The sequence below is a fragment of the Streptomyces sp. NPDC001904 genome (assembly GCF_040297005.1).
In the GTDB taxonomy this organism is placed as follows: domain Bacteria; phylum Actinomycetota; class Actinomycetes; order Streptomycetales; family Streptomycetaceae; genus Streptomyces.
In genome coordinates, this window is record NZ_JBEOYI010000003.1 from 1 (window position 1) to 115343 (window position 115343).

General features: G+C 72.3%; 88 protein-coding genes and 1 pseudogene (1 of these 89 running past the window's edge). 47 read left to right on the top strand and 42 right to left on the bottom strand.

Going from position 1 to position 115343, the window contains the following annotated elements; all coding sequences use genetic code 11:
* Positions 1 to 130: 130 nt before the first annotated feature.
* From ABT127_RS04940 to ABT127_RS04960, 5 genes are all read right to left on the bottom strand, one after another.
* On the bottom strand, positions 131 to 2305 hold the full coding sequence (locus tag ABT127_RS04940) for a 3-hydroxyacyl-CoA dehydrogenase NAD-binding domain-containing protein (protein ID WP_351444652.1): 2175 nt from the start codon (positions 2303 to 2305) through the stop codon (positions 131 to 133).
* Positions 2306 to 2538: 233 nt separating this feature from the next.
* A complete protein-coding gene (locus ABT127_RS04945; protein ID WP_351444654.1) occupies positions 2539 to 3753 on the bottom strand; it encodes an acetyl-CoA C-acetyltransferase in 1215 nt (404 codons plus the stop codon).
* A 26-nt stretch (positions 3754 to 3779) separates the two neighbouring features.
* Positions 3780 to 4922, bottom strand: a complete 1143-nt coding sequence (locus tag ABT127_RS04950) for an acyl-CoA dehydrogenase family protein (protein WP_351444656.1) — start codon at positions 4920 to 4922, stop codon at positions 3780 to 3782.
* Positions 4923 to 4930: 8 nt separating this feature from the next.
* Positions 4931 to 6100: a CaiB/BaiF CoA transferase family protein gene (locus tag ABT127_RS04955; protein WP_351444657.1), complete on the bottom strand. Its 1170-nt coding sequence runs from the start codon at positions 6098 to 6100 to the stop codon at positions 4931 to 4933.
* 97 nt (positions 6101 to 6197) lie between these two features.
* On the bottom strand, positions 6198 to 6620 hold the full coding sequence (locus ABT127_RS04960; protein WP_351444659.1) for an MmcQ/YjbR family DNA-binding protein: 423 nt from the start codon (positions 6618 to 6620) through the stop codon (positions 6198 to 6200).
* A gap of 101 nt (positions 6621 to 6721) precedes the next feature.
* On the opposite strand from ABT127_RS04960, the gene ABT127_RS04965 reads away from it, so the two are divergent.
* Positions 6722 to 7921, top strand: coding sequence for a saccharopine dehydrogenase family protein (locus ABT127_RS04965; RefSeq protein ID WP_351444660.1), 1200 nt, complete (start codon positions 6722 to 6724; stop codon positions 7919 to 7921).
* Between the two features lie 65 nt (positions 7922 to 7986).
* On the opposite strand, the gene ABT127_RS04970 is transcribed toward ABT127_RS04965, so the two are convergent.
* Positions 7987 to 8673, bottom strand: a complete 687-nt coding sequence (locus ABT127_RS04970) for an endonuclease V (protein WP_351444662.1) — start codon at positions 8671 to 8673, stop codon at positions 7987 to 7989.
* A 246-nt stretch (positions 8674 to 8919) separates the two neighbouring features.
* On the opposite strand from ABT127_RS04970, the gene ABT127_RS04975 reads away from it, so the two are divergent.
* From ABT127_RS04975 to ABT127_RS04985, 3 genes are all read left to right on the top strand, one after another.
* Entirely contained in the window at positions 8920 to 9573 is a 654-nt protein-coding gene (locus ABT127_RS04975) for a lysophospholipid acyltransferase family protein (RefSeq protein WP_351444664.1), read from the top strand.
* A gap of 106 nt (positions 9574 to 9679) precedes the next feature.
* Positions 9680 to 10753, top strand: coding sequence for a glycoside hydrolase family 19 protein (locus tag ABT127_RS04980; protein WP_351444666.1), 1074 nt, complete (start codon positions 9680 to 9682; stop codon positions 10751 to 10753).
* A 183-nt stretch (positions 10754 to 10936) separates the two neighbouring features.
* Complete coding sequence (locus tag ABT127_RS04985; protein WP_351444668.1) at positions 10937 to 12292, top strand: FG-GAP and VCBS repeat-containing protein; 1356 nt, start codon at positions 10937 to 10939, stop codon at positions 12290 to 12292.
* Positions 12293 to 12314: 22 nt separating this feature from the next.
* Here the strand turns inward: ABT127_RS04985 and ABT127_RS04990 are convergent, their stop codons facing one another.
* Positions 12315 to 12773 carry a hypothetical protein gene (locus tag ABT127_RS04990; RefSeq protein ID WP_351444670.1) on the bottom strand — a complete coding sequence of 153 codons (459 nt, stop codon included), beginning with the start codon at positions 12771 to 12773 and terminating at the stop codon, positions 12315 to 12317.
* 154 nt (positions 12774 to 12927) lie between these two features.
* On the opposite strand from ABT127_RS04990, the gene ABT127_RS04995 reads away from it, so the two are divergent.
* Together ABT127_RS04995 and ABT127_RS05000 are read left to right on the top strand one after the other, a co-directional pair.
* A complete protein-coding gene (locus tag ABT127_RS04995; protein ID WP_351444672.1) occupies positions 12928 to 13353 on the top strand; it encodes a GNAT family N-acetyltransferase in 426 nt (141 codons plus the stop codon).
* Between the two features lie 122 nt (positions 13354 to 13475).
* Positions 13476 to 13772, top strand: coding sequence for a YciI family protein (locus tag ABT127_RS05000; RefSeq protein ID WP_351444674.1), 297 nt, complete (start codon positions 13476 to 13478; stop codon positions 13770 to 13772).
* Between the two features lie 3 nt (positions 13773 to 13775).
* Here the strand turns inward: ABT127_RS05000 and ABT127_RS05005 are convergent, their stop codons facing one another.
* Entirely contained in the window at positions 13776 to 14837 is a 1062-nt protein-coding gene (locus ABT127_RS05005) for an oxidoreductase (RefSeq protein WP_502971644.1), read from the bottom strand.
* Positions 14838 to 15079: 242 nt separating this feature from the next.
* Between ABT127_RS05005 and ssgD the strand changes: the two genes are divergently transcribed.
* A complete protein-coding gene (gene ssgD / locus ABT127_RS05010) occupies positions 15080 to 15496 on the top strand; it encodes a spore wall synthesis regulator SsgD (RefSeq protein WP_351444678.1) in 417 nt (138 codons plus the stop codon).
* A 49-nt stretch (positions 15497 to 15545) separates the two neighbouring features.
* Here the strand turns inward: ssgD and ABT127_RS05015 are convergent, their stop codons facing one another.
* Positions 15546 to 16208 (bottom strand): GOLPH3/VPS74 family protein, encoded by a 663-nt coding sequence (locus ABT127_RS05015; protein ID WP_351444680.1) that lies wholly within the window; start codon positions 16206 to 16208, stop codon positions 15546 to 15548.
* A 277-nt stretch (positions 16209 to 16485) separates the two neighbouring features.
* On the opposite strand from ABT127_RS05015, the gene ABT127_RS05020 reads away from it, so the two are divergent.
* The 3 genes from ABT127_RS05020 (at position 16486) to ABT127_RS05030 (ending at position 20105) form a co-directional block, all read left to right on the top strand.
* Positions 16486 to 18105, top strand: a complete 1620-nt coding sequence (locus ABT127_RS05020; RefSeq protein ID WP_351444682.1) for an ABC-F family ATP-binding cassette domain-containing protein — start codon at positions 16486 to 16488, stop codon at positions 18103 to 18105.
* Positions 18106 to 18254: 149 nt separating this feature from the next.
* Positions 18255 to 19031, top strand: coding sequence for a dimethylargininase (gene ddaH / locus ABT127_RS05025; protein WP_351444684.1), 777 nt, complete (start codon positions 18255 to 18257; stop codon positions 19029 to 19031).
* Between the two features lie 96 nt (positions 19032 to 19127).
* Positions 19128 to 20105, top strand: a complete 978-nt coding sequence (locus tag ABT127_RS05030) for an acyl-ACP desaturase (protein WP_351444686.1) — start codon at positions 19128 to 19130, stop codon at positions 20103 to 20105.
* A gap of 53 nt (positions 20106 to 20158) precedes the next feature.
* Here ABT127_RS05030 and ABT127_RS05035 read toward each other — a convergent pair whose 3' ends face one another.
* Positions 20159 to 20497 carry a hypothetical protein gene (locus ABT127_RS05035; RefSeq protein WP_351444688.1) on the bottom strand — a complete coding sequence of 113 codons (339 nt, stop codon included), beginning with the start codon at positions 20495 to 20497 and terminating at the stop codon, positions 20159 to 20161.
* Positions 20498 to 20633: 136 nt separating this feature from the next.
* Positions 20634 to 24017, bottom strand: coding sequence for a hypothetical protein (locus tag ABT127_RS05040; protein ID WP_351444690.1), 3384 nt, complete (start codon positions 24015 to 24017; stop codon positions 20634 to 20636).
* Positions 24018 to 24257: 240 nt separating this feature from the next.
* Here ABT127_RS05040 and ABT127_RS05045 point away from each other — a divergent pair, with 240 nt between their 5' ends.
* Positions 24258 to 24923, top strand: coding sequence for a YceI family protein (locus ABT127_RS05045; protein ID WP_351444692.1), 666 nt, complete (start codon positions 24258 to 24260; stop codon positions 24921 to 24923).
* Between the two features lie 10 nt (positions 24924 to 24933).
* Here the strand turns inward: ABT127_RS05045 and ABT127_RS05050 are convergent, their stop codons facing one another.
* Positions 24934 to 25176 carry a WhiB family transcriptional regulator gene (locus ABT127_RS05050; RefSeq protein WP_351444694.1) on the bottom strand — a complete coding sequence of 81 codons (243 nt, stop codon included), beginning with the start codon at positions 25174 to 25176 and terminating at the stop codon, positions 24934 to 24936.
* 68 nt (positions 25177 to 25244) lie between these two features.
* Positions 25245 to 26036, bottom strand: a complete 792-nt coding sequence (locus ABT127_RS05055) for a VOC family protein (RefSeq protein WP_351444696.1) — start codon at positions 26034 to 26036, stop codon at positions 25245 to 25247.
* A gap of 255 nt (positions 26037 to 26291) precedes the next feature.
* On the opposite strand from ABT127_RS05055, the gene ABT127_RS05060 reads away from it, so the two are divergent.
* The gene (locus ABT127_RS05060) at positions 26292 to 27512 is read left to right on the top strand and encodes a glycoside hydrolase family 64 protein (protein WP_351444698.1); all 1221 of its coding nucleotides are present in this window, start codon (positions 26292 to 26294) and stop codon (positions 27510 to 27512) included.
* Positions 27513 to 27537: 25 nt separating this feature from the next.
* Here the strand turns inward: ABT127_RS05060 and ABT127_RS05065 are convergent, their stop codons facing one another.
* Positions 27538 to 29124, bottom strand: coding sequence for a GMC family oxidoreductase (locus ABT127_RS05065; RefSeq protein ID WP_351444700.1), 1587 nt, complete (start codon positions 29122 to 29124; stop codon positions 27538 to 27540).
* Between the two features lie 333 nt (positions 29125 to 29457).
* Here ABT127_RS05065 and ABT127_RS05070 point away from each other — a divergent pair, with 333 nt between their 5' ends.
* Positions 29458 to 30156 (top strand): hypothetical protein, encoded by a 699-nt coding sequence (locus ABT127_RS05070; RefSeq protein WP_351444702.1) that lies wholly within the window; start codon positions 29458 to 29460, stop codon positions 30154 to 30156.
* Positions 30157 to 30186: 30 nt separating this feature from the next.
* Positions 30187 to 30513, top strand: coding sequence for a hypothetical protein (locus tag ABT127_RS05075; RefSeq protein WP_351444704.1), 327 nt, complete (start codon positions 30187 to 30189; stop codon positions 30511 to 30513).
* A 130-nt stretch (positions 30514 to 30643) separates the two neighbouring features.
* On the opposite strand, the gene ABT127_RS05080 is transcribed toward ABT127_RS05075, so the two are convergent.
* Positions 30644 to 30895: a hypothetical protein gene (locus tag ABT127_RS05080; protein WP_351444706.1), complete on the bottom strand. Its 252-nt coding sequence runs from the start codon at positions 30893 to 30895 to the stop codon at positions 30644 to 30646.
* A gap of 282 nt (positions 30896 to 31177) precedes the next feature.
* On the opposite strand from ABT127_RS05080, the gene ABT127_RS05085 reads away from it, so the two are divergent.
* Positions 31178 to 31492, top strand: coding sequence for a hypothetical protein (locus ABT127_RS05085; protein WP_351444707.1), 315 nt, complete (start codon positions 31178 to 31180; stop codon positions 31490 to 31492).
* A 135-nt stretch (positions 31493 to 31627) separates the two neighbouring features.
* On the opposite strand, the gene ABT127_RS05090 is transcribed toward ABT127_RS05085, so the two are convergent.
* The gene (locus ABT127_RS05090) at positions 31628 to 33073 is read right to left on the bottom strand and encodes a purine-cytosine permease family protein (RefSeq protein ID WP_351444709.1); all 1446 of its coding nucleotides are present in this window, start codon (positions 33071 to 33073) and stop codon (positions 31628 to 31630) included.
* Positions 33074 to 33154: 81 nt separating this feature from the next.
* Between ABT127_RS05090 and ABT127_RS05095 the strand changes: the two genes are divergently transcribed.
* Together ABT127_RS05095 and ABT127_RS05100 are read left to right on the top strand one after the other, a co-directional pair.
* Positions 33155 to 33787: a TetR/AcrR family transcriptional regulator gene (locus tag ABT127_RS05095; protein WP_351444711.1), complete on the top strand. Its 633-nt coding sequence runs from the start codon at positions 33155 to 33157 to the stop codon at positions 33785 to 33787.
* 224 nt (positions 33788 to 34011) lie between these two features.
* Positions 34012 to 35637 carry an amidohydrolase gene (locus ABT127_RS05100; RefSeq protein WP_351444713.1) on the top strand — a complete coding sequence of 542 codons (1626 nt, stop codon included), beginning with the start codon at positions 34012 to 34014 and terminating at the stop codon, positions 35635 to 35637.
* A 9-nt stretch (positions 35638 to 35646) separates the two neighbouring features.
* Here the strand turns inward: ABT127_RS05100 and ABT127_RS05105 are convergent, their stop codons facing one another.
* Entirely contained in the window at positions 35647 to 36594 is a 948-nt protein-coding gene (locus ABT127_RS05105) for a multicopper oxidase domain-containing protein (protein WP_351445403.1), read from the bottom strand.
* 380 nt (positions 36595 to 36974) lie between these two features.
* Between ABT127_RS05105 and ABT127_RS05110 the strand changes: the two genes are divergently transcribed.
* Together ABT127_RS05110 and ABT127_RS05115 are read left to right on the top strand one after the other, a co-directional pair.
* Positions 36975 to 39365: a ThuA domain-containing protein gene (locus tag ABT127_RS05110; protein ID WP_351445405.1), complete on the top strand. Its 2391-nt coding sequence runs from the start codon at positions 36975 to 36977 to the stop codon at positions 39363 to 39365.
* A 3-nt stretch (positions 39366 to 39368) separates the two neighbouring features.
* Positions 39369 to 41582, top strand: coding sequence for an OmpL47-type beta-barrel domain-containing protein (locus tag ABT127_RS05115; RefSeq protein WP_351444715.1), 2214 nt, complete (start codon positions 39369 to 39371; stop codon positions 41580 to 41582).
* 27 nt (positions 41583 to 41609) lie between these two features.
* Here the strand turns inward: ABT127_RS05115 and ligD are convergent, their stop codons facing one another.
* Entirely contained in the window at positions 41610 to 42647 is a 1038-nt protein-coding gene (gene ligD, locus ABT127_RS05120) for a non-homologous end-joining DNA ligase (protein WP_351444717.1), read from the bottom strand.
* A gap of 73 nt (positions 42648 to 42720) precedes the next feature.
* Here ligD and ABT127_RS05125 point away from each other — a divergent pair, with 73 nt between their 5' ends.
* Positions 42721 to 43782, top strand: a complete 1062-nt coding sequence (locus ABT127_RS05125) for an ATP-dependent DNA ligase (protein WP_351444719.1) — start codon at positions 42721 to 42723, stop codon at positions 43780 to 43782.
* A gap of 69 nt (positions 43783 to 43851) precedes the next feature.
* Positions 43852 to 44775, top strand: a complete 924-nt coding sequence (locus tag ABT127_RS05130; protein ID WP_502971645.1) for a DUF3048 domain-containing protein — start codon at positions 43852 to 43854, stop codon at positions 44773 to 44775.
* Between the two features lie 15 nt (positions 44776 to 44790).
* Here the strand turns inward: ABT127_RS05130 and ABT127_RS05135 are convergent, their stop codons facing one another.
* Complete coding sequence (locus ABT127_RS05135) at positions 44791 to 45258, bottom strand: MarR family winged helix-turn-helix transcriptional regulator (protein ID WP_351444723.1); 468 nt, start codon at positions 45256 to 45258, stop codon at positions 44791 to 44793.
* 197 nt (positions 45259 to 45455) lie between these two features.
* Between ABT127_RS05135 and pcaH the strand changes: the two genes are divergently transcribed.
* The 4 genes from pcaH to pcaDC are packed head-to-tail and all read left to right on the top strand — an operon-like array spanning position 45456 to position 49317.
* Positions 45456 to 46229, top strand: a complete 774-nt coding sequence (pcaH, locus tag ABT127_RS05140) for a protocatechuate 3,4-dioxygenase subunit beta (RefSeq protein WP_351444725.1) — start codon at positions 45456 to 45458, stop codon at positions 46227 to 46229.
* A 9-nt stretch (positions 46230 to 46238) separates the two neighbouring features.
* The gene (gene pcaG / locus ABT127_RS05145; RefSeq protein WP_351444727.1) at positions 46239 to 46841 is read left to right on the top strand and encodes a protocatechuate 3,4-dioxygenase subunit alpha; all 603 of its coding nucleotides are present in this window, start codon (positions 46239 to 46241) and stop codon (positions 46839 to 46841) included.
* Entirely contained in the window at positions 46838 to 48142 is a 1305-nt protein-coding gene (pcaB, locus tag ABT127_RS05150; protein ID WP_351444728.1) for a 3-carboxy-cis,cis-muconate cycloisomerase, read from the top strand. Before pcaG ends, pcaB begins: the two co-directional genes overlap by 4 nt.
* A gap of 47 nt (positions 48143 to 48189) precedes the next feature.
* Positions 48190 to 49317 carry a bifunctional 3-oxoadipate enol-lactonase/4-carboxymuconolactone decarboxylase PcaDC gene (gene pcaDC / locus ABT127_RS05155; RefSeq protein WP_351444730.1) on the top strand — a complete coding sequence of 376 codons (1128 nt, stop codon included), beginning with the start codon at positions 48190 to 48192 and terminating at the stop codon, positions 49315 to 49317.
* Between the two features lie 218 nt (positions 49318 to 49535).
* Here the strand turns inward: pcaDC and ABT127_RS05160 are convergent.
* Positions 49536 to 52212, bottom strand: a pseudogene (locus ABT127_RS05160) (ATP-binding protein).
* Between the two features lie 199 nt (positions 52213 to 52411).
* Between ABT127_RS05160 and ABT127_RS05170 the strand changes: the two are divergent.
* Complete coding sequence (locus ABT127_RS05170; RefSeq protein ID WP_502971638.1) at positions 52412 to 53545, top strand: DUF2510 domain-containing protein; 1134 nt, start codon at positions 52412 to 52414, stop codon at positions 53543 to 53545.
* A 148-nt stretch (positions 53546 to 53693) separates the two neighbouring features.
* Here ABT127_RS05170 and ABT127_RS05175 read toward each other — a convergent pair whose 3' ends face one another.
* Entirely contained in the window at positions 53694 to 54344 is a 651-nt protein-coding gene (locus ABT127_RS05175) for a TetR/AcrR family transcriptional regulator (protein ID WP_351444732.1), read from the bottom strand.
* Positions 54345 to 54518: 174 nt separating this feature from the next.
* Between ABT127_RS05175 and ABT127_RS05180 the strand changes: the two genes are divergently transcribed.
* Entirely contained in the window at positions 54519 to 55499 is a 981-nt protein-coding gene (locus ABT127_RS05180) for a phosphatase PAP2 family protein (RefSeq protein ID WP_351444734.1), read from the top strand.
* On the top strand, positions 55496 to 56461 hold the full coding sequence (locus ABT127_RS05185) for a DMT family protein (RefSeq protein ID WP_351444735.1): 966 nt from the start codon (positions 55496 to 55498) through the stop codon (positions 56459 to 56461). Before ABT127_RS05180 ends, ABT127_RS05185 begins: the two co-directional genes overlap by 4 nt.
* Before the next feature lie 65 nt (positions 56462 to 56526).
* Here ABT127_RS05185 and ABT127_RS05190 read toward each other — a convergent pair whose 3' ends face one another.
* Positions 56527 to 57108, bottom strand: coding sequence for a TetR/AcrR family transcriptional regulator (locus ABT127_RS05190; RefSeq protein WP_351444737.1), 582 nt, complete (start codon positions 57106 to 57108; stop codon positions 56527 to 56529).
* 192 nt (positions 57109 to 57300) lie between these two features.
* Between ABT127_RS05190 and ABT127_RS05195 the strand changes: the two genes are divergently transcribed.
* On the top strand, positions 57301 to 58752 hold the full coding sequence (locus tag ABT127_RS05195; protein WP_351444739.1) for an MFS transporter: 1452 nt from the start codon (positions 57301 to 57303) through the stop codon (positions 58750 to 58752).
* 43 nt (positions 58753 to 58795) lie between these two features.
* On the opposite strand, the gene ABT127_RS05200 is transcribed toward ABT127_RS05195, so the two are convergent.
* The 6 genes from ABT127_RS05200 to ABT127_RS05225 form a co-directional block, all read right to left on the bottom strand.
* Positions 58796 to 59704, bottom strand: coding sequence for an LURP-one-related family protein (locus ABT127_RS05200; protein WP_351444741.1), 909 nt, complete (start codon positions 59702 to 59704; stop codon positions 58796 to 58798).
* 95 nt (positions 59705 to 59799) lie between these two features.
* Complete coding sequence (locus ABT127_RS05205; protein ID WP_351444743.1) at positions 59800 to 61854, bottom strand: phosphocholine-specific phospholipase C; 2055 nt, start codon at positions 61852 to 61854, stop codon at positions 59800 to 59802.
* Between the two features lie 148 nt (positions 61855 to 62002).
* A complete protein-coding gene (locus tag ABT127_RS05210; RefSeq protein ID WP_351444745.1) occupies positions 62003 to 63451 on the bottom strand; it encodes a carboxylesterase/lipase family protein in 1449 nt (482 codons plus the stop codon).
* Positions 63452 to 63589: 138 nt separating this feature from the next.
* The gene (gene tgmB, locus ABT127_RS05215; protein WP_351444747.1) at positions 63590 to 64570 is read right to left on the bottom strand and encodes an ATP-grasp ribosomal peptide maturase; all 981 of its coding nucleotides are present in this window, start codon (positions 64568 to 64570) and stop codon (positions 63590 to 63592) included.
* Positions 64571 to 64584: 14 nt separating this feature from the next.
* Positions 64585 to 64776: a putative ATP-grasp-modified RiPP gene (gene tgmA, locus ABT127_RS05220; protein WP_111661123.1), complete on the bottom strand. Its 192-nt coding sequence runs from the start codon at positions 64774 to 64776 to the stop codon at positions 64585 to 64587.
* A 275-nt stretch (positions 64777 to 65051) separates the two neighbouring features.
* A complete protein-coding gene (locus ABT127_RS05225) occupies positions 65052 to 66404 on the bottom strand; it encodes a 6-phospho-beta-glucosidase (RefSeq protein ID WP_351444749.1) in 1353 nt (450 codons plus the stop codon).
* Positions 66405 to 66528: 124 nt separating this feature from the next.
* Here ABT127_RS05225 and ABT127_RS05230 point away from each other — a divergent pair, with 124 nt between their 5' ends.
* The 3 genes from ABT127_RS05230 (at position 66529) to ABT127_RS05240 (ending at position 70165) form a co-directional block, all read left to right on the top strand.
* Entirely contained in the window at positions 66529 to 67371 is an 843-nt protein-coding gene (locus ABT127_RS05230; RefSeq protein ID WP_351444751.1) for a hypothetical protein, read from the top strand.
* Positions 67372 to 67416: 45 nt separating this feature from the next.
* Positions 67417 to 68604, top strand: a complete 1188-nt coding sequence (locus ABT127_RS05235; RefSeq protein WP_351444753.1) for a lactonase family protein — start codon at positions 67417 to 67419, stop codon at positions 68602 to 68604.
* Positions 68605 to 68695: 91 nt separating this feature from the next.
* A complete protein-coding gene (locus ABT127_RS05240) occupies positions 68696 to 70165 on the top strand; it encodes a glycoside hydrolase family 43 protein (RefSeq protein ID WP_351444755.1) in 1470 nt (489 codons plus the stop codon).
* Positions 70166 to 70167: 2 nt separating this feature from the next.
* On the opposite strand, the gene yicI is transcribed toward ABT127_RS05240, so the two are convergent.
* Both yicI and ABT127_RS05250 read right to left on the bottom strand, forming a co-directional pair.
* Positions 70168 to 72399 (bottom strand): alpha-xylosidase, encoded by a 2232-nt coding sequence (gene yicI / locus ABT127_RS05245; protein ID WP_351444757.1) that lies wholly within the window; start codon positions 72397 to 72399, stop codon positions 70168 to 70170.
* A complete protein-coding gene (locus tag ABT127_RS05250; RefSeq protein WP_351444759.1) occupies positions 72396 to 75215 on the bottom strand; it encodes a glycoside hydrolase family 3 C-terminal domain-containing protein in 2820 nt (939 codons plus the stop codon). The genes yicI and ABT127_RS05250 overlap by 4 nt, the downstream gene beginning before the upstream one ends.
* A gap of 233 nt (positions 75216 to 75448) precedes the next feature.
* Between ABT127_RS05250 and ABT127_RS05255 the strand changes: the two genes are divergently transcribed.
* The 6 genes from ABT127_RS05255 to ABT127_RS05280 are packed head-to-tail and all read left to right on the top strand — an operon-like array spanning position 75449 to position 84101.
* The gene (locus tag ABT127_RS05255; protein ID WP_351444761.1) at positions 75449 to 77137 is read left to right on the top strand and encodes an extracellular solute-binding protein; all 1689 of its coding nucleotides are present in this window, start codon (positions 75449 to 75451) and stop codon (positions 77135 to 77137) included.
* Positions 77137 to 78177 carry an ABC transporter permease gene (locus ABT127_RS05260; RefSeq protein ID WP_351444763.1) on the top strand — a complete coding sequence of 347 codons (1041 nt, stop codon included), beginning with the start codon at positions 77137 to 77139 and terminating at the stop codon, positions 78175 to 78177. Before ABT127_RS05255 ends, ABT127_RS05260 begins: the two co-directional genes overlap by 1 nt.
* Positions 78174 to 79100, top strand: coding sequence for a carbohydrate ABC transporter permease (locus ABT127_RS05265; RefSeq protein ID WP_351444765.1), 927 nt, complete (start codon positions 78174 to 78176; stop codon positions 79098 to 79100). The genes ABT127_RS05260 and ABT127_RS05265 overlap by 4 nt, the downstream gene beginning before the upstream one ends.
* A gap of 58 nt (positions 79101 to 79158) precedes the next feature.
* Positions 79159 to 81150: a beta-galactosidase gene (locus tag ABT127_RS05270; RefSeq protein ID WP_351444767.1), complete on the top strand. Its 1992-nt coding sequence runs from the start codon at positions 79159 to 79161 to the stop codon at positions 81148 to 81150.
* Positions 81143 to 83350 (top strand): glycosyl hydrolase family 95 catalytic domain-containing protein, encoded by a 2208-nt coding sequence (locus tag ABT127_RS05275; RefSeq protein WP_351445407.1) that lies wholly within the window; start codon positions 81143 to 81145, stop codon positions 83348 to 83350. Before ABT127_RS05270 ends, ABT127_RS05275 begins: the two co-directional genes overlap by 8 nt.
* 34 nt (positions 83351 to 83384) lie before the next feature.
* Positions 83385 to 84101, top strand: a complete 717-nt coding sequence (locus tag ABT127_RS05280; RefSeq protein WP_351444769.1) for a GH12 family glycosyl hydrolase domain-containing protein — start codon at positions 83385 to 83387, stop codon at positions 84099 to 84101.
* Between the two features lie 15 nt (positions 84102 to 84116).
* Here ABT127_RS05280 and ABT127_RS05285 read toward each other — a convergent pair whose 3' ends face one another.
* A complete protein-coding gene (locus ABT127_RS05285) occupies positions 84117 to 85133 on the bottom strand; it encodes a LacI family DNA-binding transcriptional regulator (protein WP_351444771.1) in 1017 nt (338 codons plus the stop codon).
* 387 nt (positions 85134 to 85520) lie between these two features.
* Between ABT127_RS05285 and ABT127_RS05290 the strand changes: the two genes are divergently transcribed.
* Complete coding sequence (locus tag ABT127_RS05290) at positions 85521 to 86507, top strand: TauD/TfdA dioxygenase family protein (RefSeq protein ID WP_351444773.1); 987 nt, start codon at positions 85521 to 85523, stop codon at positions 86505 to 86507.
* Here ABT127_RS05290 and ABT127_RS05295 read toward each other — a convergent pair.
* The 7 genes from ABT127_RS05295 to ABT127_RS05325 form a co-directional block, all read right to left on the bottom strand.
* Positions 86497 to 88188 (bottom strand): HEXXH motif domain-containing protein, encoded by a 1692-nt coding sequence (locus tag ABT127_RS05295; protein ID WP_351444775.1) that lies wholly within the window; start codon positions 88186 to 88188, stop codon positions 86497 to 86499. The genes ABT127_RS05290 and ABT127_RS05295 overlap by 11 nt on opposite strands.
* Before the next feature lie 60 nt (positions 88189 to 88248).
* Positions 88249 to 88440: an aldo/keto reductase gene (locus ABT127_RS05300; RefSeq protein ID WP_351444777.1), complete on the bottom strand. Its 192-nt coding sequence runs from the start codon at positions 88438 to 88440 to the stop codon at positions 88249 to 88251.
* Positions 88441 to 88587: 147 nt separating this feature from the next.
* A complete protein-coding gene (locus ABT127_RS05305; RefSeq protein WP_351444779.1) occupies positions 88588 to 89685 on the bottom strand; it encodes an effector-associated domain 2-containing protein in 1098 nt (365 codons plus the stop codon).
* Positions 89682 to 90824, bottom strand: coding sequence for an alpha/beta fold hydrolase (locus tag ABT127_RS05310; protein ID WP_351444781.1), 1143 nt, complete (start codon positions 90822 to 90824; stop codon positions 89682 to 89684). Before ABT127_RS05310 ends, ABT127_RS05305 begins: the two co-directional genes overlap by 4 nt.
* 140 nt (positions 90825 to 90964) lie before the next feature.
* Complete coding sequence (gene fxsT, locus ABT127_RS05315; protein WP_351444783.1) at positions 90965 to 95308, bottom strand: FxSxx-COOH system tetratricopeptide repeat protein; 4344 nt, start codon at positions 95306 to 95308, stop codon at positions 90965 to 90967.
* Positions 95308 to 96333, bottom strand: a complete 1026-nt coding sequence (locus tag ABT127_RS05320) for an AAA family ATPase (protein WP_351444785.1) — start codon at positions 96331 to 96333, stop codon at positions 95308 to 95310. Before ABT127_RS05320 ends, fxsT begins: the two co-directional genes overlap by 1 nt.
* A complete protein-coding gene (locus tag ABT127_RS05325; RefSeq protein WP_351444787.1) occupies positions 96330 to 97778 on the bottom strand; it encodes a VMAP-C domain-containing protein in 1449 nt (482 codons plus the stop codon). The genes ABT127_RS05320 and ABT127_RS05325 overlap by 4 nt, the downstream gene beginning before the upstream one ends.
* 262 nt (positions 97779 to 98040) lie before the next feature.
* Between ABT127_RS05325 and ABT127_RS05330 the strand changes: the two genes are divergently transcribed.
* The 5 genes from ABT127_RS05330 (at position 98041) to ABT127_RS05350 (ending at position 105242) form a co-directional block, all read left to right on the top strand.
* Positions 98041 to 98769, top strand: a complete 729-nt coding sequence (locus ABT127_RS05330) for a DUF1275 family protein (RefSeq protein WP_351444789.1) — start codon at positions 98041 to 98043, stop codon at positions 98767 to 98769.
* A 284-nt stretch (positions 98770 to 99053) separates the two neighbouring features.
* Entirely contained in the window at positions 99054 to 99269 is a 216-nt protein-coding gene (locus ABT127_RS05335) for a type A2 lantipeptide (protein ID WP_351444791.1), read from the top strand.
* 138 nt (positions 99270 to 99407) lie between these two features.
* Positions 99408 to 100208, top strand: coding sequence for a biotin/lipoyl-containing protein (locus ABT127_RS05340; RefSeq protein WP_351444793.1), 801 nt, complete (start codon positions 99408 to 99410; stop codon positions 100206 to 100208).
* Positions 100205 to 102430, top strand: a complete 2226-nt coding sequence (locus tag ABT127_RS05345; protein ID WP_351444795.1) for an NHLP family bacteriocin export ABC transporter peptidase/permease/ATPase subunit — start codon at positions 100205 to 100207, stop codon at positions 102428 to 102430. The genes ABT127_RS05340 and ABT127_RS05345 overlap by 4 nt, the downstream gene beginning before the upstream one ends.
* 1 nt (position 102431) lies before the next feature.
* Complete coding sequence (locus ABT127_RS05350) at positions 102432 to 105242, top strand: NHLP bacteriocin export ABC transporter permease/ATPase subunit (protein WP_351444797.1); 2811 nt, start codon at positions 102432 to 102434, stop codon at positions 105240 to 105242.
* Positions 105243 to 105313: 71 nt separating this feature from the next.
* Here the strand turns inward: ABT127_RS05350 and ABT127_RS05355 are convergent, their stop codons facing one another.
* Positions 105314 to 106576: a lipase family protein gene (locus ABT127_RS05355; protein WP_351444799.1), complete on the bottom strand. Its 1263-nt coding sequence runs from the start codon at positions 106574 to 106576 to the stop codon at positions 105314 to 105316.
* Positions 106577 to 106923: 347 nt separating this feature from the next.
* Between ABT127_RS05355 and ABT127_RS05360 the strand changes: the two genes are divergently transcribed.
* The 3 genes from ABT127_RS05360 (at position 106924) to ABT127_RS05370 (ending at position 112380) form a co-directional block, all read left to right on the top strand.
* Positions 106924 to 109800 carry a peroxidase family protein gene (locus tag ABT127_RS05360; protein ID WP_351444801.1) on the top strand — a complete coding sequence of 959 codons (2877 nt, stop codon included), beginning with the start codon at positions 106924 to 106926 and terminating at the stop codon, positions 109798 to 109800.
* Entirely contained in the window at positions 109787 to 111172 is a 1386-nt protein-coding gene (locus ABT127_RS05365) for a hypothetical protein (protein WP_351444803.1), read from the top strand. The genes ABT127_RS05360 and ABT127_RS05365 overlap by 14 nt, the downstream gene beginning before the upstream one ends.
* A 74-nt stretch (positions 111173 to 111246) precedes the next feature.
* Positions 111247 to 112380 carry a serine hydrolase domain-containing protein gene (locus tag ABT127_RS05370; RefSeq protein WP_351444805.1) on the top strand — a complete coding sequence of 378 codons (1134 nt, stop codon included), beginning with the start codon at positions 111247 to 111249 and terminating at the stop codon, positions 112378 to 112380.
* 54 nt (positions 112381 to 112434) lie between these two features.
* On the opposite strand, the gene qcrB is transcribed toward ABT127_RS05370, so the two are convergent.
* The 3 genes from qcrB to ABT127_RS05385 form a co-directional block, all read right to left on the bottom strand.
* Positions 112435 to 114075 (bottom strand): cytochrome bc1 complex cytochrome b subunit, encoded by a 1641-nt coding sequence (gene qcrB / locus ABT127_RS05375; protein ID WP_351444807.1) that lies wholly within the window; start codon positions 114073 to 114075, stop codon positions 112435 to 112437.
* A 66-nt stretch (positions 114076 to 114141) separates the two neighbouring features.
* Positions 114142 to 114675: a DUF6886 family protein gene (locus ABT127_RS05380; protein ID WP_351444809.1), complete on the bottom strand. Its 534-nt coding sequence runs from the start codon at positions 114673 to 114675 to the stop codon at positions 114142 to 114144.
* Positions 114672 to 115343, bottom strand: partial view of a FadR/GntR family transcriptional regulator gene (locus ABT127_RS05385; protein ID WP_351444810.1) — the 3' portion only. 18 nt of this gene lie beyond the right edge of the window; the window shows 672 of its 690 coding nt (coding positions 19-690); the start codon falls outside the window, past its right edge; its stop codon occupies positions 114672 to 114674. The genes ABT127_RS05380 and ABT127_RS05385 overlap by 4 nt, the downstream gene beginning before the upstream one ends.

Consider the following 115343-nt stretch of genomic DNA (forward strand, 5'->3'; position numbering starts at 1 on the left):
GCTGTGGTGGTCCCGGGGGTGGTGGTGGCCCGGGGCGCTGGCGGTGGGCGGCGGGGCGGGGGGGGGGGGGGGCGGGCGGGCCCCCCCCCCCCCCGCCCCCCCCCCCCCCCACGGCCGCCGGGCGGACGGCTCAGCTGTCGCCGAACGTCTCGCCCTTCTCCGCCTTCGTCACGAGCAGCGCGGGCGGCAGGAAGCGGTCGCCGTAGCGCTCGGCCAGTTCGCGCGAGCGGGCGACGAATCCGGTGAGTCCGCCCTCGTAACCGTTGATGTACTGAAGGACACCGCCGGTCCAGCCGGGGAAGCCGATCCCGAAGATGGAGCCGATGTTGGCATCGGCGACGGACGTCAGGACTCCCTCCTCCAGGAGCCGGACCGTGTCCAGCGCCTCGGAGAAGAGCATGCGCTCCTGCATGTCCTTGAACGGGATCTCGGTGCCCGGCTTGGTGAAGTGCTCGCGCAGGCCCGGCCACAGGGCGCCGCGCTTGCCGTCCTCGCCGTACTCGTAGAAGCCCGCGCCGCCGCTGCGGCCGGTGCGCCCGAACTCGTCGACCATGCGGTCGATGACGGCCTCCGACGGGTGCTCGTCCCAGGTGCCGCCCGCCTCCTCGACGGCCGCCCGCGTCTCCTTGCGGATCTTGCGCGGCAGGGTGAGGGTCAGCTCGTCCATCAGCGAGAGCACCTTGGCCGGGTAGCCGGCCTGGCCGGCCGCCTGCTCGACCGACGCGGGCTCGACGCCCTCGCCGACCATGGCGACGCCCTCGTTGATGAAGTGGCCGATGACGCGGGAGGTGAAGAACCCGCGCGAGTCGTTCACGACGATCGGCGTCTTGCTGATCTGGCGTACGAGGTCGAAGGCGCGGGCCAGCGCCTCGTCACCGGTGTGCTCGCCCTTGATGATCTCCACCAGCGGCATCTTGTCGACCGGCGAGAAGAAGTGCAGGCCGATGAAGTCGGCCTGCCGCTGGACGCCCTCGGCGAGGACGGTGATGGGCAGGGTCGAGGTGTTGGAGCACAGCAGCGCGTCCGGGGCGACGACGTCCTGAATCTCCTGGAACACCTTGTGCTTGAGCGACGGGTCCTCGAAGACGGCCTCGATGACGGCGTCGCAGCCGGCCACGTCCTGCGGGTCGGCGGTCGGCGTGATCCGCGCGAGCAGCGCGTCCGCCTTCTCCTGCGTGGTGCGGCCGCGGGACACGGCCTTGGCGCAGAGCTTCTCGGAGTACGCCTTGCCCTTGGCCGCGGATTCGGCCGACACGTCCTTCAGGACGACCTCGATGCCCGCGCGGGCGCACGAGTAGGCGATGCCCGCGCCCATCATGCCGGCGCCGAGGACGGCGACCTTGCGCACCTTGCGGGGCTCGATGCCCTGGGGGCGGTTGGCTCCGGAGTTGACCGCCTGGAGGTCGAAGAAGAACGCCTGGATCATGTTCTTCGCGGTCTGCCCGGTGACCAGCTCGGTGAAGTAGCGGGCCTCGATGGTCAGGGCGGTCTCGAAGTCGACCTGGGAACCCTCGACGGCGGCCGCGAGGATGTTGCGCGGGGCCGGGTAGGGGGCGCCGTTGAGCTGCTTCTTGAGGTTGGCCGGGAAGGCCGGGAGGTTGGCGGCGAACTTGGGGTTGGCCGGGGTGCCGCCGGGGATGCGGTAGCCGGGCTTGTCCCAGGGCTGCTGCGACTCGGGGTTGGCGTCGATGAACGCGCGGGCCTTGTCGAGCATCTCCTCGCGCGTGGCGGCCACTTCGTGGACGAGGCCGTTCTCCAGCGCGCGCTTGGGGGCGTACTGGGTGCCCTGGAGCAGCACCTTGAGGAGCGCGTCGGCGATGCCCATGAGGCGGACGGTGCGGGTGACGCCGCCGCCCGCGGGGAGCAGGCCGAGGGTGACCTCGGGGAGGCCGATCTTCGAGCCGGGGGCGTCGAGGGCGACGCGGTGGTGGCTGGCGAGGGCGATCTCGTAGCCGCCGCCCAGGGCCGCGCCGTTGATCGCCGCGACGACCGGCTTGCCGAGGGTCTCGATGCGGCGCAGGGAGTTCTTGATGCCGATGCCGGTCTCGAAGACGGCCTGGGCGTCCTCGGGGCCGGCCTTCATCATGTCCTTGAGGTCGCCGCCCGCGAAGAAGGTCTTCTTGGCGGAGGTGTAGATGATGCCGCGGATGGAGTCGCGCTCGGCCTCGGCGCGGTCGGCGATCGCCGCGATGGAGTCCTTGAACGCCTGGTTCATGGTGTTCGCGGACTGGTTGGGGTCGTCGAGGACGAGGGTGACGATGCCGGTGTCGTCCTGTTCCCAGCGGATGGTTGTGCTGGCGGTCATGGTGTGTCTCCGTGAAGTCAGGTGCGGGGAGTTGAGGGCGGTACGGGGGTGGGCTGCCGGGGTTCGCCGCCGTCCTGCGGGCCGGTGGGGGCTGGTCGCGCAGTTCCCCGCGCCCCTGAGGCATGCGCTGCGCGCAGCCTCCCCTGAAGGCCGTAGGCCTTTCAGGGGCGCGGGGAACTGCGCGAGAAGCCCCACCGGGTCGCGGTCGGCGACGAAACGGTGGCCCTGTGGCGCTACACCCGTTCCACGATGGTGGCGATGCCCATGCCACCGCCGACGCACAGAGTCGCCAGCCCGTACCGGAGGTCCCGGCGCTCCAGCTCGTCGACGAGCGTGCCCAGGATCATGGCGCCGGTCGCCCCCAGGGGGTGGCCGAGCGCGATCGCGCCGCCGTTGACGTTCACCTTGTCCAGCGACAGGCCCATGTCCTTGACGAAGCGGAGCACCACGGCGGCGAAGGCTTCGTTGATCTCGACGAGGTCGATGTCGTCGATGGTCAGACCGGCCTTGGCGAGCGCCTTGCGGGTGGCGGGCGCCGGGCCGGTGAGCATGATGGTCGGCTCGGAGCCGGAGACGGCCACGGAGACGATGCGGGCGCGGGGCGTGAGGTCGTACCGCTCCCCCACCTCGCGCGAGCCGATGGCGACCAGCGACGCGCCGTCGACGATGCCGGAGGAGTTGCCCGCGTGGTGCACGTGGTCGATCTTCTCGACCCAGTGGTACTTCTGGAGCGCGACGGCGTCGAAGCCGCCGAGGTCGCCGATGTCCTTGAAGGACGGCTTGAGCTTGGCGAGCGAGTCGGCGGTCGTGCCCGGCCGCAGGAACTCGTCGTGGTCGAGGACGGTGAGCCCGCTGCGGTCCTTGACCGGGACCACCGACCGCTCGAAGCGGCCGTCCTTCACCGCGGCGGCGGCCCGCTCCTGGGAGAGCGCCGCGTACTCGTCGACGTCACGGCGGGAGAAGCCCTCGATGGTGGCGATGAGGTCGGCGCCGATGCCCTGCGGCACGAAGCCGGTCTCGAAGTTGGTCATCGGGTCGGCGAACCAGGCACCGCCGTCGGAGGCCATCGGCACCCGCGACATCGACTCGACGCCGCCGGCGAGGACCAGGTCCTCCCAGCCGGAGCGGACCTTCATCGCGGCGAGGTTGACGGCTTCGAGGCCCGAGGCACAGAAGCGGTTCTCCTGGACGCCCGCGACCGTGTCCGGCAGTCCGGCCGCGATGGCGGCGATGCGGGCGATGTCGGAGCCCTGGTCGCCGACCGGACCGACGACGCCGAGGACGATGTCGTCGATCGCGGCGGGGTCAAGGCCGGGGAAGCGTGCCTGGATCTCGTGGATGAGTCCGACGACGAGGTCGATCGGCTTGGTGCCGTGCAGCGAGCCGCTGGCCTTGCCCCGGCCACGAGGGGTGCGGATCGCGTCGTAGACGTACGCGTCTGTGGTCACGGAAGTGCCTTTCAACAGGGGTGTGTTCAGGACAGCAGCGAACGGCCGATGATCTCCTTCATGATCTCGGTCGTCCCGCCGTAGATGGTCTGGATGCGTCCGTCGGTGAAGGCCTTCGCGACGCGGTACTCGGTCATGTAGCCGTAGCCGCCGTGGAGCTGGAGGCAGCGGTCGGCGACGCGCTTCTGCAGTTCGGTGGCCCACCACTTGGCCATGGAGGCGTGCACGGCGTCGAGGGTGCCGGCGGAGTGGTCCTCGATGCAGCGGTCGAGGAAGGTCCGGGTGACGGCGCACTCGGTGGCCATCTCGGCGATCTCGAACCGGATGTGCTGCAGCTTGGCGAGCGGCCGCCCGAAGGCCTCGCGCTCCTTGACGTACGTCGTGGTGATCTCCAGCAGGTGCTCGGCGGCGGCGATGGCGGCGACGGCGATGCCCATGCGCTCCTGCGCGAGGTTCGTCATCAGGTGGATGAACGCGCCGTTCAGCTCACCGAGCAGATTCTCCTTGGGGACGCGGACGTCGTTGAAGAACAGCTCCGCCGTGTCCTGCGCCTTCTGGCCGATCTTGTCGAGGTTGCGGCCGCGCTCGAAGCCGTCCGCGCCGCGCTCGACGACGAGCAGGGACAGGCCGTGGGCGCCGCCCTCCTGTGTGGTCTTGGCGACGACGATGACGAGGTCGGCCAGGAGGCCGTTGGAGATGAACGTCTTCGAGCCGTTGAGCAGCCAGTGGTCGCCCTTGTCCTCGGCGGCGGTGCGGATGCCCTGGAGGTCGGATCCGGCGCCGGGTTCGGTCATGGCGATCGCGGTGATCAGTGAGCCGTCGCAGAAGCCGGGCAGCCAGCGCCGCTTCTGCTCGTCCGTGCCGAGCGAGGTCAGGTACGGGCCGATGATGTCGTTGTGCAGGCCGACCGCGAGCCCGGCCGCGCCGGCCCGGGTGAACTCCTCGGCGAGGACGGCGCTGTAGCGGAAGTCGGCATTGCCGCCGCCCCCGTACTCCTCGGGCACGGCGAGTCCCAGCAGGCCCTGGCGTCCCGCGGCCAGCCATGCCTCCCGCGCGACGATGCCATCCTTCTCCCACTGCTCGTAGTGCGGGGTCACCTCCTTGGCGAGGAAGGTGCGCACGGTCTCGCGGAACGCCTCGTGCTCGGCGCTGAACAGGCGTCGTTCCATGCTCGCGATCAACTGCCTTTCTTCTCGGGGGCGGTGGGTTCGCCGGTCAGGGCCGGTACGTCCCAGTCGCGCGCCACGGCCACGGTGTCGGCGCCGGGCCGGGCGGGCCCCGAGCGGACGGTGGTGGGGGTGCGCGTGAAGCGGGGGGCGGGGGCGGGCTGGGTGATGCCGCCGTGGTCGACGAAGGTGCCGCGGGCGGCGAGATGCGGGTGCCCGGGTGCCTCGCGCAGCGACAGGACGGGGGCGACGCAGGCGTCCGAGCCCTCGAAGACGGCCGTCCACTCCTGCCTCGTACGCTCCTTGAACCGTGCCGCGACGGCGTCGCGCAGCTCGCCCCAGCGGGAGAGGTCTCCCCGTGCGGAGGCGGTGTCCGCGAGGCCGAGCAGTTCCATGAACTCGGCGTAGAACTGCCGCTCCAGGGCGCCGACCGCCATGTACTGGCCGTCGGCCGTCTCGTACGTGCCGTAGAACGGGCAGCCGCCGTCCAGCAGGTTGGCGCCGCGCCGGTCCTGCCAGCTGCCTGCCGCGAGCATGCCGTGGATCATCGAGGTGAGGTGGGCGGTGCCGTCGACGATGGCGGCGTCGACGACCTGGCCCTCGCCGGTGGCGCGGGCGTGGTGCAGGGCCGCGAGGATGCCGACGACGAGGTAGAGGGAGCCGCCCGCGAAGTCCCCCACGAGATTGGCGGGGACGGTCGGCGGTTCGTCCGGCCTGCCGATCATGCCGAGGGTGCCGGTCGGCGCGATGTAGGCGATGTCGTGCCCGGCGCGCCGGGCGAGCGGGCCCTCCTGGCCCCAGCCGGTCATCCGGCCGTAGACCAGCTTCGCGTTCCGGGCGTGGCAGGCCGTGGGGCCGACGCCGAGCCGCTCGGCGACGCCCGGCCGGTAGCCCTCGATCAGCACGTCCGCGCGCTCGACGAGTCCGAGCACGCGCTCGGCCCCGTCGTCGGCCTTCAGGTCGACGACCACGGAGCGCTTGTTGCGGTTGGTGATGTCGTACGCGGGATCGATCGCGAGTCCGCCGCCTCCCGGCCGGTCGACCCGTACGACGTCGGCGCCGAGGTCGGCGAGGAGCATCGCGGCGAACGGCCCCGGGCCGATCCCGGCGAGCTCGACCACGCGCACCCCGGCGAGCGGGCCACCGTGCGCGTCCCGGCTCTCCGCGCCTGCCACTGTCATCCGGCCACGCCCCCAGTCCGTCTGTGACACAACTGATGTAACACCAACGATGCTATGAATGCGGCCGGGTCAGCACAAGCCCTTGACGAGCAAGCGCTTAGCCAATTTCGGGCGGAGCTCCGGCGGCGCGGTCCGCGTCGAGTTCCGCCAGACGGCGCTTGGGCGCGATGGCCCGGTAGCTCTCCTCGACCCAGTCGCAGAGCAGCTCCGCGTCCGGTACGCCCTTCTCCTCCAGCGGGATCCGCACCCAGCCCGCCCGGCCGAGGCCGTATCCGGCGGGCTCGGCGCCGGGCGCGGTGAGGGCGTGGGCGTGCGTCTCCTCGTCCGTGAGCTTGACCGTCATTCCCATCGGGTACGAGCCGTCGGTGACGCCCAGGAAGGCGAACACCTTCTTGTTCACCTTCAGGGCCGACTCGCCCCAGGGGAACTCCTCGGTGGCGCCCGGCAGTCCGAGCGCGAACTCCCGCACCCGGGCCCAGGCGCGCAGGGACTTCTGGGACGGCTTCTTCGGCTCGGCCACGGCAGCCTCCGGCGATCGGGAGGGCCCCGGGCGGGGCCCGCTGACCTTTCACGCTAGCCTCGGCCACCGGCAACGGCGCGGGACGCACGATGAGGGGTGTCATGAACGAGCGTGGGAAGCCCGGCGGGACGGACAGGGCGTACGACGTGGTGCTCTTCGGAGCGACGGGATTCGTGGGCGTGCTCACGGCCGAGTACCTCGCGGCGCACGCGCCCGACGGGCTGCGCTGGGCGATCGCCGGCCGGGACACAGCGAAGCTGGAGCGGCTGCGCGAACGGCTCACCGGGATCGACCCGGAGTGCGCGGTGCTGCCGCTGCTGCGCGCGGACGTCGCCGATCCGGCGAGCCTGCGCGAACTGGCGGCGGGCGCGCGCGTGGTGATCTCCACCGTCGGCCCGTACCTGGAGTTCGGGGAAGGGATCGTCGCCGCGTGCGCCGACGCGGGCACCGACTACGTGGACCTGACGGGCGAGCCGGAGTTCGTGGACCTCATGTACGTGCGGCACGACGCCCGCGCGCGTGAGACGGGCGCCCGCCTGGTGCACGCCTGCGGTTTCGACTCGGTCCCGCACGACCTAGGCGCCTACTTCACGGTGCGCCGGCTGCCGGAGGGTGTGCCGCTGCGGGTCGACGGGTTCGTGCGGACCAACGCCCGGTTCTCGGGCGGTACGTTCGCGTCCGCGCTGAACCAGTTCGCGCGCGGCCGCCAGATGGTCGCCGCCCAGCGCGACCGGCGTCGCCACCAGCCGCGCCTGGTGGGCCGGACCGCGTACGCGCCGACCGCCGCGCCGCGCTACGCCAAGGAGGTCGGGGCATGGGCGCTGCCGCTGCCGACGATCGACCCTCAGGTGGTGCAGCGCTCCGCGCGGGCGCTGGAGCGCTACGGCCCCGACTTCCGCTACCGGCACTACGCGGCCATCAAGTCGCTGCCGGTCGCGGTCGGCGGCGTCGCCGCCGCGGGCGCGCTGTTCGCGGCGGCCCAGGTGGCGCCCGCGCGGCGCTGGCTGGGCGGACGGCTGCTGCCCGGGGACGGACCCGACGCGGAGCGCCGGGCCAAGAGCTGGTTCTCGGTGCGGTTCGTGGGCGAGGGCGGCGGGCGCCGGGTGTTCACGGAGGTGTCCGGCGGGGACCCCGGCTACGGGGAGACCGCGAAGATGCTGGCCGAGTCCGCGCTGTCGCTCGCGCTGGACGACCTGCCGGACAGCGCCGGGCAGGTCACGACGGCGGTGGCGATGGGGGACGCGCTGATCGCGCGGCTGCAGAAGGCCGGGGTCACGTTCCGGGTTGCGGCCGAGCGCTGAGAACCGCGGCGCGGCGGCCGTGCGTCCGCGGCCGCGTCGTGGCCGGTCGCACGGTTCCCGCGCCCCTAAAGGGCCGCCAAGGCGTCTCTGCAGAGGCGGTCCGCGCGGCGTGTCGTCTCCGGCTGGCGGTAGACCGGGGTGAGGGACAGCGTGTGCGCGCACGCGTTGTCCAGCGACACCCGGTGGCCCACCGAGACGTACACCGGCTTGACGCCCGCGCGGGTGCGCAGGGCGCGGCCGACCTCCTCCGTGCCGTCGAGGAGCGGGGCCGCGCTCCCCCGCTCGGGCCCCAACTCGCCCTCGGTGAAGACGAACGAGTTCTTGGCGACCCCCATCGTGGGGAGTCCGGTGAGCACGCCGAGATGGCTGGCGAGACCGAAGCGGCGCGGGTGGGCGATGCCGTAGCCGTCGCAGATCACCAGGCCGGGGTCGGTGCGCAGCGCCGCGAGGGCGCCGAGGCCCGCGGGAATCTCCCGGAACGCCAACAGGCCGGGGACGTAGGGAAAGGCGACGCGCCCGACGGCCGTCGCCTCCTCGACCACGTCGAGCGTGTCCGGGTCCAGGACGACCGCGGCCGCGGCGACGACATCGCGTTCGTCGTCGTAGGCGACGTCGATCCCGGTGACCGGGCCCGCGCCGGGCGGCGGACCTGTCTCGTCGAGGACGACGCGGCCGCGCAGCGCGTCCTGCACCGCCCGCGCCGCCGGTTCGTCGGCCGGCCAGTCCGCCGGGATCCCCGTGATGGTCGCCATGCCGCAACCCTAAAGGGTGGCGCACCAGGCGGCGTTCGGGCAGGTCAGGGCTGAGCACGGTCTGCCGGAGACCGTGTTGGCCGCCGCCACGCGGTCGGTGCCGCGCGCCCGCCCGTCGGCGGCTTCTCCGCCCGGGCGCTCCAAGGACGGTTCAAGCGGGTGCGAAGGTGAGTACGACGACTCAGGCGTGGCCGGATTCCGCCATCGACGATGAAGGCATACATCGCCGAGACCGGGGGACCGCTCATGCTCAGCCGAATCGCCGATCGCCTTGTGCCCGTTGTCGGCCGCTTGACCGTGACCACGGACCCGGGCGCCGGCCTCGGGCCGGGCAGCATCGTCGCCGCGAACCACACGTCCCTCGCCGACCCCGCCCTCGTCGTCGCCGCTCTGCGCAGCCTCGGAGCCGAGCCGGTCATCATGGCGGCGGCCGGACTGTGGCGCGTTCCGCTTCTGGGCAAGCTGCTGGCCCGCGAAGGCCACATTCCCGTCGTCCGCGGTGACCGCCGCGCCGCGGACGCACTGGACAGGGCCGCCGATGCCCTGGACCAGGGGCGGCTGGTCCTCATCTACGCCGAGGGCGGGCTGCCGCGCCGCCGGGACGCGGCCGACGCGGCGCCCCGCTCCTTTCGCAGCGGGCTGGCCAGACTGTCCGAGCGCACGGGCGCCCCCATCGTCCCGGTGGGCCAAGCGGGCGCCCGCCGGATCACCTCGGGCGGCACCGTCAAGCAACTCGCGGGAATCGTCACCGCGCCCCTGCGCCGACCGGCACTCCATGTCCATGTGGGTGCGCCGGTGTCCCTGTCGGGCGTCCGCTCGGCACGAACGGCGCGGGCCCACGCCGCGGTGACCCAGGCCTGGGAGACCGCTGCCGCTCACCTCCGAGAGCCCGCCGCGTGAGCAGCCCTCGACTCTGCAACAGCACTTGGTCTAGACCTTGACAGGTCCATACCATCTCGCTTGAGTCTGAACCAACGGTCACACTCACCCCGTCAAGGAGTGGTCCATGTCCAGACAGCGCCTCCTCGCCTTCCTCACCGCCCTCGCCGTCGCGGTGGGAATCGCCCTTCTGGGACCGATGACGACCTCCGCGTCCGCCGCCTCCTGCGCGGCGGGCTGGAACGCGTCCGCGGTCTACACCGGCGGCTCGACCGCGTCCTACAACGGGCACAACTGGCAAGCAAAATGGTGGACTCAAGGTGAAACGCCGTCGACCGGCGGCTCCGGCGTCTGGTCCGACCAGGGCTCCTGCACCGGCGGTTCAGGAGGCGGCGGCGGAAGCACCTGCACCTACCCGGCATGGGTCGCCGGACGCTCCTATGTCGCCGGCGACATCGTCAAGTACACCAACGGCAACTACTACAAGGCTTCGCACGACAACCCGGGTTACGACCCGACGATCAGCACCTGGTACTGGGACCCGTACAGCTGCACCGGCGACGGCGGCGGCACGACACCCGGTTCGTTCGTCGTGAGCGAGGCCCAGTTCAACCAGATGTTCCCGAACCGGAGTTCCTTCTACACCTACAGCGGCCTGACCGCCGCGCTCAGCGCCTACCCCGGTTTCACCACCACCGGCAGCGACACCGTCAAGAAGCAGGAGGCCGCGGCCTTCCTCGCCAACGTCAGCCACGAGACCGGCGGTCTCGTCTACATCGTCGAGCAGAACACCGCCAACTACTCGCACTACTGCGACACTTCCCGCTCCTACGGCTGCCCGGCGGGCCAGTCCGCCTACTACGGGCGCGGCCCGATCCAGCTCAGCTGGAACTTCAACTACAAGGCGGCGGGCGACGCCCTCGGCATCGACCTGCTCAACAACCCCAACCTCGTGCAGACCGACCCGGCGATCGCCTGGAAGACCGGCCTCTGGTACTGGAACACCCAGACCGGTCCCGGCACCATGACCGGACACAACGCCATGGTCAACGGCGCCGGATTCGGCGAGACCATCCGGTCCATCAACGGCAGCATCGAATGCAACGGCGGCAACCCCGCCCAGGTCCAGAGCCGGATCAACGCCTACCAGAGCTTCACCTCGATCCTCGGCGTCCCCGCGGGCAACAACCTCAGCTGCTGAGCGCACCCGTCCGCTGACTGGTCCGGCCGCACCCCTCCACGGGGCGCGGCCGGGGCAGGATCGCCGGCGCAGAACGTTGTGGTGGACCGGGCCGTGTCCCTAATCTTCCGCCGAGACGGAAGCGCCGTTCACGACCCGACGACCTGGTGGTCGTCGGGTCGCTCCTGCACGAGGGGGTCGGGGATGCGGGGACATGGCGCGGGGGTTGTCGCCACGGCGCTGGTGGCGGTGCTGGTGGCGGGATGCGGGGCGCCCGACCCGGCGGACGGGCACGCACAGGCGGCGCGGCCGAAGGCCGGGAAAGCCTCCGCGCATCCCCGCGCCGGGGACTTCAGCGGCGACGGCCGCGACGACTTCGCCGTGCTGTCCGGGCGTCGGCTGACAGTGGTGTACGGGTCGGCGCACGGTCTCGACCCGCGGCTGCGCACCGTCGTGCCGCAGCCCGCGCTCGCGTCCGGATCCGAGCGGACACGGCTGTTCCGGGCCGATCTGGACCGCGACGGGTTCACCGATCTGCTGCTGTCACCCGAGTCGCGGCCACCAGCCGTGCTGTGGGGCGGGCCGCGCGGGCTGGCCGCCTCGGCGAAGCAGCTGGCGGGGCCGGCGAAGGGCCCCGCGGCCATCGGCGACTTCGACGGCGACGGCGCCACCGACGTGTTCGTTCCGGGCGGCGCGACGGGCCCGGAGGGCACGGTCTGGTACGGGCCCGTCGACCGGGACGGCGTCCCGGACCACCGCCAGGAGCTGCGCTACGAGCACCCGGCGGACTCGGCCCCCGCCCACGTGGTCGCCGGGGACTTCGACGGCGACAAGGCGACGGATCTGGCGCTCTGGTTCGCCTGGACCGACCCGGAGTCGGAGGGGGACGGCGACGTGACCTACACCGGGCAGCACCGTCTGCGCGGCGGCCCCGAGGGGCTGCGGCTCACCGAGCGCCGCCGGCCGCCGGACCTGGGCCTGACCGGGCAGCCGGGAGACGTGGACGGCGACGGCATCGACGATCTGTACGCGGCGCACTTCACCGCGTACAGACAGCAGCTTGCTGCGGGCTACCGGCTCAGCACCCGCTCCGGTCCGGAGACCGGCCGCAAGGGCGGCGTGGGCACCGCCGCTCCGCCGGGTCTCGGCGGCGGGCCCCACTACGGCGGCATGGGCGACACCGCCCTGGGCGACGTCACCGGTGACGGCAGGGCGGACCTGGTGACGTCGGCGACCGGCGCCAACGACAACAACGGCGCGGTCTGGCTGATCCCCGACGTGCTGCGGGCGGACACCGCGGACATCCGGGCGGTGACGCTGGACACCCCGGGCGTCCCGGGCAGCAACACGCCGTCGCCCGGCCGCGGCCCCACCCGGCACCGCATCACCGTTCTGAGCCCGCTCCTCGACACCGACGGCGACGGCCACCTCGACGTGGTGTTCGGCTCCACCGGCTACCTGGATGCCAAGGAGCGGGACCTCGACGCGTTCTGGGTCATGCGCGGCACCGACCGGGGGATGACGTTCCAGCGGCACTTCACCGCCGAGGACCTCCGCTGAGCACCCCCGCCTGCCCGGGTCGTCATGCGGGAGGCATGGCTGTCTCCGGAGCGTGGACGGGCAGCGCCGCGGCGATGACGTTGCGTTCCGAGCGCCCCAGGAGGGGGAAGGTGATCTTCATGCCTCGGTCGTCGGCGGGCGAGGAGACGACGAAGGACGAGTTCAGCCAACGCTCGCGTATGTGAGTGCGCATGAGCCCGGCGCGCGGGATCGTCATGACGTGCTCGCCCGTCCTGGCGAACGTCGGGTCGGCCTGGAAGATGAAGATCCGACGACCTGTCATGGCCAGGTACATCGGCCGCGGCGTCGGGATCACGGCAACGGTCCCAGCGCTGAGGATGGCCGAGGCGGCGGCGAAGGCCGCGGTGCGGCGCACCGATACGGAGCTGAGGTTCACGATGGTCGTGACCTCCACCTGCTCGTCCGGTGCCAGCATGGGGGCCACGGTGGCCAGCAACAGGCGGCGGCGCTTTGCGTTCACGGGTACTCCTGAAGACGCGATCGAACCGGTCGGGTCAGCACCTGACCAGCAGGGGGAGCATGCCGTACGGCTCCATTCCGCCGGTGCGCGGGGTGCCCACGGGCACTGGCTCCGGGCGCGCCGCGCAACCTTCCAGCCTTGTAGCCTGTAAGGCATGAACAACGCTACTGACTATTACGGCATCGAGCCGGGCGTCCCCTCGGTGGAGGTGTTCCGGCGGCTGCGCACGGACGCGGGCCTCTCCGACCGGAGCCCGCGGGCGGCGGCACTCGCGCTGCCGAACACCTGGTTCGGCGTCCTGTTGCGGCACCGCGGCGAACCGATCGGGATGGGCCGGATCATCGGGGACGGCGGCACGGCCTTCCAGATCGTCGACATCTGCGTCCACCCCGATCACCAGGGCCGGGGCCTCGGCCGGCGGATCATGGCCGCGCTCACCGAGGAGCTGGAGCGCCGGGCCCCCTCGTCCGCGTACGTGTCGCTGGTCGCGGACGGGCCCGCGAAGTTCCTCTACGAGAAGTTCGGCTTCGTGGAGACGTCCTCGTACGGATCGGTGGGCATGTCCCGGGTCATGCCCTGACACCGGAACTCCAGTCGCCCGGCTCCCAGCCGTCCCCCGCGGCCCCGGCGCCGGAGGGTGCCGAGGCCGTAGATCACGCACACCTCGACGAACGCCCCCTGACCGCACGTACGCTGGCGATCATGTTTGTACTGGAACTGACGTACACGGCGCCGGTCGAGCGCGTGGATGCTCTCCTGGAGGCCCATCGCGCCTGGCTCGACGGGCACTTCGCCGCCGGTACGTTCCTCGCGGCGGGGCGCAAGGAACCGCGGGACGGCGGCATCATCATCGCCGCGGGGGACGATCGCGCGGCCGTCGAGCGGCTCTGCGCGACCGATCCCTTCGTCGCCGGAGAGGTGTGCGCGTACGGCATCACCGAGTTCGTCGCCGCGCGGACGGCGCCCGAACTGGACCGCTGGCGACAGGAGTTGGCCTAGCGGTCATCCGCCCCGGCGCTCCAGGCGGGCCGCTCGTCCCTGCTCGCCCGCCGCCCAGCAGCCGCCGTCGCGGGTGCAGTCCACGGTGTCGTACGAGCCGGAGTCGACGGTGCGCCAGGTGCGGCCGCCGTCCGTGGTGAGGTCGGTGCCCGTCGGGCCGACCGCGAGGGCCGCGGTGCGGCTGTGCGGGAGCCAGGCGACTCCGGAGCGGTAGGCGGGCGGCCCGGCGGCGGACGGGGTCCAGCCGCGACCCGCGTCGCCGGTCACCGCGGCGGCGCTCGGCGAGGGGCGGTCGGCGCGGTAGTCGCCGCCGACGGCGATGCCGTGCGCACGGTCCCGGAAGGCGAGGCCGAAGACGCCGCGCGCCGGGTCGCCGGCGGGGATCGGGGTGTCGGTGGCCGTCCAGTCGAGTCCACGGTTCCCGGAGTGCAGCACGCGCGCGCTCGCGCCACCGCCCGTCGCCAGCCACACGTCCTCGGGGCCCGATGTCACCAGGCACTGCCCGGAGGCGGCGAAACCCGCCTCGCCGGGCTGCGCGGGCGGCATTCCCGCGCTCGGCAGCACCGACCAGGAACGGCCGCCGTCGCGTGTCGACAGGATGCGGAACCGTCCGTCGACCGGGTCGCTCATCGCGAGCCCGTGCCGGGGGTCGAAGAACGTCACGCAGTCGTAGAACGCCTTCGGGTCGGTGTTGCGGAACGACTCCGTCCAGGTCGCGCCGCCGTCGTCGGTGCGCAGGATCCGGGAGGCGTCGCCCTCGCCGATCGCCAGAGCGACCGCGCTGCGCGTGCCGAACGCCTCGATGTCGCGCAGTTCCAGACCCGCGGCGGCGGGTGGGGACACATCACGCCAATGCCTGCCCCCGTCGGTGGTGCGCAGCACGGTGCCCTTGGTCCCGGCCAGCCAGGCGGCGGACCGGTCGACCGCGGCCAGTCCGCGGAAACGCACGTCCGTCCGGCCGGTGTCCGTCAGGTGCCAGGCGGGCTGTCCGGCGGTCGCGGAAGCGGCTGCGGCCGCCGGACCTGTGCTCCAGGCGAGGGCGCCCAGCAGTGCCGTCACCACCAGTCCCACGGTGCGCGGTGTCCTCGTGTTCCTCTGACGCCTCGATGTTCGCGGTCTCCCCATGGCGCGCGAAGCTAGTCCCCCGTCACCCCCGCGTCCAGAGCACCTTGATTGAAACCGGTGACAGAGGTCACTTGTTTTTCGTCCGACATCAGATGCACGGATTCGCTCGTTCCGCCGTCTATTCAAGAGAGGCACTCGGAGCGTCCGTCGTTCTCCGCCCAGTCGTCGCAAGGGAGCAGGCGTTGTCCACCGTCATCGAGCAAGCCGTAGAGGCCCGTCTCGTCGCTGCCGCGCCGCGTATGGCGAGCATCCCCGCGACCCTTCGGTACGACACGCACGACCCCTTCGCCGTCCGGATGTCGTTCCCCGCCGCCGCGACCCTGGAGGGCGTCGATGTGTGCTGGACGTTCGCCCGCGAGCTGCTGACCGGTGGCCTGACCGAGTCCGTCGGCGCCGGTGACGTGCGCGTACGGCCGTACGGCTACGACCGCACGGTCCTGGAGTTCCACGCCACGGAGGGCACCGCTGTCGTGCACATCCGCTCGGACGACGTGCGGCAGTTCCTGACGGGCACGACGCGGCTGGTGCCGACCGGTGACGAGGGCCGGCACGTCGACGTGGACGGGTATCTCGCGGAGCTGTTGCGGGACGCCTGCTGATCCCCTGCGGGACCAGGGATCGCCGAGAGGAGAGATCCTCGCGCCCCCGTCAGCCCCCGCCGCCGTCCGCCGCCCTGGCGGCCTCGGCGGACTTCACCGCCGCCTCCAGGGCCCGGCGGATCTCCGGCACGGCGGGGCCCGCCTGCGCGGCGAGGGCGGTGAGCCGGTCGGCGTGGCGGCGGCGTTCACGGGCGGAGAGCAGCCCCCGGAAGTGGCCTGCGGCGGCGAGCACCAGCAGGGCCGCCCGGTCGGGGCGGACGGCGTCGGGGGCCTCGGGACCGGTCAGCGCGGTCCGGGCCTCCATGCGCAGCACCTCCACGTAGCCGGCGCGCAGCAGCGCGTACCGGGTCCCGGGGAACAGACCGAGGACGCGGCGCCGCTCGGCCGCCAGGTAGCCGTCCGCCACGAGTTGGCGGCGCACCGCGTCGCGGGTGACACGGGCCCGGTGGGTGATCGTGCGGCGCCAGGAGCGCGGCCTCGACTCCGTGATCAGTTCCAGGAGCTGGTCGAGGACGGGGTCGTCGGCGCGGGCGTCGGGCACCGGGGTGACGATGCCGTCGACCTCGCGGACGAGGCCGCGCGCGGCGAGTTCGGCGAGGGCACCGGCGCGGACGGCGAGGGCCAGGTCGGGGGCGCCGGACACCCGGTCCTTGCCGGTGTCGTACGCCAGGAGGAGCAGGCGGGCGGGGAGCGCGGGAGAGCCTTGGGGCACTCCCCCACGATAATTCTTTGACAGCCCTCCGACGGCTCCTTACGTTGGATGTCGGTTCTGTTGCCGTCGAAACGGAGAAGGACGTTGCTCCTCTGAGGTCTTGAGACACCGCGCGTGTTCCGCAGCCGCTGTGCGCTGCGCGTCCGGCGTTGTGTGAGACCTCGGCCCGTGAGCCGTCCTCCCCCTCGGTACAGGCCCTTTTTGTTGCCTGCGTGCCGCGGTGTCTCGAACGCGTCGTATCCCGTCACCGTTCGCACCGAGCAACCGCGAGGCCTCCATGTCACATCCCCCGAGCCACCCCGGCTCCCCCACGACCTCCGTCGCCGTCACCGGACTCGACTACGCCTGGCCGGACGGCACCGGCGTCTTCGACGGCCTCCAGGTCGCCTTCGGTCCCGGCCGCACCGGCCTGATCGGCGCCAACGGGTCAGGGAAATCAACTCTGTTGAAGCTCATCGCCGGTGAGCTTCGTCCGGCCGACGGCACCGTGCGGGTGGCCGGTGAGGTCGGCCATCTGCCGCAGAACGCCACGCTCGACACCACGCTGCGCGTCGACGAGGTCCTCGGCATCGCGGCCACCCGCGCGGCCCTGCACGCCATCGAATCGGGCGACGTCGCCGAGGAGCACTTCGCCGCGGTCGGCGACGACTGGGACGTCGAGGAGCGGACCGTCGCCACGCTCGCCCAACTGGGCCTGGGCCACATCGGTCTGGACCGCACCGCCGGTGAGGTTTCGGGCGGCGAGTCGGTGCTCCTGCGCCTCGCCGCCCTGCTGCTGCGCCGCCCCGACGTGCTGCTGCTCGACGAGCCGACCAACAATCTGGACCGGCACGCGCGCAGGCGGCTGTACGCGGCGGTGGAGAGCTGGCCGGGGGTGCTGATCGTGGTCAGCCACGACCGCGAACTGCTCGATCTGGTCGACCAGATCGCCGATCTGCGCGGCGGGGAGGTCACCCGGTACGGCGGCAACTTCTCCGCGTACGAGGAGGCTCTCGCCGTCGAGCAGGAGGCGGCGGAGCGGATGGTGCGGGTGGCCGAGTCCGATCTGAAGAAGCAGAAGCGCGAACTGACCGACGCCCACGTGAAGTTGGCGCGTCGCAGGCGCTACGCCCAGAAGATGTACGACACGAAGCGGGAGCCGCGTGCGGTGATGAAGCTGCGCAGCCGGTCGGCGCAGGTCTCCGCCGGCAAACACCGCATCCTGCACGAGGAGAAGCTGGCGGAGGCGAAGGAACGGCTGGACGAGGCCGTGGAGGCGGTCCGCGACGACGACGAGATCCGGATCGACCTGCCGTTCACGGCGGTGCCGCCAGGACGCTCCGTGCTCACGCTGCGCACGCTCACCCTGCCGTACGGCGCCCGGCTGGGCGGCGAGTTCGAGCTGCGCGGCCCGGAGCGGGTGGCCCTGGTCGGCCGCAACGGAGCGGGCAAGACGACGCTGCTGCGGACCATCGCCGGAGAGCTGGCCCCGGTCGGGGGCGAGGTGATCGCGCACGTGCCCCTGCGGTTCCTGCCGCAGCGCCTCGACGTGCTGGACGACGGGGCGAGCGTCGCCGAGAACGTGGCGCGGTTCGCGCCGCAGGCCACGGTCAACCGGGTCCGGGCCCGGCTGGCCCGCTTCCTGTTCAAGGGAGCGAAGGCCGACCAGCCGGCGGCGACCCTGTCGGGCGGCGAGCGGTTCCGCGCGACCCTGGCCGCGCTGATGCTCGCCGAGCCCGCGCCGCAGCTGCTGATGCTCGACGAGCCGACGAACAATCTGGACATGGCGAGCGTGCGGCAGCTGACGTCGGCCCTGGAGTCGTACGAGGGGGCGCTGATCGTGGCGAGCCACGACCTGCCGTTCCTGGAGTCGATCGGGGTGACCCGCTGGCTGGAGCTGGGCGCCGAGGCCGGATGAGGAGCAAGGGAGAGGGGTGAGGGAGTGAGAAGGAGGTGACAGGCGCGTAACGGGGGATTCCGCCGCGCCTGCCCGGCTGTGCATGATGTGCCCGCCGCCGTCACCCCTCAGCCGCGGCGCCGCATCCCCGCGACCCGTGGAGAAGACCCGTGCCCAGCAAGAAGGCCCTCGTCCGCCGGCCAGGCCCGCGGCTGGCGGAGGGGCTCGTCACTCATGTCGCGCGCACCCCCGTCGACCCGGGAAAGGCGCGTGAGCAGTGGCAGGAGTACGTCTCGGTGCTGGAGGCGCACGACTGGGAGACGGTCCTGGTCGAACCCGCCGACGACTGCCCGGACGCGGTGTTCGTGGAGGACACGGTGGTGGTCTTCCGGAACGTCGCGCTGATCGCGCGATCCGGCGCCGGGTCGCGGCGCGCGGAGACGTCGGGGGTCGAGCAGACCGTGGCGCGCCTCGGCTGCTCCGTCAACTGGGTGTGGGAACCCGGCACGCTCGACGGCGGTGACGTACTGAAGGTGGGCGACACCCTCTACGTGGGGCGCGGCGGGCGCACGAACGCGGCGGGAGTACAGCAACTGCGCGCCGTCTTCGAACCGCTCGGGGCGCGCGTGGTGGCGGTCCCCGTCAGCAAGGTGCTGCACCTGAAGTCGGCGGTCACGGCGCTGCCCGACGGCACGGTGATCGGTCACGAGCCGCTGGTGGATCACGCCTCGCTGTTCCCGCGCTTCCTGCCCGTGCCGGAGGAATCGGGCGCCCATGTCGTCCTGCTGGGCGGAAACCGGCTGCTCATGGCGGCGAGCGCGCCCAAGTCGGCGGAGCTGCTCGCGGACCTGGGCCATGAGCCCGTGGCGGTGGACATCTCGGAGTTCGAGAAGCTCGAGGGCTGTGTGACGTGTCTCTCAGTAAGGCTGCGTGACCTCTACGCGTAACCACAGCTCCTTATGGAGCGCTTAACCTACGGCAACGTAACCTACGACACCGTAGGTAGAACCGCTCGCTGTACCTCCGTCCCCCAGGAGCTTCCCGTGACCGTCATCTCTCCCCGCCTCGGCTCGTCGACCACATGGACCGACGCCCGCCTTCTGTACGCGCTGGAGGAAGTGGTCGAGAAGGAGCTGAACCGCCATCTGAAGGTCGCCAAGGACTGGATGCCGCACGAGTACGTCCCGTGGTCCGACGCCCGCAACTTCCCCGGCCTCTTCGAGGACGGCGAGGCCTGGGAGAAGAGCCAGTCGAAGGTCACCGAGGTCGGCCGCACCGCGCTGATCGTCAACCTGCTGACCGAGGACAACCTCCCCAGCTACCACCACGAGATCGCGACCCTCTTCGGCCGCAACGGCGCGTGGGGCACCTGGGTGCACCGCTGGACCGCCGAGGAGGGCCGGCACGGCATCGTGATGCGCGACTACCTGCTCGCGTCGCGCGCCGTCGACCCGGACCAGCTGGAGTCCTTCCGCATGTCGCACATGAGCGAGGGCTACGAGTCGGACAACAACCACTCGATGCTGCACTCGATCGCGTACGTCGCGTTCCAGGAGCTGGCGACCCGCATCTCGCACCGCAACACCGGCCACCAGTCCGGCGACCCGGTCTGCGACCGCATGCTGGCGCGCATCGCGACCGACGAGAACCTGCACATGGTGTTCTACCGGAACCTGCTGAGGTCCTCGTTCGAGCTGGCCCCCGACCTGACGATGCAGGCCGTGCGCGACGTCGTCGTCGACTTCCGGATGCCCGGGCACGGGATCCCCGGCTTCGAGCGGGCCGCCGCGCAGATGGCGATCGGCGAGGTGTACAACCTGCGGATCCACCACGACGACGTGATCCAGCCCGTGCTGCGCTTCCTGAAGGTCATGGAGATCGGCGGCCTGGGCCCGGAGGGCCTCAAGGCGCAGGAGGAGCTCGGCCTGTTCATGAACGGGCTGGACACCGAAGCGTCCAAGTTCGACGAGAAGCTGGCGGCCCGCAAGGCGCGCATGGCGGCGAGGGCTGCCGCGCAGTAACCCCGCCCCGCCGGGGGGCGAGGCCGCGCCTCGCTCCCCCTCGGACGGGCCGCCTACGTCCAGGCGACGGCCACGACCGCCGCGGCAGCCGTGAACGTCGCCACGGCGAAGAACGCCCACGGCTTCTTGGTGCGCATGCCCGCCAACGCGGTGACTGCCACCAGGACGTCGAGTGCCAGCTTCACCCCCATTTTCGCCTCGGACACCGGCAGGTCCAGGGACGTCCGGGTCCAGACGAGTCCGGCGCCCGTGACCAGTTGTACGACCGCGCTGGTCACCATGTAGCCGCCGGTCACCGTGTTCTTCTCGCGCAGCTGGTAGAAGATCCCGCCCAGCAGTGCCGCGAAACCGAACAGGTGGAACACGAGGAACGTGTATCTGAGGATCTCCATGCCGCCGGCCTTTCCTTGGAGGGAGAGGCGGGCCGCCCGTGGGGCCCGCCGACTCCGTTTCATGAGTGCGCTCACCGAGACGAGACAGCACCCGGATCTGTGACATCCCTGCGCTCGGCGGCCGGTCCTCCCGGGGCTACGGGGCCGTGTTCACCCCGGCCGAGGCATCCCGGACATCGGCGCACGGGTGTCCCCGCAGGGTCCGGAGGACGTCGCGCCACGGCTCCGGCCATCCTTCGCGTCCGCCCTGGGCCGCCGTGACCGCCCAGGCGAACAGCCCCTCGGCGAGCGCGCCGCCCGACGCCAGTTCGCGCGCCACCGGCAGCAGGACCCGGCTGGGCACCCGCTCGCCGCGCAGTCCACGGCCCAGCCGCTCCCGCAGGCGGTCGGCCGTGTGCCGGGCGAGGGCGGGGCGTCCGTCGTGCAGCCGCGCCAGGTCCCGCAGGTCGTCACCCGGTGCCGAGAGGTCCACCGCGGCGAGGCGGACCTGTGCGGCCGCGGCCACGAACGCGTCGACGGCGGCGAGGACACCGGCCAGTTCGCGGGCGAGCGGCCGCAGCGCCGGGTCCAGCGTCGCGGCGCCGGCGAGCACCCCGGCGACGTTCTCCACGCGGCGGTGCGCGGGCCGGTCCTGCTCCTCCCCCGCGTCGGGCGCGGGCCCGGCGGACATCAGGGTGCGCACGGCGCCGGTCAGCGCGTCCGCCCCGGCCCGGGTCCCGCCCGCGGCCGTGACGAGGGCGGCGCCGGCCGCGCTCCACACTCCGGGGGCCCGCCGTTCCAGATCGGTCAGCAGCCGTGCCAGCGTGTCGAGGGCCTGGGGCGCCCACGGCACCCAGGAGGCGAGGGCGGACAGGGCGGCGCCGCCGAGTTCGGCGTCGTCGCCGGCCGTGTCGGCGACCTCGGCGACGAGGGCGGCGTACCGCGCGCGCCGGTCGGGGGCGACGTCGTACAGGGCCAGCCGGAGTGCCGCACGGCGCAGCACGGCGGCCCTGCCCGCCGAGGCCGCGTCGGCCAGGATCTTCCAGGTGGTGTCCTCGCCGAGCAACCGGTCCGCGGCGAAGGCGACACACGCGGCGCGTACGTCACGGTGGGCGGCCGGGTCCGCGTAGGCGCGTACCAGGCGGGGCGCGGCCTGCGCGGCGGGGAGCCGGACGGCCGTGAGCCGCGCGGCTTCCTTGCGGCTGGTGACCTTCTTCCCCTCGCCGGTCAGCATCTCGTCGAGGAGCGGGGCGAGTACGGACGGGCGGGCGTGCCGGGAGGCCCGGGAGAGGGCGTACGCGGCGACGCGGGCCCGGTCGTCGCCCATGTGCGAGAGCAGCAGGGGCAGGTCGTCGGCGGTGCGGCCGAGTGCGGCGAGCGCCGCTTCGGCGAGGGGGACGTCCGACGCGCCGGCCCACCGGCGGACGTACTCCCGGCCGCCGTCGGGCACCTCGGCGGCGCTGCGGATCGCCTCGGCGCGCCGCTCCGTGTCGAGCTCCGGGTCCTCGGCGACGGTCTTCAACTGCGCCAGGTAGGAGCGCTGTTGGCGCGGCAGCCAGCCGCGCACCGCGGGGCCGTAGTGCTCGGCGGGGAAGACCCACGGCCCCTTGCCCGCCAGGAACCGGCCGTACGGGGCGGGCCCGTCGAGGAAACGGTCGAGGAGATCGGTGCGCCGGTACGCCACCACCGGTGCCACGGAGGGCAGTTCGATGGCGGAGGGCACCAGGTCGAGGACCTCGGCGACGCGCTCGTCACGGGTCCCGGGCGGGGCGAGCCACAGGTCGACGGCGTCCCATGAGGCGCCGTGGTCTCCGTGCTCGACGGCGGCGCGCAGCTTGCTCTGCAGCTCCGGCACTCCGGCCGCGCGGCGCCCCAGGGAGCGGGCCAGCGCGAGGAGCAGGCCGAAGTCGCCTTTCCGCTCGTCGGCGAGGATACGGTGCCGCAGCGCCGCGTAGAGCTGGTGCTCCTGGCCGCGGCGCAGGGTCTCGTCGAGGTTGCCGAGGGCTGTCGCGGACACGTGGTGATGGACGGCGGCCAGCGTCGCGAGCGCCCACTGGGCGTGCTCCTGCTCCGGGTTCGCCGCGTGTTCCCGCAGGACGCCGACGGCCAGCGTGACGATCGCGTGCCGGGTGGCGTACGAGGCGTCGCGGGCTTCCAGGGAGTCTTTGACGAGCCGTGCGAGGTCCGGCAGCGCGGCCGTCTCCCACAGCGCGGGGGGAACGTCGTCGGCGAGGGCGCGCAGCGCGGCCGAGCGCACCGGGTCCTGCTCGTTGCCGAGCCGTCGGGCCAGCTCGGCCGCCACGAGGGTGAGCCGGGCGGGATCGGCCGCGCGGGCCGCGTTGCTCACGTACAGCGGCCAGGCGGTGGCGCGGTGGTCGGCGACGGGCCTGCGGGTCGCTGCGTCGAGGGCGTCCCGGACCTCCTCGGGCGGCAGGAAGGACTCGGCGAGCAGGACGACGTCCCAGGGTTCGCCGCGCTCGCGGGCCGCTCGTGCCGCGCGGCGGGCCACGTCGGCGACGTAGAAGCGGGGCAGCGCGTCGAGCACGTCCGCGTGGACGCCGTGGTGCGCGGGGCCGCGTCCGGCGAGGGCCGTCTCGTAGGTGGCGGGCCGGTCGGCGGGGGCCTGGGCCCGCAGGAGCGCGGCGAGGTCGTGCGGGCGTTCGGCGGCGGCACGGGCGTAGGCGGCGAGGTCGGGCCCGTCGACGCGCGCGACGGCGCGCAGCACCGCCGGGGTCAGGGTGCCCCGGCCGCTGAGCCGTCCCTGCCAGGGGCCGGTCATCATGCGCAGCATGCGCGCCGGGTCGGCGGCGGCGAAGGCGGGGAGGGCCGGGCGCAGCGACCAGGGGAAGTGACGGGGCGGATGCGCGTCCAGCAGGTCGAGGACGCGCAGCGGCTGGGCCGGGGCGACGGCGGCGAGGGCCCGGCCGTAGTGGTGCCACCAGCCGTCGCGGGCGGTGTCCGGCAGCTCGGCCAGCTCGCGCGCGGCGGTGTCGAGCAGGGCGCCGGGGTGCCGCGCGGCGAGCCTCCGCCAGCCCCGTACGGCGGGGAAGACGGCCGGCAGGACACGGGCCACGACCTCCGGTGAGCAGCCGGGCAGCAGCCGGGCGGCCTCCGCGTCGCCCCACTGCGCGCGGACGGTGTCGACGAGGCGGTCGGCGAGCGCGGTGCGCCGCAGGCCGACGATCGCGCGCAGGAGCGGGCGGCGGGCGGCTTCGGGGGCGTCGTCCAGGGCGGCCTCGAAGGCGGTGTCGGGCACGCCTCCCCCTCGGGCGGCGCGCAGGGCGTGGCCGCGGACGAACGGGTCGGGGTCGGCGAGGTGCGCGGCCTGCCACGCGGTGTCACCGGCGGCGCAGGCGAGGATCGCGCCGATGCCGCGTCCGTGGGCGCCCAGGGCCGACAGTTCGGTGACGACCGGGCCGAGTTCACCGTGCGCCGCGAGGTCGCGGGCGCGGCGGGCGGCCTCCTCCGTGCGGCGGGGGTACGGCAGTGGGGCGAGGTCGTCGAGGAGCTGAGCGGCGGTGCTTCGGCGCGGGGTGGACATGCCGGGAGTCTGCCTGGTCCGCGGCGCCCGGCCCATCGAATTTCCCCGGATGCCGACGTCGACGGCGATGACGGTGCGTGACATCGGACCAGCTGGCCGTGCATTCACATTGATGGCGATCCTGTGCAGCTATACCGGCCCGACCACGCAGAACTCGGACGAGACCGCCCAACTCGCCGTCCACGCACGATCGATGGCGTGATAACACGGAGTGATCACATCGAAGGAGGCTTCGCCCGCATGGGTATCTTCAACCGTCGCCACCCGGTCGCGACCATCGACCCGGCCCCGGCCGTCGTCAGCCCTCGTACGCCGTTCCCGGGCGAGAGCGTCGGCGATGTCGCGCTCGATCCGGCGCTCCGGGCGCTGTCCGGGCAGTGGACCATCGACCGCCCGCACAGCCGGATCGGCTTCTCCGTGCGCCACGCGATGGTCACCACGGTGCGGGGCGCCTTCGCCGACTACGACTCCAGGCTGTACTTCGACGGGGCGGTGCCGTCCCGCTCGCGCGCCGAGCTGGTGATCCGCGTCGGCAGCGTCGACACCGGCGTGGAGCAGCGCGACGCGCACATCGTGGGGCGGGACTTCTTCGACGCGGCGCGCCACCCCGAGATGGTGTTCCGCAGCACGTCCACGGTGCACGAGGGCGGTGAGACGTTCCGCATGGCCGGGGACCTGACGATCCGCGGCGTGACCCGTCCCGTGGATCTCCAACTCGACTACCTGGGCTCGGTGCTCGACCCCTTCGGCTTCGAACGGTCCGGCTTCGACGGCACCACGACCATCGACCGCACCGAGTGGGGCCTCGTCTACAACAAGCGGCTGGAGGCGGGCGGCACCATGGTCAGCGAGAAGGTGCGCCTGCAGTTCGACATCTCGGCGATCCGGGCCACGCCGGAGAGCTAGGGCCCGTGCGTCAGACGCGCCGCAGCTGGTGCCGCTCCTTCTCGGAGAGGCCGCCCCAGACGCCGAAGCGCTCGTCGTTGGCCAGCGCGTAGTCCAGACAGGCCGGGCGGATCTCGCAGAGCCTGCAGATCTGCTTGGCCTCCCTGACGGAGCTGCCCGGTTCGGGGAAGAAGAAGTCGCCACCGGTCTGGGCGCACAGGGCCTGGTCCTGCCAGGTGGGATCGGCGGGCGGGAAGGTCGTGGTCGCGTGCATGGGAAGAGACTGCCGCCCGGCGAAAAACGTTCGATCAACGCGCGATCAACGCCGGGCGGCCCGCCTCGTCACTGCTGATCCGGGTCACCCCTCAGTACGGCGAATCCGGCGCCGTACGGATCGGCCAGCTTGGCGATCCGGCCGACCCCGGGTACATCGACCGGCGCGGAGCGGACGATGCCGCCCAGCCGCCGGGTCGTGTCGGCCGTCGCGTCCACGTCCGGGACGTGGATGTACGGCGTCCAGTGACCGCCCGCCCCGGCCTCCGCCGGGTCGGAGTCCAGCGGGACGATACCGCCGAACATGGCGTTCTCGTCCGTGCCCGCCGGGTTGACCGTCGTGTACGTGCCGCCCGGGAACTCCACGTCGAACGTGCTCCAGCCGAGGACCGTGCCGTAGAACGCCTTGGCGGCGGCCGGGTCGGGGACGTACAGCTCCACCCAGTTCAGCCCGCCGTCCTCCGTCACGTGCTCCAGGCCCTTGTGGACACCGGGCTGCCAGAGGCCGAAGGCCGCGCCGCCGGGGTCGGCGATCATCGCCATGCGTCCCAGGTCGCCGACGTCCATCGGCCGGAGGAGGACGGTGCCGCCGGCCTGCTCCGCCGCCTTGACCGTGGCGTCGGCGTCACCGGTCCGGAAATAGACGCTCCAGGCCGGGCCGCCCTGCTCGGGGGTGACGGTCATGCCGCCGGACACCGCCTTGTCGCGGAGCCGGAAGGTGCCGTACCCGCCGTACTCGGGACCCGCCGACGCGAACTGCCAGCCGAAGAGTCCGCCGTAGAACGAGACCGCTCCGTCCAGGTCCGGTGTGCCGAGATCCAGCCAGACGGGTCCGCCGTCCACGAAGTCTGTGGTGATCATGGTCGTGCCCTCCTCGTCGAGGGAATTTCCGTTTTCCGCTCCGGACTGCCGAGTCTTCCACCGCGCACTGACAATCGCCGTCCCACCGTGCCTGACCAGGCAAGGTACGGACCAATCGTTTGTATACCGTCTGCCTTCAACATGTGAACGGAATCATTTCTTGGGAGCGCTCCCTGCCATAAGTCTTGACGCTTCCGGTCACCCTCGCCACAGTGGGGCTCCCCCACACCCCCCCACATGTCGGGAGTACCGATCGTGATATCGCGCAGACTGTTCCTCGCCGGCGCCGCAGCGACCGTCGGAACGGCGGCCGCGTCACTGGCCGTGCCGTCCTGGACCGCGGGCGCCGCCCCCGCCACCTGTGAACTGGCGCTGGAGAACAAGTCGTTGAGCGGCTCCGTCAACGCGTACGTCACCGGACACGAGCAGTCGACGGGCAATTGGGTGCTGCTCAAGGCCGACGGCAGTGTCTACCGCCCCGCGTCACCGGGCGCCCCGCAGACCCCGCTGCCCGTCGACTGCGCCATCCCGCTGGGCTCGGCCGGTTCCGCGGCGAAGGTGGTGACACTCCCTCAGATGTACGGCGCGCGGGTCTACTTCGTCCGGAACGACACGCTCGACTTCTTCCTCAACCCGGGACCGTCGCTGGTCGAGCCCGCCTTCGCCACCGAGGCCGACCCGAACTACGGCAAGACCTGGTCGTTCTGTGAATTCACCTTCAACTCGGACCAGTTGTACGCGAACATCAGCTACGTCGACCTGGTGACCGCGCTGCCCATCGGGCTGACCCTGGAGGGCGACGCCACCCACACCGTCGCCCCGCTGCCGGACGGCGCCGTCGACAAGATCGCCGCGGATCTGGCCGCGCAGGCCGCGAAGGACGGGCAGCCCTGGGACAAGCTCGTGATCAAGGGCGGCGACGGGAAGGTGCTGCGCGCGATCTCTCCGCAGAACCTGATGGCGCCGTTCTTCGGGCAGCCCGACCAGATGCCGTTCCGCGACTACTTCGACGCCTACGCCGACCAGGTGTGGTCCAAGTACACCGGCACCGACCTGAGCATCGACCTCCAGGGCGGGCGCGGGGTGTTCACCGGCCGGGTCAGCGGCGACACGCTCACCTTCAACGGCGGCCACACCTTCACCAAGCCGTCCGCGAAGGACATCTTCACCTGCAACTACGGCCCGTTCGCCAACAACCCGGCGGACTCCGACGACAAGAAGGGCCTGCTGGCCAGGCTCGCCGCCGGATTCAACCGCAGCATCATGCTCACGCACCCCACGCAGCCGAACGGCACGGGGTCCGCGGACTACTACCAGGACGCGACGACGAACCACTGGTCGCGGATCGTCCACGCCAACTCCCCGATCGGCTACGCGTTCCCGTACGACGACGTGCGGCCGGACGGGGAGCCCGACGTGTCGGGTGCGGCGAACGACGGAAATCCGCGCCGGTTCACGGTGAGTGTCGGCTCGTAACTCCCGTCGTTCCGGCCGGAGTCGGTCACGCGCGGGCGTCCTCGCGGATCAGTTCCACCGCCTTCTCCGCGAGGGCGACCGTGGGTGCGTGCGTGTGGCCGCGGGTGATGTGCGGCATGACGGAGGCGTCGACGACGCGCAGCGCCTCGGTGCCGCGCACCCGCAGCCGCGGATCGGTGACCGCGTCGTCGTCCGTACCCATGCGGCAGGTGCCGACCGGGTGGTAGAGGGTCTCGGCGCCGGCCCGGATCGCCCGGGCGAGGGCTTCGTCGTCGACGACGCCGGGGTAGCCGCCCATGGGCGAGGTGTGCAGCGGGCTCAGCGCGGGATCGGCGAGCAGTTCCTCGGCGCGGCGGACACCCGCGACGAGGGCGCGCAGGTCCTCCTCGGCGGCGAGGTAGCCCGGGTCGATGGCGGGCCCGCCGCCCGTGCCGGTCGGGGTGATGCGGCCCTCGCTGTGCGGCTGGAGCAGGATCACGCCGATGGTGATGCCGTGCTCGGTGGGCGGGGTGAGCCCGTGGTTGACGAACGGCACCGGCGCGTACACCAGCTCGATGTCGGGCGCGGCAAGTTCGGGGCGCGAGGGGACGAAGGCCATGGCTTCGCCGACGTTCGAGGTGAGCGGGCCGCGACCGCCGAGCAGGAAGCGCGCGAGGTTCGCCGGGGTGTCGGCTCCGGTGAGGGAGACCGGGCGCGGGCAGCGGACGGTGACCGCGAAGGCGAGGTGGTCCTGGAGGTGGCGGCCGACCCCGGGTGCGGCGACGAAGGTGTCGATGCCCGCCGCGGCCAGCGTCTCGGGGTCGCCGATCCCCGCCTGCTGGAGCAGATGCGGCGAGCCGATGGCGCCGGCGCTGAGGATGACCTCGCGGGTGGCGCGCAGGGTGCCCGCGGAGAGGCCCTCGGCCACGACCCCGGCGGCGCGGGTGCCGTCGAAGTCGAGCCGGGTGACGCGGGCACCGGTGTAGACGTCGAGGTTGGGGCGGCGGGCGGCGGGCTTGAGGTAGCCGTCGGCGGCGCTCCAGCGGCGCCCCCGGCGCTGATTGACCGGGGCCATGGCGAATCCCGCGTGATCGGGTTCGTTCAACTCGGCCAGTTCGCGCAGCCCTTGGGCCCGGCAGGCGTTCAGGAAGGCGACCGTGGTGGGGTTCGGGGAGCGCTGCGGCGAGATGTGCAGCGGGCCGTCGGTTCCGTACACGGACTGCGCGGGGCGCTCACCGCCCCAGCGTTCGGCGCGCCGGAAGTACGGTTCGATCGCCTCGTACGCCCACTCCTCCCCCGCCGCCTCGCCCCAGGCGTCGTAGTCGGCGCGGTGGCCGCGCACCCACATCATGGCGTTGATGGAGGAGGAGCCGCCGAGGGTGTGGCCGCGCGGCCAGTACAGCTCGCGGCCGTCCAGGGCGGCCTGCTTGGTGGTGGCGAAGTCCCAGTCGTACGGCGTCTTGAACAGCTTCGGGAACGCGGCCGGTATCCGGATCTCCGTCTTGCGGTCGCGGGGCCCCGATTCGACGAGGGCGACCCTGACGGAGGGATCCTCGCTGAGCCGGCCGGCGAGCACACACCCGGCCGACCCGGCCCCGACGATGACGTAGTCGTACGTACGGTCCTTGCTCAACTCGGCTCCCTCGATACGGTGTTGCCCGCCACGGACGCATCTCGCACACAGGTGTTACCGATGGTTTACACCTAGGCGGGGGCGACCGTACACAGGGCCGGGCGGGTCCTCGACGCGGGCCCGCGCGGTGGGGTCCGTCCGTTCGGGGCGGAGGCTTCGGGTTCACCCGTCCGGCGTACGAGAGAAGCGCGTGCCCGGACGGCACTCCCCCGGCCACCGCCGTCCGCACAACGGCTCACGGGTCCGCGCGGCGTCCGACGGGTTCGTTAGGAACACCGCCAGAAGTGGCATACCTGGCAGGATCTGTCCGCTGTCGCTTGGGATGTGGTGTTGATGCGCGCGTCGAGGTTTCTGCTGGGTACGGCAACGCTGGTGCTGCTGGGGTCGGCCGCTTCGGCCACCGCGGCCACCGCGGTGAAGCCGCCCCCGGCCGCGTCGTTCGTCTCGACGCGGACCGCGGTGGTCGTCACGGAGCTGGGCGCGCAGGAGATCACGGTGGGGGCGACGTCGACGCTCACCGTGACGGGCCGTCTGGTGGAAGGGGAGACGCTCACGTATCCGCTGGCCCGGCTGGCGCTGGCCGTCGAGGTCACGGGCGGGCCGAAGGACGCGGCACGCCGGTGCAACACGGTCACGAGCGACGAGGGCCGCTTCTCCTGCACGTTCCACACCGGCGCACACCAGATGAGCAGTGCCGCCGTGCGCTTCGCCGGCAACGCCCTGTTCGCGCCCGCCGAGGCGACCACCAGCATCGCCGACCACCCGTCGGCCTCCCCGTCACCCGTCGCATCGGCGACACCTTCGGCCGTGACCCCGGCGGCACCCAGCGCGGCCCCCACTACGCCGGCCACGCCCACCGTCCCCGCCACGCCCACCGCCACCTCGCCGACACCGGTCCCGGCGGCGCCGACCTCTCCCGCGCCGACCTCTCCGGCGGCCGCACCGGCACCGACCCAGTCGCAGACGCCGGCCCCGGGCACCACGCCCGCCGCCCTGCCCGCCACGAGTCCTTCCGGCGCGTCCATGCCGTGATCCGGCCCGGTCAGCGGGCAGGGTCGGGGCATGCACACTTCTTCCCGCGCCCTGCGCCGTCATCGGCTGCTCCTGCTGCCGGCCGTGCTCGCCCTGCCCTGCGTGATCGCCGCACCATCGGTCGCCGCCGCGCACACCCGTCCCGCCCCGGCCGTCACGGCCCCCGCATCGTTCGAGACGTCGGACGCGCAGGGCCCCTGGTTCCACGGGACGACCCTGGATTTCGGCGAGGGGCGGATGGCGTACACCGACACGGCCTCCGGCTTCGACGCGACCGGAGCGTACTTCCGGCGGCAGGCGCTGCTCCTCGGCGGGGACGGCGGTCCGCACTACGAGGAGACCGCCTCGCACTCCTGACGTTCCGCGCCCCGCACGGCACGTGCACCGCCCGGCGGACGACATGACCGTGCCCCGCAGCCCGGAAGACGGCTGCGGGGCACGAGCGTCGGCCGACGGGCTCAGGTCCCGTCCGCCGGAATGGACCGCGTCAGGAGTGCGAGCCCGTGGTGTTGCCGGTGGCACCCGTGGGGCCGGCCTGCTTCGTCGTGGTCTTGAAGTAGGCCTTGCCGTCAGGGGTGAAGCCGCTGACGGTGCTCGAGGTCATGCCGCCGCTCGAGTTCGCAGAGTTCTGCGACTTGTTGTAGGCGGGGCCGTCGTCCGCGGAAGCCATACCCGCGGCGCCGATGACCAGGGGGGTGACGAGAGCACCGACAGCGACGTACTTGGCAATGCTGCGCATCTGTTGCGGTCCTTTCAGGGTTTGCCGGCCTGGATCTCCGCGATGCCATGCACCGGGATGGCGAAGACGGCCACGTTCCGCCGCAACACACACTGCACGTACCCATCACCGTGCGCATCCTGAACGCTCACTCACGGTGATGACCGCACTCCACGGCCTCGTTCGGGCCGGCGAATCGCGGAGCCCACGGACTACCGGCAGGCTGATCGGGCACCCGGCCCACCTCCGGGCCGGGTGTTCCGCGCACGCTCGAACGTGCACCCCTGCCCCTCAGGAGACGCCGTGTTCGTCCGTATCCCGCTCGTCGTGATCGCTGCCGCCGCCCTCGCCACCGGTCCCGTGGTGACGGCCCACGCCGACGACGACATCCCGACCGTCACGCAGTACTGCCGAATCACCAGCCTGACGGCCGACGGCGGGCCCCAGGAGACCATCACCTCCGTGCCCCGCCCGCTGAGCGCCGACGAGTGCCGGGCCCAGGGCGGCACCGTCACCGACACCGCGCCCCTCGCCGTCTGGGACACCGCCCTCGACACCGGTAGCGACCCGGCGGACGTCACCGTCCTCCCGTCGACCGGGTTCACGATGACGCCGTGACGCGACGACGGTGACGGTGACGGCCTGGCCGGCGCTCCCGCCTTCCGACGCACAACTGCGCCTCGAACCGGGGCCGTTGATCCGCGGAGTGGTGCCGTCCGCGCCGCTCGCGTCCCTGCGGACGCGCCCGCGGGGTCAGCCTCGGGCGAACCCGGCCAGGGAGCGGCGCATCGTCAGCCAATAGCACGCGCAGGACACCACCATGCCGACCGGCAGCGCGAGGTCCACGCCGTCGAGCGCGGCGGCGATGGGCCCGGTGTACAGGGTGTTCACACAGAGCGCGGCCGCCCCCGCACCCGCGAGCAGGGAGAACGCGCCCGCCCAGTTGACGCCGCCGCGGTACCAGAACGGACCGCCGGGGCGCTCGTCGCACAGCGCCGGGCCGTCGTAGCGGTTGCGGCGCAGGACGATGTCGGTGGCGTAGACGGCGACGGACGGGCCGAGCAGCACGACGGTCAGCTGCAGGACGTCGTTGACCGTGTCGAGGAAATTGGAGATGAGCAGGCCGTACAGGGTGAGCGCGATGGCGACCGTGCCGTCGAACAGCACGCTGACCTGGCGGCGGATGGTGAGGCCCACCGCCTGGAGGGCGAGGCCCGCGCTGTAAGCGGTGAGGGCGTTGACGGCGATGGTGCCGAGGACGAGGGCGAGCAGGAACAGCGGGACGAACCAGCCGGGCAGGATCGACTCCAGGGCCGACTGCGGGTCGGCCATGTCGACGGCGGTCGCGGCGAGGACGCCGATGAGGCAGGTGAAAAGGCCGGAGACGAAGTTGCCGAGGGCGGTCCAGCCGATGATCGCGCGCTTGGGCGTCGTGCGCGGCAGGTAACGGGAGAAGTCGGCGCTGGTGGTGTACGAGAGCGGGGCCGAGGCGACCATCGTGACCCCGGCGAGGACCGCGGCCCACAACCCCGCCCCGGTGAGCGGGTGTTGGGGAACGTACCCGAAGTCCGCGTGCCGAGCGACGACGACGGCGACCACGGCGAAGACCGCCGCGAGGGCGAGCGTGATCGGAAGGTACAGCTTCACGATCGTGGCGTGTCCGTAGACGCTGATGATCAGCGTGAGCGCGGCGATGACGACGATCACGACGACCTTGACCGGGGTGTTCACCGTGACGCCGCACCGCGCCACGAGGGAGAAGGCCGCCACGGCCGCGGCGGACAGGTTGAGCGCGAAGTAGCAGACGGAGATCAGCCAGCCGGTGATCGCGTTGTTCACCCGGTTGCCGATGACGCCGAAGAGCGCGCGGGTGACCACTTCGCTGGGCGCTCCCGCGGCCGGGCCGGGTATCGCGAGCAGGCCGGTGAGGACGGAGAACAGGCTGCCCACGACGAGGACGGCGATCGCCTGCCACAGGGCCAGCCCCATCAGGATCAGCGAGCCGCCGACGACCAGGCTCAGGTAGTTCACGCCGGTCGCGGCCCACACCGCGAACAGTTCGCTCGCCCTGCCGCGCCGGTCCGCGTCCGGGATCACGTCGATGCCGTGGGCCTCGATCCGTCCGGCCCGGCCGTCGTCCGGCGGAGCGGTGGCGTCCGGGTCGGTACGTGGGGACGGGTCGGGAAGTGTGGACGCCATCGAGCCCTCCGAGGGTGCTGAGCGGTACTGGACCGACCCGCCTGCTTGCTTATTGGTCGCACACTCAATAACGTGCCGGGCATGTCGTCAAGCGTTGAGCGCAAGCGAATTCGAAAGTCACCGACGGCCAGACGTGCGGAAATCGTTGCTTCGGCGGCCACGATTGCGCTTTCCGAAGGTCTGGAGGGCATCACCCTGCGCCGCATCGGCGAGGAGCTCGACGTCAGGCCGGGGCTGGTGAGCCACTACTTCCCCTCGGCGGAGGACCTGGTCGCGGAGGCGTTCGGCACGGCGGCGACGGCGGAACTGGACGCGCTCATCCCGGCGGAACGCCCCGACGGCACCCCGACCGGGCATCTGGCCCGGTTCCTGGCACGTACGACGGGCGATGCGGCGTGGGACGACATCAGCGCCCTGTGGATCAACGCCCGGCACCTCAGCCGCTACCGCCCGGCCCTGCGCGAGCAGGTCGCCGAGCAGGAGGCCGCCTGGCGCGCCCGCCTCTCCGGCCTGATCGCGGACGGAGTCACCCGCGGCGAGTTCCACACCCCCGACCCGGTGGTCGTCGCCCTCCAGATCCTGGTCGTCCTGGACGGCCTGAGCGCGGACGGCGCCCTGACCCCGGACGAGGTCCCCCCGGCGGTGGCGAGAATGGCGTTCACCCTGGCAGAACGCGAACTGTCCCTGCCGCCAGGAACTTTGGGCGCCCCGTAAGGGGCGCGCGGGGAGCTGCGCGAGCAACCACGGACAACCGGCACCCGCCGACGCACACCACCCACCACCGCGACGCGCGAAGGGGCGCGGGGAACTGCGCGCCCAGCCCCACACGACCCACCCCCGCCCACGCACAACAGCCCACCGGAACAGCGGGCGAAGGGGCGCGGGAAACTGCGCGCCCCACCCCGGACAACCAGCGGAGCACACCGCACAGGAGCCCCATGCACCCCCGACTCGCCCTGCTCAACGCCCGCCTCCTGGACCCGGCATCCGGCGGAGCCCTCCCCTACTCGGCCCTGTCCGTCACTCCCGACGGCCGCATCGGCGCCCTCGGCGACGACCAGGAGATCCGTGCCCTCGCGGGTCCGGCCACCACCACGCTCGACCTCAAGGGCGCGACCGTCACCCCGGGCCTGGTCGACGGCCACATCCACCCCGCCCACGGCGCCGAACTCACCCACGGCCTCGACCTCTCCGCCTGCACCGACCTGAGCGGGGTGCGGGAGGCACTGGCCCGGCACCGGAAGACCCTGGCGCCCGGAGCGTGGCTGCACGCCTGGGGCCTGGACCCGAACGTCTTCGGCGACCGGCCGGTCGAGGCCGCCGCGCTGTCCCCCGTGCTCGACGACGTCCCCGCGCTGCTGCTGCTGTTCGACGCCCACTCGATGCTGGCGAGCCCGCGCGCGCTGGAGCTCGCGGGGGTGGACGGCCCGCGCACCTTCGACCAGGCAGCCGAGGTGGTCTGCGACGAGCACGGCCGGCCGACCGGTCTGCTCCTGGAGGACGCGGCCTGCGAACTCGTGGAGCGGGCCGCACCGCAGCCGACCCGCGCCGAGCGGCGCGACCGGCTCGCGGCAACGCTGCGCGCGATGGCCGCGGCGGGCCTGACCGGCGGGCACGCGATGGACGCGAACGGCGACAGCCTCGACCTGTACCGGGAGCTCGACGAGGCGGGCGAGCTCCCGGTGCGGCTGCGGGTCGCGCCCTGGTGCCAGCCGGGCGCCGACGCCGACGCGCTGCGTGCGCTGATCGATCTCCAGGGCGACCGGGGCGAGTTGTGGCAGGTCGCCGGGGTGAAGCTGTTCATGGACGGCACCATCGACAACGGCACGGCCTGGCTGGAGCGGCCCGACTGTCACGGCGAGTCGACGCACGCGTTCTGGCCGGATCCGGCCGCGTACACGCATGTCGTCGGCGAGCTGCACCGCGCCGGTGTGCCGACGGCCACGCACGCCATCGGTGACGCGGCGGTCCGGCACGTGCTCGACTCCGTGGCGAAGGCGCGGGCCGAGGCGCCGGGGGCCGTACGCCACCGGGTCGAGCACATCGAGACCGTGCCCGACGACACCGTGCGCCGCTTCGCCGAGCTGGACGTCGTGGCCTCCATGCAGCCCACCCACTGCTGCGACTTCACCCGCGCCGACCACACCGACAACTGGTCGCGGCGGCTCGGCGAGGAGCGGGCCGGGCGGGCGTGGCGCTGCCGGGACCTCCTGGACGCCGGGGCGCGGGTCGTCCTCGGCTCGGACTGGCCCATCGCCCCGTACCCGCCGCTCGGCGTCCTGGCGGGCGCCCGGCACCGGCGCCCGAGCCGCGACCTGACCCTGCCGCCGCACGGCCCGGACCAGGCGCTGAACGGCCTGGAGGCGCTGCGCGCGATGACCGTGAACCCGGCGTACGCCTCCGGCGAGGAGGGGGTCGCCGGGTGGCTCGGGGTCGGGGCGCGGGCGGACCTTTCGGTGTTCGGCGGGGATCCCGTCTCCGTCGACGCCACCGAACTGGCCGATGTTCCGGTGCGGTTGACCGTGGTCGGCGGCCGTGTGACCCATCGGGCCGCCGATCTCTAGGGACACCCCCTACATGTGATGCGGGTCGTCGTACTCCGGTATCGACCCGTCCGCCTTCTTCACCAGGAACAGCCCCGCCATCCCCATGTCCGAGTGGCTCTGGACATGGCAGTGGTACATCCACGCCCCGGCGCCCACCCCCTCCCCCGCGACGATCTGGAACCCGAACGAGTCGGCCGGGCCGCAGATCTTGTTGTCGAGGATCTGGGTGGGGTCGTCGGGGCCGGTGAGCATGCCGGTGCGGTTGTCCGCCCAGCGGTGACCGTGCATGTGGAACGTGTGGTAGTACTCGCCGTGCGTGATCATCACGATCTCGACCCGGTCGCCCACCGTGGCCTCGAAGGTGGGGGCCTCGTGGGCGGCCTTGTTGTTGATCGTCATGTCGTTGAAGACGATCGTGAAGGTCTTCCCCGGGTCGGGCAGGATGTCGCCCTTGCGGCGCACGATCACCGGGCCGTACAGCCCCTTCTTGATGCCGCCGGTGCCGTGGTCGGTGCCGACGACGTGGTCGTGGTAGTGCCAGTAGCCCGCGGTGCCCGGGCGCCAGGTGCCGTCCTTGCGGCGGCCCGGCGCGTGGGTGCGCCAGGTGTAGGTGCGGGTGCCGCCGGGCTCGACGTGGCTGCGGTTCATCCGCGTACCGTCGCTGGAGATCTCGTAGTCCATGCCGTGGACGTGCAGACTCGCGTCGACGTCCGTGAGGTTCTCGAACTCGATGTGCAGGGTGTCGCCCTCGTTCAGCTCGATCAGCGGGCCCGGAACCGACGCCTTGCCCTTCTCGAAGCCGTAGCCCAGCTGACCGTCCGCGAGCTTCTCCGCGTACATCTTGATCCGTCTGACCTCACCGCCCGCCGGCGCGGTGCGCGGCGGGGTGTCGGCACCGGCCGCGGGGGGCGCCGAGGCCCCGATCGACAACGATGTCACCCCGGCCGTCGCGGCCACCGCGCCGCCGATGAGCATGCGGCGGCTGAGCGCGCGGCGGTCGCTCTCGCTCGCCCGGTTCGCCTCTTCGTGTTCCGTCACGGCCAACTCCCCAGCCTCGTACCGGCATTCACGTCACACAGAGCATCGCGCCGATCACCGTAGCCAGGTGATCTTCGTTTATCCACACTCAGGACAAAGTTCGTGCCATTGCGGTCATACCTATTGGCGCGCCACGAAAAGAGGTCTAGCTTTCACGGCGCTGTTGCTGTGCCCGACGAGGGGTGAGTGAACACATGCGGCGCATACCGCCTCAAACACCATTGCCCGTACGAGAGTTCAGAGCGAGCAGGCGCAGACGCGCCCGGATCGTGGCCGGAGGTGTCGCGGCCGGTGCGCTCGCCGCGGGCCTGCTGGCCATGCCGACCGCGAGTGCGCAACCGGACCCGGCTGGGCCCGTGACAACGATGTCCGTCAAGTCGCCGCCCGGCGGTGCCACGGTCCGGGTCCTGGTGTTCTACGGGTCCGCGGCGGGCGGCGACGAGTCGCCCGTGGTGAACGCCGGCATCGAGGCGATCGAGAAGATCGGCCAGTCCGGCCCGGCCGGGCAGCGCTTCACCGTCACCGCGACCGACGACGCGTCCGTCTTCACGAACGGCACCAAAATGGGCCGCTTCAACTCCGTGGTGTTCCTGACCGGCGGCGGGGACGTCCTCGACCCGGACCAGGAGGCGGGCCTCGAGGCCTACATGGAGGCCGGCGGCGGTTTCGTCGGCGTCCATGACGCAGCGCGCGCCGAGCCGTACTCCGACTGGTTCACGGGGCTCGTGGGCGCGCGCCCCGCGGCCTCGTCGCCGACCGATGTGCAGCGGGCCACCGTCGAGGTGGGCGACCGGCAGCACCCGGCGACGAAGGACCTGCCGGCGCAGTGGAAGCGTCCCGACCAGTGGCTGAACTGGGTGAAGAACCCGTCCGGCGACGTGCACACGGTGGCCCGGGTGCGCGAGTCGACGTACAAGCCCGGGGGCAGCGCCAACGGCGGTGACCATCCGGTGAGTTGGTGCCGTGACTACGACGGCGGCCGGTCCTTCTACACCGGCATGGGCGGGACGGCCTCCAGTTACGACGAGACCGACTTCCGCGACCATCTGCGCGGCGCGCTGCTGTGGACGACGCGGCTCGTGCGCGCCGACTGCAAGGCGACGATCAACGGCAACTACAAGGCGGAGCGGCTGACCCAGGCCAACCAGCCGGGGCAGAACGACCAGATCGGTGAGCCGCACGGCCTGGTGACCGCGCCCGACGGGCGGGTGCTCTACATCGGGCGCGGCGGCGCGGACTCCTCGCAGCCGGTCGTCACGGACTGGAACGACCCCGATGTCGGCAAGGGCAAGGGGCAGATCCACGTCTACGACCCGAAGACCAAGAAGGTCACTCTCGCCGGGGAGTTGACCGTCTTCGGCAACAAGGGCGGCGGCGACGAGCTGGTCAAGGTCGAGGAGGGGCTGCTCGGGATCGAGCTGGACCCGAAGTTCGAGCAGAACGGGTGGGTGTACCTGCACTACACCCCGCACTCGCAGCTCGACCGGGACAAGCAGATCGCCGAGCGGCGGGTCTCCCGGTTCACGCTCGACCTCGCCACGGACAAGCTGGACCTAAGCAGCGAGAAGGTGCTGCTCAAGTGGCCGGTCCAGGTGCACAGTTGCTGCCACGCCGGTGGCGGGATGGCCTGGGACTCCAAGGGGAACCTGTACATCGCGACCGGTGACAACAACTCCTCGCAGTTCAGCGACGGTTACTCGGGCAACAATCCGGAGCCGAACTACAAGGGCGTCTCGTTCGCCGACGCGCGCCGCACCGCGGGCAACACCCACAACCTCAACGGCAAGATCCTGCGCATCCACCCGGAGGCCGACGGCACGTACAGCCTGCCGGAGGGGAACCTCTTCACCGGCAAGGAGACGGCCGAGGGCGGCGGCAAGACGCGCGGCGAGATCTACGTGATGGGCGTCCGCAACCCGGCGCGCATCTCGATCGACAAGAAGACCGACACGCTCTACGCGGGCTGGGTCGGGCCGGACGCCGGTGAGCCGTCGACGACCTGGGGGCCGGCGAAGTACGACACGTTCGCCGTCATCACCAAGGCGTCCAACCGCGGCTGGCCGTACTGCATGGGCAACAAGCAGCCCTACCGCGACCGCAATCTGCCGGACCCGAGCAAGCCGCTGGGCTGGTACGACTGCGACCACCCGAAGAACGAGTCGCCGAACAACGACGGTCTCGTCAATCTGCCGCCGGTCACCGGGAACAACATCTGGTACTCGCCGCAGGGCGGCGCCCCGGACTACCCGCGGGACGCCAAGGGCGTTCCGTCCTACAAGAAGGAAGAGGCCACCTACCTGCTGCCGTGGCTGAAGGGCGGCGGCCAGGCGGCCATGGACGGGCCGGTGTACCGGTACGACGCGTCGGTGACCAGCGCGGGCCAGTGGCCCGGCTACTGGGACGGCAAGTGGTTCGTCGGTGACTTCTACGACTCCGACCAGCCGCGCAACGCCGTCGTGATGGATCCCGCCACCCAGGGCGACGGCGGGCTTCCCGTGCACTCCGAGTCGCTGAAGAAGATCGTCCCGGTCGGGAACGACGGCATCAAGAACCTCATGGACTGGAAGTTCGGTCCCGACGGTGCGCTGTACGTCCTCGACTACGGGCGCGGCTTCTTCACCTCCGACTCCAAGTCGGCGCTGTGGAAGGTCACGTACACCGGTGGCGGACCGACTCCGGCGGCCGATCAGCTGGCCAGGAAGGGCTGACCCATGCGCACACGAGAACGGCCCAGACATGTGATCGCGCTGCTCGCGGCGCTCCTGCTGCTCCTCGGGCTCGGCGGCACCCAGGCCGCGTACAGCCAGCCGGAGCCGTCGGGTGCGGCGGCCGAGCAGGTGCTGACGTGGACGGCGGGCGACGACATCACGAAGTACGCGTCGGTGCCGGAGACCGCGGTCGCGGGCAAGGCGACGATCGTCTTCGAGAACAGCGCGGCGACCGGCAACACCACGGGGATGCCGCACACGTTGACGTTCGACGTGTCGGATCCCGAGTACAACAACGACGTGCCGGTCAACATCATGGCCAACCCCAACGACGACCAGGGCGGCAAGCACTCGGTGGAGGTCACCCTCTCCCCCGGCACGTACCGCTACCACTGCACGATCCCCGGCCACACCAGCATGACGGGCGTGCTGACGGTGACGGACGGGGGCGGCGGCGGTGACGACACCACCGCGCCGGAGACCTCGGCGAAGGCCGAGGGACAGACCAACGCCGACGGCGCGTTCGTCGGTTCGGCCTCGGTGACCGTGTCGGCGACCGACGCGGGGTCGGGTGTCGACCGGATCGAGTACGCCCTCGACGACGGCGCCTACACGCCGTACACGGCGGCCGTCGTCGTCGACCGGGTCGGGGCGCACACACTGAAGTACCGGGCGACCGACAAGGCGGGCAACACCGCCGCCGAGAAGTCCCTGGAATTCACGGTGGTGGCGCCGCCCACGGACGACACCACGGCGCCGGAGACCTCGGCGACGGTGACCGGCGAGAAGGACGCCGACGGCGCCTACCTGGGGATGGCGACGGTCACCGTGACCGCGTCCGACACCGGTTCCGGCGTCAACACCATCGAGTACGCGGTCGGCGCGGACGGCGCATGGCAGCCGTACACCGCGCCGGTCATGGTGCACGAGGCGGGCGCGTACACGGTGCGCTACCGGGCGACCGACAAGGCGGGCAACCGGGCCGCCGAGAAGTCCGTCGACTTCACGGTCGTCACGCCGCCCGCGCAGGACACCACCCCGCCGAGCGTGGGCCTCGCGGTCGCGGGCGACAAGAACTCCGACGGCGCCTACGTCAACAAGGTGAAGCTGACGCTGACGGCGACGGACGACGACTCCGGGGTGGACAAGATCGAGTACTCGCTCGACGGCGGGCCCTATCTCGCGTACACCGCACCGGTCGTGGTGGACCGGGTGGGCGCGCACTCGGTCGCGTACCGGGCGAGCGACAAGGCGGGCAACACGGCCGCGGCGCAGACCTTCGTGTTCGCCGTCGCGTCCGGCGGCGGAGTACCCGCTCCCGACTGCCCCGAGTACGACGAGCGGTCGACGGTGTTCGTCGGCACGGCCGACACGGGCATCCCGAACCGGGTCACCAACAACCGTTGCCGGATCGGCGAGTTGATCGAGGACGAGAAGGAGTGGACGTCGCACGCCCTCTTCGTGAAGCACGTGAAGACGGTGACCGACAAGCTTCTCAAGGAAGGCGTCGTCGACCAGCGCGAGTACAACAAGATCAACAAGGCGGCGAAGGCGTCCCCGATCGGAAAGCCCGGCCAGACCGAGGGCTACACCAAGATCCTGGACGGCACGCAGGAGCAGTTCGCCAAGTGGGAGCAGGTCGGCGGCGGGAAGTTCGCGCTGAACGCCGACGGTTCGATCACCAGCCGTACGGACGTCGACGGCATGGGCATGCTCTGGTTCCCGCAGCGCAAGTACGGGAACTTCTCGCTGAAGCTCCAGTGGCGTGACGACGCGCCGGGCACGGGCAACGCCAACGGCGGTGTGTTCGTGCGCTTCCCGTGGGTGCACGACAACCCCGAGGAGCCGAGCCCGGAGTGGGTCGCCATCAAGTACGGGCACGAGATCCAGGTGCTCGACAAGCCCGACGGCGACATGTACAAGACCGGTTCGGTCTACGGCTTCGACCGGGTCGGCCTCGCGGGCGCGGGCGTCACCCAGAAGGGCACGTGGAACGACTACGAGGTGAAGGTGGTGGACCAGCACTTCTCGATCTACCGCAACGGCGTGCTGATCAACGAGTTCGACAACACCGGTGGCCAGGTCTTCGAACCCCCGCGGGGCGACGACCCGGGCACGGACGGCCGGCGGTACTCCTCCGGCTACGTCGGGCTCCAGGTGCACAGCACCTCGGACGTCATCTCGTACCGGGACATCCGTGTGAAGGAACTCCCGTAGCGCGGTGGTGAAGCGGGTCGAGCCGGGTCAGTCCTCGTGTCTGGCCCGGCTCGGCTGTACGCGCTTGGGCTCGCCCGGCATCTTCGGGTACTCGGGCGGGTACGGCAGGTCGCCGAGACCGCGGTCCTTCTCGTCGCGGTCGGCGAGTTCGAGGAGGGCGTCGAGGGAGTACCGCTCGGCGTCCATCTCCGCGTGCACGTCGCCGACGTCGGCGTAGCGCTTGGGCATGGAGACGATGTCGAAGTCGCGGGGCAGCGCGTCGCCCAGCTCGTCCCAGGTCAGCGGGGCGGAGACCGGGGCGTTCGGCCGGGCGCGGACCGAGTAGGCGGAGGCGATGGTGCGGTCCCGCGCCGTCTGGTTGAAGTCGACGAAGATGCGCTCCCCGCGTTCCTCCTTCCACCAGGCCGTGGTGACGGACTGCGGCATCCTGCGCTCCAGTTCGCGGCCGCAGGCGATCGCGGCGCGCCGCACCTCGGTGAAGGTCCAGCGCGGCTCGATGGGCACGAAGACGTGCAGTCCGCGCCCGCCGGAGGTCTTGGGCCAGCCGCGCAGACCGCCGAACTCGTGCAGCACGGCGCGCAGTTCACGGGCGGCGTGCACGGCGTCGGCGTAGTCGGTGCCGGGCTGCGGGTCGAGGTCGATGCGGAGTTCGTCGGGGTGGTCGGGATCGTCCCGGCGCACGGGCCACGGATGGAAGGTGAGGGTGCCGTACTGGGCGGCCCACACCACGGCGGCGATCTCCGTGGGGCACATCTCGTCGGCGGTGCGCCCGGAGGGAAAGGTGATGGTGGCCGTCGGGATCCAGTCCGGCAGGTTCTTCGCGGCGCGCTTCTGGTAGAAGGACTCGCCGGTGACACCGTCGGGGTAGCGCTCCAGGGTGGTCGGGCGGTCGCGCAGGGCGCGCACGATGCCGTCGCCGACCGCGAGGAAGTACCGCGCGAGGTCGAGCTTCGTGTACCCCTTGCCAGACCCGCCGCCGTCGGGGAAGAACACCTTGTCGGGGCTGGACAGACGCACCGTCCGCCCGCCCGCTTCCAGCTCCACTGCCGCGCCCTTGCTGCCCATGGCCCCACGCTAGGCCGACGGGACGAAGCGCGCATACCGGGCGATGAGCCGCCATGCGGGACAGAATCGGTTCATGGATCTTCCCGTGATGCCGCCGGTCAAGCCGATGCTCGCCAAGTCCGCCGCCCGGATCCCGGCCGGCATGCACTACGAGGCCAAGTGGGACGGCTTCCGGGCGATCGTCTTCCGCGACGGCGCCGAGATCGAGCTGACCAGCCGCACCACCAAGTCGCTGACCAGGTACTTTCCCGAACTGGTGGCAGCGCTGGCCGAGCGGCTGCCCGAGCGCTGCGTGCTCGACGGGGAGATCGTGATCGCGCGGGACGGGCGGCTCGACTTCGACGCGCTGAGCGAGCGGATCCACCCGGCGGAGTCCCGGGTGCGCACCCTCGCCGAGCGCACCCCGGCCTCCTTCGTGGCCTTCGACGTGCTGGCGCTCGGCGACGAATCGCTGGTCGACACCCCGCTGGCCGAGCGCAGGCAGCGCCTGGAGGAGGCCCTGGCGGACGCCTCGGCCCCCCTGCACGTGGCACCCGCGACCACCGATGCCGAGCTGGCCGCACGCTGGTTCGAGCAGTTCGAGGGCGCGGGCCTGGACGGTGTCGTGGCCAAGCCGCTGGATCTCCGCTACCGCCAGGACGAACGCCTGATGATCAAGGTCAAGCACGAGCGGACGGCGGACTGCGTGGTCGCCGGGTACCGCTTCCACAAGAGCGGACCGGTCGTCGGTTCGCTGCTGCTCGGCCTCTACGACGACCGGGGCGCGCTCCAGCACGTCGGTGTCTGCGCGGCCTTCACCATGAAGCGGCGCACGGAACTGGTCGCGGAGCTGGAGCCGCTGCGCATGGACGACGCGGCCGGGCATCCGTGGGCGGCCTGGAACGACGAGTCCGCCCACGACGCGCGACGGATGCCGGGCGCGCCCAGCCGCTGGACCGGCAAGAAGGACATGTCGTGGGTGGCACTGCGGCCGGACCTCGTCTGCGAGGTGGCCTACGACCACATGGAGAACGGGGCGCGTTTCCGGCACACGGCCCGCTTCCGCCGCTGGCGCCCGGACCGGGAGCCGGAGAGCTGCACGTACGCGCAGCTGGAGGAGCCGGTGTCGTTCGATCTGGCGGACGTGCTGCGCTGAACCGGCACGGTGTCCGGTTTCGCGGGGTGAGCGGCGGCCCGCGATGGGTATGCGCGGTACGTGAACGAGATGCGCGGGATGCGTAGGCGGGGGTTCGTCATCGGTGCGCTCGGAGTGCTCGCCGGGGCCTGCAAGCCCACGGGCACACCGCCCGGCGGGCAGGGCTCCGGAGGCCCGGCGGTGCTCGCGGTGAAGGTCGACAACGTGGGCGCGGCACGCCCGCAGACCGGCCTCGAGGACGCCGACATCGTGTACGCCGAGCAGGTGGAGGGCGGACTCAGCCGGCTCATGGCCGTGTTCGGCAAGCGGGTCCCCGAGGTCGTGGGGCCGGTGCGCAGCGCCCGCGAGACCGACCTGGATCTGCTGCGTCAGTTCGAGGAGCCGACGCTCGCGTACTCCGGGGCGCAGGGCAGACTCCAGCCCCTGATCGACGCGGCGCCGCTGCACGCCGTGCCGCAGGGCGCGAAGCCGGGCGCCTATTTCCGGGGCGGCGGGAAACCCGCGCCGCACAATCTGTATCTGCGGCCCGGCAGCCTCGGGCGGACGACGTCCGGGACGAGTGCGGGCACCGCGGCCGGTTTCCGGTTCGCCTCGAAGGCTCCCGCGGGCGGGCAGCCGCGGACCCGGCAGACCGTGCGCTTCCCCGCCGCCCGGTTCACCTTCGACTGGTCCGCGGGACAGGGCCGCTGGCTGGTGTCCATGGACGACCGGCCCGCGACGAACGCCCACGGGACGCGGCTCGCGGCGCCGACGGTCGTGGTGCAGTACGTCGAGGTGGAGCCCTCGCGCTTCCACGACGTGAACGGCAGCACGTCGCCGCTGTCCCGGACCGTCGGCTCGGGGAGGGCGCTGGTGCTGCGGGACGGCCGGGCCTACGAGGCGCGGTGGTCGCGGCCGACCGGCCGGAGCGGCACCACGTTCACGGCGGCGGACGGCGGCGGCCCGCTGCCGTTCGCGCCGGGGCAGGTGTGGGTGGTGTTCGCGAAGAAGTAGGCCGGTGCGCCCGCGTCAGCCGGAGGTGCCGACCGCCGGTTCCTGCGGGTGGCGCAGCCCCTCCGCCGCGTCCGCCACCCGCTGGATGAGATCGAAGAACTGCGCCTGCTCCGCCGCGTCCAGCGGCGCCAGGAAGATCTGGTTCATCCGGGCCGTGCGCAGGGTCAGCTTCTTGTGCGCGCGCAGGCCCTCGGCGGTCAGCCGGAGGAGCCAGCGGCGGCCGTCCTGCGGATCGCGCACCTTGTCGATCAGCTCGCGCCGGGTGAGGCGGCTGATCACCTCGGCGATCGTGGACCGGTCGAGGCCGACGCGCTCGCCGACCGTGCGCTGGTCCAGGCCCGGCTCGGCCACCAGCGCGTTCAGGACCGCGAACTGCGGTGACGTGATCTCCTCGGAGACCATCGTGTTCCACAGCAGGTAGTGCGCCTGCTGGAGCCGCCGGGCGAGGTGTCCGGGATGGCTGCTCAGATCCACCGCGACCATCGCGGACCTCCGGTCTGCGTCGGATTTATGTGAGTGCACTGAGCGATTTTAGACCCTTGACGCCTCTCATGAGCAATGGCAACGTGTCGGTCACCCTACAAATGCTCAGTGCGCTGAGTAATTGTGGAGCCGGCGCCGGAACGATGTCGGCCGGGCCCCGCCCTCGCACGGGAACCTCAGGAAGGCCACGAACTCCCATGCCCCTCACCCAGCACGACATAGACACCGAGATCGCGGCCGAGCACGCCGCGTACGAGAAGCGGGTCGCCGGCGGGGCGCCCGTCGAGCACCATCCGCGCCGCGACTACGCCCCCTACCGCTCCTCGACGCTGCGCCATCCGCAGCGGCCGCCGGTCGCCATCGACGTGTCGAAGGACCCGGAGCTGGTGGAGCTGGCCTCCCCCGCCTTCGGCGAGCGCGACATCACCGAGATCGACAACGACCTCACCCGGCAGCACACCGGCGAGCCGATCGGCGAGCGGATCACCGTCTCGGGCCGCCTCCTCGACCGCGCCGGGCGCCCGCTGCGCGGCCAGCTGGTCGAGATCTGGCAGGCCAATTCGGCCGGTCGCTACGCCCATCAGCGCGAGCAGCACGACGCCCCGCTCGACCCGCACTTCACCGGCGTGGGAAGGATGCTGACGGATGATCAGGGCGGGTATCACTTCACCACGATCCAGCCCGGACCCTATCCGTGGCGCAACCACCTCAACGCCTGGCGTCCCGCGCACATCCACTTCTCGATGTTCGGCTCGGCGTTCACCCAGCGGCTCGTGACGCAGATGTACTTCCCGAGCGACCCGCTGTTCCCGTACGACCCGATCATCCAGTCCGTCACCGACGACGCCGCCCGGCAGCGCCTGGTCGCCACCTACGACCACAGCCTGTCCGTACCGGAGTTCTCCATGGGCTACCACTGGGACATCGTGCTCGACGGCCCGCAGGCCACCTGGATCGAAGAAGGGCGCTGAGCAGACACCATGACGAAGATCGACACGAGCAGGCCGGAACAGATCCTTCCGACGCCGTCGCACACGGTCGGCCCGTTCTACGGCTACGCGTTGCCGTTCCCCGGCGGCCCCGACATCGCGCCCCCGGGCGACCCGAACGAGGTCGTGGTGCGCGGCTGCGTGTACGACGGTGAGGGCACCCCCGTACCGGACGCGTTCCTGGAGATATGGGGCCCCGACTCCGAGGGCGAGCTGCCGCGGGTCGACGGATCGATCCGGCGCGACCCGGCCACCGGCGGCTATCTCGGGCGCAACAACTGGGAGTTCACCGGCTGGGGTCGCAGCCAGACCGACGCGGGCGGGCAGTGGTACGTGCGGACCAGGTGGCCGGGAGCGCGGGGCGACAACGCCCCGTACCTGAGCGTGTGCGTGTTCGCGCGCGGGCTGCTGGTCCATCTGTTCACCCGGATCTACTTCGAAGGCGACGCCGCACTCGCCGACGACCCCCTGCTCACCCGCCTCGCCCCGGAGCGCCGCGACACGCTGATCGCCCGTCCGCAGGCCGACGGCACGTACCGTTTCGACGTGCGTCTTCAGGGCGAGGGCGAGACGGTCTTCCTGGAGTTCACGTGACGTTGTTCGATCCCGGCAGCGAGGACGCACCCACCGAGCGCACCACCTCCGAACAGGCCTTCCTCCAGGCCCTGCTGGACGCGGAGGCGGGTCTGGCCCGGGCGCAGTCGGCGCTCGGGCTCGCGCCCGCCGAGGCCGCCGACGCGGTGGCGGCGGCAGCCGTGGCCGACGCCTTCGACGTACGGGACCTCGCGCGCCGGGCCCGCTCCGGCGGCAACCCGGTGATCCCGCTGGTCGCCGATCTGACGGCGGCGGTGCCGGCGCGGTGGGGCGCGTACGTGCACCGGGGCGCGACCAGTCAGGACGTGCTCGACACCGCGCTGATGCTGGTCGCGGCCCGCACGCTGAGCCTCGTGGTCGGTGAACTCGACTCCACGGCGGCGGCGTTGGGACGGATCGCGGCCGAGCACCGGGACACCGTCCTGCCGGGCCGGACGCTCACCCAGCACGCCGTGCCGACGACGTTCGGGCTGAAGGCGGCCGGCTGGCGCTCGCTGGTGCTCGACGCGCGGGACCGGCTGCGGGCGGTCGTGCTGCCGGTGCAGCTCGGTGGCGCGGCGGGAACCCTCGCGGCCTTCGAGGCGTACGGCGCCCCGGATCCGCTCGCCCTCGTGGACGCCTACGCGGAACAACTCGGCCTGTCCGCACCGGTGTTGCCGTGGCATGTGCTGCGGACCCCGGTCGCCGATCTGGCGGGGGCGCTGGCCTTCACGGCGGGCGCGCTCGGCAAGGTCGCCGTGGATGTGCTCACCCTGTCCCGTACGGAGATCGGGGAGCTGGCCGAGGGCTCCGGCGGCGGCTCCTCCGCCATGCCGCACAAGGCGAACCCGGTGCGGTCCACGCTGATCGCCGCCGCGGCCCGGCGGGCGCCCGGGCTCGCGGCGACGCTGTACGGCTCGCTCCCCGCCGAGGACGAGCGGCCGGCCGGTGCCTGGCACGCCGAGTGGACCACGCTGCGGGAGCTGCTGCGGCTGGTCGGCGGGGCGGCGCGGGACGCCGGCGAACTGACCCGGGGTCTCGTGGTGCGCGGCGACGTGATGCGCGGGCACCTGGGGCTGACCGGGGGCGCGATCGTCTCCGAGCGGGTCTCCGCCGAGCTGGCCGGTGTCGTCGGCCGGTCGCGGGCGAAGGAGCTGCTGGGCGCCGCCGCCGCGGAGGCCCGGGAGCGCGGGTGTTCGCTGCGGGAGGCGCTCGTCGACGCACCCGAACTGAGGGGCGTCGACGTCGCGGCTCTGCTCGATCCGGCCCGCTACGTGGGGGCCGCGGGGGCGCTGGTCGACCGGGCGCTGGCCCGGGTCTGAGACACCTCGTTCCGCGCGGCCCTTCCTCTCGTTTCCTGGAGTTCACCATGAGTCGTCTTCTTCACCACCACGCCGAGGGCTCCCCCACCGCGCCCCCGCTCCTGCTCGGCCCCTCCCTGGGGACCTCGCTCGCGCTGTGGGACCAGGTGGCGCCCGAGTTGTCCACGGACCGTCGCGTCGTGCGCTGGGACCTGCCGGGGCACGGCGGGTCCGACGCGGGTCTGATCCCGGCCGGCGCCACCGTCGGCGACCTCGCCACGCTCGTGCTGGCCCTCGCCGACGAGCTGGGGATCGGGCGCTTCGCCTACGCGGGTGTCTCGCTGGGCGGCGCCGTCGGGCTGCACCTCGCCGTGCACCACCCGGAGCGGATCAGCAGCCTCGCCGTGCTCTGCTCCTCCGCCCACTTCGGCGAGCCCGGGCCCTGGCGGGAGCGGGCCGTGCTGGTCCGCAAGGAGGGCACGGCCCCGGTCGCCGAGAGCGCGCCGACGCGCTGGTTCACGCCGGGGTTCTCCGTGCCGCGCCTGGTGCGGGACAACCTGGATGCCTCCCCGGAGGCGTACGCCGCCTGCTGCGACGCGCTCGCCGCCTTCGACCTGCGGGACCGGTTGCGGGACATCGCCGTGCCCACGCTGCTGATCGCCGGGCGCGACGACCCCGCGACACCGCCCGCGCATCTGCGGGAGATCGCCGACGCGGTGCCCGGCGCCGAACTCGTGGAGCTGTCCGGCGCCTCGCACCTGGCCGTCGCCGAACGCCCGGAGGCGGTCCTCGGGCTGCTCCGCGCCCACTTCGGGCAGGGTGCGCGGCGCGGCATGGAGGTACGGCGCGAGGTGCTGGGGGACGCGCACGTCGACCGGGCGCAGGCCCGGCAGACGCCGTTCACCGCGCGGTTCCAGGACTTCATCTCGCGCTACGCGTGGGGCGAGATCTGGACCGACCCGACGCTCACGCGCCGCGAACGCAGCATGATCACGATGACCGCGCTGGTGGCGCACGGCCACGACGACGAGCTGGCCATGCATGTCCGCGCCGCCCGCCGCAACGGCCTCACCCCGGACGAGATCGGTGCCGTGCTCCAGCAGTGCGCGGTGTATGTGGGTGTTCCGGCGGCCAACCGCGCGTTCGGGGTGGCTCAGCGGGTGCTGGCCGAGGAGGCGCCGGATTCGGCCGGGTGACGTGGCGGTCGTTGCCGTGTGCCGGTCACGTCGTGGCTGGTCGCGCAGTTCCCCGCGCCCCTGAGATGCGCACTTCGTGCGGCATCTCATAGAGAGGAGGCGCGGCGGAGCTGCAGCCTCAGGGGAGGCTGCGCGTCAGCGCATGCCTCAGGGGCGCGGGGAACTGCGCGACCAGCCCCCACCGGAGCCGCAGACGAGGAACCAGGGCGGGGCCGGGCTCAGTGCAGCCCGCGCCCTGTCTCCAGCACCTCCCGCGCCCGGGCGGCCAGCCCCTCCGCCCCGCAGGAACGGGCCAGTTGCAGACCGTGGTTGAGCTCGGCCCGGGACCGGGCCGCGATCCCGTACTCGACGCGGGCCAGCGCGTGCTCGTAGGCGCTCGGCGACGCTTCGAGATAGGTCACCGCCTTGGCGTACAGGGTCAATTGCCGCTGCCCCGTCTCCAGAGCCGCCGCACACCGCAGCGCCTCCCCTATGGCGGTGTCGGTACCGAGCCGCTCCGCCTGGACGCGGGCCAGCACCGCGAGGTCGGCCGCCCGCTTGGGGTCGGTGTCGGCGACGGCGCGGGCCAGGTCGCAGGCCCACGAGGAGACGATGGTGTTGTGCCCGCCGCGGGCCTGTGCGGCCTTGCTCGCCGCCTCCAGTTCGCTGATGCCCTCGGCGGTGCGGCCGATCGCGAGCATCAGCCGGCCGCGCACGGAGTACGGCCTCGGGGAAGAGGATCGTCGACGGGTAGGGCGGCGCGTAGTCGTACCGCTCGGCGATCTTCAGGGCTTCGTCGGGCCGGCCGCGGGCGAGCAGCGTGTCGATGAGCTTGCCCGCCGCGTCCCAGTGCATGGGCAGTCCCCGGCCGACGCGGTCGGTCAGCCGCAGGGCCTCGCGCAGCAGCGCCTCCGCCTCGGTGAGCCGGCCGCGCCTGCGGTGGACGTACCCGGCGAAGGCATGGGCGACGGCGAGGTGTCCGCCGCTCCAGCCCGCGCTCTCGTAGGCCCGGATGCCTTCCGCGAAGAGGCTCTCTGCGCGGTCGAGACGGTCGGAGAAGATGTACGAGAACCCGAGGGCGATCAGGATCTCGAAGCTCCACTCGGTGTCGGTCCAGCCGAGTCCCGGCGCGAGGCGGCCGTTGACCAGGGCGCGGTCGCAGTACTCCGCGACCTCCTCGGCGTTCTCCCCGCGGTTCATCATGTCGAAGGCGCGCAGGATGAGCAGCACCCGCTCCGCGTTGTCCCGGCCGGTGACCTTGGCGGCGAGGTCGGCGAGCCTGCGGGAGCGGGCCGGGGCGTCCGACTCGCCGTTGTAGATGCTCTCCCAGAAGAACCGGCTGGCCTGGAGCCGCAGCCGCTGCGGTCCGGGCTCCAGCTGGTGGGACTCGGTGTCGATGAGGGTGAGCGCGTCCGCGAGCTGGTCGTTGTGGACTAGGGCCTGGGACATCCGGCAGACCGCGTCGACGCGCTCCTCGCCGTACAGGCCCGGGGTGGCTTCGAGGGCGGCGCGCAGATGCCGGACGGTGGTGGCCGGTGAGGTGAGCAGCGTGGCGCAGCCCAGCTCGTACTGGACGTGCGGCCACAGCTCGGGCAGCGGCGGCTCCTTCAGCGCGCGCTCCAGGCAGCGGCGGGCCGCGGCCGGGGCGCCGACCGCGAGGTGCTCGCGGGCGGCGGCGCGCAACTGCTCGACCAGTTCCGGGTCGTCGTCGGGGTGCACCTCCAGGAGGTGCCGGGAGGCGGCGGCCGGGCCGTGTCCGGAGGCGGTGACCGCCCAGGCGGCCTGGCCGTGCATGGCAGTGCGGGTGGCCGACGGGATCGACTGGTAGACGGCCGTGGCGATCAGCGGGTGGACGAACTCCAGGGTGCCGACCTCCCCGTAGGCGCCGTCGGTGAGGATGCGGGCGGTGCGCAGCCGGTCGGCGCAGCGGCCGGCCTGCTCGGGGTTCATCCCGGCGAGAAGGGCGGCGAGGCCCGGCTCGATCCGGGTGCCGAGGACGGCGGCGGCCCAGGCGAACCGGGTCGCCTCGGTGCCGAGTCCTTCGAGGCGGGTGACGAGGCCGCGGCCGCGGGCGGTCTTGTTCAGCGCGCGCAGTTCGCCGGCGTGCGATTCCTCGGGCGCCATCCCGGCGTCCTGCACCTTGGCCAGCAACTCGACCGTCTCGTACGGGTTTCCGCCGGTGACCGCCCACACCTCACGGCAGAACGGGTCGTCGGAGTGCGCGCCGAGCGTGGCCCGGGTCAGGCCCGCGGCGGCGTCCGGGCTGAGCGGACGCAGCTGGGAGGTGCCCTGGTGGGCGGCGAGCGCGACCGCGTCCAGACAGGTGGCGACCTGCCCGTCCTCCGGGTCGCGCTGTGCGACGACGACCAGGACCGGCAGGTCGTCCAGGCGCTCGGCGAACGCGACGAGCCATTCCAGCGTCTCCAGGTCGGCCCAGTGCGCGTCGTCCACGAGCAGCACCAGCGGCCAGTGCAGCCGGGCCAGTCGGGAGACGGCGGCGACCAGTCCGTCCCGCACACCCTGCGGGTCGGCCTGCCGGCCGGTGGGCTCGGCTATGCCGAGCGCGGGGCCCGCGATGTCGTACCAGTCGCCGAAGTACTCGCGGGTCTCCTCCTCGGAGAGCGCGAGCAGCGCGGGCTGCAGCAATTGCCGTACGACGTTGAACGGAACGGAGGTGACGGTCTCGCCGCCCCGCGCGGACCACACGGTGGCCCTGCCCTGCGCCAGCCGGCGGACCTGGTCGAGCAGGGCGGTCTTGCCGATCCCCGCCTCTCCCCGGTAGACGACGAGGCTGCCCGACGAGGCGGCGTCCGCGCACAGGTCGTCCAGTGCTCTTGCGGCGACGTCCAGTTCGGGCTCCCGCTCCCACAACTGGGGCCCACAGGAGGCGGCGTCGGAGTGCCGTCCCTGAGTCATCCCGCACCCTCCAGGTGTCGTGCCGGTGAAGTACTGGTCACGAGAGTAGTGCGCGCCGGGCCGCCGTGGTGGGGGGTTGCGCAGGCGGTGACATTTGGTCGGGGCTGTCGGGGCGGGCGGATAACGATCTCGCCCGTGATACGGGCTGAACAGCGCCCCTCTCATCCGTCTTTCAGGCGCGCCTCATACTGTGGCGGGCATGACGTCGCAGACTCCCGCAGGCTGGTACCCCGATCCGGGTCAGGTTCCAGGCGGCCCGCGCACCGAACGCTGGTGGGACGGCGGCCGTTGGACGGAACACACCCGGGCCGCCACGACCCCGTCGCCGCATCCGCCGCAGGACGCGGCACCCGGGACGGACGGGCCCCCGGCGCCGGTGCCTCCGCAGCCGGTATCCCCGCAGCCGGTGCCTCCGCAGCCATCGCAGATGCCGGACGCTCCGGCGGCCCCTCCGGCCGGTCACTATCCGGCATTTCCCAACTATCCCGCCTATCCGGGACAGTTGCCGCCGAAGCCGCGCAACAAGGCGCGGATCGCCATCGCGGCGGCCGTCGCGGTCGTGGTGCTCGCCGGGATCGGCGGCGGTGTGTACGCGCTGACCGCGAGCGACGACGGCAAGAGCGACCGGGTCGACTCCCAGTCGCGGCAGCCGCAACCGCCCGGCGGGGGCGGCCCGGAGAGCGGTGACGGCGGCCGGGGTGACAGCGGCGGCCAGGACGGCAGCCCCTCGCCCGAGGCGCCGGAGCAGTCGCCGCAGGCCCCGATCGACAAGGGCTTCGCCACCGACATCGGCAACGGGATAGCCCTGCCGGTGCCCGACGGCTGGACCGGTGCGGACGGCGTCGGCTCCGCCGGGGTGCAGACGGGCACGTACACCTGCCCCGACGGCTCGGGCAAGCAGTGCGTGAAGGGCGGCGCCTCCAGCGCGACGGCGAAGGCGCTCAAGCTGTCGGCGACCACCGCGGAGGCCGCGGCCAAGGAGGACATCGCCAAGAACGCGAAGGCGTCCTACGGCGGCAAGACCTACGGCGGGATCACCGGCCACGACGAGCTGCTGTCGAAGAAGGTCACGGTCGCGGGCCAGAAGGGCTACCTGGTCCGCTGGAGCGTGAAGACCAAGGCGAAGGTCGGCGCCTGGGTGGAGTCGGTCGTCCTGCCCTCCCCGACCCGGTCCGACTCGCTGGTCGTGATCCGGCTCGGCGTGGACAAGCCGAAGACGGCGAAGGAGAAGTCGGCGGGACCGGACGACTCGGCGCTCGACGAGATCGTCAAGGGCATCAAGAAGGCCGACATCAGCGGCGGCGCCTCGGGCGGCAGCGGCCAGGGCGTCTGACCGCCCGGCCCGGGCAAGCGGGCCGGGCGGGCCCCCTCCGCTCAAGGAGGAACCCGCCCGGCCCGGGGGTGCGCGCCGCCCCCGTCCCCACGGTGCGGCGCGGGCAGACCGCCGGCCGGTCATCCCTGCGACCGGCGGTCTCCCGTCTTCAGAGGGCCTGAACCTCCGGGGTCAGGCCGAGTCCCGGAACGAGCACCTTCGTCACGAAGCCGACCAGGTAGTCGGCGTCGGCGTCGCGCCCTTCCAGGACGGGTCGGCTGCGCATGACTCCGAAGAGCTGCGCGGCGACATAGGGCAGTGCCGGATGGTCGGCGGCGATCTCGCCGCGCGCCACGGCCCGCTCGACCATCGTGCCGATCGAGGCGATCTCCGGCTCGACCAGCGCCTCGCGCAGCGCGCGCTTCAGGTCGGTGTCCTGGAGCACGGCGTGTCCGAGCGCCTGCAGCAGGGCGGTGTCCCGCTTGCCCTGCGCCGCCGCGTGCCGGGCGGCGGCCACCAGGTCCCCGGCGAGGCTGCCCGTGTCCGCCGAGAAGAACGTGACACAGCGTCCGGCCCGCAGCGCCGATGCCACCAGCTGCGGCTTCGTCTTCCACTGCCGGTACAGCGTCGACTTGCTGCAGCAGGCCTGCGCGGCGACACCTTCCATGGTCAGTGCCTCGTACCCGTGGCTGCGGAGCTGGTCGAGCACGGCGTCGTAGAACTCCTGCGCGCGCTCGGGCGTGATCTTGGAGCGGCGCGAGGCGGTCGGCGCGGCCACGACCGTGCCGTCGGGCGCGGTTCCCTTGTCGCGCGTCGTCATCACGATGCTCCTCGGCTCGGTGGCGCAGTGAATCTCGGTCCCCATGTCGGTGCCGGTGTCGATGAGATCACAACCACTATCGATACGCCAGTGTACCGGTACGCCTGCGTTTCGGTACACTGGCGTACCGATAAGCGCACCACGCACCACCCAGTCACGAAAAGGGGCCGGGGGATGAATTCCCTTACCGAGCCTGCCGAACCGGAGCCGGACGCATCCGTCGCCCGACCGCCCCTGGTCCGCGAGCTCCTGCTGGTCGTAGGACTCTTCCTCGTCTACAAGTTCGGCCGCCAGCTGGCCAACGGCCACACCGCCGAGGCGTTCCGCAACGCCGGCGACGTCTGGCATCTCGAACGGACCGCGCACCTGCCCGGCGAGGGCCTGGTGCAGGGCGTTCTGCTGCACAGCGACACCCTCGTCCACGCGGCGAACACCTACTACGCGACCGTTCACTTCCCGGCGACGCTCGGGCTCCTGGTCTTCCTGTACCTGCGCCGGCCGCGCCACTACGTGTGGACGCGGCGGGTGCTGGCCGCACTGACGGCGGCCGCGCTCGTGCTGCACCTGACGTTCCCGCTGGCGCCTCCGCGCATGCTGGGGGCGGCGCACCTCGTGGACACCGCGCAGGTCTACGGCCCCTCGGTCTACGCGGCCAAGCCGGACACCGACACCATGGCCAACCAGTTCGCGGCCATGCCGTCGCTGCACTTCGGCTGGGCCCTGATGGTGGCCGTGGGCCTGATCGTCGCGACCCGCTCGAAGTGGCGCTGGCTGTGGCTGCTGCACCCGCTGATCACCCTGTTCGTGGTCGTCGGCACCGCCAACCACTACTGGCTGGACGCGATCGTGGTGACGGTGCTGCTCGGTGCCGCCCTCGCCCTGATCCGGCTGCCGCACGCGGTCACCTCGCGGGGCATCGGCCGTCACCTGCTGCCGGTCCCGGACCGGCCGGCCGTGGTCGCCGAGACACGGGGCGCACCGGCCTCCGCGCCGTGGTCGCCGCGCCCCGCCCTGCGGACACCGCCGGACTCGCTGTCCGCGTCCGACGTACTGGCCCGGATGCCGATCCGGATCCCGGTGCAGGTCTCAGCGACGCCGGGGTCCACATCCGTCGCCACCGCGCCGCAGCCCGTGACGAGCGGGGCCGGGCGATGAGTGCCACGCTGCTCGCCGTCGTGCTCTCCCTGGTCTCGGCCGTGGCCTACGCCGCCGCGGCCGTGGCCCAGGAACGGCTCGCCGCACGCTCCGGCGGCGGCACGCTGCGGCTCCTCGCCACCGGGGCCTGGTGGGGGACGGTCCTGCTCAACGCCGGGGCGGCCCTGCTGCACGTCGCGGCGCTCAAGTACGGGCCGCTCACCCTGGTCCAGCCGCTCGGCGCGCTCACCCTGGTCGCGGCCGTGCCGCTCGGCGCCCGGATCGCCGGGCGGCGGGTGACCGTGGGCGAGTGGCGGGGCACCGCGCTGACCCTGCTCGGGCTGGCCGCGCTGCTGGTGACGGCGTCGGGCCCGGAGCCCGACGACACGCTCTCCCTGCCGCAGGCCCTCGCGGTCGCGGGGCTCACGACGGCGCTCATCGGCGTCCTGGCCCGGCGCGGCTCCCGCCCGGGACTGCGGCACGCGACCGCGTCCGGGCTCGCCTCGGGGGTCGCCTCGGCGCTCACCCAGACCGTGACGGTGGCGGCGACGGACCGTTCGGGGTCCCTGCTCACCGCGCAGGTCGTGGTGGTGGCGGTGCTGGTCGCGATGTTCGCGGCCGGCGGGCTGCTGCTGTCGCAGACCGCGTACCAGGGCGGGCTCGGCGCCCCGCTGGCGATGGTCACCCTGGCGAACCCGGTCGCCGCGGCGGTCATCGGCCTCTCCCTGCTGGGCGAGCGGCTCCAGGGCGGGGTCGCGGGCTTCGTCCTGGCCGGGGCGGGAGCGGTGCTCGCCGCACGCGGGGTGGTACTGCTGACCCGGGGGACGGTGGCGCAGAGCACCGTGGTGGTGGCGGCAGGGCAGGCGTCGCCTCAAGCCACGATCCAGGGGTTGGTCGACGTCCCGACGCAATCGCCCCTCCAAGCCCCTCCGGCGATTGAGGAGCGGGGTCCGGGGCAGAGCCCCGTGGCCTTCGCACCGTAGGACCTTCGCGTCGCATCGCGGGCCCGCGATGCGACGCGGGTTGCTCGCGCAGCGCCCCGCGCTTCTTACCGAGCGCTCCGGATGCCGTTCAGGGCATACCCGAGGACCCGGTCGCGCTGGGCCTCGTCGACATAGGCCGCTCCGGCCACCCCCGACACCATCCGCAGCAGTTCGTCGAAGGTCACCTCACCGCGCACCTCGCCGCCCTCCTGCGCCCGCAGCAGCAGCGGCTCCCCCGCGTCGAGCATGGCGCGGCGGCAGGAGACGAAGATCTCGGACTCGCCGCTCATCGCCTCGCGGATGGCGCGCTTGGTGACGGTGTACTCCACGAAGCGGCGCAGCCAGGTCGTGAGGCCCTGCCACGGATCGGGCACCTCGGCGACCTCGTCCGCGAGCCGGCACAGCGCGTCGACCTCGTCCGCGTACACGGTCTCGAACAGCACCTGACGCGTGGGGAAGTTGCGGTACAGGGTGCCGATGCCGACCCCGGCCTTGCGCGCGATGTCCTCGAGCGACGCCTCGCCGCCCTTCTCCGCGAACGCCTCGCGCGCGGCGGCGAGCAGCGCGTCGAAGTTGCGCCGGGCATCGGCCCGCCGCGGGCGCTGCGCGGCGACCACGCCGCCGACGCGCTCCCTGTCCGTGGTCATGCCTGCCCCCATCGAGGTTGAACCGGAGGTACCCCTCCGCTACTATTCCTTAAGTCGAGGGGTGCCTCCACTTTAGCAGGGGCGCCTTCTGGTTCGCCGTACCTCGACGCACTCCGGCGTACCCCCCCTTGATCCTTTCAGCCCGCGCACGGCCGCGGGCCACACCCCCCTGCCTTTCAGAGAGAAGCCATCTTGAACCGGAACGTCCCGCACGTTCGCAACAACCGCCTCACCTTCGCGGTCCTCGCCACCGGTGCCGGCGTGTTCTCGATGATGCAGTCGCTGGTCGCGCCCGCGCTGCCCACGATCCAGCACGCCCTGAACACCTCTCAGGCCACCTCGACCTGGGTGATGACGGCCTATCTGCTGTCGGCGTCCGTCTTCACCCCGATCCTCGGCCGGGTCGGCGATCTGGTCGGCAAGAAGCGGACCATGGTCGCCGCGCTCGTCGCCCTCACCGTGGGCTGTCTGCTCGCGGCCCTGGCGCCGAGCATCGGTGTCCTCATCGTCGCCCGTGTCGTGCAGGGCATCGGCGGCGCCCTCTTCCCGCTGTCGTTCGGCATCATCCGCGACGAGTTCGCGGCCGAGCGGGTCAGCCCCAGCATCAGCAATCTCTCCGCGGTGATCGCGGCGGGCGGCGGCGTCGGCATCGTCGCGGCCGGTCCGATCGTCGGCGCGCTCGACTACCGGTGGCTGTTCTGGCTGCCCGCGGCGGTCGTGGCCGTCACCGCGCTGATCGCCCTGCGCTACGTACCGGAATCGCCCGAGCGCGGTGCGGGACGCGTCAACTGGACCGGAGCCGTCCTGCTCTCCGCCTGGCTCGTCGCCCTGCTGCTGCCCCTCAGCCAGGCCACCTCGTGGGGCTGGGGATCGGCCCGGGTCATAGGACTGCTGGTCGCCGCCGTCGTGCTGTTCGCCGTCTGGCTGGTCAGCGAGGCGCGGTCCGCGAGCCCGCTCATCGATCTGCGGGTGATGCGGCTGCGCGCGGTATGGACGACGAACACCGCCGCCCTGCTGTTCGGCGCGGGCATGTACGCCGTGTGGTCGTTCCTGCCGGGCTTCGCGCAGACCCCGTCCTCGGCCGGCTACGGCTTCGGGTCGAGCGTGACCGGTGCCGGACTGCTGATGCTGCCGATGCTCGTGGCGATGTTCCTCGCGGGTGTCGTCAGCGGGCGGCTCGAGCCCGTCGTGGGCGCCAAGTCCCTCCTCACGACCGGGGCCGCGCTCGGCGCCGTGGCCTGCGCGATCCTCGCCCTGTGGCACGGCGAGGAGTGGCAGATCGGCGTCGCGGCCGGGGTGTTCGGGCTCGGCATCGGCCTGGCCTTCGCGTCCATGGCGAACCTGATCGTGCAGAACGTCCCGGCCGCCACCACCGGCGCCGCGACGGGCATGAACGCCAACATCCGCACCATCGGCGGGTCCATCGGCGCGGCCCTGATGACCAGCCTGGTCACCGGGAACCTGCAGCCTTCGGGGCTTCCCTACGAGTCCGGCTACACGCACGGCTTCTCGCTGCTGGCCTTCCTCTGCCTGGCGGCGGCGCTGGCCGCGCTGCTCGTCCCGCCCGTCCGGCGGGCCGCGCTCACCCGGGTCGCGTCGTCGCAGTCGGCGCCGCGGCCCGACCGGGAGACCGTCGCCCGGTGATCCCGGCGGAAAGGGGCGGACCGCACGGTCCGCCCCTCTTCGGTCATCCGAGCCCGCGCGAGTCCTGCTTCAGCGCGGTGTCCACCGTCAGGGCGGTCGCCACGACGAGGCTGAGCAGCGGGTCGGGCAGCTGGAAGTGGATCTGCAGGACGTAGTTGTCCGCGGTCGTGAACATCGTCTTGGCCAGGCCCTCCCACGTCTTGGTGATGCGGGCGACCTCCTGCCCGGCGTGGTCGACGATGGCGAAGTTCCAGGCGCGCCAGTTCTCCGCCTTGATCGCGCCGACCTGCTGCCCGTTCACGTTCATCGCGAAGTTGATCTTCCCGATGGCGTTCTGCTGGACGATCTCACCGACCGGTGAGCCGTCCGGACGCTCCACGAGCACCCGGGACTTGATGAACTTCGCGGGCCGGGTGAGGACGAGCTGGGGCTGCCCGTACGCGTCGCGGATCTCCAGCTTGTGCGTCATGAACTGGTCGACCGACGACACGAACCGCAGGGCCTTCTTCAGCCCGCTCTGGCCGATCTCCGTGACCGAGCCGAGCTGGTTGCCGTGCTGGTCCATGACGCTGTACTCGTTGGTCAGCTCGATCAGCTTGGCCTTCTGGTTCACCACCAGGACCGGCTCGGTGAACAGCGATCCGCCGCCCTGCCCGGCCGGGGCGACCCCGGCCTGCTGCTGCACCTGACGCTGCACCCGCGCGGCGTCCGGGTGCTGCGGCATCTGGCCGGCCTGACCGCCGAAGTGCTGCTGGGCCACGGGCTGGGCCATCACGGGCTGCGGCTGGGCCGGGGGCTGCTGCGGCGGAACCTGGGCGGCGGCAGCGGGCTTCTCGTCCGGCGCCGCGTGCGTGTGGTCGGTCCACTGGGAACCGTCCCACCACCGCAGTGTCCGGGGCACCCCGTGGGGGTCCGGATACCAGCCGGCAGGGGTGTTGGAAGGCGAGGTCACCGGGGCACACTACCGCGCCGACCTGGGAAAGTGACCAGATGGACGGGTGTGATGTGCACCCCGGTGACACTCCGGTGGCGCTCCGGCGCCGGGGACTACGCAGTCGCGATGCCCGGGTCGCTCACGCCCGCCGTGCCGTTCTCGACGTGCCCGGAGAGACGGCGCAGATATCCGGCGTTCCCCTCGACGACGACCGTGAGGTCGTACCAGCGCTTACTGGCGCGCAGGTCGACGGTCTGCGTGACGGTGGCGCCCGCACGCACCGTATAGGTCTGCTTCCACCCGCCGTAGGCGTTGGTGACGGTGAGCCGGGCGTCGGCGGTGCCCGGGTTCTTCAGGGTCAGCTTCAGATTGCCGGTGCCGCCGTCGTGCCGCGCGGTCACCTCCGGCTCCGCCGCCTTGTTGTTGCCCTTGAACGCGCGCAGGAAGCCGTGCGGGCCGTGCGCCGTGAGGTCGTACTTGCCCGCCGAGTACACCGAGTTCCAGCTGTCGGAGACCGGCTTGCCGGGGGCAGCCGTGTACGTCCACGGGCCGTCGCCGCGGCTCTGCGAGCGGACCTGGAAGAAGGCGCCCTTCTGGTCGCCGCCGCTGAACGTCAGCTTGTACTTGCCGGTCGCGAGGTCCACGGCGCCGTCGACGTAGGGCGCGTAGGCGGTCGGACGGCTGGGCCGGGAGCCCTTCTCCTGCTTGGGCAGGGCGCCCTGCGCGGGCGGCTTGGGCACGTAGCTGGAGTGCCGGTCGCGGTCCGGCGGCTCGTAGGCCGCGGTGTCGGGCAGGTCGGCGGGGTCGGTGACCTGGAGGGAGAAGTCGAAGGCCGAGGTGAGGTCGCCGCAGACGGCGCGCCGCCACGGCGAGATGTTGGTCTCCTTGACGCCGAACCGCTTCTCCATGAACTGGAGGATCGACGTGTGGTCGAAGGTCTCCGAGCAGACGTAGCCGCCCGTGGACCAGGGCGAGACGACGACCATGGGGACGCGCATGCCGAGCCCGTACGGCCCTGCGGCGCGGCTGCCGCCCGGGTAGTAGTCGAGCTTCGTGTCGACCGTGGACAGGCCCTGGTTGGCGGAGGCCGGCGGGTACGGCGGCACGACGTGGTCGAAGTAGCCGTCGTTCTCGTCGTACGTCACGAACAGCGCCGTCCTGCTCCACACCTCGGGGTTCGAGGTCAGCGCGTCGAGCACCTGGGAGATGTACCAGGCGCCGTAGTTGGCGGGCCAGTTGGGGTGCTCGGAGAAGGCCTCGGGAGCCGCGATCCAGGAGATCTTCGGCAGCTTCCCGGCCTTCACGTCGGCCTTCAGGACGTCGAAGTACCCGTCCCCGGCCTTGGCGTTCGTGCCGGTGCGGGCCTTCTCGTAGAGCGCGTCACCGGGCTTGGCGTTGCGGTAGTTGTTGAAGTACAGCAGCGAGTTGTCGCCGTAGTTGCCGCGGTAGGGGTCGTCGATCCAGCCCCAGCCGCCCGCCGCGTCGAGGCCGTCACCGATGTCCTGGTAGACCTTCCAGGAGACGCCCGCCTTCTCCAGGCGTTCGGCGTACGTCGTCCAGCCGTACCCCGCCTCCTCGTTGCCCAGCACCGGGCCGCCGCCCGTGCCGTCGTTGCCGACGCAGCCGCTCAGCATGTAGTAGCGGTTGGGGTCGGTGGCCCCGATGAACGAACAGTGGTAGTCGTCGCAGACGGTGAACTTGTCGGCGAGGGCGTAGTGGAACGGGATGTCGTTCCGGGTCAGATACGCCATGGTGCCGGTGCCCTTGGCCGGGACCCAGTTGTCGTACTTGCCGCTGTTGAAGGCGCTGTGGCCGCCCGCCCAGTCGTGGTCGAGGCCCGCGATGAACTGCATGCCGAGATCGTCGGCGTCCGGGTGGTAGGGCAGGATCTCCTTGCCCGCGCTCACCTGGTTCCACACGGGCTTTCCGCTGGGCAGCGTCACCGGGCGCGGGTCGCCGAATCCGCGTACCCCCTTCATCGACCCGAAGTAGTGGTCGAAGGATCGGTTCTCCTGCATGAGGACGACGATGTGCTCGATGTCCTGGACCGTGCCGCTGCGCCGGGCCGCGGGGATGGCGGCGGCGCGGTCGATGGAGCCGGAGAGGGCCGTGAAGGCGGCGGTTCCTCCGGCGATCTGGAGGAAGCGGCGGCGATTGAGTTCCGTCATGGGTGTGGGGGTCTCCTGTTGCTTCGATGGTGGTCGGTCCACGAAGAGGGGCAACCGGAGTGTTCAAGATGACCGGGGCCGAGGAAAAGGGGGCTGAAGTGACAGTCGGGCAAAAACTGGGCGGCAGGTGCGCGACGCCGCCGCGCCGTCACCGCACGTCCTGCCACAGCTCCCGCTCGGCCGCGCGCGGATCGGCCTCGGTGCGGCCGCCGTCCGCGTCGAACACCATGGTCGTCCGCTCCCCCGCGGGGTCGTACGCGGCCCAGCCGGGATCGCCGGTCGCGGCGAACGCCACCCACGCGGCGTGCATCGTGCGGGCCAGTTCCCGCGGCGCCTTCGCCCCCGCCATCGGCAGGTAGTCCGGGTCGTCGAGCAGGTCGAAGACGAAGCCGAGTTCCAGGGCGTGGCAGGCGCCCAGCTCGCCGTCGAACTGCGGGGAGCGCCACGCGAACTCGTAGACGTGGGTGCCGGGGACGGACTCGGCGAGGCGGACGGCCGGGATGCGGTAGAACCAGTCGGTGCCGATCGCTTCGAGGAGTTCGCCGGGCCCCGCGCCGGGCCGCCCCGCCCGGTACGCCTCGTAGTCCGCGCCGTACGCCGTCGCGCCGCGCCGGGCCCGCTCCTCGGTGATGCCGTGGAACCGGCCGGTCGGCACCATGAACAGCCGGTTCTCCTCGCGGTTGGTGCCGACGAGGAGGTCGACGCCGAGGTCGGCCCCGGGCAGGTCGAGTCCGTCGGCGACCGGTTCGAAGGCCATGGCGTTGAGCGCCGCGTCGCCCCACACCGCCGGGTCGGGCCGGGTGGCGAGGTCGTTCCGCACCTCGGCCTGGGCGCTGAGCAGTTCCGGGAGGGGCACGGCCGCGAACGCCTCGGCCGTGTGCGGGACCCCGAGCCTGTCCGCCAGCCGGGCACCGATCCGGCGGGCCGTCTCCGGGCGGACGAAGTGGTGGCAGGCACCGCTCTGCAGCACGGCCCGGCGCAGCAGACCGCGGGCGCGCGGGTGCGCGAGGAGCTGCCCGATGGCCATGGCGCCGGCCGACTCGCCGAAGACGGTGACGCGGTCGGGGTCGCCGCCGAACGCGGCGATGTTGTCGCGGACCCACTCCAGGGCGGCGAGCTGGTCGAGCAGGCCGCGGTTGTCGGGGGCGCCGGGCAGGTGGAGGAAGCCGTCGGTGCCGAGCCGGTAGTTGACGCCGACGAAGACGACGCCGTCCCGGGCGAAGGTCTCGCCGCGATAGCCGCCGGCGTTGGCGGATCCGTTGGAGAACGAGCCGCCGTGCAGCCACACCAGTACGGGCAGCCGGGCGCCGGGCCCCGGCTCGGGCGTCCAGACGTTGAGGTTCAGACAGTCCTCGCCCGGCACCGTGGTCTCGGGGATGAGGGCGTCGAAGGGCGGGGTGTAGGCGGCCTTGGGCGCGGTGGGACCGTAGGCGGTCGCGTCCCGCTCGCCGGTCCACGGCTCGGCGGGGGCGGGAGCCCGGAAGCGGCGCGGGCCGAACGGCGGCGCGGCGTAGGGGACTCCGAGGAAGGCGGCGACGCCCTGCGCGTCGGTGCGGCCTCGCAGCGTGCCCTGTGCGGTGGTGACGACCGGTGTCATGCGGTGCGGGCTCCCTCGGTCGGACGGTCGGGCGGCACGACACCGGGACGCCCTCGCGGGCGTGCGGCACGCACCCTGCGCCCGCTGCCGGTCGGGCGCCCCCTCTCTCGTACCCCTCCGGCCGTACCCGCGTAAAGATCAAGGACGTGTCGGGTCCGTCGCACCGCCCGCCGTGCCGAGCGGTTCTCCCGCCAGCCACTGGGCCACCGCGCTGCCGATGGGCTGTCCGGTCTCGATCTCGATGAAGCCGAACTGTCCCGACTGGTTGCACTCGAGGAACCACCAGATGCCGTCCGTGTCCTCCGCGAAGTCAAAGGCTCCGTAAGCGAGTTGAGCCCGTAAGAGATAGGTCGAGACCGCCTCCGCCACGCGCGGCGGGACCGGCACCGGGCTCCAGGTGACGCCCGAGGGCCGGAAGCGCACGTCCACGACGGAGTCGTCGTCGGCGTCGGGCCCGGCCGCGGCCCGCGCGGCGAACATGCGCTCCCCCACCACGGTGAGCCGGATGTCGGCGGCCTTGCGGATCCGGCGCTGGAGCAGGGTGGGGCCGTGCTCCACGGCGCGGAAGTCCTCGTCGGGGCGGACCCGCGTGGTCGGCACGGCGAGCCCGTCGTCGCGGGGGTGCGATCCGGAGACCGGCTTCACGACGAGGTCGGGGTAGCGCACGGCGAACTCCCGTGCCACGCGCGGAAACGTGGTGATCAGGGTGGGGGGCACCGGCAGGCCGCACTCCCGCGCGAGCCACAGCTGCCAGGGCTTGAGCCGGGCCTGCCGGGCGGCGTCCGGATGGTTCATCCAGCGCGCGCCGGTGCAGCGCAGCATCCCGTACAGCGCCTGCGCGGACTCCTCGGACAGCCAGGCGGAGGCGCCGGCGGAACGGGCCGCGGGCGTGCCGGGTCTGCGCACCCAGATGGAGCGCAGACCCTGCATGCTGACCACCCGGCCACCGACGGACAGATGGCCCTCAAACGCACCGTGCGCGTATTCCCCGGACACATCGACATCACCGGGCAGTTCAGCCGGATCCAGGCGAAGCACAGGGATTCCATTGGCGTTCAATTCGACGACGGCGAGGTCGGCGGTCACATCCTGTTCACAGGTCAGGATCAGTACGGTCATTTCCGCGCGGCCGCTCAGTCGTCGAAATGAGTTTTGGATCCGGCGGTGGAGGTGGTCGCCGCGCACGCCCGCAACACTGCGTAGTCACGCGCCGCCACCGCGCCATCGGGCAACAGGTTCAATTGCAGTGCGGAGTCGTACGTGTACGACGCGCTGACCTCAGGCTCTCTCACAGGACGGGCGTAGTTCAGGGCGAAAGGTCGCATGGGCTCTCCTAGTTGGGGGGTGCACCAAGTCAAGCGCATGGTGACTCTCCGGCGTCACAGTCCTAGCGAATTTCTCGGATTCTCTCTGTAGGACGCGTCACACCTGCGGACGAGTTCATTCCGCCACGCTGAGTGATGACGCTGCGTCAGGCACGGAAAAGGGCGGCTCTATAGAGCCGCCCCTTCTCACTACCGCCTTTACAGGCCTTTACACGTCCTCAAGTGGTCCTCCACACCGAGATGTTCACGAACTTCCGCGCCGATCCCGAGTGCTGTCATCGGGTGAGGTAGGCGAGTCCAGGGTGAGCCTCGGTGTAGCCGTCGACGAGCCGCCGCGCGACCGTGACGGAGTCGACGAGCGGGTGCAGCGCGAAGGCCTTGACGGCCGTGGAGCGCGAGCCGGACTCGGCGGCGTCGAGCACCTCGCGCTCGACGGCCTTGACCGCGGTGACCAGGCCGCTGGCATGCAGCGGCAGCGGGTCCACGGCGACCGGGTGCGCGCCGCCCGCGTCGACGAGGCACGGCACCTCGATGACGGCGTCGGCGTCGAGGACCCCGAGGGTGTGGCGGTTGCGGACGTTGAGGATGAGGGTGGTGCGTTCGTCGCGGGCGATGGCGCGCATGAGGGCGAGGGCGACCTTCTCGTAGCCGCCGGATTCGAGGTCGTCCTCGTCGCGCTCACCGGCACCCGCCGCCTCGCGGTTCTCCGCCATGTAGGTGGCCTCGCGCTCGGCCCGGGTGCGGTCCCAGGTGGCGAGGGCCGGGGCCGCGGGGTCGGCGAGCTCCGCGTAGAAGCGGGCCTGCTGGTCGCGCAGGAACGCGCCGCGCGTCCGCTCGGCCTGCTGGTAGGCGCGGACGGTCTCGCGGTTGAAGTAGTAGTAGTGCAGGTATTCGTTGGGGATCGCGCCGAGCGAGCGGAGCCAGTCGGCGCCGAAGAGCCGGCCCTCCTCGAAGGAGCCGAGCAGCGCCGGGTCGGCGAGCAGCCGGGGCAGTTCGTCGCGGCCGTCGACCTTCAGTCCGCGCACCCAGCCGAGGTGGTTGAGGCCGACGTAGTCGATCCAGGCGCGGTCCGGGTCCGCGCCGAGCAGCCGGGCGACGCGCCGGCCGAGCCCGACGGGCGAGTCGCAGATGCCGATGACGCGGTCGCCGAGGTGGCGGGACATGGCCTCGGTGACCACTCCCGCCGGGTTGGTGAAGTTGATGACCCAGGCGTCGGGGGCGAGGCGCTCGACGCGCCGTGCGATGTCGACGGCGACCGGCACCGTGCGCAGCCCGTAGGCGATGCCGCCCGCGCCGACCGTCTCCTGCCCGAGCACCCCCTCGGCGAGGGCCACCCGCTCGTCGGCGGCGCGCCCGTCGAGGCCGCCGACCCGGATCGCGGAGAAGACGAAGTCGGCGCCGGTGAGCGCCTCGTCGAGGTCCGTGGTGGCGGTGACCACGGGCGCGTCCGCGACGCCCGCTGCCTGGTCGGCCAGGACGCGGACGACGGCGTCGAGCCGGGCCCGGTCGACGTCGTGGAGGGTGACGTGGGTGACGCGCCCCTCGGCGTGGTCGCCGAGGAGGGCCGAGTACACCAGCGGGACCCGGAAGCCGCCGCCGCCCAGGATCGTCAGTCTCGTTGACGTCATGCCACAACCACCTTTGCGCCTGCCTTCGCCTTCGAGCGGGGCGCGATCACGGTTCGCGCCACGCGGCGCACCTTACTCGCCTGATCGCCTGCGATCGCGCGTGCGAATAGTGCAGGCTACGGGCATGCCCAGACCTTTACAGCACCGACGAATCGTCCGCGCGGCCGCGGTCTGCGCGACGGCCGCACTCGCCTTCTCCGCGGCCGGCGCGGCGAGCGCCGCCGAACCCACCTGGACCGAGACCGGCACGTCGTACGTGAACTCGCTGACCGGCAGCCAGGGCCTGGCGAGCCGCGCCGACGGCTCGCTCCTGCACCGGGGGCTCGCCTCGGTGCCGCTCTCGCTGCGCATCGCGGGCTGGTCGCACGTCGGCGACCCGGACATCGCGCGCGGCTACACCTTCGACGCGTACCAGGGCGGTGACACGACGACGAAGAAGATGTACGCGGTGACGGCCCCCGACGGCACGCGCACGACCTATGAACACCCCCTGGACCAGGGCGAGTTGCTGAACAACTCGTTCGCGTCGGTGTCGCCCGACGGGCAGTGGCTGGTGTCCGGCGAGTGGGGCACCATGAACCGGCTCCAGGTGTTCCCCGCGCCCGTCCTGAACCCTGCCGCCCCCGCGTCCGGCGCGAACCTGCCGCAGGCCGGACAGATCAGCCTCGACCGGCCGGTGGAGAACATCCAGGGCTGCGACTTCGTGACCGGCACCCGGCTGCTGTGCGCGTCGGACGACGCCGCCAAGGAGGTCCTCCAGGTCGACCTGGCCCGCCCGCTCGACGGGAAACCGGTCACCGGCCAGGTCTCGACCGCGTTCAGGATCCCGCAGCGCAGTGTCTGCTCGGGCTCGTTCGAGGCGGAGGGGATCGACTACGACAGTGCGCGTGGCACCCTGCGTGTGGAGATCGTGCCGCCGTCGCCGTGCCTGGTGACGACGGCCGTGATCTCGTACACGATGAAGTAGGCCCGAAGAACACCGAAGAAGCAGCGGACACAGGAGGTTCCCCGGATGTCAGGTACGCGCACCAGCGGAACGGGACGCCGGGGCTTCCTGGGCGCGGCGGCGTCCGTCGGCGCGCTCGCACTGCTCCCCTCGTCGGCGCAGACGGCCACCGCGGGGCCGCGGCCCCGGCCGCGCGGGGACGGGACCGGGGCACCGCGGCCGCTCGCTGACCGTCCCCTGTACCTCGGCACGTACACCTCGCAGCAGGGCGGCGGCACCGGCATCGGGCTCGCCACGTACGACCCGGAGAGCGGCGCGGTCACCGGGTCGGGGACCGTCGAGGGGGTGGCCGACCCCTCGTACCTGGCGGTGGCTCCGGACGGCGGGACGCTGTACGCGGTGGACGAGCGGCAGGACGGCGGCGTGACCGCCGTGCGCCTGGCCGACCGCACGGTCCTCGGCACCCGCTCGACCGGCGGGGCGGGCCCCTGCCACCTCTCGGTGCATCCGTCCGGGCGCTGGCTGCTGAGCGCCAACTACACCTCCGGCAGCGTCGCCGTGCACCCGATCGACGCCTCCGGCGCGCTCGGCGAGCGCACCGCGCTGGTCACGCACAGCGCGCCCGCGCCCGGCCCCGGCCAGGACGGGCCGCACGCGCACCAGATCGTCACCGGGCCGGACGGCGGCCATGTCCTGGCGGTCGACCTCGGCAACGACACCGTGTACACCTACCGCCTGGACACCGGTGCGGGGACGCTCACCCAGGTCTCGTACGCGGCCCTGCGCCCGGGCGCGGGCCCCCGCCACCTCACCTTCCATCCCGGCGGCCGGTACGCCTACCTCGCCAACGAGGTCGACAACACCGTGGTCGTCTGCGCGTACGACCCGGAGAGCGGACGGCTGACTCCGGGCGAGCCGCAGTCCACCGGCACGGGAGCGGGCACGAGCTATCCGGCGCAGCTCCTCGTGACGCGGGAGGGCGGTTACGCGTATCTCGCCAACCGGGGCCACAACAGCCTGACCCGGTACGCGGTCGAGGCGGACGGGGCACGGCTGCGGCTGCTCGACACGGTGCCGGTGGGCGGCAACTTCCCGCGCCAGATCGCGTTCTCGCCGGACGAGGCGCTGCTCTTCGCGGCGAACCAGAAGTCGGGCTCCGTGACCGTCTTCCGGGTCGACCACGCCTCCGGTGGGCTCACCTCCGCCGGTACGGCGTTCAAGGCGCCGGTCGCGGTGTGCGCGCTGCCGCTGTAGCGCGCCCGCAAGCGCATCGATCAAGAACCCCAACTGCCCCTTCGTACAGCGCTGTAGTGTGCGTTGAAGCGCTTCGACGGAGAGGGTTTTCATGGCGGACCGCGCCCCGGTCATACCCGGTTTCCACCCCGACCCGAGCATCTGCCGGGTCGGTGACGACTACTACCTCGCGTGCTCCAGCTTCGAGTACGTGCCCGGCGTCCCGCTCTTCCACAGCCGGGACCTGCTGCACTGGACGCAGATCGGCAACGTCCTGGACCGGCCGGACCAGCTGACGCTTCCGCCGGGCACCCCCGCGTCCGGCGGGATCTACGCGCCGACGCTGCGCCATCACGACGGCCGCTTCTGGCTGATCGTCACGAACTGCGCGGAGGGCGGCGGGAACCTCCTCGTCACCGCCACCGACCCGGCAGGACCGTGGTCGGACCCGGTGCCCCTGCCCGGGGTGCACGGCATCGACCCTGACCTCGCCTGGGACGAGGACGGCACGTGCTGGTGCACCACCGCCGGGATCTCGCAGGTGCCCATCGACCCGTACACCGGGCGGACGCTCGGCGCCCCGCGCCGCCTGTGGTCGGGCACGCCCGGCGCCAAGGCCCCGGAGGCGCCGCACCTGTACCGGATCGACGGCACCTGGTACCTGCTGATCGCCGAGGGCGGCACCGAGCGCGGGCACGGCGTCTCCGTGGCGCGCGGGCCGTCGCCGTCCGGGCCGTTCGAGCCGTGCCCGGCCAATCCGGTCCTGTCCCACCGCTCCACGGACGACCCGGTGCAGAACACCGGCCACGCCGATCTCGTCCAGGCCCCGGACGGCACCTGGTGGATGGTGTTCCTCGGCGTGCGGCCGGGCGGCGGCTCCCCCGGCTGGCACGTGCTCGGCCGTGAGACGTTCCTGGCGCCGGTGCGGTGGGAGGACGGCTGGCCGGTGGTCGGCGCGATCGTCGCCGGGACCGCCGCGTCCGCGTACCGCGACGACTTCGACGGGCCGGAGCTCGCGCCCGGCTGGCTCTCCCCACGCGCCCGGCCCGCCTCCCACTGCACGACGAAGGACCGGCCGGGCCGGCTGACCCTGCGCGCCCGCGGGGCCGGGCTCGACGCCCCCGACGTGACGTTCGTCGGCCGCCGTCAGGACCTGCTCGACTGCCGGACCCGCGCCCGGGTCGACCCGGGCGACGGCCGGGGCGGGCTCGCGGTCCGTCTCGACGAGGACCACCACTACGAGATCGAGGCGGGCGGCGGCACGGTACGGGTGCGGGCCCGCATCGGCCCGCTGTCCGCCGTCGTCGCCGAACACCCCGTGCCCGAGGGGCCGTTGGTGCTCGGCGTCGACGTGACCGGGCAGCCGGTCCTGGACGCGCGCTCGGGCCCCGACACGCTCACCTTCGGCGTCACGGGACCGGACGGCGCCTTCACCGCGCTGGCCGCGCTCGACGGCCGCTATCTGTCGACCGAGGTGGCCGGCGGCTTCACCGGCCGGGTCATCGGCCTGTACGCGGCCGAGGGCACCGTCCACGTCGACTGGTTCACGTGCGAGCCGCTCCCGGGGCCGCTCGCCGTGTGATGTCACATCTCGCGCACGCGATAAGGGAGTTGGGTTCCGGAGGCCTGCACGGTGACCGCGCCGGACGGCTCCCGGCGTACCCGGTACATGGCGGCGGGGCTCGACCCCGGGCCGCCGTGGCCCGGGACGCGCACCGTCACGTCGTCGGCGTCCGGGGTGACGAGGAGGGTGAGTCCGTCGGGCCAGTCACCGTCGGGGCGCTGGTCGTCCGCGCCGAGCGGCAGCACCGCGCCGGGCCGGACGTACAGCGGCAGGCTGTCGAAGCCGTAGGTCTCGCGGCGCCAGCCGGGCCCCTGGACGTGCTCGCCGGTGAGCAGGTGCGTCCAGGTGCCCTCGGGGAGGTAGTACTCGACGTCGCCGTCGGCGGAGAAGACCGGTGCGACCAGCAGGTCCGGGCCCAGCATGTACTGGCGGTCGAGGGTCCGGCAGGCCGGGTCGTCGGGGAACTCCAGGACCATCGGACGCATCGCGGGGACACCGGTGGTGTGGGCCTCGGTCGCGACACCGTACAGGTACGGCATCAGGCGGTGCTTGAGCAGCGTGAACCGGCGGGCCACGTCGACCGCCTCGTCGCCGAACTCCCACGGCACCCGGTAGGAGACGTTGCCGTGCAGCCGGCTGTGCGAGGAGAGCAGGCCGAAGGCGAGCCAGCGCTTGAAGACCGCCGGGTCGGGGGTGCCCTCGAAGCCGCCGATGTCGTGCGACCAGAACCCGAAGCCGGACAGGGACAGCGACAGACCGCCGCGCAGCGACTCGGCCATGGCGCCGAACGAGGCGAAGCAGTCGCCGCCCCAGTGCACCGGGTACTGCTGGCCGCCGACCGTCGCGGAGCGGGCGAAGACGAGCGCGTCGCCGCTGCCCCGCTCCTTCTCGAGGAGTTCGAAGACGGTGCGGTTGTAGAGGTGGGCGTAGTAGTTGTGCATGCGCTCGGGGTCGGAGCCGTCGTGCCAGACGACGTCCGTCGGCACCCGCTCCCCGAAGTCCGTCTTGAAGGTGTCCACGCCCTGGTCGAGCAGGCCGCGCAGCTTGTCGGTGTACCACTCGCGGGCGGCCGGGTCGGTGAAGTCGACCAGCGCCATGCCGGGCTGCCAGAGGTCCCACTGCCACACGTCGCCGTTGGGGCGCCGCACCAGGAACCCCTGCGCGGCGGCCTCCGCGAAGAGGGGCGACTTCTGGGCGATGTACGGGTTGATCCACATGCTGATGTGCAGGCCGCGCGCCTTGAGGCGGCGGAGCATGCCGACCGGGTCGGGGAAGACGTCCGGGTCCCAGGTGAAGTCCGACCACTGGTACTCGCGCATCCAGAAGCAGTCGAAGTGGAAGACGGACAGCGGGATGTGCCGCTCGGCCATGCCGTCGACGAACGACGTCACCGTCTCCTCGTCGTACTCCGTGCAGAAGGATGTGGTGAGCCAGAGGCCGAAGGACCAGGCGGGCGGCAGGGCCGGGCGGCCGGTGAGGGCGGTGTAGCGGCGCAGCACGTCCTTCGGGGTCGGCCCGGCGACGACGTGGAACTCCACGGACTGGTCCTCGACGCTGAACTGCAGCTGTCCGACGGATTCCGAGCCGATCTCGTAGCCGACCTTGCCCGGGTGGTTGACGAGGACGCCGTAGCCGCGCGAGGACACGTGGAACGGGACGTTCTTGTAGGCCTGTTCGCTGCTGGTGCCGCCGTCGGCCTGCCAGATGTCGACGCTCTGGCCGTTCTTCACGAACGGGGTGAAGCGTTCGCCGAGGCCGTAGATGTGCTCACCGACGCCGAGCGACAGCTGGTTGATCATGTGGTGGGCGCCGTCGGCGGTGGTGGCGAAGGCCGTTCCCTTGCGGTCGACTCCCGTGAGCCGCTTGCCGGTCGAGGTGTCGTAGAACTCCAGGCCCCACTCCCCCGCCGTGTCGAGGCGCACGCCGATCGGTCCGCTCGTCAGCTCGGTGACCGTGCCGTCGCGGGTGACGCGGGCGCCGCTGCCGCCCTCGGTCGGCGACAGCTCGAAGTCGGGTCCCGGTCGGCGGCCGCCCGCGTGATGGGTGACGCGGACCCCGATGATCCCTTCGGCGGGCGAGAAGATGTCGAGGGTGATCAGCGGCTGGTTGAGCGTGTCGCCGCGGTCGCGCACGTGGCGTACCGCGGCGTACGCGGTGAACCGGTCGTCGGCGTGCCGGATGTCGCGGACCTCGGTGGCGTACGAGGCCCGTACTCCGTCGCGCATCAGCCAGAATCCGTCGGTGAACTTCATGCGTCGAGCCTCCGCGGGATGAAGGTGAGCCGGGCCAGACGGACCGTGCCGTCGATCGTCACGCGCAGGTCGTGCACGCCGGTGGCGGTGAAGTCGGCGTCGAGGGTGACGTAGCGGTACGGGTCGCCGGTGGCGGGGACCGTGAGCGTGCGGCCGTCCCCGACGGTCACCGCGCCCTCACCCGCGACCTCGACGCGGACGCCCCTTACGCCGTCGGTCCCGAAGTCGCAGGAAAGGTAGTGGAGTTCGCCCGTCGCCCCGGCCGGTGCGACGGCGTCGCCGTGTGTCTTCGTGCGGTCGACGATCTCGGTGCCGCGCTGTGCGTCGTAGGCCGCCGCGTCCAGACCGTGCGTGACGACGGGCCGGGGTGCGGGCGCGTCGCCGTCGACGGCGATCTCGGTGGTGAGGCGGATGTCCTCGCTGGAGGCGCCGACGAGGAGTTCGTACGTCCCCGAGGTCACGCTCCAGCGGCCGTGTGCCACGTCGAAGTGGCCGAGGTCGGCGACCGGCACCGTGTACGTGATCCGCTCGCGGGCGCCCGGCGCGAGGGTGAGGCGGCGGTGCGCGAGGAGCTGGCGGCGCGGGCGCGGCACCGGCATCCCGAGCGGGCGGACGTAGAGCTGCGGAACCTCGTCGGCGGCGCGCGGCCCGGTGTTGGCGACGGTGAACGTCAGCTCCAGCCCTTCGCCCTGCACTTCGGCGCTCAGCCCGTCGTACGCGAAGGAGCTGTACGTCAGCCCGTGTCCGAAGGGGTAGAGCGGGGTGCCCTCGTAGTACAGGTACGTCTGACGCGAGCCGATGATGTCGTAGTCGAGGAGGTCCGGCAGGTCGGTTTCGGCCGCGTACCAGGTCTGCGGGAGCCGGCCGGCCGGGCTCACGTCGCCCGCGAGGACCCGGGCGAGGGCGCGGCCCGCGGCCTGCCCGCCGTGCGCGGTCCACAGCAGGGCGGGCAGCTCCCGGTCGGCGTCGGGGACGGCGTACGGGTAGGCGGAGACCAGCGCGAGGACGGTGTTCGGGTTCGCGGCGCGGGCCGCGCGCCACAGGGCGTCCTGCTGTCCGGGCAGGGCGAGGGTGGTGCGGTCCTCGGTCTCCCGGCCGTTGATGTGCGGGTCGTTGCCCGCGACGACGATCACGACGTCGGCGTCGGCCGCGGCCCTGGTCACGGCGTCGGCGCCGCGCTCCACGTACTCCACCCGGAAAACGGTGCCCCGGTCGGCAACCTTCACGCCGTCGGCGGCGACCACGACGTACCGACCCGATCCCGTGTGCCTGAGGAGGTGTCCGTCGTGGGCCGCTTCGAGGGTGAACGTCTCCTGGACGATCCAGCCGCCCGGCTGGTCCGCGGACGCCCGGACGAGGCCGTCGTCGGCGACCGACAGATAGCGGCCGTCGGGTGCGCGCAGGGTGAGGACGCCGTTCCCCCAGTCGACCAGGGCGAGTTCGGTGCCCTCGTCGGTCCGGGTGGTCAGCGGCGGCAGGTCGGTGCGGCCGGCGAGCAGGGCCGGGTCGAGGGCGCCCTCGGCGCCGCGCGCCCCGGTGGCCGCGGCTCCTTCGGGGACGTACAGCCATCCCTCGTCGCAGCGGAGGCGGACCCGGTCGACGCCTTCGGTGAAGGTGACCCGGTCCGGGCCGAAGCGTTCGCGGAGGCCGTCGAGCGGGGTGGAGCGGTGGATGAGGGTGCCGCTGTACCAGTCGGTCTTGCACTCGTCGGCGAGCAGGCCGACGAGCGCGATCCGGGCGTCTCCGGGGAGCGGCAGCAGGCCGTCGTTCTTCAGCAGTACGACGGCCTGTTCGGCGGCCTCCCGGGCGAGGGCGCGGTGGGCCTCGGTGTCGAACGCGCCGGGCGGCAGCGGGTCGGTGTCCTCGAACTCGCCGAGGCGCGCGCGGACGTCGAGCTGGCGGCGCACGGCGGTGTCGATGTCGGACTCGGTGATCAGCCCCCGCTCCAGGGCGCCCCGGACACGGCCGGTGATCTGTGACGGGTCGGTGCCGTGGTCGGTGAAGCTGTCCACGCCCGCAATCAGCGCGGCGGCGGTGGCCTCCTCGTGGGTGGCGTAGTAGTGCTCGGAGTCGACGAGGTTGCTGGGCGCGCCCGCGTCCGAGCAGACGAGGAGTTCCCGGTCGGTCCAGGTCCGCAACTGCTCGCGCAGGTAAGGGGATACGTGGTTCGGGCGGCCGTTGACGAGGTTGTAGGCGGGCATGACACCGGCCACCGCGCCCTCCTCGACGGGCCTCCGGAACGCCTTCAGGTCGTACTCGTGCAGGACGCGCGGGCGCACGGAGGAGCTGGCCGTGTCGCGGGCGGTCTCGTTGTTGTGGGCGAGCCAGTGCTTGAGGACGGGGGCGGTGCGCCAGTACGTGGGGTGGGTGCCGCGCAGGCCGCGCGTGTAGGCGGTGGCGATGGCGGCGGTGAGGCAGGGATCCTCGGAGTACCCCTCCTCGTTGCGGCCCCACAAGGGGTGGCGCAGCAGATTGACCGTCGGCGCCCAGACGTTGAGACCCACGCGCTCGTCGCGGGCGCGCATCGCGCGGACCTCGTGCGAGACGGCGTCGCCGACCCGGCGCACCAGCTCCTCGTTCCAGGTGGCGCCGAGCCCGACGGACTGCGGGAAGACGGTGGCCGGGCCCATCCAGGCGACCCCGTGCAGCGCCTCCTGGCCGGTGCGGAACGCGGCGAGGCCGAGCCGGTCCACGGCGGGCGTGAACTGGTGCAGCAGCGCGATGCGTTCGTCGAGCGTGAGTGCGGCCAGCAGGTCGTCGACGCGCTTGTCGGCGGGCCGGGTGCCCCCGGGGTCGAGCGGGAGTTCTTCGGTCACGGGCGGGTCCCTTGTCGAGATGGGGCGGTCGTCTCACCGACCGGCGCAAGAAATCTTCGAAGCGCTTCGATGCTCCGTACAGAAGATGTCAGGTGTCAAGTGCCTGGCAGTGACGCCGCGTTCAGGAATCTGATGCACGCACCTTGTGGGCCTCCGGGGGTTCCCTTAATGTCGCTGCAACATCGAAGCGCTTCGACGAAATGCGCGATGCGTTGTCCCGAAGGGTTGCCGCAATGACGCCGAACTCCTCCACCGCACACTCCGTGAACCCCGGTCCAAGCCGGAGAACCTTCCTCGGCTCGACGGCTGTCGCCGCCGTCGCAGTGGCCGGCGGTGTGCCCCTGCTCTCCGCCTGCGGCGGGTCGGAGAGCAAGGACCGGGAGGGCACCACCTCCGAGAAGAACGCGGCGAAGCTGCTGCCGACGTTCGTCGCGAGCACCTTCGCCCGGCCCGACATCTCCTCGAAGAACGGATCGGCGGCGGGCTACACCGCCAAGGTCGACCTCTCCGCCCTGTCCACCTCGGTGAAGAGCAGGCTCGGCACCGGCGCTCCCCTGAAGGTCATGTCCCCGCTCTGGGGCACCGCCCCCAGGGCGGACTGCGCCTACTACACGCAGCTCGACAAGGCGGCGGGCACCAAGATCACCTGGCAGAACCAGGACGGCAACACCTACGGCGAGAAGCTCGGGGCCGTGCTGGCCTCCAGCTCGATACCCGACATGGTGGTCGTGCCGAGCTGGGAGCTGGTCGGCAAGATCTCCAACGCGATCACCGCGAAGTTCATGGACCTCGGCCCGTACCTCGCGGGCGACAAGGTGAAGAAGTACCCGAACCTGGCGGCGATCCCCTCGGACTCCTGGCGGATGGGCATCTTCGGCGGCGCCCTGCGCGGCATCCCCATGCCGTCCGCCGCGGCGACGTTCAACCCGGCGTACTACCGCAAGGACGTCTTCGACAAGAAGGGCTACGACGTCCCCAAGTCGGCCGCCGAGTTCCTGAGCTGGGCCAAGGAGGCGACCAGCGCGAAGGCGAAGGTGTACGCCTGCGCCGACATGTCGTGGACCGGCTTCAACATCTTCGGGGTGCGGCCCTCGGGGAGCCTCGGCTGGCACATCGAGGACAACGGCAAGCTGACCTACCGCGTCGAGCAGCCCGAGTACCTCGAGGCGCTGGAGTGGACCCGCAAGCTCTTCGACGCGGGCGTGGTCCACCCCGACGACAAGGCCCGCTCGGGCGACGCGGGCCAGCGGTTCACCGCGGGCCAGGTCCTCATGTTCAACATGGACATGTCCCAGTGGTACGTGAAGACCGCCGAGCAGGCGAAGTCCAACCCGGACTTCGAGATGGCCGCCATGGACCTGTTCGGCCCCGACGGCGGCGACCCCACGCTGTGGGCGAGCTCGCCCGCCACGATCTGGTCGCTGATCCGCAAGGGCGCCTCGAAGGAGACGGTCGAGAACGCGCTGGCCGCCGCGAACTTCGCCGCCGCGCCGTACGGCACCAAGGAGTTCATGCTCGTCAACTACGGCGTCGAGGGCACGCACTACGCGGTCGAGGACGGCACCCCGGTCAAGAGCGACCAGGGAAACCAGGAGGTCATCAACGCCTGGGTGATGCTGTCCGCGCCGGCTCCCTACTTCGCGCATCCCGACTACCCCGACATCGCCCGCGAACAGGTCGAGTGGGAGCAGCGCCAGGGCGCGTTCATGAAGAACACGAGCACGTACGGCATGAACATCGTCGAGCCGACCCGCTACGCGAACCTCTCCAGCCAGTTCGAGCAGCTGGAGATCGACTACGTGCGCGGCAACAAGAAGCTCTCCGACGTCCAGCAGGCCGTCTCCACCTGGAAGTCGTCCGGCGGCGACAAGCTGCGCGACTGGTACAAGAAGCTCATCGACAAGAACGGCAGCGGCAACTGATGTCCCTCACCGCCGGGAGCAGGCCCGACGGGGTGCGTCAGCCGGCCGCCGTCGAGGAGCCGGTGGCCGCGCTCGCGCCGAAGGCAGTCCCCGAGAAGCGCTCGGGCGGCGCCAAGGTCCCCTTCAGGACCCGGCTGCGCCGCGACCGCGCCCTCATCCTGATGACGCTGCCCGCCCTCGCCCTGCTCCTGCTCTTCAACTACGTCCCGCTGCTGGGCAATGTCGTCGCCTTCCAGGACTACGACCCGTACGTGTCCGGCAACGGCGTGACCGCGATCTTCCACAGCCCCTGGGTCGGCGTGGAGCAGTTCTCCCGGATGCTCGGCGATCCGTTGTTCTGGGACGCGGCGAAGAACACGCTGGTGCTGTTCGTCCTCCAGCTGGTGCTGTTCTTCCCGGTGCCGATCGCGCTCGCGCTGCTCGTCAACAGCGTGGTGCGGCCCCGGGTGCGGGCCGTCGCGCAGGCGATCATGTATCTGCCGCACTTCTTCTCGTGGGTGCTGGTCGTCACCGTGTTCCAGCAGATCTTCGGCGGCGCCGGGATCATCGCGCAGACGATGGAGCGGCACGACTGGGGCGGCTTCGACCTGATGACCAATGCGAGCTTCTTCAAGTTCCTGGTCACGGCCCAGTCCGTGTGGAAGGACGCGGGCTGGGGCGTCATCGTCTTCCTCGCCGCGCTCGCCGCGGTCTCCACCGACCTCTACGAGGCGGCGGCGATGGACGGCGCCGGGCGGTGGCGCCGCATGTGGCACGTGACCCTGCCCGCGCTGCGCCCGGTGATCGCCCTGCTGCTCGTGCTGCGGGTCGGCGACGCGCTGTCCGTCGGGTTCGAGCAGTTCCTGCTCCAGCGCGACGCGGTCGGCGCGGGAGCCAGCGAGGTCCTCGACACCTACGTGTGGAACATGGGAATCCAGAACGGCGACTTCAGTTACGCGGCCGCGGTCGGCCTCGTGAAGGGGGCCATCGGCATCTGTCTCGTCCTGGGCGCGAACCGCTTCGCGCACCTGCTGGGCGAGCAGGGGGTGTACAAGAAGTGAGCCTGAACACGCAGTTGATCCGCAGTCTCCAGGCGCCGCCGCGCCCGGTGTGGGAGGAGCCGCCGCGCAGGGCGGGCCTCACGCTCAAGGGCGGCTTCCTCGTCCTGTGCTGTCTCGCGATCCTCGGCCCGCTGTGGATCGTGGTCGTCACGAGCCTGTCCCCCAAGCCGGTGATCGACCGGGCCGGCGGTCTCGTCCTGGTCCCCGACGGCATCACGTTCGTCAACTACACGGAACTGCTGGGCGGCGGCCAGGTCAGCCGCGCGATGCTCGTGTCGATCGGGGTCACCGTGGTCGGCACGGTGTTCTCGATGACGGTGTCGGTGCTCGCGGCCTACGGTCTGTCCCGCACCGGCAGTCTCGGCCACCGGTTCCTGCTGATGTCGCTGATGGCCACGATGTTCTTCGGGGCCGGGCTGATTCCCACATATCTGCTCGTGCAGTCGCTGGGCCTCACCGACACCTATCTGTCGCTGATCCTGCCGAGCGCGGTCAGCGTCTTCAACATCCTGGTGCTGCGCTCCTTCTTCATGGGCATCTCGCCGGAGCTGACCGAGTCGGCCCGCATCGACGGGGCGAGCGATCTGCGCATCCTGCTCACCATCATCCTGCCGCTGTCCCGCGCGGTGCTCGCGGTGATCTCGCTCTTCTACGCGGTGGGGTACTGGAGCGCCTGGTTCAACGCCTCCATCTACCTCACCGACCAGCAGATGATGCCGCTGCAGAACGTGCTGATCCAGCTCGTGCAGAAGAGCCGGGCGGCGCCGACCGGTCTCCAGCAGGCCGTGCACACCGGGCAGTTGTCCACGCTGGGGCTGCAGATGGCCGTCATGGTCCTCGCCCTGGTCCCGGTGGCCGTCGCCTCGCCCTTCGTCCAGCGCCACTTCAAGAAGGGCATGCTCACCGGCGCCGTCAAGGGCTGACGTCCCGGCAGGCACCGCGCACCGCCCGTCCCACCCGTGACCACATCGGAGCCGCACCATGACCGCCCCCGCCCGCCTCCTCTACGGCGGCGACTACAACCCCGAGCAGTGGCCCGAGGAGGTCTGGGCCGAGGACGTGCGGCTGATGAAGGCGGCCGGGGTCACCTCCGTCACGCTCGGCGTGTTCTCCTGGGCGAAGCTCGAACCCCGACCGGGAGCACGGGAGTTCGGATGGCTCGACCGGCTGATGGACCTGATGCACCTGCACGGGATCGGCGTCGTCCTGGCGACACCGACCGCGTCGCCGCCGCCGTGGCTGGGGCGACTCCACCCGGAGACCCTGCCCCGCGACGAGAACGGGCAGACCGTGTGGTGGGGCTCCCGCCAGCAGTTCGCGCACTCCTCCCGCGAGTACCGCCGCCGAGCCGCCGCGATCACCGAGGACCTCGCCCGGCGGTACGGGCGCCATCCGGCGCTGCGCATGTGGCACATCAACAACGAGTACTGCACGATCGACCACGGCGACGAGGCGGCCCGCGGCTTCCGGGACTGGCTGCGGGCGAAGTACCTGACCCTGGACGCGCTCAACGAGGCGTGGGGCACGGCCTTCTGGAGCCAGCACGTCGACACGTGGGAGGACGTGATCCCGCCCCGCCGCGCCCAGTACCTGCGCAACCCCGCCCAGCTCCTGGACTTCCGGCGGTTCACCTCCGACGCGCTCATGGAGTGCTTCGTCGCCGAGCGCGACATCGTGCGCCGGCACTCGCCGGACGACGTCCCGGTGACGACGAACTTCATGCCGTTCTGGATCGGGCAGGACGCGTGGGCGTGGGCCGAGCAGGAGGACGTCGTCTCGGTCGACGTGTACCCGGATCCGCGGGACCCGCTGGGCGGCCAGTACAACGCCATGATCGGCGACATGACGCGCGGTCAGGCCGGCGGGCGGCCCTGGACGGTGATGGAGCAGGCGGCCGGGGCGGTGAACTGGCGGGAGGTGAACCAGCCGAAGCCGCGCGGCCTCAACCGGCTGTGGTCGCTGCAGTCGGTGGCCCGGGGCGCGGACGCGATCTTCCACTTCCAGTGGCGGCAGTCCCGGCAGGGCGCGGAGAAGTTCCACTCGGGGATGGTCGGACACGCGGGTGAGGAGGGCCGCGCCTTCGCCGAGGTGAAGCGGATCGGCGCCGAACTCGCCCTGCTGGAAGAAGCGGTGGCCGGTACGCGGGTGAGCGCCGATGTCGCCGTGCTCCACGACTGGCACTCCTGGTGGGCGGGCAGCCAGGACGCCCGGCCGTCCGCGAAGGTGGTGTACGAGGACGTGGTGCGGGCCTGGCACCGGGCGCTGTGGGAGGCGGGCACGACCACGGACTTCGCGCATCCCGAGCACGATCTCTCCGCCTACAGGATGGTGGTCGTGCCGCAGCTGTACCTGCTCACCGACCGGGCCGTCGAGAACCTTCTCGCGTACGCGCGCGGCGGCGGGCGGATCGTCTGCGGGTTCTTCTCCGGTGTCGCCGATGCCGACGACCGGGTGCGGCCCGGCGGGATGGACGCTCGGCTGCGGGAGCTCTTCGGCATCCGCACCGTTCACGAGTGGTGGCCGCTGGAGTCCGGGGAGAGCGTGGACTGCGGCGAGTTCAGGGGCACCCTGTGGTCGGAGGAGCTGACCGCCGCACCGGACGCGGAGGTCTCCTCGGCCTATCGCGGCGGTGAACTCGACGGCCTTCCGGCCGTGCTGCGGCGCGGACGCGCCTGGTATCTCTCCACCCTTCCCGAGCCTTCGGCCCTGCGCACGCTGCTCGCGGGCGTGGCCGCCGAGGCGGGCGTACGGCCTCCACTGCCCGGCCTCCCCGCAGGAGTGGAGGCCGTGCGCCGCGGCGAGGTGCTGTTCCTGCTCCACCACGGACGGGACGAGGTGGTCGTCGAACTCCCCGCAGAAGAAGGCCCGTTGCGCGATCTGCTCACCGGGACCGAGTACACCGGTGCCGTACCTCTCGGGCGGTTCGGTGTCGTGGCGCTGCGCGGCGAACGGGGCGGTCACGGTGCTGCCTGAACATCCGCACGGCACCTGGGAGCCGACGCCGGCCGCCCGCTGGGAGGACGCGTTCCTGAGCGGGAACGGCCGGCACGGCGCCCTCGTGTTCGGCGATCCGCACGACGACCGCGTCATCGTCACCCATCACGCGCTGGTGCGCCCGGACGGTGGACCACAGCCGAAGCCGCCCCTCCTCGCCGGTCGCCTCGCCGACGTGCAGGACCGGTTGCTCGCCGGGGAGCCGACGGCCGCGGAGGAGTTCACGGACGGTCGCGAGCTGCGGTGGGTGCGGGCGTTCCACCCGGCGTTCCAGGTGCGGTTCGTGCGCGGCAGCATCGCCTGGCGCCGCTACCGCCGTTCCGTCGACTTCGCGACGGGCGTGTGCGCGGCGCGCTGCGGCGGCTGGCAGGGAGAGGTGTTCGTCTCGCGCGCCGACGACGTCGTGGTGCAGTACGCCACGGGGCCCGGCCTGGACGGGGAGGTGCTGCTCGATCACCGCCTGACGGGGGTGCCGGGCGGGCTCGGCGTCGGCCGCAGTGTCGTCCTCACCCCGTACGGCGCCCAGCTGACCCTGCGCTGCCGCTACCCGGACGGAGACCTCGCCTACACGGGAGTGACGGTGGCCGTGGTCAAGGGCGGGCGCACCTCGATCGGCACCACCGGACTGCGGATCGACGCGGCGGAGGAGATCCTGCTGCTCACCCGCGTGCACCGGCATCTCGGGGAGCTGGACGCGAGCGCGGCGGCCGCCGAGCTGACCGCCCTGCTCGACAGCGGCGCCACGACGCGGAGTTACGGGAACCTGCTCGCCCGGCACACGGCGAAGCACCGGTCCGCGTACGAGCGGGTCACCTTGTCGCTCGGCGGCATCCCGGCCGAACGAACCCTTCCCGGCGGTGAGTTGCTGAAACGGCCGGACAGCCACGCCCTGCTGGAGCGGCTGTTCGCCGCGGGCCGCTATCACCTGCTCAGCTCCTCGGGCGCCCTGCCGCCCAGACTGACGGGGCTGTGGACCGGCGAGTGGGACACGGCGTGGTCGGGCGCGTTCACCACCGACGCCAACCTCAACCTCCAGACGGCGTCGGCACCCGCTTGCGCGCTTCCCGAGGTGGTCGACGCACAAGGTGCGCTGATCCGTGGCCAGTTGGCGGACTGGCGCGACAACGCCCGGAGCATCTTCGGGGCGCGCGGCATCGTGGCACCCGCCCACACCGACGGCGAGTCCGGGCACACGTACCACTTCCAGCGCCGGTGGCCGATGCACCTGTGGACGGCCGGCGCCGACTGGCTGCTCACGCCGCTGGTGGAACAGGCCGAAACGACCGGCGAGCGCCCGTCGTGGCTGATCGAAGCGCTCACCGAACTCGCCCTGTTCTACGAGGACTTCCTCAGCCGCAGCGGTCCCGACGGACGCGTGGTCGTCGTGCCGTCGTACTCGCCGGAGAACCGGCCGGCGAACGCGAGCTGGGGCACCCTGAACGCGACGATGGACATCGCCGCGGCCCGGCACGCGCTGCGCACCGCCGCCGCCTGGTCCCCCGGAGCGGACGCCGACCGCTGGCCCGCGCTCGCCGACCGGCTGCCCGACCACCGGGTCAACGACGACGGCGCCCTGGCCGAGTGGGCCTGGCCGGGCCTGGAGGAGACGTACGACCACCGGCATCTCAGCCACCTCTACCCCGTCTGGCCGCACCACGAGATCACCCCGTACGACACCCCGGACCTGGCAAGGGCGGCACACCAGGCGCTCGCGCTGCGCGGCGCCGAGAACGACTCCGCGCACGGCCATCTCCACCACGCTCTCGTCGCGGCCCGGCTGCGCGACGCGCCCCGGGTCGCCGACGCGCTGCGCCGGGTCCTGACCGGCGACTACTTCCATCCCTCCCTGATGAGCGCGCACTATCCGCGCCGCGACGTCTACAACGCGGACGCGGCCCACGCCCTGCCCGCGCTGCTCGTCGAGGCGCTGCTCCAGTCGACGCCCGGCCGGCTCGTGCTGCTGCCCGCGCTGCCCGCGTCCTGGGCGCGCGGCACGGTGCGCGGCCTGCGCACCCGGTTCGGCGCCCGCGTCGATCTGGCCTGGAGCGGCGGCCGCTGCTCGGCGCTCGTACGCCCCGACCGCGACGCGCACATCGAACTCAGGACCCCCGACGGCGACGCCAGGACCGTTCGCCTGACCGCCGGCGAGGACCGCGAACTCACGATGAGTACGCGGTAGTTCAGCTCCCCCCACCGACCATGGAAGGGACACCATGGCACGATCAGGAACGTCTCCGAGCCGCCGCAGGATCCTCGGCTCCGCCGTCGCCGCCACGGCCGCACTGGTCCTCGCGTCCGCCCCCGCCCACGCGGCGGTGTGGTCCTCGTCCGACCAGTGGGGCACGTACTCCACCGCGGACGGCTACACCCTGTACAACAACATCTGGGGCTCCGGCGCGGGCTCCCAGACGATCTGGGCCGACTCGTCGTCCAGCTGGGGCGTCCGGGCCGACCACCCCGGCACGGGCGGCATCAAGTCCTACCCGAACGCCAAGAAGGTCATCGGGAGGACGATCAGCTCGCTGTCCTCCCTGACCAGCAGCTACCACGTGACCGTTCCGTCGTCGGGCGCCTACAACACGTCGTACGACATCTGGGACAGCGGATACGCCAACGAGATCATGCTGTGGGTCAACTACAACGGCGCCGTGGGCGCGTTGGGCAGCTCGATCGGCGACGTCACGCTGGGCGGTCACACCTGGACGGTGTACGTCGGCAGCAACGGCGCCAACAACGTGTACTCGTTCCTGCGCACCTCCGACTCCACGTCGGGCACCGTCGACATCCTGGCGGTCCTGAAGTGGCTGCGGGACACCAAGGGGTACATCGGCGATGTGACCGTCGGTGACGTCCAGTTCGGCTACGAGATCACCTCGTCGGCCGGGGGCCTGGACTTCACCACCAACGGATTCAGCGTCTCCAGCAGCTGACCGGCCGGGCGCGGCTCAGGCGTCGGCGGGCGCCTGGGCCGCGCTCTCCCGCACGGTCAGTTCCGGTGCGAGCAGCACGACCTCCTCGTCACAGCCGCGCCCCTCGATCTTCGCGATGACCTGCTCGACGGCGCGCCGCCCCATCTCCTGCGCGGGCACCGCGACCGACGTCAGCGGCACCGAGGCGTGCGCCGCGACCTGCTCGGGGCAGACGGCGACGACGGAGACGTCCTCGGGGACGGCGCGGCCGGACTGGCGCAGCAGGGCGAGCAGCGGGTCGGTCGCCGCCTCGTTCTGCACGACGAACGCGGTGGTGCCGGGGCGCTCGTCGAAGACCCGCGACAACGTTGCCGAGACCGAGGCGTACGAGCCCTCGCAGGGGCGGTGCAGCAGACGCAGGCCCAGCTCGGCGCTGCGCCCGCGCAGCCCTGACAGGGTCCGCTCGGCGAATCCGGTGCGCCGCTCGTAGACGGCGGCCGCCTCGCCGATGACGGCGATCTCGCGGTGGCCGAGGTCGGCGAGGTGCTGGGCGCAGGCGGCGCCCGCGGCGGCGAAGTCGAGGTCCACGCAGTTGAGTCCGGTGGTGTCGGACGGCAGCCCGATCAGCACGGCGGGCCGGGACGCGGTGCGCAGCAGCGGCAGCCGCTCGTCGTCCAGCTCCACGTCCATCAGGATCATCGCGTCGGCGAGCGCACTGCCCTCGATGCGGCGGACCGCCTCGGCGCCCTCCTCGCCGGTGAGCAGCAGGATGTCGTAGCCGTGGGCGCGGGCGGCGGTGGCGACGGCCATCGCGATCTCCATCATCACCGGCACGTACATGTCGGTGCGCAGCGGCACCATCAGGGCGATGATGTTGGACTTGCTGCTGGCCAGGGCCCTGGCCCCCGCGTTCGGGTGGTAGCCCAGCTTGCGCACGCTGCTCTCGACGCGCTCCCGGGTGGCGGCGGAGATGGACCGCTTGCCGCTGAGGACGTAGCTCACGGTGCTGGCGGAGACTCCGGCGTGCCGGGCGACCTCTGCGAGCGTGACCATGTCGTTCTCCTGAACCGATGCGAAAAGGACGGAGCGCTCCCGGCCGCGAAGCGCTTCGACGGGGACGGATGACCGGAACCGCTTGGACCTGATGACCCTATGGGGATCGGAAGCCACCTGTCTACAAAACTGTCGAAGCGCTTCGACAGGGCTGGCCCACCCCACGGGTGCCGGGTGTTCCTGTCCCCCACAGGTTAATGACAGGGTGTCGTGTGAGGGGCGGTGCGGGGAACATTGCGGGTCCGTGAATTCGACGAGCGCCTTCGGCCTCCCGGATCGTGCGCCGATTCCCCTGCTCAGAGCGGTGGTGGGGGCCGCGGCGGAAGGCGTCCGCGGCGTGCGTCGGCCGGTTGACGGCGTTCCGGGCCGGTTGCGACGCTCGCGCTCATGACCACGACCGCCCTGGAACCCACCTCTGCCTCCGGCCTCACCGTCACCAAACTGAACGGCCGTATCGGCGCCGTCGTCGAGGGCGTCCGCCTCTCCGGCGGGCTGGCCCCCGAGACCGTCGCCGCGATCCGCGAGACCCTGCTCGCCCACAAGGTCGTCTTCTTCCGCGGCCAGGACCAGCTCGACGCCGCGTCGCACGAGGCGTTCGGACGGCTGCTCGGCACTCCGGTCGCCCATCCGACCGTCCCCTCCGCCGACGGCCGTTACTCGTTTCCGGTCAACTCCGACTACGGCGGCCGCGCCAACCAGTGGCACAGCGACGTGACGTTCGTGCCCGCCTACCCGGCGTTCTCCGTCCTCCGCGCGATCACCCTGCCGCCGTACGGCGGCAACACGCTGTGGGCCAATACGGCGACGGCGTACGAGACCCTGCCCGAGCCGCTGAAGAAGCTGGCCGAGGATCTGCGGGCCGTGCACACGAACGACTACGACTACGCGGCCCTGCGGCCCGACGCGGTCCCGGAGCAGCTGCGGCGCTTCCGCGACGTGTTCGCGAAGATCAAGTTCCGTACCGAGCACCCGGTGGTCCGCGTCCACCCGGAGACCGGTGAGCGCACGCTGCTGCTCGGCAACTTCGTGCAGAAGATCTCCGGGCTCACCGGCCAGGACTCGCGCGACCTCGTCGACCTCTTCCAGCGGCACATCGAGCGCCCGGAGAACACCGTCCGCTGGCAGTGGCGGACCGGCGACGTGGCCATCTGGGACAACCGCGCGACCCAGCACTACGGCGTCGACGACTCCGACGACCACACGCGCGAGCTGGCCCGCGTGACGATCGACGGCGATGTCCCGGTCGGCGTCGACGGCCGGAGGTCCACGCTCCTGTCCCCCGAGGCGCTGCCCGATCCGGAGCACGGTATCGCCTCGGGCGCGTCGACAGCCGCCACCGGTACGCCCACCGCCCTGCCCGCGGTCACCGGCTGAGCGCGGCGAGCCAGCGCACGGCCTCATCGGCGTCGCCGCCCACCACCTCCAGCGCGGCGGCGACCCGTTCCGGGCGCGCGAGCAGCCGTCGCACCCGGGGGTCGAGCTGCGCCCGGGCCAGCAGCAGTCCGGACAGGGCGTGCGCGTCGCCCGGCGCGTGCAGCAGCCGGGCCGCGTACAGGTCCCGGGCGCGGGCCGGGTCGCCCGTGGTCAGGCAGGCGTCGGCGTCGGGTCCCGGGCGCGGGGCCAGGTACAGGGCGGCGCGGGCGTCCTCCCAGTGCGCACCGGATCCGCCCGGCACCAGTTCGGGTTCGAAGCCCGACGGTGCCGCGCCGCCGTCCTGCCGGGCCCGGGTGAGGGCCGCACGTTCGGCCGGGCCGCAGCGCAGGTTCCGCAGCCGCCACTCGACCCGGTGGCTGACGGCGGCGGCGCGGGCGCGGGCGGCCACCGCGGGCTCGACCGGTTCGCGCAGCCACCGGTCGAGCGTCGCCGTGAGTCCCGCGAGCAGACGGCGCCCGGCCGGAGCGAGCTCGGCGTGCGTGGCGAGGGTGCGCACCACCTGGCGGGTCTGCAGGCGGCGCAGCGCGAAGTGGAAGGGGGCCACGTTCTCCGGGTCGGCCGCCCGGTCCCCCATGCGCGCCCGCCAGAAGCCGGCGACGCCCGTGAACGCGTAGGCCCCGTGCAGCAGTCCGGGCAGATGGCGGGGGTCGGCGCGCCAGGGCGCGTAGAAGCGCTCGGTGCGGTCGTCGTCGAGGAGCGGGAAGAGGTGGAGCAGTGCTCCCAGTTTGCTGTGCTGGAACTCGTGGACGAGGGTCTCGGCGAGGTCGAGGGCGCTGTCGGGGCGGGAGGCCATCATCGAGCCGAAGGCATCGCCGGTGGAGGCGCTGAGCCGGATGCCGGGCCACTGCGTGGAGGCCCAGGGGACGATACGGGTGATGTCGCCGGGCCGGATCGCACCGACGGCACCGGGGCCGGGCCCGCGGGCCAGGATGGCGTGGGCCTCCCCCACCACCTTTTCCCAGTGGGCGACCTCGTCGGCGGACAGCCGGGCCGGAGGGAGCGGACCGTCCAGGTCGCGGTACGGGTCGAGGTCGTCGAGGCGGATGCCGCCGGGGCGCAGGGTGCGCAGCGGCTGCCAGCCGGGGGTGTCGGAGCCGGTGGCCGACGGGCGGACGGTGACCGGTCCCGCGGTTACCTGCCCCGCCCGTACGGTGACCGGCACGGCACTGAATGCCTCCGCGCTGTCCGGAAGGCGCACGAGACCGAGCGTCGGCAGGGTCAGCGCCCCGGCGCGGACGGGGAGCGTCAGGTCGGCGTCCGCGCCGGCGAGGACGCTCGCGGCGGCGGCGAGGCAGGCGAGGTACCCGGCGTCGGCCCAGAGCGGCGGGCCGGACGCGGCGCCGTGCAGACGGCGCAGCGTGTGCGCGATCCAGGCACCGCACTGCGGGCTCATGAGCAGGTCGTCCACCGCGTCGGGAGCGCGCCGGGCCGCCGCCTCGAAGGCTTCCCACACGGGCGCGACGTCGCCCAACGGGCCCAGTACGCCTGGTCGTTCGTCGAGGCGGTCGAGCAGTTCCCGCAACAGCAGCAGCCGGCGGGCGCGCTCCCCCTTCAGCAGGAATCCGACGGCCCGCTCCGAGCCGCCGCCCGCGGCCAGCTCGTCGAAGAGTTCTCCCGGCATGCGCAGTGTGCGAGGGGCCGCCGCGGAGGGGATGCCGGACGCGGACGACGGTGCCACGCTCTACTCGGCCCGGCCGTTGGGGTTGCTGCCGGCGATCGCGCCCAGGCGGGGCCGACGGGTCTCCTCGAGGAGTCTGCGGCTGGGGCCCGGGGTGGGGTACCGGCGCAGCTCCGCCAGGCGGACCTCGGCGAGGTCCGCCAGGTCCGACTCCATATGGTCCGCCGGACGGTCGGCGCGCACCGGCTCTTTCAAGGTGTTCTCCCCCTTCACCCACGACGGCACGCGATGCCGCCTTGGTCCTGTACCCATCATGACGAAGCCTGCCCGGTCCCGGAACCCGTAGGCCCTGCGGAAGATCGGGAACCGTCTGTTGGCCGGATCCCGTCGGCCCCGCCGGGCTCAGTCGTCGGCCAACTCACCAATGGCCGTGGCGAGTTCGGTGGCGCGATCCGGATCGTCGTCCAGGGAGGTGACCGCCTCGTACAGGGTCCACAGGGCGTCGGCCCGGCGGCCGTGGGCACTCACGATGGCGACGAGGTCGGGACGCGGTGCCGGGTTGCGGCGCATCCGGGCGGTCAGCCGCGGATCGAGCAGGAGCACCAGCGTCTGCCGCTCGTCGGAGCTGTGCGCGAACGGGTAGGCGAGCAGGGCCTCGGCGACGCGGGTGAGCGCGGTCAGGGCTCCGCGCCCCCTGCTCCGGGTGGCGGGCGGGCCCAGCCTCCGCTCCTGACCCGGCCTTCTGATGATCAGGGTGGGCAGTTGGTCGGGGCTGTCGGACGCCCAGACCTCCCGCTCCACGCGGGCAAGGACCGCGGCGAAGAGCCGCTCCGGGTCGGGGGCGGCGTCGTCGGGGGCGGCCCGGTCGAGTTCCTCCTGGACGAGGCGGGAGAAGACGCCGGTGCGCAGCACCGGGTCGTTGGCGGCGCGCTGGCCGCGGGATGCGGCCAGCAGGAGTGCCTGCTCCTGGACGGTGGCGCGGCCGCCCGCGCCCAGTCGTTCGGTGTCCAGGGAGCGCGGGAAGCCGTGCCGTTCGTCGAAGGTCTGGCAGGCGTCGACGACCCAGCGCTGCCGGGCGAATCCGGTGACGGCGTCGCTGGCCAGGAGACGGCAGGCGGACTCCAGGTCGAGGTTGCGCCGCGCGTGTTCGGTGGCGTCCGCGTAGTAGAGGCGGATCCGCTCGTCCTGGTCGAGCACGCCGTGGCCGCCCCACCACACCCAGAGGACGTCGCCGTCCAGGGAGGGGAGTTCGTCGGTGAGGGTGCGGTGCAGGGCGCTCTGGTCGGCGGGCCGGTACGGGAGCGCGGGGCGGTGCCCCTCGGCGGGAGCGAGGTGCAGCAGGATGTTGGCCTCGGGCACCCCGCGCTCGCGCAGCCATCCGTGGAAACGGACGGCGTCGTCGGCGGGCCCCGGCAGCCGCCAGCTCTCGCCCGCCGCATACTCCTCGATGCCGACGACCAGCGCGGTGACCCGGCGCGGGTCGGTGTCCCGGTGCGTCACGGCAGGCGGGCCGCGATGGCCCGGTAGACGGCGGGATCGTCCCAGTAGGCGCTGTGCGCGACGGGGAAGGGCTGACGGCTGTCGGTGGCCACGTCCGTGACCCGGCCCGGGAAGAGCCCGGCGCCGACGTAGCCCAGCAGGTCCCGGCGGTCGTACAGGTTGAGCCAGTCGGGCACGTGCGGGGGCAGGGGCTGCGGATGGGTGAGGGAGGGCAGGGCGCCCGTCTCGTACAGGAACGGCGCCTGCGAGCCGACCGTGACGAGAAGCGCGACGGACGGCTGCGGGTCGAGGACCAGGGTGTCGAGGGCGATGATGCCGCCGAGGCTGTGACCGAGCAGCACCACGGGCGGCTCCTGGCCCGCTATCAGGTCCCGCAGCGCGCGGCGGAGCTCCGCGCCGCGGGCGAGATAGCGCAGGATGTCGCCCGCGGCCGGATGGACGGCCTCGGTGAGGGCCCGGCGTCGGCGTACGGCCGCCCGCGAACCGGCCCTCATGAGCGGCCGTTTGACGGTGCGCAGGAACAGGCCGCGCCCGGTGCCCTCGGGCGTGGCACCCAGTGCTTCGGCGATCCGGTCGACGGCCGCGTCCCGGACCTCGCCGGTGCACAGGACGGGCGTGTCGGCGTCCAGGGCGGCTCCGATGACGGCGGCGGCGAGGGCGCGGGCGAGCAGCCGCGCCAGTTCGTCCGGGTCGAGGGCGGCGGCCGCGGGCGCCAGCAAGGGCGAGCGGGCGAGTTCGGCCGCGCGGATCGGCAGGCCCCGGCCCAGCTCCGGTGCGACGTCGCCGATCCGGCGGAGCAGCCGGCGGGGGCGCTCGTCGGGGAACTCCGCTCCGGGCGCCGTCACGGCGGTGCCCGCGCCGGCCGCCGCGAAGGCGAGTTCGGCCTCGGGGTCCTCGTACAGGCGCGCCCAGGCGTCCGTCTCGTCCCCGTCGTCGGGGCCGCGGGTGGTGCCGCCCGCGGGCTCCGGGATGCTGGCGCCCCGGGCGGCGAGTACGGCGCCGTGCGCCCCGCCCCAGTAGAAGGGGACGACGCGGGCGTGCGGCGCCGTCGCGCCCAGGCCCTCGACCGTCCGGGCGTGCAGTGCGCCGAAGCGGGGTTCTCTGACCCCCGTACCGTGGATGAAGACGACCGTGGTCATACGTCCAGCCCCCGTGCCGGTCCGATGTACTGATCCCTGTGTCGTTCGGGGTCATCTTAGGCTCAGGCAGGGGCAGTTGGGGTGTTCGTGCGGTGCGGGCACGGCCCACACCGCACGCGGCGCTGTCGGTCAGCGCGCGGTCACAGCGGCATCGGCGCGATGTCGCACTCGATGCGCTGGTGCAGCTGGGCGGCCGTGCGCCAGGGGTGGTCGGCGCCGAGGACCCGGGTGAAGCCCTCGACCGCCTGGGCGTTCAGCCGGTCGGCCGCGGCGGATTCGCCGAGGCCGCGCAGGTCGAGGGCGAGATGGGCGGTGCAGGTCAGGGTCAGCGGGTGGTCCGGGCCGAGGACGTCGTCGAGCAGCGGCAGCACGGCCTCGTCCACCGCGCGGGCCGCCGCGAAGTCGAGGCGCGCGTAGTGGTCGTTGGCCCGGCTGATGCGGGCGATGAGGGTGTTGGGGTGCCGCTCGCCCAGCCGCGCGGTGAACCGCTCCACCGCCTCGGTGTCGCATCGCTCGGCGCCGTCGACGTCTCCGATGGCACGCAGGGTGGCCGCCAGGTTGACCAGGGCGCTCACCGTGGCCGCGTGGTCCTCGCCCAGCGCGCTGCGGTAGCGGACCACGACCTTCTCGCCGAGGTCCCGCGACTGTGCCAGGTCGCCGGTGATGCGGCGGTCGACCACCGCGTTCATCGCCGCGGCCAGGGTGTCCGTGTAGTCGGTGCCGTAGCGCTCGGTGAAGCGGACGAAGGTGTCCTCGATCAGTTCGCGGGCCTCGGCCGTGGCGCCGACGCGGCGGCGGCAGACGGCGAGTTCCCGCGCGGCCATGATCGTGGTGGCGTTGTTGACGCCGAAGTTGGTCAGGTACCCCTCGTAGGTGGACTCCATCAGGAGGCGGGCGGAGCGGTAGTCGCCGGACTCGCGGATGTCGACGGCGAGGGCGTTCAGCGAGTTGAGGGTGAGGCCGTTCGTGGGTCCGTAGAGCACCTCGAACTGGCGGGCCGTCTCCTCGTCGAGCGCGCGGGCGTCGGTGAAGGCGCCGCAGCAGCGCAGGGACACGCCGAAGCTGTGGGCGGCCTGGAGGGTGGCCGGGTCGTCGGGGCCGAAGAGGCGGCGCGCCATGGCGAACCCGTCGTCGTCGAGCGTCCGGGCCGCGTCGAAGTCGCCCTGGCAGCGCAGGGAGAAGGCCATCTGCGACATCGAGCTGACGAGCTCCTCGTCGGGCACCTCGCCGCTCCTGGACTGCTCCAGGGCCTTCTCGCTGAGCCGGAGGGCCTCGTCGCGGCTGCCGAACTTGCCCAGCATGAACGCCAGGAGCTTGGCCATCCGGATGACCATGATGTCGTCGTCGCCGGACTGCGACTGCCAGACGGTCCAGGCCTGGCGGGCCATGCTCATCGCAGTGTCGTGCGCACCCCAGTAGTAGAGGAAGAACACGACGTCCAGGACGAGGTCGCGCACCCACGGGTCGGAGCTGCGCACCGCGCCCGACGCCTGCACGTGCGGCAGCAGCGCCTGATAGGCCGGCCACAGTTCCGGTGAGGCGCCCTCGCCGGGCTTGGCGGTGGCGAGGAGCTGGTGGACGGCGTGCCGCAGTTGTACCTCGGCCGCCGGGTCCAGGCCGGTCGCCAGCACGCTCTGCATCAGACGGTGCATCTGGAGGGTGCCGCGTTTGTGGTCGAGGCGCACCAGCGAGAACTTGCTGAGTTCGCGGGTGGCCCGGGCCAGCAGCACCGGGTCGCGCAGCACCGGGTCGAGTTCGGGGCTGACCTCCACGTTCCGCCCGCCGCGCAGCAGGCTGAGCGGGATCGGCTCCGGCGCCATCAGGGCGCAGACCTCCAGGAGCTGACGGGCGGCGGGGTGTTCCTGCGCCAGCCGGTCGAGCGAGAGGTTCCAGGCCGCGGCGACCGGCACCGGGTAGTCCGGGTTGGGGTCGAGGTCGAGGATCTCGACCCGGCGCTGGGAGAGGAGTTCGAGGTGTTCGGCCACGGGCATGCCGGTCGCGGCGTGCCAGGCTCCGGCCTGCTCGATCGCGAGCGGCAGATCGCCGAGGGCGTCGGCGAGCAGGTCGGCGTCGGCGGTCGCGAGGTCGGGCGCGCGTCGCTGGAGCAGCGCGATGGACTCCTCGCGGTCGAAGACGTCGACGCTGAGCGGCGTGGCGACGCGCTCCCAGTCCCGGTTCCGGGAGGTGACGATGATCTTGCCCGGGCCGCCGCTCGGGAAGTAGGCGCGGACCGCGTCGATGTCCTCGGCGTTGTCGAAGACCAGCAGCCAGTTGTCGTACGGCTTTCCGGAACGCAGTGCCTCCTGCACGGCGGGCACCGCGGTGTTCGCCTGCGGGCCGGTGTCGAGGCCGAGGAAGGAGGCCAGCTCGGCGAGGGAGGCGAGGATCAGGGACTCCCGCTCGGAGGGCACCCACCAGATCACGTTGTACTCGGCGCTGTGCCGGTACACGTACTCGATGGCGATCTGCGACTTGCCGACGCCGCCCATGCCGTGCAGGGCGTGCGGCAGGACCGCGGCGGTCTCCTTCTGCCTCAGTTGCTCGTCGACGGCTTCCAGCAGGATCTCGCGCCCGGTGAAATTGGGATTCTTGGGCGGCACGTTCCCCATGATCTTCGGCTGACCGCTGCGGACGAAGCGGTGTTCGGGAGCCTTGAGGTCCATGGTTGCGTCAGCCTTCCCAGCTTCAGTGTGTTCGGTTGTGTCGGGTCCAGCCGCTGATACCACGTCGACTCCTGGTTCGCTGTTGCTCTCAGCAACCAGCTCTTCCCCACCGGACCCGTGGCTATCTCTGAGCGCTCCCGTACGACCCTCGTTCGAGCCCCCGGTGAGCCCCGCGACGATCCGCGCGGCGCGGCGCGCGTGCGGCCCGGACAGGGCGCGCAGCACGGCGAGTTCGATCCGCAGCCAGGGGCGGCCGGCGCTGCCGGTGTCCGGCAGCGGGGTGTCCTCCGGGTTGCGCACGGCGGCGCGCAGCGGGGCCGCGGCGCCCCGCCCCCTGCGCAGTTCGGCCAGGACGTCGACGATGCGGGCCAGCTGCGTGCGGGTGCCGGTGGCGAGCAGCGCCTCGCGGACTCCGTCGGCGAACTCGGGGCCGTGCCCGTCCCGCTCGTCCCCGTGCTCCCAGTCGATGAGGCCGCCCATCATGACCTCGGCGACGTGGTCGGGGCCCGCCTCGGGGACGGCGCGCTCGCGCAGCTCCTCGATGAGGTCGAAGTCCAGCGGGATCACGGCGAGCAGCAGCGCGAGGTGCCGGGCCAGCGGGCTGGCGAGTCCGGCGAAGCGGGCCACGGCCGCGGCCGCCGCGCGCGGTCCGTCGATCCTGGGGGTGCGCAGGCCGGGCGCGGGGGTGCCCTTGGCGAGGGCGCCCGCGGGGAGCATCGGCAGGGTGCGGTGCACGCCCGGCTCGCCGGTGACCAGTTCGGCCCACGCGGTGAAGGATGCGGGGTGCGTGCTGAGCACGGGGACCGGGACCGTGCCGTCGTCGGGTTCCGGGAGCGGACGGAGCGGGTCGGCGATGTCGTGCGGCGGACGGCAGTCGAGGGCGGAGTTGGCCGCGCCGAATCCGGCGGCGCCGAACTGCGCGCGGAACGGGTACAGCGACGAGCGGTGGCGCAGGTACGGCGGTAAGAGGTGGACCAGCGCCGTGGGGCCGCCCCCGGCGAGGGCGGTGAGCAGGTCGTCGGCGGCGGGTGCGGCCCAGCCCGCGCCGAGCCCGTCGGTGACGACGAGGAACAGCCGCCTGCCGCTGCCGTCGAGGAGTTCCCGCGGGTCGCCCGCGCGGCCGTCGGCGGTGCACACGACGGCGGATCCGTCGGCGGGGACCTTGATCCGTACGGTACGTACGTCGCGGAAGGCGCCGCTGCGGGCCGCCTCGTCGGCGATCCGGCGGACGGTGCCGCGCCAGGCCCGCATGGTGAGCGTGTCGTCGACGAGCAGGACGACGTCCAGGGCGCGCTGGTGCGCGGGCAGCAGATACGGGATCCACAGCCCGTCGCTCAGTCCGTGCTGGGCGGTGGTGTCCTCGTCCAGCGGTCCCGGCTCGTTCGTGGGCACGCGGCGGCCCAGGGCGCGCAGCACCCGGGCCAGGCGCAGCGGGCGGGCCGGCGGTACCGCGGGGGCGGGCGGCAGCCGGAAGACGGGCCCGCCGGCGGTGTCCGCCGACGTCAGGTCGGGCCCGGACTCCGGGTACGCGTACGGGATCTCCGTGCTGCCGCTCGCCGGGCCGGCGTCGGGTGGCAGGCCGGGGCCGGGAAGGCCGGCGGTGCCGGGGTCCGCGGCGGACTCCGCCGGATCATCCGGATGATCGGCTTCCGAACGCTCGGACGGCGTGGTCGCGCGCCGTCCTGAAGCGAGCCACGCGGCCGCGAGCCAGGTGGCCTCGGCGAGGTCGCGCCAGTCCGGTCCGTCCTCCGACGACCCGGTCGGCGCGCCGCTCCCGCCGCCGCTCGGGTCGGGGGCACGCTTCCTGGGCAAGCCGGTCATCAGCGGCCTTTCGCGAGGTCGCGCAGCAGCATCTCGACGAGCTTACGCCCGTCGGCGTCGGCCTGGAAACCACCCGTTGTGACCAGCAGGACCGCGTTGAGGAGTTGGTCCACCGAGTGGGTTCCGCCGTCCTGCACCCGTCGTTCGAAGTCGTCCACCAGTTCCCCGACGACGTCCTCGCTGCCGCTCAGGTGGCTCGCGACGATCGACAGCAGCCGCTCGCGCGAGGGCAGCCGCAGCTCCAGCGGGAGGCAGCGGCGGCGGAACGCGAGCGGGAACTCGCGCTCGCCGTTGCTGGTGATCACCACGACGGGGAACTCGCGGCACTCCACCAGCCCGCGCTCGATCGTCGTGCGGGCGCCCGGGTCGTCGGTGAAGACGCTGATCGCGTCCTCGGAGCTGCGCTTCAGCTCCGGTATGTCGTAGGAGCCGTCCTCCAGGACGTGGAGCAGGTCGTTGGGCAGGTCGATGTCGCTCTTGTCCAGCTCGTCGATGAGCAGCACACGCGGCTGTTCGTACGGGAGCAGGGCGGTGCCGAGCGGGCCGAGGGTGACGAAGTCGCCCATGCGCGGGGCCTGTTCACCGGCGCCCGGTTCGGCCCCCGCGCGCCAGGCGGCGATGGCCTGAGCCCGGCCTATGGCGTCATAGGCGTACAGCCCTTCCTTGAGGGCGGTGCGCGAGACGATGCCCCATTGCAGGACACGGCCGAGGCCCAGCTCGCGGGCGATGAGATAGGCGAGCGACGACTTGCCGACCCCGGGCGGGCCGGTGACGAGGAGGGGGCGGCGCAGCAGCAGCGCCGCGTTCACGACGTCGATGTCCTCCTGGCGCAGATGGACCAGGTCCTGGTCGTCGCCGAGCCGCCGCCGGGTGGCCCGCGAGTCGTCGGAGTCGGGCGGCGGCTGTGCCGGGCCGCCCGCGAACGTCCGCCAGGGCGGCGGCGCAGGCAGTGTCGGCCCCGCACCCACCGGGGCGCTGCCCACGCCGTGGAACACACGCCACGCTGTGCCGTGCTGCTCGGTCATGCCGGCATCTCCTCACAGTCGACGAGGCGGTTCGGGTCGTCCCACAGGAACGCGATATTTCTGCCCACCAGGAGCCGTCCCACTTCTTCCGTCTCGGCCTGGACCCGCAATTGGTGAACTTTGAACGGGAGTTGACCCGGGCTGTGCCCGAGCAGGAGCTGTAGCAGTTCGACGGACTGGGGCGTGTCGGGGCGCCGGTCCCAGACGACGAGCCCCACCCCCTCGGTCAGGGCGGCCGCCAGCGCTTCCAGGCCGTGGCCGCGCTCGGCGGGGTGCTGCAGGATGACGCCGGTCACCCGGGGGTTCCTGGCGAGCTTCTCCTGCCACTGGGCGAGCGGGTCCGTCGTTCTGCTCCAGCGGTACGTCTCCGCGGCCGGGGCCTCCTGAAGGGTGCGCCAGCGCTCGCGCCACAGGCTCAGCTGCCGGGCGTCCCTGATCCGCATCCGGTCGAGGCTGCGCAGGTGGATGTAGAAGCGCAGGTGGAGCGGGAGCGGTTCGAAGGCGTCCGCGGCGATCTTCAGGCGCGCCACGTCGTGGTTGAGCAGGGCGTGGGGCAGGACGAACTCGACGTGGACGGGGGTGTCCTCGGCCGCGCCCGCCCACTGCGCCTCGCCGTGCCGCACCGCCCGCAGCACCGCCGGGGCGAGCCGGTCGAGCGTGGTCTCCTGGGGTGCGAAGGCGCGCGGCTGCCAGAATCCGGCCGCGGCGTTCACCCAGTGGCGCACGTAGATCCGGTCGGTGCCGTCGTGCGCCGGGTCGACCATGACGACCAGGGCGCGCGGCACCGTGCTGTCGGGCATCGCGCCGCGGGCTATCGAGGCACGCCGCTCGCGCAGCGCGCCGGTGAGTTCCGTGGCCTCGGCCCACTCCTCGGACCACGTCTGGAGGGCGGCCGCCTGCGACGAGCCGAGGGCGGCGACCACCTCGACGAGGACCACGGCGGGCGGCAGTCCGTCCGGCTGCGCGTTCTGCTCGGCCAGGTGGGCGAACAGGCCCACGGGCCCCTCCGCGTCGGGCAGCTCGATGCGCAGTTCACCGGCGAGGACGCTGTGCAGCACGGGCCGGGGGACGGGTCCGAGGGCCAGCAGCTCCCAGACCCTGCGCTGCATCTCGGCGTCGAACACGCCGGGCAGTTCCGGGAGTCCGCGGCTCTCGACGCCGTACACCGCTCGGCGCACCAGGCGGTCGAGGTTCTCGCCGGTCTCCCGTCCTTCCAGGGCGCCGACACCGTCGATGAGCACCCGGTACCCCTCCTGGCCGTTGCGCCGCAGGGCCTGACTGACGAAGTTCGTCATCTCCGCGCGTACCGGCAGCCCCTGCTCGATCCACTGGATCCCGAGGTCGTCGCAGACCAGGTTCATGTACAGGGAGCGCTGCCGGGCCTCGCGCACACACGGCAGGGCGCACAGCTCATCGGTGAGGACCGAGACCAAGCGCAAGGGCACGCCGCCCGGTTCCTGTGGCGTGCTCATGTTCACCGACCAACCCCCGTAAGCCGGTCCCGCACTGGGAACTGCCGGTGAAGCTACCACGTCAACTCCCTTGCAACCAGGGGCGATTACAGGTTCGTCCGAGATCAGCGGGTCCTGCGGGACGCAAGGTCCGGATGCCGTGGCAGCCCCCGCCGGGAAGACGGTCGGCGTCCGTCGAGGTGGCGCTCCGCCCCGGCTCCCGTCGGATCGGGGCGGCGCCGCCTACGGTCGGGACATGAACAGACGCGCCCAGATCGCCCTTCTGCTGCTCGCCGGGGCCTCCGGCGCCGTCGATGCGCTCGCCTTCACGGTGCTGGGGAGCGTGTTCGCCGGGGTGATGACCGGCAATCTGGTGCTGCTCGGGATCTCCGCGGGGCGGGGCGACGGGTCGGAGGTGACCGGCCCCCTGGTCGCGCTCGGCGGGTACGTCGTCGGCGCCGCCTGCGCAGCATTCGCGTGCCGGGGGTCGCGGCGACGGGCTGCCGGGCAGCCGTGGCCGGGCGCCGTCGTCGGCTGCCTCGCGGCGCAGTGCCTCCTGCTCTCCGCCGTGGCCGTCGCGGCCGGAGCGCTCGACGGGCGGCCCGGCGAAGGCTGGCGGATCGCGCTGCTCGTGGCCGCCGCCGTGGCGATGGGCGGGCAGTCCGCGGCCATGGTCGCCGCGGGTGCCGGGGGCGCGCCCACCACGTACTTCACCGGCACTCTCACCACGCTGGTGACCGGCGCCGTGGACGGGACGGCGCGCGGCACCGGACAACTGTGGACCGTCGCACGCCTGTCGGCCGTGGTCGGCGGGGCCGCCTGCGGTGTGGCCGTGCACACGGCCGCACCGCCGTGGGGATTCGTGCCGCCGGCCGTGCTCACGGCGTGCGCGGTGGCGTGCCAGAAACCTGCACAGCGAGTGCGCAGGGCAGTCACGCGGACCGCCGGATATTCATTGCACGGTGCACACGATGAAACCCATTGATGCGCGGCTGTCCCCTTTGGCGAATACCCGGACCGGCCGCGCGCAATTCACTCCGTGAAGAATGTGAAGGCGTTGGCACGTGTTCGTGAACGGGCCTGCACGTCTTGGTAATTGACCTCGCACATCCCCTCTGACCGGCGACCTTCCGATTGGCTGTGCGACGCGTCGACGTGCTTTGATCCTCCGCATCGCGGAACGGCGACGGATTCGGCGCCACCGGATCACGGCACCTTCCGCGTTTTGCGAAATACCCTCTGATACCTATGAGAAGGGCGGCTCTCCTCATGAGCAACACCCCCAAGGTCGAGACCCTCGAGATTTCCGACGCCGAGCTGGACAACGTCTCCGGCGGTCTCGTCGGCGGCCTCGTCGGCCAGGTCACCGACACGGTCGACGGCATCGTCCCGGTCTCCGGCACCGTCGCCGGTCTCACCAACACGGTCCAGGGCCTCACCGGTGTGAACACCGGTGCGGTCACGGGTCTGGTCTCCGGCCTCTGAGCCGATCCACCGGATCATCGCGCCGCCCACCTGACGGGCCGCGCGCCCCAGGCCTCGGGACCCCGCGTCCCGGGGCCTACGGGCACGTCCGGGCGACGGTGTCGCGCGCCCGGGCTTCAGCGACGTAAGGGAAGACCCGTGCAGTTCCGCCAACAGGCCCTGTCCAAACTGCAGTCGCCCGAGAGCCTCGATCTCCCGGTGCGGCTCGCCCGGCCGCAGGGGCTGCTCGCGCTCGCCGTCACGGTCGTCGTGATGGCGGCGGCGTCCGTGTGGGCGGTGACCGGCTCGGTCTCGTCGACGCTCAGGGCGAGCGGGATCCTCACCTACGGGCAGGGCAGCTACGTGCTCCAGACCCCGGTGACGGGCCAGGTCACCGGCGTGTACGTGAAGGAGGGGCAGCGGGTCGCCGCGGACACCGTCCTCTTCAGGATCCGTACGGAGCGGGGGAACCGGGCCGTGCGGGCCATCGACGCCGGGCGCGTCACCGCGCTCGTCGCACGGATCGGGTCCGTGGTGCGCACCGGCGCCGACGTGGCGACCGTGGAGAAGACAGGGTCCGCCCGCGATCCGCTGGTGGCCATGGTCTACGTGCCCGCCACCGGAGCGGCCGACATCCCGGCCGGGGCGTCCGTCGACCTGACCGTGCCCGCCGCGCAGAGCTACGGGATGCTGCGCGGCACGGTGAAGGGCGTCGGCCGCGCTCCGCAGACGCGCCGGCAGGTCGCCGACTTCCTCGGCGACAGCGAGCTGGCCGGGCAGTTCACGAAGGGCGGCACGCGCGTCCCGGTCCTCGTCCGGCTCACCAGGTCCACGTCCACCAGGTCGGGTTACGCCTGGTCGGCCGAGGACGGGCCGCCCTACGCGCTCACCTCCATGACCCTGACCTCCGGCGCCGTGCACCTCGCCGCGCAGCGCCCGATCGACTGGCTGCTGCCGTGACGACGACCTCCCTTCCGCCCGCGGGCCGCGGCCGCCGCCGCGCCCGGCCCGCTCCCCCGCCCCGCAAGCGCCGCCGCACGGTGCGCACCCCGACCGTGCTCCAGATGGAGGCCGTCGAGTGCGGCGCCGCTGCACTCGCGATGGTCCTCGCGCACCACGGCCGGCACGTGCCGCTGGAGGAGCTGCGCATCGCGTGCGGCGTCTCGCGGGACGGCTCCCGCGCGAGCAACCTCCTGAAGGCGGCCCGCAGTTACGGGATGACGGCCAAGGGCATGCAGATGGAGCCCGCCGCGCTCGCCGAGGTGCACGCTCCGGCGATCCTGTTCTGGGAGTTCAACCACTACGTCGTCTACGAGGGCGTCACCCGGCGGTTCGGGCGGCGCGGGGTGTCGGTCAACGACCCCGACAAGGGCCGCCGGTTCGTGCCGATGGAGGACTTCGACTCCAGCTTCACCGGTGTCGTCCTCGTCCTGGAACCGGGCGAGGGATTCACCACCGGTGGCCGGCGGCCTGGCGTGCTGAAGGCGCTGCCCGGGCGGCTGCGCGGCACGACGGGCACGATGCTCGCCGCGCTGCTCGCGAGTCTGCTGCTGGTGGCGGTGGGCGCGGCGGTGCCCGCGCTCAGCAAGACGTACATCGATCTGTTCCTGATCGGCGATCAGACCTCCCTGCTGGGCGCCCTGTTCGCGTCGATGGGCGCGATGGTGGCGCTGACGGCGGTCCTGACCTGGTTGCAGCAGGCGAATCTGCTGCGCGGGCGCATCATCTCCTCCACGTTGAGCAGCGCGCGGTTCTTCGGGCATCTGCTGCGGCTGCCCGTCACGTTCTTCGCGCAGCGCAGCCCCGCCGATCTGGTGCAGCGGCTCCAGTCGAACGACGCCGTCGCCGAGACGCTGGCCCGCGATCTGACCGCGGCCGGCGTCGACGGCATCGTGGTGCTGCTGTACGCGGCGCTGCTCTGGTCGTACGACCCGCAGCTGACGATGGTCGGCGTCGGGATCGCGCTGCTGAACGTGGTGGCGATGCGGATCGTGGTCCGGCTGCGCGCGACGGGCACGCAGAAACTGCGGGCGGACACGGCGCGGCTCACCAACACCTCGTACACGGGACTGCAGTTGATCGAGACGATGAAGGCCACCGGTGGTGAGGACGGGTACTTCCGCAAGTGGGCCGGGCAGCACGCGACGACGCTGGAGGAGCAGCAGCGGCTCGGGGTGCCGAGCGCCTGGCTGGGCATCGTCGCGCCGGCACTCGCGACGCTCAACAGCGCGCTGATCCTGTGGATCGGCGGGCTGCGGGCGATCGAGGGGCATCTGTCGGTGGGCCTGCTCGTCGCCTTCCAGGCGCTGGTCACCCGGTTCACCGCGCCGATCACCCGGCTGAACGGGGTCGCGGGCCGCATCCAGGACTTCGCCGCGGACGTGGCCCGTCTGAAGGACGTGGAGAACTTTCCCGTCGACACCCTGTACGCGCGGCCCGAGCAGGTGCGCAGCACGCGGCGGCTGCGCGGGCAGGTGGATCTCGACGGCATCACGTTCGGGTACAGCCCGCTCGACAAGCCGCTGCTCTCCGGCTTCTCCCTCACCGTCGGGCCCGGGCAGCAGGTCGCGCTGGTCGGCGGGTCCGGAAGCGGCAAGTCGACGGTGTCCCGGCTGATCTCGGGTCTGTACGCGCCCTGGGAGGGCGTCATCCGGATCGACGACCGGCGCCTGGAGGACATCCCGCGCGGCGCGCTCGCGGCGTCCGTCTCCTTCGTCGACCAGGACGTCTTCCTCTTCGAGGGGACCGTGCGCGACAACGTGGCGCTGTGGGACCCCTCGATCACCGACGAGGCCGTCCTGGAGGCGCTGCGCGACGCGTGCCTGTACGACGTGGTGGCGCGGCGGCCCGGCGGGATCCACGGCCGGGTCGAGCAGGACGGCCGCAACTTCTCCGGAGGGCAGCGCCAGCGTCTGGAGATCGCGCGGGCGCTGGTGCGCCGCCCCAGCATCCTCGTGCTCGACGAGGTGACCAGCGCTCTCGACGCCGAGACCGAGCAGCTCGTGATGGACAACATCCGGCGGCGCGGCTGCGCCTGCGTCGTCATCGCCCACCGGCTGTCCACCGTCCGTGACAGCGACGAGATCGTGGTCCTCGACCAGGGACAGATCGTCGAGCGGGGCCGCCACGAGACGCTGGTGGCGGCCGGCGGAGCCTACGCCGAGCTGGTCAGGGAGCACTGAAGTGACGTACACGGAACCTGAGTTCACCTCGTCGGACCAGGTCGTCGCCGCGTTCGGCGGGCTCGGGGCGCCGGTGGACTGCACCGGGCTGCGCAGTCTGCCGCTGGAGGGGCCGCAGACACTGTGGCTCGTCGCGGGCGGGGCGCTCGACCTGTTCGCGGTGGACGTCCTGGCCCAGGGTCACTGGCACTTCCTGGGCCGGCTGGAACCGGGCACGCTGCTGCTCGGCCCGGTCGAGGGGACCCAGCACACCCTGGTGGGGCGCCCGTTGGCGGGCTGCACGATGCGCCGCGTGCCGCTGCGGGAGCTGCCCTACGACGCCTCGCAGGGCTCGTACGACATGGCCTGGAGCCTGCTGGAGGAGGCGTTCGCGCTCGGGGTCGGCCGGGGGCAGCGGGTGCTGTTCGAGGCACCGCTCGACGGGCGGGACGGCCGCGCATCGGAGGAGGCGGTCACCGACGACGACGTGCTGTGGCCGCAGCTCTCGCCCGGCAGCGTGCAGTACGGCTCCGCCTACGCGGCCGACGCCGCCGCCGATCTGCTGGTGGACGGCGGCCTGTGGCAGCGCATGGTCAACCAGCAGTACCGGCTGCTGTCGACGCTCGACCGCTGGATCGAGCGGATGGAGAGCGCCCACGAGGACCGGGCGGCCGCCGGGATCCGTGCGGGCGAGGCCGTCCGCGAGCAGGCGGACCGCACGCTGCTGGCCTCCATCGGGACGCAGCGGCGCCGGGCCCGCGGCACGGAGGCCGGGGTCGACGCGACGTACGCGGCCTGCACGGTGGTGGCCCGCGCGGCGGGCATCACGCTGGTCGACCCGGGGCGCGGCGGCGCGGTCAGCGACCGGATCGACCCGGTCGAGCAGATCGCGCTGGCGTCCCGGATCCGGACCCGTCCGGTGCGGCTCACCGGCGACTGGTGGCGGCAGGACTCGGGCCCCCTGGTCGGATTCCGGGCCGCGTCCGGGGCGCCGGTCGCGCTGCTGTGGCGGCGCGGCGGCTACGAGGCGGTGCACCCGTCGGGCGAGCGCCGCACCCGGATCGGCGAGGACAACGCCGAGGACTTCGACGAGCGGGCCGTGCTGCTCTACCGCCCGCTGCCGGAGGGCGGGTCGAGCCCCTGGAGCCTGATCAGGTTCAGTCTGCGGGCCATGAGCGGTGACGTGCGCAGGCTGCTGCTCGCGGGGCTGGTGACGGTCGGCCTCGGCGCGCTCGTGCCGATCGCGACGGGCCAGGTCCTCGGCACCTACGTGCCGAACGCGCAGAGCGACCTCGTCACACAGGTCTCCCTCGCGGTCGTCGTCGCCGGTGTCGTGTCGGCGGCCTTCACGCTGGTGCAGAACCTCACGGTGCTGCGGGTCGAGGGCCGGGTGGAGAGCGTCCTCCAGCCGGCGGTCTGGGACCGCCTCCTGAGACTGCCGACGCGCTTCTTCGCGGCGCGCTCCACGGGCGAGCTGGCGAGCGCGGCGATGGGCATCAGCGCGATCCGGCGGCTGCTGTCGGGGGTCGGGCCCGTGGTGGTGCAGGCGACGACGGTCGGCGTGATGAACCTCGTCCTGCTGCTGGTCTACAGCGTGCCGCTCGCGCTGGCCGCGCTCGGCATGCTGGCCGTGGTCGCGGCGCTCTTCCTCACCCTCGGCCTGTGGGAACTGCGCTGGCAGCGCCGCCTGGTGAAGCTCGGCAACCGGCTGAACAACCAGGCCTTCCAGACCCTGCGCGGGCTGCCGAAGCTGCGGGTGGCGGGCGCGGAGAGCTTCGCGTACGCGGCGTGGGCCGACCAGTTCGCGCGCAGCCGGGAGCTGCAGCGCCGCGCAGGCCGCATCAAGAACGTCACGACGGTCCTCAACTCCGTCTATCTGCCGCTGTGTTCGCTGCTGATGTTCATGCTGCTCGCGGGTCCCGCGCGCGGTTCGCTGTCGGCTGCGGCGTTCCTGACCTTCAACACGTCGGTGACGATGCTGCTGACGTCGGTGACCCAGCTGACCGGCGCGCTCGTCTCGGCGGCGGCCGTGCTGCCGATGTACGAGCAGATCAAGCCGGTCCTCGACGCGGAGCCCGAGGTGCGCGAGGCCGCGGGGCGGCCGGGCGAGCTGACCGGGGCCCTGGAGGCGCGCGGCCTGTCGTTCCGGTACACCGACGACGGCCCGCTGGTCCTCGACGACGTGTCGCTGTCCGTGCGGCCGGGCGAGTTCGTCGCGGTGGTCGGCGAGAGCGGCTGCGGCAAATCGACGCTGCTGCGCCTGCTGATCGGCTTCGACGCGCCCGCGCACGGCAGCGTCCTGTACGACGGTCAGGACCTGAGCGCGCTCGACCAGTCGGCGGTGCGGCGCCAGTGCGGGGTCGTCCTGCAGAACGCGCAGCCGCTGACCGGCTCGATCCTCGACTGCATCTGCGGTGCGGAGGCGTTCACGCAGGAGGAGGCGTGGGAGGCGGCGGCGATGGCGGGGCTCGCCGAGGACATCCGGCGGATGCCGATGGGGCTGCACACGCTGATCGCGGGCAGCGGCGCGATCTCCGGCGGGCAGCGCCAGCGCCTGATGATCGCGCAGGCGCTGATCCGGCGCCCGCGCCTGCTCTTCTTCGACGAGGCGACGAGCGCGCTCGACAACGAGACCCAGCGCACGGTGATCGACAGCACCCGCAAGCTGAACGCGACCCGCATCGTCGTCGCGCACCGCCTGTCGACCGTGCTGGACGCGGACCGGGTGATCGTGATGTCCGGCGGCCGGGTCGTCCAGCAGGGTGCTCCGCAGGAGCTGCTGCGGGAGGCGGGCGGGCGGCTGCACGAGCTGGTGCGGCGGCAGTTGGCGTGAGCGGTCCGGCGGGCGCCCGGCCGGAGTTGAGCCGGTCCACGATCCACCCGTGACGATTGCCGGGGCCGGGGTCAGAGACGGTCCCCGAACTCGCTCAGGACTCCGGGCGGGGCGAGGGCGTTGACGTAGTGGCCGGGCCCGTGGTCCTCGAAGGAGTACTTGAAGGGCAGGGACCGGGTCAGCGCGAGCCGCGCGGCGAAGAACGCGAGCGGTGCCACCACCGCGAGACCGGCGAGGCTGTCCATCTGCGCGTAGTGCGGCGCGGGGGCGCGGCGCTCGGCCCAGTCGTGTCCCGCGGCCCGCTCCGGCACGGCGGCGATGCGCCTGAGGCGGCGCAGCGGGTCGGCGCCGGAGAGCAGGTCCCCGGGGAGCGCGACCGCCTCGGTCGCGGCGTCGGCGGTGGCCGTGAACACGGCGTCGAGGCCGCGCCGGGCCCGGCGGAAGTGGAACTCCCTGCCGAAGGGCGCGTAGGGGCCGACGGGGCGGGGCGGCAGCGCGGGCACGACGTCCCGGTCGTAGATGTAGCGCAGGAGCCGGTCGCGCAGCGGATGGTGGCCGTCCGCGTCGGTGGCGCGCTCGCAGGCGGCGGCGAGCGCGGGCCCGCCGAGCATGGGCTGGCCGAAGGTGTAGACGGCGCGCAGGCAGCGGGCGACCGGCGCGTAGCGCGTCTCGTGCAGGAGGGTGACCGCCATCAGCGCGGCCATCGCGGCGCCCAGACTGTGCCCGGTGATGTAGAGCGCTTCGAGTCCGCCGCCCCGTGCGCCGTGTTCCTCGGGGTCGATGGACTCGCCCCGCACCGCGCGCTCGAGTGCGCCGAGCACGGCGTGGCGGGTGGCGCGCATGTTGCGGTAGAAGCCGGCGTGCACCGGGTACGGCCCGTGGCCGTCGCCGAGGTCGACGCGGAGCGTGTCGGGGCGTACGTCGGCGTCGGTGAGGATGCTGATGATGTCCTCGGGCTGGGTACCCCGGTAGCAGAGGACGACGGCCCTGCGGTCCGCGTCCTGCACGAGGTACGCCGCCGACGCGATGTACAGGGCGTCGACGCGCTGCTCGAAGGCGCGGCAGCGGTTCTTCTCCAGGCCGAGCCGGGTCGCCATGGTCGCGACCGTCCCGGCGTCGCTCTCCTGTCCGAACCCCGCGTAGGCGTAGGCGGACAGGGTCGCCATGACGTGCGGCAGGACGCCGTCGGGATCGGGGTGGCCCTTGTCCTCGGTCAGCCGGTGCGGCAGGTCGGGATAGACGGGGAAACCGCCGCCGTCCGCCGCGACGAGGACCGGATCCTTCAGGGGGCGCAGCTCCGCGAAGCCGGGGCCGTGCGCGGTCGTGGCCCGCATGGGACACCTCCCGGGGCGGGCTGCCGAGCACACCACCGCCGCCGGGCGCCGTCAAGATGTCGTCGACCGGCCATCGGCGGGGCGTTCTGGTGGGGCGGACGGGGGCCGGGCGGCACACGGTGGGGCGCACCACTGCCGGCCGCCGCGCGCCCGCCGCGGCGGCCGCTCCTGACAGGCCCACATCCCCGTGCGTGCGCGGGATTCCGCCCGGTCGCCCCTCGTCGTGACATGGCGGGAACGGGCGCTGCGGGGCGCGAGACGGCGCCGCTAGCGTCGCTGACCCCTCCCCGTGCGCGTCCGGCACCCACGCGCAGGACGTCCGCACCTTACGACAGGGACGGCAACCGATGGCCGAGACCGAACGGTACGCACAGTACGAGCGGTACGAGGGCGGCAGCCCCGAGGCCGAACGCCTCGTCTTCCAGCGGCTGGCCCGCGAGATCATGCGGGTCCAGGTGGCGAACCGCCGGGCGAGCGGCGCCCCGGGCCACGAGCGCGCCTTCCACGCGAAGGCGGCGCTCGGTGTGGAGAACGCCCGCCTGCGGTTCAACGACGATCTTCCGGCCGCGCTCAGCGGCGGCTTCGCCCGCGCGGGCGCCGACTATCCGGCGACGGTGCGGCTGTCGAACGCCGGCGGCATGCGCGGCCCGGACGGCGCTCCCGATCTGCACGGTGTGGCCGTGCGCGTCCAGGTCACCGGCGAGCAGAGCCACGACCTGCTGGCGACGAGCTTCCCCGTGTCGCACGCCCGCGACGCCCGGGAGTTCGTGGCGTTCGCCAAGGCGATGGCCGGGGCGCGCACCCCGCTGCGGAGGGCGTACGGGCTGTTCGTGAAGCTGCCGCTCGCCGTGGGGCTCGGGACGGCGGCGCGGATGCGGCGCAATGTGCTGGCGGCGACCCGCCACACCGTCAACAGCCTTGCCCGTGAGACGTATTGGAGCAGGAGCGCGATCCTGTGGAGCGAGGCGGGTCCGGTCCGCTATCTGCTGCGTCCCTCCGTCGGCGGCGCCGTCGAACCGCGCCCCGACCGCAAGGACCCGGACTTCCTGCACACGGAGCTCGCGGGCCGCCTGGCACGCGACGACGTCTCCTTCGACCTGTGCGTGCAGCGGTACGTGGATGAGCGCAGGACCCCGGTGGAGGACGGGTCGGTGGAGTGGAAGGAGGCCGTGGCGCCGCCGGTCCCGGTGGCGCGGCTGACGATTCCGCGGCAGGACATCACGACGGCCGAGGCGCGGTCGGCGGCCCGGCGGATCGAGGAGCTGGCCTTCAACCCCTGGTTCACCACGGAGGAGTTCCGGCCGCTCGGCAATCTGAACCGGGCCCGCAAGGCCGCGTACGAGGCGAGCGCGGCCCAGCGCGGCGGCACTCGCTTCACGACCGATGAGCCCCTGCGCAACCGCGTGCTCGACGTGCCCGTCGCCTTCGCTTTCCGGATCCTCAACCGGGTCGTGCCGTGGCACGAACTCCCGCTGGAAGCGAGCCTGTTGAATCTGGTGTTCCTGCGCAAGGTGCTGCGGCGGCTCAACCTGATCGACACGGACGCCCCGGAGGCACCGCCGAAGGCGACGCCCGTGCCGGTTCCGGTCGACGAGCGGCTGCGGACGGCACGCTCGTACGACGGCACCTACAACGACCTCTCGGCGCCCGCGATGGGCGCGGTCGGCGCGGCGTTCGGCCGCAACCTGGCGCCCGTGTACCGGCCCGATCTGTTCGACACCCCGAACCCGGTGACGGTCAGCCGTCAGCTGCTCGCCCGGGAGAGCTTCGTCCCGGCGACGAGTCTCAACATCCTGGCCGCGGCGTGGATCCAGTTCCAGGTGCACGACTGGGTGAACCACCGGCGGTACAAGGAGGGCGGCAGGACCGTCGAGGTACCGCTGCCGCCGGGCGGCGGCACCTGGGTCAACCAGCCGGGCGGACCGGAAGAGAGCGTGATGCGGTTCGCGGAGAACGAGGGCATCGAGCTGCCCGGCGACCGGCCGCCGGTCCTCTTCGGCAACACCGCCTCGCACTGGTGGGACGGCTCCGAGGTGTACGGAGGCGACGAACGGACGGCCCGCTCGATGCGTGAACCCGACGGCGGGGCAAGGCTGCTGCTCGAAGGCGGACACATCCCGATCGACCGTACGGGCATTCCGCTCACCGGGTTCAAGGACAACTGGTGGATGGGGCTCAGCGCGATGCACACGCTGTTCGCGCGCGAGCACAACACGGTGTGCGACGCGCTGCGCGCCGAGTACCCGTCGATGAACGAGGAACGGATCTACCACACGGCCCGGCTCGTCGTGTCCGCGCTCATCGCGAAGATCCACACCGTGGAGTGGACCCCGGCGATCCTCGCGACGAAGACCATCGACATCGGTCTGCACACCAACTGGCAGGGCCCGCCGCGCACATGGCTCAACCAGCTCGGCCTGTGGCTGCTCGAATCGCACGCGCTGACGGGCATTCCGAAGACGGTGCCGGACCACCACGGTGCGCCGTACTCGCTCACCGAGGACTTCGTGACGGTCTACCGGATGCATCCGCTGATCCCGGACGACTACGAACTGCGCGAGTACCACTTCGGGCAGCGCCTGGAGACGCTCGGCTTCGCCGACATCCAGGGGGCGGCGGCCGAGAGCCAGATCCGCAAGACGGGCCTCGCGAACACCCTGTACTCGTTCGGCATCGCCCATCCGGGCGCGATCACGCTGCACAACTACCCCGACGCACTGCGGCACTTCCAGCGCGAGGGGGAGATCATCGACCTGTCGGTGATCGACCTGGTCCGCACCCGGCGCCGCGGTGTGCCGCGTTACAACGACTTCCGCGCGGGGCTGCACAAGGAGCGCATCCGCCGCTTCGAGGACCTGACGCAGGACCCGGAGACGCTGTCCCGCCTCAAGGACGTGTACCGGGACGTCGACGAGATCGACACGGTCGTCGGCCTGTTCGCGGAGAACCCGCCGACCGGGTTCGGCTTCTCCGACACCGCCTTCCGGATCTTCATCCTGATGGCGACGCGGCGGCTGCAGAGCGACCGGTTCCTCACCGTGGACTACCGCCCCGAGATCTACACACCGCTCGGCATCGACTGGGTGGAGAAGGGCGGCATGACGTCGGTCGTGCTGCGGCACTGCCCGGAACTCGCGGGCCTGCTGCCGCGCGGGGCGAGCGCGTTCGCCCCCTGGCGGCCGGTGCCTCCGGTCGGGAACGGAGCCGCGCATGACGGCGGCTGACGGTCCGTCGGCGGGCCACCGGGGTCTCGACGACCTGCTGGCCCGCCCGCTCCTGAAGACCATCTGGCGGCGCCGCACGCACCGTGTCCCGCGGGGCGCGTCGGTGTCCGCCGGTTCGATGAGCCACCGCTCGGCGCACGAGCCGGAGCCGCTGAGCGAGCTGGAGGAGGCGGTGCTGATCGCGGTCACCGGCTCCACGGGTCTGACCATGCCGGACCGCCCGTTCGAGGACCCTCGCAACGGCAAGCCCCTCATGGCCAAGCCCAACTTGACGATGACGGGCCGCACCGCGGGCAGCCCCGACAACGCTCAGGGCACGTACTTCTTCCTCATCAACGACAGCGGTACGTACTTCCTGCGCAGGCTGCCGCCGGCGCCGCACGAGCCGTTCGACGCCGAGACGCTCGTCGCCCGCGCCCGGCGGACGAAGGTGAAGGTCCTCGACCACCGGCTCGACGTCGCCGGCGGGCTGCGCGACTTCCCGGCCTATCTGGACTCGAACCGCTTCCTGTCCAATCTGCCCGGGACGACGGTCCTCTTCCCGGTGGTCGACCTGTCCCACCAGTACATCAACGCCCTGATGTATCTGCTCACCCAGCCCGACGGGGCCCGACCGACCTTCGTCGACGACCGGAATCTGTACCGGCCGGCGGGGGTGAAGAAGTGGATCGCCGACGGCTTCGTGAACAAGGACCTGAAGCTGCCGCTCGGCGCGCTCGGCCCGATGCGCACTCAGATCGAGGCGGATCTGCTGCTGCAGACGGTGATGCTGACGGCCGAGGCGATGGGCCTGGGCGCGTGGATCCACGCCTCGCTCAACCCGCAGATCGCGCTCGGCGACCCGAAGTTCACCACGGTGTACGGGCGGATGCTCGGCTTCACCTTCGTGACCCCGCGCTGGCGGCTCGCCGATCTGTGGCGCTGGCACGTCCCCCTGCCGAAGTACGCGAACCTGCGCTCGCACCCGGTGGGCCTGACGGACCCCGGGACGGGCGCACCGCTGATCGCCGCGGCCTGTCCGCCCACGCACGCCTCGATGGCGGAGGCGGTGGACGCGGTCGTCGCGGGGAAGTTCGGCGCTGGTGGCACCTACGCCGACAAGGACGTCTTCACCCGTATCTACAAGGGCGACTACGGACAGCGATATCTCGCCGAGGCCGGCGAGTACGACGAGCGCGTCATCGAGTGCGCCCGGGACGTCTGTACGTACATTCTGGCCACCCACCGCCGTTTCCCGGCCCACACGGACGCCGTCCACGTGCCCGGGATCTGGCTCCAGGCGCACCATGTGGAGGGTGAGTACTACGAGCGGTTCTTCACCGACGGCCTGACCGACGCGCACCGCGCCCACGACACGCTGTGGGACGGCTGAGCCCGACCGATGAGTCCAGGACGGTTCCGGGGTCACTCTTGTCGTCCGTACATTTCCGGGAAGGGTGACTGACGATGACCGACACCAGTGGGCTGGCCGGCGTACTCGCACCGCATGTCGAGAAGGGCCCGGTGCCGGGCGCCGTGGGCCTGGTGGCCCGGGGCGACGAGGTCGAGGTGGCGGTCGTCGGCCACGCGGACGCCGAGGGCACGACCCCGCTCGCGCGTGACTCGATCTTCCGGATCGCCTCGATCACCAAGCCGGTCGTGGCGGCCGCCGTGATGACGCTGGTCGAGGACGGGCGGCTCGCGCTGGACTCGCCGGTCGCCCACTGGCTGCCCGAGCTGGCCTCGCCGAACGTGGTCCTCGACCCGGCGGGGCCGGTCGAGGACGTCGTCCCCGCGGCCCGTCCGGTGACGGTGGAGGACCTGCTGACGTTCCGCGCGGGCTGGGGGTTCTCTTCGGACTTCTCGCTGCCCGTGATGCAGCTCCTGTTCCCGCTCATGGATCCCCACCACCCGCAGCGGGTGGCCGAGCCCGACACCTGGCTCGCGGCCCTCGCCCAGGTGCCGCTGCTGCACCAGCCGGGCACGGCCTGGCTCTACAACACGTGCTCGGACGTCCAGGGCGTCCTGATCGCGCGGGTCACCGGCACCTCGCTGCCCGACTACCTGGCCGAGCGGATCTTCACGCCCCTCGGCATGAAGGACACCGGTTTCGAGGTGCCGGCCGCCGCGCGCGCCCGCTTCACGAGCCAGTACGTCCCCACGGCGGACGGCGGCCGCGAACTGGTCGACACACCGGACGGCCAGTGGAGCGGCCTGCCCGCGTTCCCCTCCGGCGCGGGCGGGCTCGTCTCCACGGCCGACGACTGGTGGGCGTTCGCCCGGATGCTCCTCTCCGGCGGCGGTCCGGTGCTCTCGGCGGAGTCGGTGCGGCGGATGACGACGAACCATCTGACGGACGCACAGCGCGCCGCGAGCGAGCTGTTCACCGAGGGCCAGGGCTGGGGCTACGGCGGCTCCGTGGACGTGGAGCCCCGCGAGAAGTGGCAGGTGCCGGGGCGTTACGGCTGGGTGGGCGGCACCGGCACCGCCGCGCATCTGATTCCGTCGACCGGGGCGGTGACGGTCCTGCTGACCCAGCTGGCGATGAGCGGGCCGACTCCGCCGCGGATCATGCGGGATTTCTGGGCGTACGCCGCGTAGGGCTTGCCGCGCGGTCCTCTCGGCCGACGGCCGGTGGGGGCTGGCCGCGCCCGGTCAGTCCACCCGTTCCGACTCGTGCCATCCGGCGTGCAGCGCCCGGTACTCCTCCGCCGTCGCCTTCGGCACATACGTCCCGGGCCCGTACATCGCCCTGGCGAGACGAGCCCGCACCCGCTGCCGCACCGTGAACCTGCGCGCCACCCCGTTGTCGTCGACGCGCGGCCCCAACTCGTAGGCGGCGGGCTGCTCGTGCGCGTTCAGCGTGTACAGCTCGGCCCGGGTGAGCGGCTCGTGGACCTCGATGTACTCGCCGTGCGGCAGCCGCTTGATGATGCCGGACTCGCGGCCGTGCAGCGCCTTCTCCCGGTCGCGGCGCTGCAGCCCGTTGCAGATCCGCCGGGTGACGACGAAGGCGAGGACAGGCGCCACGAAGAACCCGATCCGGACCGTCCAGGTGATGGCGTTGATGGACAGCCGCAGATGGGTCGCCACGATGTCGTTGCCGCCGCCGATCAGCAGGACGGCGTACAGCACCAGCCAGGCCACGCCGAGGCCGGTCCTGACCGGGTGGTTGCGCGGCCGCTGGCTGACGTGGTGCTCGCGCCGGTCGCCGGTGACCCAGGCCTCCAGGAACGGGTAGACCGCGATCAGCATCATGATCAGCGGGAACAGCGAGAACGGGATGATCACGCCGAGGGCGAGGGTGTGCCCCCAGGCGTTGATCTCCCATCCCGGCATCACCCGGATCAGCCCCTCGGAGAAGCCCAGGTACCAGTCGGGCTGGGCGCCGGTGGTGACGAGATCCGTGCGGTACGGCCCGAAGGCCCACACCGGGTTGATGGTCGCGACGGCACCCATCAGCGCGAGCACACCGAAGACGAGGAAGAAGAAGCCGCCCGCCTTCGCCATGTAGATCGGCATGAAGGGGGCACCGACGACGTTCTTCTCGCTGCGTCCCGGGCCCGCGAACTGGGTGTGCTTGTGGTAGAAGACCAGGATCAGATGGGCCGCGACCAGGCCCAGCATGATGCCCGGCAGCAGCAGGATGTGGACGGGGTAGAGCCGGGCGATGAAGTCGTCGCCGGGGAAGTCGCCGCCGAAGAGGAAGTACGCCAGGTACGTGCCCACGACCGGCACCGACAGGATCGCGCCGTGCGCGAACTTCAGGCCGGTTCCGGAGAGCAGGTCGTCGGGGAGCGAGTAGCCGGTCAGTCCGGTGACGATGCCGAGCATCAGCAGGGTCCAGCCGAACAGCCAGTTGACCTCGCGCGGCTTGCGGAACGCGCCTGTGAAGAACACCCGCATCATGTGCGCGAGCATCGCGGCGACGAAGACGAGCGCGGCCCAGTGGTGGATCTGGCGGATCAGCAGGCCGCCGCGCACTTCCATACTGATGTGCAGGGTCGAGTCGTACGCCTTGGAGACGAGGATGCCCCTGAGCGGTTCGTAGCTGCCGTTGTAGACGACCTCGGCCGCGGTGGGTTTGAAGAAGAACGTCAGGTACGTGCCGGTGAGGATGAGGATGATGAAGCTGTACAGGCAGATCTCGCCGAACATGTACGACCAGTGGTCGGGAAACACCTTCCGCATCTGGGACTTGGCCAGCTGGTAGATACCGAGCCGGCCGTCCGCCCAGTCCGCGAGGCGTTCACCGCTCTTCGGCGGTGGCTCCCGTCGCGCGCTGCTCTCGCTCATGCGACCCCCCTCAGGACCGTTGAGGCACAGCCAGAGTAGAGCCGGGCACGGGGCCTTCGACAGTGGTCAGCGCGGGGTCGCGTTGTGCAGTCTGATGCCGCTGAAACCCAGGGTGCTGGCGGTGACCGCGTCCCAGTATGTCCAGAGGTCGTTGACGAACCGCAGCTGAATATCTGCCCCTTGATGGAGCGTCAGCAGATCGCCGACGGGTTCGGCGGGACCGAGGGGCCGCACGGTGTCCCGCGCGACCCAGGCGTGCGGCACGGGTTCCCCGAAGGGGACGAAGCGGTCGGCGGGCAGCCGGTAGGCGTAGACGCGGGCGGTGCGCATCCGCTCGGCCCAGCCGTACTCGATCACGTGCACCCGCTCCTCGGGGGCGGCTCCGAACACGGCACGCCGGTCGGCCTCCGTGGTGGCCGCGGTGACCCAGGCCAGGGCGCGGGGGCACTGCCGCGGGAACCAGTAGGCGGGCGCCTGGACGGCGTCGACCGCCCAGACGTAGGGCTCGGCCTCGCGCGCGGTGGCGGCGACGTGCGGGCGGAACTCGGTGATCGCCGGGTCCTCGGAGAAGTGCAGCACCTCGCCCGGGCCCGGCCTCACTGCCGCTCCCCCATCCGCTCCATGGCGGCCTCCACCGTCTGGGTGTGCGCCCAGGCTGCCTTGGTCGCCGCGTCCGGGTCGCGGCGGGCGATCGCGTCGGCCAGGTCCTCGTGGGCGCAGGCGCCGGGGAGCTCCGGCGCCCAGCTCGGGCGCAGCGAGGCGATGCTGTCCCGTACGGCCTCGACGAGGGATTCGTACAGCTCGGTCATCAGCGGGTTGCCGCCGGCGGTGACGATGGCGCGGTGGAACTCCAGGTCGCTGTCGACGTAGGCGGCCGCGTCGCCGCTGTCCTGGGCGCGGCGCCGGGCGAGGAGGGCGGACAGGATGCGGGCCAGGTCGTCCTCGCCGCGGTGGACGGCGGCGGCCGGTGCCGCCTCCCGCTCGATGGCCAGGCGCACCTGGAGCACGTGCTTCAGCTCGGCCCGGCGCAGCCGGCGCTGGAGCGCGGCGTTGAGGTCGCTGGCCGCGCGGACGTACGTACCGTCGCCGCGACGCGCCTCGAGGAGGCCGGTGTGGCACAGCGCGCGCACCGCCTCGCGCACGGTGTTGCGCCCCACTCCGAGCGCCTCGACGAGCTGCCCCTCGGCCGGGATGCGGTCGCCGACGGCCCATTCGCCGCTCTCGATGGAGCGCTCGATGCGTCCGATGGTCCGCTGGACCAGGGTCGG

Excerpts from the sequence above, each read along its gene's own strand:
- ABT127_RS05180 (WP_351444734.1), top strand. The coding sequence starts at position 54,519 with ATGAATTCCCTTACCGAGCCTGCCGAACCGGAGCCGGACGCATCCGTC.
- ABT127_RS04955 (WP_351444657.1), bottom strand. The coding sequence starts at position 6,100 with ATGACAGTGGCAGGCGCGGAGAGCCGGGACGCGCACGGTGGCCCGCTC.
- ABT127_RS05285 (WP_351444771.1), bottom strand. The coding sequence starts at position 85,133 with ATGGTCACGCTCGCAGAGGTCGCCCGGCACGCCGGAGTCTCCGCCAGC.
- ABT127_RS05125 (WP_351444719.1), top strand. The coding sequence starts at position 42,721 with ATGGATCTTCCCGTGATGCCGCCGGTCAAGCCGATGCTCGCCAAGTCC.
- ABT127_RS05295 (WP_351444775.1), bottom strand. The coding sequence starts at position 88,188 with ATGCCGGGAGAACTCTTCGACGAGCTGGCCGCGGGCGGCGGCTCGGAG.
- ABT127_RS05260 (WP_351444763.1), top strand. The coding sequence starts at position 77,137 with ATGTCCCTCACCGCCGGGAGCAGGCCCGACGGGGTGCGTCAGCCGGCC.
- ABT127_RS05100 (WP_351444713.1), top strand. The coding sequence starts at position 34,012 with ATGCACCCCCGACTCGCCCTGCTCAACGCCCGCCTCCTGGACCCGGCA.
- ABT127_RS04995 (WP_351444672.1), top strand. The coding sequence starts at position 12,928 with ATGAACAACGCTACTGACTATTACGGCATCGAGCCGGGCGTCCCCTCG.
- fxsT (WP_351444783.1), bottom strand. The coding sequence starts at position 95,308 with ATGACCGGCTTGCCCAGGAAGCGTGCCCCCGACCCGAGCGGCGGCGGG.
- ABT127_RS05355 (WP_351444799.1), bottom strand. The coding sequence starts at position 106,576 with ATGCGGGCCACGACCGCGCACGGCCCCGGCTTCGCGGAGCTGCGCCCC.
- ABT127_RS05290 (WP_351444773.1), top strand. The coding sequence starts at position 85,521 with ATGACCACGACCGCCCTGGAACCCACCTCTGCCTCCGGCCTCACCGTC.
- ABT127_RS05095 (WP_351444711.1), top strand. The coding sequence starts at position 33,155 with ATGTCGTCAAGCGTTGAGCGCAAGCGAATTCGAAAGTCACCGACGGCC.
- ABT127_RS05050 (WP_351444694.1), bottom strand. The coding sequence starts at position 25,176 with ATGCACGCGACCACGACCTTCCCGCCCGCCGATCCCACCTGGCAGGAC.
- ABT127_RS04980 (WP_351444666.1), top strand. The coding sequence starts at position 9,680 with ATGTCCAGACAGCGCCTCCTCGCCTTCCTCACCGCCCTCGCCGTCGCG.
- pcaDC (WP_351444730.1), top strand. The coding sequence starts at position 48,190 with ATGAGTCGTCTTCTTCACCACCACGCCGAGGGCTCCCCCACCGCGCCC.
- ABT127_RS05175 (WP_351444732.1), bottom strand. The coding sequence starts at position 54,344 with ATGACGACGCGCGACAAGGGAACCGCGCCCGACGGCACGGTCGTGGCC.
- ABT127_RS05035 (WP_351444688.1), bottom strand. The coding sequence starts at position 20,497 with ATGGAGATCCTCAGATACACGTTCCTCGTGTTCCACCTGTTCGGTTTC.
- ABT127_RS05130 (WP_502971645.1), top strand. The coding sequence starts at position 43,852 with ATGCGCGGGATGCGTAGGCGGGGGTTCGTCATCGGTGCGCTCGGAGTG.
- pcaH (WP_351444725.1), top strand. The coding sequence starts at position 45,456 with ATGCCCCTCACCCAGCACGACATAGACACCGAGATCGCGGCCGAGCAC.
- ABT127_RS05280 (WP_351444769.1), top strand. The coding sequence starts at position 83,385 with ATGGCACGATCAGGAACGTCTCCGAGCCGCCGCAGGATCCTCGGCTCC.
- ABT127_RS05210 (WP_351444745.1), bottom strand. The coding sequence starts at position 63,451 with ATGACACCGGTCGTCACCACCGCACAGGGCACGCTGCGAGGCCGCACC.
- pcaG (WP_351444727.1), top strand. The coding sequence starts at position 46,239 with ATGACGAAGATCGACACGAGCAGGCCGGAACAGATCCTTCCGACGCCG.
- ABT127_RS05225 (WP_351444749.1), bottom strand. The coding sequence starts at position 66,404 with ATGACGTCAACGAGACTGACGATCCTGGGCGGCGGCGGCTTCCGGGTC.
- ABT127_RS05075 (WP_351444704.1), top strand. The coding sequence starts at position 30,187 with ATGCACACTTCTTCCCGCGCCCTGCGCCGTCATCGGCTGCTCCTGCTG.
- ABT127_RS05055 (WP_351444696.1), bottom strand. The coding sequence starts at position 26,036 with ATGATCACCACAGACTTCGTGGACGGCGGACCCGTCTGGCTGGATCTC.
- ABT127_RS05320 (WP_351444785.1), bottom strand. The coding sequence starts at position 96,333 with ATGACCGAGCAGCACGGCACAGCGTGGCGTGTGTTCCACGGCGTGGGC.
- ABT127_RS05370 (WP_351444805.1), top strand. The coding sequence starts at position 111,247 with ATGACCGACACCAGTGGGCTGGCCGGCGTACTCGCACCGCATGTCGAG.
- ABT127_RS04970 (WP_351444662.1), bottom strand. The coding sequence starts at position 8,673 with ATGGCGACCATCACGGGGATCCCGGCGGACTGGCCGGCCGACGAACCG.
- ABT127_RS04965 (WP_351444660.1), top strand. The coding sequence starts at position 6,722 with ATGAACGAGCGTGGGAAGCCCGGCGGGACGGACAGGGCGTACGACGTG.
- ABT127_RS05185 (WP_351444735.1), top strand. The coding sequence starts at position 55,496 with ATGAGTGCCACGCTGCTCGCCGTCGTGCTCTCCCTGGTCTCGGCCGTG.
- ABT127_RS05255 (WP_351444761.1), top strand. The coding sequence starts at position 75,449 with ATGACGCCGAACTCCTCCACCGCACACTCCGTGAACCCCGGTCCAAGC.
- ABT127_RS05235 (WP_351444753.1), top strand. The coding sequence starts at position 67,417 with ATGTCAGGTACGCGCACCAGCGGAACGGGACGCCGGGGCTTCCTGGGC.
- ABT127_RS05365 (WP_351444803.1), top strand. The coding sequence starts at position 109,787 with ATGACGGCGGCTGACGGTCCGTCGGCGGGCCACCGGGGTCTCGACGAC.
- ABT127_RS05115 (WP_351444715.1), top strand. The coding sequence starts at position 39,369 with ATGCGCACACGAGAACGGCCCAGACATGTGATCGCGCTGCTCGCGGCG.
- ABT127_RS05105 (WP_351445403.1), bottom strand. The coding sequence starts at position 36,594 with ATGCTCATCGGCGGCGCGGTGGCCGCGACGGCCGGGGTGACATCGTTG.
- tgmB (WP_351444747.1), bottom strand. The coding sequence starts at position 64,570 with ATGACCGTACTGATCCTGACCTGTGAACAGGATGTGACCGCCGACCTC.
- tgmA (WP_111661123.1), bottom strand. The coding sequence starts at position 64,776 with ATGCGACCTTTCGCCCTGAACTACGCCCGTCCTGTGAGAGAGCCTGAG.
- ABT127_RS04985 (WP_351444668.1), top strand. The coding sequence starts at position 10,937 with ATGCGGGGACATGGCGCGGGGGTTGTCGCCACGGCGCTGGTGGCGGTG.
- ABT127_RS05040 (WP_351444690.1), bottom strand. The coding sequence starts at position 24,017 with ATGTCCACCCCGCGCCGAAGCACCGCCGCTCAGCTCCTCGACGACCTC.
- ABT127_RS05190 (WP_351444737.1), bottom strand. The coding sequence starts at position 57,108 with ATGACCACGGACAGGGAGCGCGTCGGCGGCGTGGTCGCCGCGCAGCGC.
- ABT127_RS05110 (WP_351445405.1), top strand. The coding sequence starts at position 36,975 with ATGCCGACCGCGAGTGCGCAACCGGACCCGGCTGGGCCCGTGACAACG.
- ABT127_RS05080 (WP_351444706.1), bottom strand. The coding sequence starts at position 30,895 with ATGCGCAGCATTGCCAAGTACGTCGCTGTCGGTGCTCTCGTCACCCCC.
- ABT127_RS05205 (WP_351444743.1), bottom strand. The coding sequence starts at position 61,854 with ATGACGGAACTCAATCGCCGCCGCTTCCTCCAGATCGCCGGAGGAACC.
- ABT127_RS05045 (WP_351444692.1), top strand. The coding sequence starts at position 24,258 with ATGGGTATCTTCAACCGTCGCCACCCGGTCGCGACCATCGACCCGGCC.
- ABT127_RS04940 (WP_351444652.1), bottom strand. The coding sequence starts at position 2,305 with ATGACCGCCAGCACAACCATCCGCTGGGAACAGGACGACACCGGCATC.
- ABT127_RS05170 (WP_502971638.1), top strand. The coding sequence starts at position 52,412 with ATGACGTCGCAGACTCCCGCAGGCTGGTACCCCGATCCGGGTCAGGTT.
- ABT127_RS05090 (WP_351444709.1), bottom strand. The coding sequence starts at position 33,073 with ATGGCGTCCACACTTCCCGACCCGTCCCCACGTACCGACCCGGACGCC.
- ABT127_RS05330 (WP_351444789.1), top strand. The coding sequence starts at position 98,041 with ATGAACAGACGCGCCCAGATCGCCCTTCTGCTGCTCGCCGGGGCCTCC.
- ABT127_RS05240 (WP_351444755.1), top strand. The coding sequence starts at position 68,696 with ATGGCGGACCGCGCCCCGGTCATACCCGGTTTCCACCCCGACCCGAGC.
- ABT127_RS05000 (WP_351444674.1), top strand. The coding sequence starts at position 13,476 with ATGTTTGTACTGGAACTGACGTACACGGCGCCGGTCGAGCGCGTGGAT.
- ABT127_RS05135 (WP_351444723.1), bottom strand. The coding sequence starts at position 45,258 with ATGGTCGCGGTGGATCTGAGCAGCCATCCCGGACACCTCGCCCGGCGG.
- ABT127_RS05335 (WP_351444791.1), top strand. The coding sequence starts at position 99,054 with ATGAGCAACACCCCCAAGGTCGAGACCCTCGAGATTTCCGACGCCGAG.
- ABT127_RS05070 (WP_351444702.1), top strand. The coding sequence starts at position 29,458 with ATGCGCGCGTCGAGGTTTCTGCTGGGTACGGCAACGCTGGTGCTGCTG.
- qcrB (WP_351444807.1), bottom strand. The coding sequence starts at position 114,075 with ATGAGCGAGAGCAGCGCGCGACGGGAGCCACCGCCGAAGAGCGGTGAA.
- ABT127_RS05020 (WP_351444682.1), top strand. The coding sequence starts at position 16,486 with ATGTCACATCCCCCGAGCCACCCCGGCTCCCCCACGACCTCCGTCGCC.
- ABT127_RS04950 (WP_351444656.1), bottom strand. The coding sequence starts at position 4,922 with ATGGAACGACGCCTGTTCAGCGCCGAGCACGAGGCGTTCCGCGAGACC.
- ABT127_RS04975 (WP_351444664.1), top strand. The coding sequence starts at position 8,920 with ATGCTCAGCCGAATCGCCGATCGCCTTGTGCCCGTTGTCGGCCGCTTG.
- ABT127_RS05270 (WP_351444767.1), top strand. The coding sequence starts at position 79,159 with ATGACCGCCCCCGCCCGCCTCCTCTACGGCGGCGACTACAACCCCGAG.
- yicI (WP_351444757.1), bottom strand. The coding sequence starts at position 72,399 with ATGAAGTTCACCGACGGATTCTGGCTGATGCGCGACGGAGTACGGGCC.
- ABT127_RS05360 (WP_351444801.1), top strand. The coding sequence starts at position 106,924 with ATGGCCGAGACCGAACGGTACGCACAGTACGAGCGGTACGAGGGCGGC.
- ligD (WP_351444717.1), bottom strand. The coding sequence starts at position 42,647 with ATGGGCAGCAAGGGCGCGGCAGTGGAGCTGGAAGCGGGCGGGCGGACG.
- ABT127_RS05310 (WP_351444781.1), bottom strand. The coding sequence starts at position 90,824 with ATGACCACGGTCGTCTTCATCCACGGTACGGGGGTCAGAGAACCCCGC.
- ABT127_RS05230 (WP_351444751.1), top strand. The coding sequence starts at position 66,529 with ATGCCCAGACCTTTACAGCACCGACGAATCGTCCGCGCGGCCGCGGTC.